The sequence below is a fragment of the Paraburkholderia kururiensis JCM 10599 = LMG 19447 genome (assembly GCF_003986935.1).
In the GTDB taxonomy this organism is placed as follows: domain Bacteria; phylum Pseudomonadota; class Gammaproteobacteria; order Burkholderiales; family Burkholderiaceae; genus Paraburkholderia; species Paraburkholderia kururiensis.
On sequence record NZ_RJZE01000015.1, the window covers coordinates 113744 to 206474 of the forward strand.

Annotated in this window: 86 protein-coding genes, 1 other RNA gene and 1 pseudogene (1 of these 88 only partly in view); 52 read left to right on the forward strand and 36 right to left on the reverse strand. The window is 65.7% G+C overall.

Annotated features, from left to right (window positions below; all coding sequences use genetic code 11):
* Positions 1–477: the beginning of a thiamine-phosphate kinase gene (gene thiL, locus PKKP23_RS19120; protein WP_126878042.1), read on the reverse strand. 516 nt of this gene lie to the left of the window's left edge; 477 of the gene's 993 nt are visible here — the first part of the coding sequence; it begins with the start codon at positions 475–477; the stop codon falls past the left edge of the window.
* A 276-nt stretch (positions 478–753) separates the two neighbouring features.
* Here thiL and PKKP23_RS19125 point away from each other — a divergent pair, with 276 nt between their 5' ends.
* From PKKP23_RS19125 to PKKP23_RS19135, 3 genes are all read left to right on the forward strand, one after another.
* Positions 754–3066: an NADP-dependent malic enzyme gene (locus tag PKKP23_RS19125; protein WP_126878043.1), complete on the forward strand. Its 2313-nt coding sequence runs from the start codon at positions 754–756 to the stop codon at positions 3064–3066.
* Positions 3067–3605: 539 nt separating this feature from the next.
* The gene (locus tag PKKP23_RS19130) at positions 3606–4037 is read left to right on the forward strand and encodes a ribonuclease (RefSeq protein ID WP_017777057.1); all 432 of its coding nucleotides are present in this window, start codon (positions 3606–3608) and stop codon (positions 4035–4037) included.
* A 16-nt stretch (positions 4038–4053) separates the two neighbouring features.
* Positions 4054–4614 carry a barstar family protein gene (locus PKKP23_RS19135; protein WP_026121903.1) on the forward strand — a complete coding sequence of 187 codons (561 nt, stop codon included), beginning with the start codon at positions 4054–4056 and terminating at the stop codon, positions 4612–4614.
* Positions 4615–4718: 104 nt separating this feature from the next.
* On the opposite strand, the gene PKKP23_RS19140 is transcribed toward PKKP23_RS19135, so the two are convergent.
* Entirely contained in the window at positions 4719–5459 is a 741-nt protein-coding gene (locus PKKP23_RS19140; protein ID WP_126878044.1) for a 16S rRNA (uracil(1498)-N(3))-methyltransferase, read from the reverse strand.
* Between the two features lie 35 nt (positions 5460–5494).
* Complete coding sequence (locus tag PKKP23_RS19145; protein WP_026121902.1) at positions 5495–5908, reverse strand: VOC family protein; 414 nt, start codon at positions 5906–5908, stop codon at positions 5495–5497.
* A 525-nt stretch (positions 5909–6433) separates the two neighbouring features.
* Here PKKP23_RS19145 and tkt point away from each other — a divergent pair.
* Together tkt and gap are read left to right on the forward strand one after the other, a co-directional pair.
* Complete coding sequence (gene tkt, locus PKKP23_RS19150; protein ID WP_026121901.1) at positions 6434–8464, forward strand: transketolase; 2031 nt, start codon at positions 6434–6436, stop codon at positions 8462–8464.
* A 109-nt stretch (positions 8465–8573) separates the two neighbouring features.
* Entirely contained in the window at positions 8574–9584 is a 1011-nt protein-coding gene (gap, locus tag PKKP23_RS19155; RefSeq protein WP_017777052.1) for a type I glyceraldehyde-3-phosphate dehydrogenase, read from the forward strand.
* 147 nt (positions 9585–9731) lie between these two features.
* Here the strand turns inward: gap and PKKP23_RS19160 are convergent, their stop codons facing one another.
* Positions 9732–10430 carry a FadR/GntR family transcriptional regulator gene (locus tag PKKP23_RS19160; protein WP_126878045.1) on the reverse strand — a complete coding sequence of 233 codons (699 nt, stop codon included), beginning with the start codon at positions 10428–10430 and terminating at the stop codon, positions 9732–9734.
* Positions 10431–10648: 218 nt separating this feature from the next.
* Between PKKP23_RS19160 and PKKP23_RS19165 the strand changes: the two genes are divergently transcribed.
* The 3 genes from PKKP23_RS19165 (at position 10649) to PKKP23_RS19175 (ending at position 13760) form a co-directional block, all read left to right on the forward strand.
* Positions 10649–11998, forward strand: coding sequence for a C4-dicarboxylate transporter DctA (locus PKKP23_RS19165; protein WP_126878046.1), 1350 nt, complete (start codon positions 10649–10651; stop codon positions 11996–11998).
* 215 nt (positions 11999–12213) lie between these two features.
* Entirely contained in the window at positions 12214–13227 is a 1014-nt protein-coding gene (gene alc / locus PKKP23_RS19170) for an allantoicase (RefSeq protein WP_126878047.1), read from the forward strand.
* Positions 13224–13760: an ureidoglycolate lyase gene (locus PKKP23_RS19175; protein ID WP_126878048.1), complete on the forward strand. Its 537-nt coding sequence runs from the start codon at positions 13224–13226 to the stop codon at positions 13758–13760. The genes alc and PKKP23_RS19175 overlap by 4 nt, the downstream gene beginning before the upstream one ends.
* Positions 13761–13846: 86 nt before the next feature.
* Here the strand turns inward: PKKP23_RS19175 and fur are convergent, their stop codons facing one another.
* Entirely contained in the window at positions 13847–14275 is a 429-nt protein-coding gene (gene fur / locus PKKP23_RS19180) for a ferric iron uptake transcriptional regulator (protein ID WP_017777047.1), read from the reverse strand.
* 123 nt (positions 14276–14398) lie between these two features.
* Here fur and PKKP23_RS19185 point away from each other — a divergent pair, with 123 nt between their 5' ends.
* The 9 genes from PKKP23_RS19185 (at position 14399) to PKKP23_RS19225 (ending at position 24289) form a co-directional block, all read left to right on the forward strand.
* Positions 14399–15304 (forward strand): outer membrane protein assembly factor BamE, encoded by a 906-nt coding sequence (locus tag PKKP23_RS19185; protein ID WP_126878049.1) that lies wholly within the window; start codon positions 14399–14401, stop codon positions 15302–15304.
* Between the two features lie 84 nt (positions 15305–15388).
* Positions 15389–16186, forward strand: a complete 798-nt coding sequence (gene dapB / locus PKKP23_RS19190; protein WP_126878050.1) for a 4-hydroxy-tetrahydrodipicolinate reductase — start codon at positions 15389–15391, stop codon at positions 16184–16186.
* 64 nt (positions 16187–16250) lie between these two features.
* Positions 16251–16985 carry a MotA/TolQ/ExbB proton channel family protein gene (locus tag PKKP23_RS19195; RefSeq protein WP_126878051.1) on the forward strand — a complete coding sequence of 245 codons (735 nt, stop codon included), beginning with the start codon at positions 16251–16253 and terminating at the stop codon, positions 16983–16985.
* Between the two features lie 17 nt (positions 16986–17002).
* Entirely contained in the window at positions 17003–17503 is a 501-nt protein-coding gene (locus PKKP23_RS19200; RefSeq protein WP_126878052.1) for an ExbD/TolR family protein, read from the forward strand.
* A gap of 290 nt (positions 17504–17793) precedes the next feature.
* Positions 17794–20388 carry a leucine--tRNA ligase gene (leuS, locus tag PKKP23_RS19205; protein WP_126878053.1) on the forward strand — a complete coding sequence of 865 codons (2595 nt, stop codon included), beginning with the start codon at positions 17794–17796 and terminating at the stop codon, positions 20386–20388.
* Positions 20389–20519: 131 nt separating this feature from the next.
* The gene (locus tag PKKP23_RS19210; protein WP_042302491.1) at positions 20520–21071 is read left to right on the forward strand and encodes an LPS-assembly lipoprotein LptE; all 552 of its coding nucleotides are present in this window, start codon (positions 20520–20522) and stop codon (positions 21069–21071) included.
* 30 nt (positions 21072–21101) lie between these two features.
* Positions 21102–22286 carry a DNA polymerase III subunit delta gene (holA, locus tag PKKP23_RS19215; protein WP_126878054.1) on the forward strand — a complete coding sequence of 395 codons (1185 nt, stop codon included), beginning with the start codon at positions 21102–21104 and terminating at the stop codon, positions 22284–22286.
* 249 nt (positions 22287–22535) lie between these two features.
* Positions 22536–23807: a glutamate-5-semialdehyde dehydrogenase gene (locus tag PKKP23_RS19220; RefSeq protein WP_126878055.1), complete on the forward strand. Its 1272-nt coding sequence runs from the start codon at positions 22536–22538 to the stop codon at positions 23805–23807.
* 65 nt (positions 23808–23872) lie between these two features.
* A complete protein-coding gene (locus tag PKKP23_RS19225) occupies positions 23873–24289 on the forward strand; it encodes a CopD family protein (protein ID WP_017777038.1) in 417 nt (138 codons plus the stop codon).
* Between the two features lie 29 nt (positions 24290–24318).
* Here the strand turns inward: PKKP23_RS19225 and PKKP23_RS19230 are convergent, their stop codons facing one another.
* Entirely contained in the window at positions 24319–25167 is an 849-nt protein-coding gene (locus PKKP23_RS19230; protein ID WP_017777037.1) for a MurR/RpiR family transcriptional regulator, read from the reverse strand.
* A gap of 279 nt (positions 25168–25446) precedes the next feature.
* Here PKKP23_RS19230 and edd point away from each other — a divergent pair, with 279 nt between their 5' ends.
* From edd to PKKP23_RS19250, 4 genes are all read left to right on the forward strand, one after another.
* Positions 25447–27348: a phosphogluconate dehydratase gene (gene edd, locus PKKP23_RS19235; RefSeq protein ID WP_126878056.1), complete on the forward strand. Its 1902-nt coding sequence runs from the start codon at positions 25447–25449 to the stop codon at positions 27346–27348.
* 2 nt (positions 27349–27350) lie between these two features.
* A complete protein-coding gene (eda, locus tag PKKP23_RS19240) occupies positions 27351–27992 on the forward strand; it encodes a bifunctional 4-hydroxy-2-oxoglutarate aldolase/2-dehydro-3-deoxy-phosphogluconate aldolase (protein ID WP_126878057.1) in 642 nt (213 codons plus the stop codon).
* A 338-nt stretch (positions 27993–28330) separates the two neighbouring features.
* Positions 28331–29725: a GntP family permease gene (locus tag PKKP23_RS19245; protein WP_126878058.1), complete on the forward strand. Its 1395-nt coding sequence runs from the start codon at positions 28331–28333 to the stop codon at positions 29723–29725.
* 10 nt (positions 29726–29735) lie between these two features.
* Complete coding sequence (locus PKKP23_RS19250; RefSeq protein WP_126878059.1) at positions 29736–30239, forward strand: gluconokinase; 504 nt, start codon at positions 29736–29738, stop codon at positions 30237–30239.
* A 147-nt stretch (positions 30240–30386) separates the two neighbouring features.
* On the opposite strand, the gene purB is transcribed toward PKKP23_RS19250, so the two are convergent.
* Positions 30387–31775 (reverse strand): adenylosuccinate lyase, encoded by a 1389-nt coding sequence (gene purB / locus PKKP23_RS19255; protein WP_017777032.1) that lies wholly within the window; start codon positions 31773–31775, stop codon positions 30387–30389.
* 246 nt (positions 31776–32021) lie between these two features.
* On the opposite strand from purB, the gene PKKP23_RS19260 reads away from it, so the two are divergent.
* The 6 genes from PKKP23_RS19260 to PKKP23_RS19285 all read left to right on the forward strand — a co-directional run bounded on the left by PKKP23_RS19260 (position 32022) and on the right by PKKP23_RS19285 (position 37705).
* Complete coding sequence (locus PKKP23_RS19260; RefSeq protein WP_126878060.1) at positions 32022–32993, forward strand: LysR family transcriptional regulator; 972 nt, start codon at positions 32022–32024, stop codon at positions 32991–32993.
* A gap of 136 nt (positions 32994–33129) precedes the next feature.
* A complete protein-coding gene (locus PKKP23_RS19265) occupies positions 33130–34434 on the forward strand; it encodes a Glu/Leu/Phe/Val family dehydrogenase (protein ID WP_026121897.1) in 1305 nt (434 codons plus the stop codon).
* Positions 34435–34590: 156 nt separating this feature from the next.
* Positions 34591–35484 (forward strand): glutamate/aspartate ABC transporter substrate-binding protein, encoded by an 894-nt coding sequence (locus tag PKKP23_RS19270; RefSeq protein ID WP_017777029.1) that lies wholly within the window; start codon positions 34591–34593, stop codon positions 35482–35484.
* Between the two features lie 78 nt (positions 35485–35562).
* On the forward strand, positions 35563–36303 hold the full coding sequence (locus PKKP23_RS19275; protein WP_017777028.1) for an amino acid ABC transporter permease: 741 nt from the start codon (positions 35563–35565) through the stop codon (positions 36301–36303).
* Positions 36303–36983: a glutamate/aspartate ABC transporter permease GltK gene (gene gltK / locus PKKP23_RS19280; RefSeq protein WP_017777027.1), complete on the forward strand. Its 681-nt coding sequence runs from the start codon at positions 36303–36305 to the stop codon at positions 36981–36983. Before PKKP23_RS19275 ends, gltK begins: the two co-directional genes overlap by 1 nt.
* Positions 36980–37705, forward strand: coding sequence for an amino acid ABC transporter ATP-binding protein (locus PKKP23_RS19285; RefSeq protein ID WP_126878061.1), 726 nt, complete (start codon positions 36980–36982; stop codon positions 37703–37705). The genes gltK and PKKP23_RS19285 overlap by 4 nt, the downstream gene beginning before the upstream one ends.
* Before the next feature lie 45 nt (positions 37706–37750).
* On the opposite strand, the gene PKKP23_RS19290 is transcribed toward PKKP23_RS19285, so the two are convergent.
* Positions 37751–38689, reverse strand: coding sequence for a class II glutamine amidotransferase (locus PKKP23_RS19290; protein ID WP_081601905.1), 939 nt, complete (start codon positions 38687–38689; stop codon positions 37751–37753).
* 245 nt (positions 38690–38934) lie between these two features.
* Here PKKP23_RS19290 and pyrC point away from each other — a divergent pair, with 245 nt between their 5' ends.
* The 3 genes from pyrC to rnpB all read left to right on the forward strand — a co-directional run bounded on the left by pyrC (position 38935) and on the right by rnpB (position 41465).
* The gene (pyrC, locus tag PKKP23_RS19295) at positions 38935–39996 is read left to right on the forward strand and encodes a dihydroorotase (RefSeq protein ID WP_126878062.1); all 1062 of its coding nucleotides are present in this window, start codon (positions 38935–38937) and stop codon (positions 39994–39996) included.
* Positions 39997–40007: 11 nt separating this feature from the next.
* Positions 40008–40988 (forward strand): DUF3025 domain-containing protein, encoded by a 981-nt coding sequence (locus PKKP23_RS19300; protein ID WP_176049030.1) that lies wholly within the window; start codon positions 40008–40010, stop codon positions 40986–40988.
* A gap of 65 nt (positions 40989–41053) precedes the next feature.
* Positions 41054–41465, forward strand: an RNA gene (rnpB, locus tag PKKP23_RS19305) — RNase P RNA component class A.
* Between the two features lie 94 nt (positions 41466–41559).
* Here rnpB and PKKP23_RS19310 read toward each other — a convergent pair.
* Positions 41560–41979: an OsmC family protein gene (locus tag PKKP23_RS19310; protein ID WP_026121894.1), complete on the reverse strand. Its 420-nt coding sequence runs from the start codon at positions 41977–41979 to the stop codon at positions 41560–41562.
* A gap of 716 nt (positions 41980–42695) precedes the next feature.
* Here PKKP23_RS19310 and rplM point away from each other — a divergent pair.
* The 3 genes from rplM to erpA all read left to right on the forward strand — a co-directional run bounded on the left by rplM (position 42696) and on the right by erpA (position 44087).
* Complete coding sequence (gene rplM, locus PKKP23_RS19315) at positions 42696–43124, forward strand: 50S ribosomal protein L13 (protein WP_017777021.1); 429 nt, start codon at positions 42696–42698, stop codon at positions 43122–43124.
* An 11-nt stretch (positions 43125–43135) separates the two neighbouring features.
* Positions 43136–43528: a 30S ribosomal protein S9 gene (gene rpsI / locus PKKP23_RS19320; RefSeq protein ID WP_017777020.1), complete on the forward strand. Its 393-nt coding sequence runs from the start codon at positions 43136–43138 to the stop codon at positions 43526–43528.
* A gap of 193 nt (positions 43529–43721) precedes the next feature.
* Positions 43722–44087: an iron-sulfur cluster insertion protein ErpA gene (erpA, locus tag PKKP23_RS19325; protein WP_017777019.1), complete on the forward strand. Its 366-nt coding sequence runs from the start codon at positions 43722–43724 to the stop codon at positions 44085–44087.
* Positions 44088–44193: 106 nt separating this feature from the next.
* Here the strand turns inward: erpA and PKKP23_RS19330 are convergent, their stop codons facing one another.
* Positions 44194–45348, reverse strand: coding sequence for an anhydro-N-acetylmuramic acid kinase (locus PKKP23_RS19330; protein WP_126878063.1), 1155 nt, complete (start codon positions 45346–45348; stop codon positions 44194–44196).
* Positions 45349–45570: 222 nt separating this feature from the next.
* On the opposite strand from PKKP23_RS19330, the gene tyrS reads away from it, so the two are divergent.
* From tyrS to PKKP23_RS19345, 3 genes are all read left to right on the forward strand, one after another.
* Positions 45571–46818, forward strand: a complete 1248-nt coding sequence (gene tyrS, locus PKKP23_RS19335; RefSeq protein ID WP_017777017.1) for a tyrosine--tRNA ligase — start codon at positions 45571–45573, stop codon at positions 46816–46818.
* Positions 46815–47285 (forward strand): D-aminoacyl-tRNA deacylase, encoded by a 471-nt coding sequence (gene dtd, locus PKKP23_RS19340; protein ID WP_126878064.1) that lies wholly within the window; start codon positions 46815–46817, stop codon positions 47283–47285. Before tyrS ends, dtd begins: the two co-directional genes overlap by 4 nt.
* 158 nt (positions 47286–47443) lie before the next feature.
* A complete protein-coding gene (locus PKKP23_RS19345; protein WP_126878065.1) occupies positions 47444–48103 on the forward strand; it encodes a histidine phosphatase family protein in 660 nt (219 codons plus the stop codon).
* Between the two features lie 40 nt (positions 48104–48143).
* Here PKKP23_RS19345 and PKKP23_RS19350 read toward each other — a convergent pair whose 3' ends face one another.
* From PKKP23_RS19350 to PKKP23_RS19390, 9 genes are all read right to left on the reverse strand, one after another.
* The gene (locus tag PKKP23_RS19350) at positions 48144–49103 is read right to left on the reverse strand and encodes an oxygenase MpaB family protein (protein WP_126878066.1); all 960 of its coding nucleotides are present in this window, start codon (positions 49101–49103) and stop codon (positions 48144–48146) included.
* A gap of 36 nt (positions 49104–49139) precedes the next feature.
* The gene (ruvB, locus tag PKKP23_RS19355) at positions 49140–50204 is read right to left on the reverse strand and encodes a Holliday junction branch migration DNA helicase RuvB (RefSeq protein ID WP_126878067.1); all 1065 of its coding nucleotides are present in this window, start codon (positions 50202–50204) and stop codon (positions 49140–49142) included.
* Between the two features lie 152 nt (positions 50205–50356).
* Complete coding sequence (gene ruvA, locus PKKP23_RS19360; RefSeq protein ID WP_017777012.1) at positions 50357–50938, reverse strand: Holliday junction branch migration protein RuvA; 582 nt, start codon at positions 50936–50938, stop codon at positions 50357–50359.
* 124 nt (positions 50939–51062) lie between these two features.
* The gene (gene ruvC / locus PKKP23_RS19365; protein WP_026121892.1) at positions 51063–51605 is read right to left on the reverse strand and encodes a crossover junction endodeoxyribonuclease RuvC; all 543 of its coding nucleotides are present in this window, start codon (positions 51603–51605) and stop codon (positions 51063–51065) included.
* Between the two features lie 124 nt (positions 51606–51729).
* Complete coding sequence (gene purH / locus PKKP23_RS19370; protein ID WP_126878068.1) at positions 51730–53295, reverse strand: bifunctional phosphoribosylaminoimidazolecarboxamide formyltransferase/IMP cyclohydrolase; 1566 nt, start codon at positions 53293–53295, stop codon at positions 51730–51732.
* A 43-nt stretch (positions 53296–53338) separates the two neighbouring features.
* Entirely contained in the window at positions 53339–53572 is a 234-nt protein-coding gene (locus tag PKKP23_RS19375) for a Fis family transcriptional regulator (RefSeq protein WP_017777009.1), read from the reverse strand.
* The gene (dusB, locus tag PKKP23_RS19380; RefSeq protein WP_126878069.1) at positions 53569–54630 is read right to left on the reverse strand and encodes a tRNA dihydrouridine synthase DusB; all 1062 of its coding nucleotides are present in this window, start codon (positions 54628–54630) and stop codon (positions 53569–53571) included. Before dusB ends, PKKP23_RS19375 begins: the two co-directional genes overlap by 4 nt.
* 197 nt (positions 54631–54827) lie before the next feature.
* Positions 54828–56057, reverse strand: a complete 1230-nt coding sequence (locus PKKP23_RS19385) for a UbiH/UbiF/VisC/COQ6 family ubiquinone biosynthesis hydroxylase (RefSeq protein ID WP_126878070.1) — start codon at positions 56055–56057, stop codon at positions 54828–54830.
* 150 nt (positions 56058–56207) lie between these two features.
* Positions 56208–57632 carry an aminopeptidase P N-terminal domain-containing protein gene (locus PKKP23_RS19390; protein ID WP_126878071.1) on the reverse strand — a complete coding sequence of 475 codons (1425 nt, stop codon included), beginning with the start codon at positions 57630–57632 and terminating at the stop codon, positions 56208–56210.
* Between the two features lie 237 nt (positions 57633–57869).
* Between PKKP23_RS19390 and PKKP23_RS19395 the strand changes: the two genes are divergently transcribed.
* A complete protein-coding gene (locus PKKP23_RS19395) occupies positions 57870–58484 on the forward strand; it encodes a glutathione S-transferase N-terminal domain-containing protein (protein ID WP_176049032.1) in 615 nt (204 codons plus the stop codon).
* Positions 58485–58508: 24 nt separating this feature from the next.
* Here PKKP23_RS19395 and PKKP23_RS19400 read toward each other — a convergent pair.
* Positions 58509–59899, reverse strand: a pseudogene (locus tag PKKP23_RS19400) (sensor histidine kinase).
* A gap of 2 nt (positions 59900–59901) precedes the next feature.
* Entirely contained in the window at positions 59902–60579 is a 678-nt protein-coding gene (locus tag PKKP23_RS19405) for a response regulator (protein WP_017777003.1), read from the reverse strand.
* A 283-nt stretch (positions 60580–60862) separates the two neighbouring features.
* Between PKKP23_RS19405 and PKKP23_RS19410 the strand changes: the two genes are divergently transcribed.
* From PKKP23_RS19410 to PKKP23_RS19420, 3 genes are read left to right on the forward strand one after another with little or no spacing between them, the layout of a single operon-like run.
* The gene (locus PKKP23_RS19410; RefSeq protein WP_126878073.1) at positions 60863–61894 is read left to right on the forward strand and encodes an ABC transporter substrate-binding protein; all 1032 of its coding nucleotides are present in this window, start codon (positions 60863–60865) and stop codon (positions 61892–61894) included.
* A 58-nt stretch (positions 61895–61952) separates the two neighbouring features.
* A complete protein-coding gene (locus PKKP23_RS19415) occupies positions 61953–62795 on the forward strand; it encodes an ABC transporter ATP-binding protein (protein WP_085970134.1) in 843 nt (280 codons plus the stop codon).
* A gap of 21 nt (positions 62796–62816) precedes the next feature.
* Positions 62817–63677, forward strand: a complete 861-nt coding sequence (locus PKKP23_RS19420) for an ABC transporter permease (protein ID WP_126878074.1) — start codon at positions 62817–62819, stop codon at positions 63675–63677.
* Positions 63678–63856: 179 nt separating this feature from the next.
* Here the strand turns inward: PKKP23_RS19420 and PKKP23_RS19425 are convergent, their stop codons facing one another.
* From PKKP23_RS19425 to PKKP23_RS19435, 3 genes are all read right to left on the reverse strand, one after another.
* Positions 63857–65470 (reverse strand): FMN-binding glutamate synthase family protein, encoded by a 1614-nt coding sequence (locus tag PKKP23_RS19425; protein WP_126878075.1) that lies wholly within the window; start codon positions 65468–65470, stop codon positions 63857–63859.
* Between the two features lie 277 nt (positions 65471–65747).
* The gene (mnmA, locus tag PKKP23_RS19430) at positions 65748–66935 is read right to left on the reverse strand and encodes a tRNA 2-thiouridine(34) synthase MnmA (RefSeq protein ID WP_126878076.1); all 1188 of its coding nucleotides are present in this window, start codon (positions 66933–66935) and stop codon (positions 65748–65750) included.
* 158 nt (positions 66936–67093) lie between these two features.
* Positions 67094–67576, reverse strand: a complete 483-nt coding sequence (locus tag PKKP23_RS19435) for an NUDIX hydrolase (protein WP_126878077.1) — start codon at positions 67574–67576, stop codon at positions 67094–67096.
* Positions 67577–67865: 289 nt separating this feature from the next.
* On the opposite strand from PKKP23_RS19435, the gene PKKP23_RS19440 reads away from it, so the two are divergent.
* Genes PKKP23_RS19440 through PKKP23_RS19450 form a run of 3 tightly spaced genes read left to right on the forward strand, consistent with a single transcriptional unit; the run spans position 67866 to position 70818 of the window.
* Positions 67866–69017 (forward strand): Re/Si-specific NAD(P)(+) transhydrogenase subunit alpha, encoded by a 1152-nt coding sequence (locus PKKP23_RS19440; RefSeq protein WP_126878078.1) that lies wholly within the window; start codon positions 67866–67868, stop codon positions 69015–69017.
* 14 nt (positions 69018–69031) lie between these two features.
* Positions 69032–69361 carry an NAD(P) transhydrogenase subunit alpha part 2 gene (locus PKKP23_RS19445; RefSeq protein WP_126878079.1) on the forward strand — a complete coding sequence of 110 codons (330 nt, stop codon included), beginning with the start codon at positions 69032–69034 and terminating at the stop codon, positions 69359–69361.
* Between the two features lie 2 nt (positions 69362–69363).
* A complete protein-coding gene (locus PKKP23_RS19450; RefSeq protein ID WP_126878080.1) occupies positions 69364–70818 on the forward strand; it encodes an NAD(P)(+) transhydrogenase (Re/Si-specific) subunit beta in 1455 nt (484 codons plus the stop codon).
* 26 nt (positions 70819–70844) lie between these two features.
* On the opposite strand, the gene PKKP23_RS19455 is transcribed toward PKKP23_RS19450, so the two are convergent.
* Complete coding sequence (locus PKKP23_RS19455; protein WP_017776993.1) at positions 70845–71531, reverse strand: helix-turn-helix transcriptional regulator; 687 nt, start codon at positions 71529–71531, stop codon at positions 70845–70847.
* 96 nt (positions 71532–71627) lie between these two features.
* The gene (locus tag PKKP23_RS19460; protein ID WP_017776992.1) at positions 71628–72017 is read right to left on the reverse strand and encodes a VOC family protein; all 390 of its coding nucleotides are present in this window, start codon (positions 72015–72017) and stop codon (positions 71628–71630) included.
* 266 nt (positions 72018–72283) lie between these two features.
* On the opposite strand from PKKP23_RS19460, the gene PKKP23_RS19465 reads away from it, so the two are divergent.
* A complete protein-coding gene (locus PKKP23_RS19465) occupies positions 72284–72625 on the forward strand; it encodes an ArsR/SmtB family transcription factor (protein ID WP_017776991.1) in 342 nt (113 codons plus the stop codon).
* Positions 72626–72722: 97 nt separating this feature from the next.
* Here the strand turns inward: PKKP23_RS19465 and PKKP23_RS19470 are convergent, their stop codons facing one another.
* The 5 genes from PKKP23_RS19470 to PKKP23_RS19490 form a co-directional block, all read right to left on the reverse strand.
* On the reverse strand, positions 72723–74042 hold the full coding sequence (locus PKKP23_RS19470; RefSeq protein WP_126878081.1) for a THUMP domain-containing class I SAM-dependent RNA methyltransferase: 1320 nt from the start codon (positions 74040–74042) through the stop codon (positions 72723–72725).
* Positions 74043–74278: 236 nt separating this feature from the next.
* On the reverse strand, positions 74279–75112 hold the full coding sequence (locus PKKP23_RS19475) for a PqiC family protein (RefSeq protein WP_420873239.1): 834 nt from the start codon (positions 75110–75112) through the stop codon (positions 74279–74281).
* Positions 75109–76794 carry a PqiB family protein gene (locus PKKP23_RS19480; RefSeq protein ID WP_240659063.1) on the reverse strand — a complete coding sequence of 562 codons (1686 nt, stop codon included), beginning with the start codon at positions 76792–76794 and terminating at the stop codon, positions 75109–75111. Before PKKP23_RS19480 ends, PKKP23_RS19475 begins: the two co-directional genes overlap by 4 nt.
* Complete coding sequence (locus PKKP23_RS19485; protein WP_017776987.1) at positions 76791–77495, reverse strand: paraquat-inducible protein A; 705 nt, start codon at positions 77493–77495, stop codon at positions 76791–76793. The genes PKKP23_RS19480 and PKKP23_RS19485 overlap by 4 nt, the downstream gene beginning before the upstream one ends.
* Before the next feature lie 6 nt (positions 77496–77501).
* Complete coding sequence (locus PKKP23_RS19490; protein ID WP_126878083.1) at positions 77502–78302, reverse strand: paraquat-inducible protein A; 801 nt, start codon at positions 78300–78302, stop codon at positions 77502–77504.
* A 522-nt stretch (positions 78303–78824) separates the two neighbouring features.
* On the opposite strand from PKKP23_RS19490, the gene PKKP23_RS19495 reads away from it, so the two are divergent.
* The 4 genes from PKKP23_RS19495 (at position 78825) to PKKP23_RS19510 (ending at position 82104) form a co-directional block, all read left to right on the forward strand.
* A complete protein-coding gene (locus PKKP23_RS19495) occupies positions 78825–79385 on the forward strand; it encodes a cytochrome b (RefSeq protein ID WP_017776985.1) in 561 nt (186 codons plus the stop codon).
* A gap of 8 nt (positions 79386–79393) precedes the next feature.
* Positions 79394–79981: a YceI family protein gene (locus tag PKKP23_RS19500; RefSeq protein WP_126878084.1), complete on the forward strand. Its 588-nt coding sequence runs from the start codon at positions 79394–79396 to the stop codon at positions 79979–79981.
* 64 nt (positions 79982–80045) lie between these two features.
* On the forward strand, positions 80046–80633 hold the full coding sequence (locus tag PKKP23_RS19505; protein ID WP_176049034.1) for a YceI family protein: 588 nt from the start codon (positions 80046–80048) through the stop codon (positions 80631–80633).
* Between the two features lie 199 nt (positions 80634–80832).
* Positions 80833–82104, forward strand: a complete 1272-nt coding sequence (locus PKKP23_RS19510) for an MFS transporter (RefSeq protein ID WP_126878085.1) — start codon at positions 80833–80835, stop codon at positions 82102–82104.
* A 165-nt stretch (positions 82105–82269) separates the two neighbouring features.
* On the opposite strand, the gene secF is transcribed toward PKKP23_RS19510, so the two are convergent.
* The 5 genes from secF to queA form a co-directional block, all read right to left on the reverse strand.
* Positions 82270–83220, reverse strand: a complete 951-nt coding sequence (gene secF, locus PKKP23_RS19515; protein ID WP_114813378.1) for a protein translocase subunit SecF — start codon at positions 83218–83220, stop codon at positions 82270–82272.
* A gap of 15 nt (positions 83221–83235) precedes the next feature.
* On the reverse strand, positions 83236–85329 hold the full coding sequence (gene secD / locus PKKP23_RS19520) for a protein translocase subunit SecD (protein WP_126878086.1): 2094 nt from the start codon (positions 85327–85329) through the stop codon (positions 83236–83238).
* Between the two features lie 140 nt (positions 85330–85469).
* Complete coding sequence (gene yajC, locus PKKP23_RS19525) at positions 85470–85799, reverse strand: preprotein translocase subunit YajC (RefSeq protein WP_114813382.1); 330 nt, start codon at positions 85797–85799, stop codon at positions 85470–85472.
* Positions 85800–86025: 226 nt separating this feature from the next.
* The gene (gene tgt, locus PKKP23_RS19530) at positions 86026–87216 is read right to left on the reverse strand and encodes a tRNA guanosine(34) transglycosylase Tgt (RefSeq protein ID WP_126878087.1); all 1191 of its coding nucleotides are present in this window, start codon (positions 87214–87216) and stop codon (positions 86026–86028) included.
* 156 nt (positions 87217–87372) lie between these two features.
* Positions 87373–88455 carry a tRNA preQ1(34) S-adenosylmethionine ribosyltransferase-isomerase QueA gene (gene queA / locus PKKP23_RS19535; protein WP_126878088.1) on the reverse strand — a complete coding sequence of 361 codons (1083 nt, stop codon included), beginning with the start codon at positions 88453–88455 and terminating at the stop codon, positions 87373–87375.
* A 145-nt stretch (positions 88456–88600) separates the two neighbouring features.
* Between queA and recG the strand changes: the two genes are divergently transcribed.
* The 4 genes from recG to PKKP23_RS19550 form a co-directional block, all read left to right on the forward strand.
* Positions 88601–91024: an ATP-dependent DNA helicase RecG gene (gene recG / locus PKKP23_RS19540; protein ID WP_240659064.1), complete on the forward strand. Its 2424-nt coding sequence runs from the start codon at positions 88601–88603 to the stop codon at positions 91022–91024.
* A 154-nt stretch (positions 91025–91178) separates the two neighbouring features.
* A complete protein-coding gene (locus tag PKKP23_RS19545; RefSeq protein WP_017776975.1) occupies positions 91179–92138 on the forward strand; it encodes a LysR substrate-binding domain-containing protein in 960 nt (319 codons plus the stop codon).
* Between the two features lie 184 nt (positions 92139–92322).
* Entirely contained in the window at positions 92323–92499 is a 177-nt protein-coding gene (locus PKKP23_RS33770; RefSeq protein WP_161978121.1) for a hypothetical protein, read from the forward strand.
* A 92-nt stretch (positions 92500–92591) separates the two neighbouring features.
* The coding region (locus PKKP23_RS19550; RefSeq protein ID WP_126878090.1) for a catalase at positions 92592–92731 on the forward strand (140 nt) is incomplete at its 3' end.

A 92731-nucleotide genomic window follows, 5' to 3' on the forward strand; every position in this document is an offset into this window, starting at 1 on the left:
GGAGACCCACACGTCGTCGCCCGGCTGCGCGGCATCGCGACGCAGCGCCTGTTGCGGCGGCACCGCGCCGAACACGGTGATGCAGATGTTGCGCGGGCCCGCGGTCGTATCGCCGCCCATGAGTTCGCAGTCGAAGCGGTCCGCGAGTTCGAAGAGACCTGTGCTGAACGCTTCGAGCCAGTCTTCGCGGGCGGCGGGCAGCGCGAGCGCGAGCGTGAAGCCGAGCGGCCTTGCGCCCATTGCCGCGAGGTCCGAAAGATTGACGGCGAGCGCCTTGTGACCCAGCGCGTGCGGATCGACGTCGGGAAAGAAGTGGCGGCCTTCCACGAGCATGTCGGTGGAGACGGCGAGCACTTCGCCGGCGGGCGGCGCGATGAGCGCGCAGTCGTCGCCGATGCCGAGCGCTGCGTGGTGGACGCGGCCGGTGCGGGCGCGGCGGGCGAAGAAACGGTCGATGAGCGAGAACTCGGAAAGCATGGCCGGAAGGCGTGGCAAGGCGCGTGGATAGTGAAAACCCGAAGGCAATGTCGTCAGGCATTCGCAAGAACGCGCAACGGTCTCAAAGGCAGGCTGGATTGTACGGCGAGCCCCGTCTGGCATGGCTTGCCGACCGGTTCGCGGTGTACTGTTCAGTACGTTCCGGTCGCGGCACCTGCGCCTGAAGTGAAAGCAATCGGCAGGGGGATTGGCGCTACAATGCAGCCGACTGTCTCTCGAAGATCCATTCTAATCCGCACCAGAAGCCCGCCTCTCATGTCGAATTCCGCCAATACCAAGCTTCGCGAAGCCGCGCTCGATTATCACGAATTCCCGAGCCCGGGGAAGATCGCGATTGCGCCCACCAAGCAGATGATCAACCAGCGCGACCTCGCGCTCGCCTATTCGCCGGGCGTGGCGTTCGCCTGCGAAGAGATCGTCGAGAACCCGCTGAACGCGGCGCGTTTCACGGCACGCAGCAACCTCGTGGGCGTGGTGACCAACGGTACGGCGGTGCTCGGGCTCGGCAACATCGGGCCGCTCGCGTCGAAGCCTGTCATGGAAGGCAAGGCGGTGCTGTTCAAGAAGTTCGCCGGCATCGACGTGTTCGACATCGAACTCAACGAATCGGACCCGCACAAGCTGGTCGACGTGATCGCCGCGCTCGAGCCGACCTTCGGCGGCATCAATCTGGAAGACATCAAGGCGCCAGACTGCTTCATCGTCGAACGCGAATGCCGCAAGCGCATGAAGATTCCCGTCTTCCACGACGACCAGCACGGCACCGCGATCGTGGTGGCCGCGGCGGTTACGAACGGCCTCAAGGTCGTGGGCAAAGACATCTCGAAGGTGAAGCTGGTGACGTCGGGCGCGGGTGCGGCGGCGCTGGCGTGCCTCGACCTGCTCGTCGACCTGGGTCTGCCGATCGAAAACATTCTCGTGACCGACCTCGCCGGCGTGGTCTACAAGGGCCGCACCGAGCTGATGGACCCGGACAAGGAGCGCTTCGCACGCGAAACGAGCGGACGCACGCTCGCCGAGGTGATCGAAGGTGCCGACGTTTTCCTCGGCCTCTCCGCAGGCGGCGTGCTCAAGCAGGAGATGGTCAAGAAGATGGCGGCCAATCCGCTGATTCTGGCGCTCGCGAATCCGACGCCGGAAATCCTGCCGGAACTGGCGCTCGAAGTGCGCCCGGACGCCGTGCTCGCCACGGGCCGCACGGACTACCCGAACCAGGTCAACAACGTGCTGTGCTTCCCGTTCATCTTCCGCGGCGCGCTGGACGTGGGCGCCACGACGGTAACGCGGGAAATGGAGATCGCCGCGGTCAACGCGATTGCCGAACTGGCGCGCCAGGAGCAGAGCGACATCGTCGCGACGGCGTATGGCATTCAGGATCTCTCGTTCGGCCCTGAATACCTGATTCCGAAGCCCTTCGATCCGCGCCTCATCGTGAAGATCGCGCCCGCCGTGGCGAAGGCCGCGATGGACTCCGGCGTGGCGACGCGTCCCATCGAGGACATGGAAGGCTACGTGCAGCACCTGCAGCAGTTCGTCTATCACAGCGGCACGACGATGAAGCCCATCTTCCAGCTCGCGCGCAGCGCGGAGCCGGAGAAGAAGCGCATCGTGTTCGCCGAGGGCGAAGAGGAGCGCGTGCTGCGCGCCGTGCAGATCGTGGTGGACGAGAAGCTGGCCAAGCCGATCCTGATCGGTCGACCTTCGGTGATCGAGCAGCGCATCGCGCGTTATGGCCTGCGGCTCGTGGCCGGCCAGGACTACACGGTGGTCAATACCGACCACGATGAGCGCTACCGCGACTTCTGGCAGACGTACTACAAGTTGATGTCGCGCAAGGGCATCAGCGAGCAGATGGCGCGGCTCGAGATGCGCCGCCGCACCACGCTCATCGGCTCGATGCTCGTAAAGAAGGGTGAAGCCGACGGCATGATCTGCGGCACGATCAGCACGACGCACCGCCACCTGCACTTCATCGATCAGCTGATCGGCAAGCGCCCGGGCTGCAGCGTCTATGGAGCCATGAACGCGCTCGTGCTGCCGGGCCGGCAGATCTTCCTCGTCGATACGCACGTGAACGTGGACCCGACGCCGGAACAGCTGGCGGAAATCACGATCATGGCGGCCGAGGAAGTGCGCCGCTTCGGCATCGTGCCGAAGATCGCGCTCGTCTCGCACTCGAACTTCGGCACGAGCAACGCACCGTCCGCGCAGAAGATGCGCGACGTGCTCGAAATCCTGAAGACACGTGCACCCGACCTCCAGGTGGACGGCGAAATGCATGGCGACGTGGCGCTCGACGCCAACCTGCGCCGCGAGGTGCTGCCCGACTCCACGCTCGAAGGCGACGCGAACCTGCTGGTGATGCCGAACATCGACGCCGCCAACATCTCGTACAACCTGCTGAAGACGGCGGCGGGCAACAACATCGCGATCGGGCCGATCCTGCTGGGCGCCGCCAAGCCGGTGCACGTGCTGACCGCTTCGGCCACCGTGCGCCGGATCGTCAACATGACCGCGCTGCTGGTGGCTGACGTGGCGGCGGCACGTCAGAACGCTTCGGTTCGCTGACGGAGCGTTGGAAAGCGGCTGATGTCAGTACGGCGTATGCCGTTTGCATCGGCCGCGATATCGGTAGTACGTCCTGGGTAGTATGTCCTCACGCAGCGTGAAGGCGCGCTAAAGCCGCCTCGTAAGGGCCAACTGCAGCGCCTGTGAAAAATTCAAACCAGAACACGCAGTCGTGGCCTGAGCGACAAAAGCGCAGACGAAAAAAAGGCGTGCCCGCTCGGGCACGCCTCGAGGTAAAGCGCACAGTCGCTGCCCTCAAACTGCCACCTACAGGCTTGGGCTACAGCACACGAACCCTCATGCAACAGCGGTGGCAACCGTCGCGTTCGCATACTGTGCTGCAATTTTATCTCGATTGAGATAAATTTATCTGTGAACTATCGTCAACACAGACGGATCGTGTGGGCGCGCAATGTTCAGCCGAGGCGGCGAAAAGCCTTTCGGTTACCCGGCCATCATTGATTCCCGCGACTAATAGCGATACCCTTACACCTTTCATGGTCGTCGAACTCGTTTATTCGATAGCGGGAATGTGATACATGGCACGCAAGTGGCTCCGCAACGGCGTGCTAGTCGCCGCAACGAGCGCCGTCCTCGCGGCCGGCAATGTGGGCGCACTTTTCGCTGGCAACGCGCTTGCACGCGAGCTTCCCGCTCCTGTAGCGGAGGGCTCGCAAGACGCCCAGGGTGTCGTCACGCGGGCCCAGCTGCCGCCGCAGGCGGTCAATACCTTGAACCTCATAGCGGCTGGCGGACCTTACCCGTACGATAAGGACGGCGTCGTATTCGGCAACTTCGAGCGTTTGCTGCCGCCGCACCGGCGCGGCTATTACCACGAATACACCGTCCCTACGCCTCGTGCGCGCAATCGTGGCGCGCGGCGCATCGTCTGCGGCGGTCCGCTGCGGCGAATCGACAACTGTTATTACTCCGACGACCACTACGCCAGTTTTAAACGCATTGTTGAATGACATTGGGATGAGCGGCATGAGCGACAACATCTACGCGCACGACTCCGGGGTCGCGACGGATCTTTTCGCGGCCGGCGAAGGCAATCTGTTCCAGCGCGTCGTGCAGATGCACGCCACCGGTCAGGGCAGGGACATCCAGGGCGAAGCCAGCACTATGCTTTCAACGAACGAAGGGTCCACGGGCCTGTTCAGAACGGTACGACCGAACATCGTGCAATCGATCCGCGCGTTTCGCGTGCAGGAACTGGCCGACGAAGCGAACCGCCTCCAGCAGCATTTCCTCTACGCACACTGCGCGAACGCGCAGAGCAAGCAGGAAGTGCTCGAGACGATTGCCACGTCGTTCCTGTTTCCGAAGCACTTCGGCAAGAACTATGACGCGCTCTACGACTGCCTCACCGACCTCGTGCACAAGGCCGGCACGCAACCGGGCTTCGTGATCGTGCTGGAAGGCTTGCCGATCGCGCAGAAGTTCGACAAGGAAGGGCGCGAAACGCTGCTCGACGTGTTTCGCGAAGCAGCCGAGTTCTGGGCTGAACGCAAGGTGGCGTTCCGCGTGTTTTACTCGTTCGCCTGACCTGAGCGGCACGACAGGCGCCACAGCGCCAGCCGACATTGCAAGGCCCGCCTCACGGCGGGCTTTGTGCTTTTCGGGCCGGGATTGTTAAACGAGCGGACGGCTCACCAGCCGCCCCAACGCGCCGCCAGCGCGGCGAGTACGGCGATGCCGGCCGTTTCGGTGCGCAGCACGCGTGGGCCGAGTCCGATCGCGGTAAAGCCGCGCTCTCGCGCAGCCGCTTCTTCGTCGGCGGAAAGGCCGCCTTCGGGGCCGATCAGTAGCGTGACGTTGCTTCGCGGCGCCTCGTGCGGGAGTGCCGCGAACGGCTGGTTCGCGCGCGGCGAGAGCAACAGGCGCATTTCTCCTTCAGCCGGCGATGTCGGCAGCGATTCCAGCCAGGCATCGAGCTCCTGAGCAGCCGCCACGTCGGGCAGCCGATTACGCCCGCATTGTTCGCAGGACGCCTGAACAATTCGTTGCCAGTGCAGTTGCCGCCGTGCCGCCCGATCGCCGCTAAGCCGCACGACGCTGCGCGCCGTGACGAGCGGCACGAACGCCGCGGCGCCCAGTTCCACTGCTTTCTCGATCAACCAGTCCATCTTGTCGCTGCCGGCAATGCCTTGGGCCAGCGTGAGCCGGTAGGGCGGCTCTGCTTCCACGGCACGGAATTCGCCCACCCGCACCTGGGTATCGCGCCTGCCCATCTCGACGATTTCTGCGTCGAACTGGCCGCCTTCTCCGTTGAAGAGTTCGATGGTGTCGCCAGGGTGCAATCGCAGCACCTGAACGTGGCGCGTGACGTCGTCCGGCAACTGCAGCGTGGCGCCCGGATGAAGCGCGTGATCGACAAAAAAACGGGGCATGACGCGGATCTCTTCCTTCTGTTCCTTCACTTCTGTCACGACAGATGGCGCGCAAGCGCCCAGCGGTAGCCGTCCAGATCTTCGATCTGCGCGAAACGGTCGCCCCAGAACTGGTCTTGCGGCTCGCTCAGCGACTTCGCGCCGGCTGCCAGCGCGCGGGCGTACGTGCCGTCGACGTCGTCCACGTACAGGTAGAACGATTGCGGCGCGATGGCGCCTGCGCTGCGCGGCGTTTTCGCCGCCGAGCCGAACGCGCCTTCGGGCGCGAACATCACGATGAGCTGCTGCTGGTAGGTCATCTCCACGTGCATGATGGCGCCATCGTCCTGTACGCAGTCGCGCACGCGAAACCCGAACGCCGTTTCGAAAAAAGCGATGGTGGCGTGTGCGTCGCGCACGGTCAGGTACGGCGTCAACCACGGCACTCCGGCTGGGCGTGGGGCATCCATCGAACGTTCCTCCTCGGGGCGGGCGGGGCGGATTGCAGAAAACCCGACGACACGCGGCCGGAGGGCGCGTCGTCGGTGCGAGGTCAGGTGCAAGCGATGCGGCTTCGTCCGGCGGGACGGTCCGCACGGACTGGCTCAGGGGCCCTAGTTTATCGCGTGCCGCACGGGGGCCAAAGGGACGCCAAGGGAACACCAAAAGCGCGCGGGCGCACCGCTTGCTGATGCTCTTGCGCGACGAAGGCGTGTCTGCATCGCGAGCCCTATCGCAGGTCGCATGCCTTGGCGAAACCCGCGCCGGCGTGCCGTCCGGGGCCGTTTTGGGCGCCGCCGCCGTCGCCGGATCGGCCGGGAGCCTCCGGTTCGATCTGCTAGAATGACGTGCTTTGCAGCCCTGTCCGTTTGCTCTGCCCGTTTCGCGTCTTCCGGCGCCGCACCGTGCGTCGGAGTTGACGGGCCACCGAGCCTCCGGACTGCCCGCACCGCTGCGCACGCCGCCTTTTTGCACTCTCGTTCTCCGGACTCGACATGACGACCCCGTCTCCCGTTCCCACTTCCCTCATGGCCAACGCGATTCGCGCGCTCGCCATGGACGCCGTTCAAAAGGCGAACTCCGGCCACCCGGGCATGCCGATGGGCATGGCCGAAATCGCCGTTGCGCTGTGGTCGCGCCATCTGCGGCACAACCCGGTCAATCCGCACTGGGCCGACCGCGACCGCTTCGTGCTCTCGAACGGCCACGGTTCGATGCTGCTGTACTCGCTGCTCCATCTGACGGGCTACGGCCTGCCGATGGCGGAACTCGAGAACTTCCGCCAGCTGCATTCGAAGACGCCGGGCCACCCCGAATACGGCATCACCGTGGGTGTGGAAACGACCACGGGCCCGCTCGGCCAGGGTCTCGCAAATGCAGTGGGCATGGCGCTCGCCGAGTCGCTGCTCGCCGCTGAGTTCAACAAGCCGGACGCGAAGATCGTCGATCACCACACGTACGTGTTCCTCGGCGACGGCTGCCTGATGGAAGGCATCTCGCACGAAGCCTGTTCGCTGGCGGGCACGCTCAAGCTGAACAAGCTGATTGCGCTCTACGACGACAACGGCATCTCGATCGACGGCGACGTGGTGAACTGGTTCCACGACGACACGCCGAAGCGCTTCGAGGCCTACGGCTGGCACGTGATTCCGCATGTGGACGGTCACGACGTGGATGCGGTGGACGCTGCGATCGCGCAGGCGAAGAAGTCGGACCGACCCACGCTCATCTGCTGCAAGACGGTGATCGGCAAGGGCGCGGCCACCAAGGCCGGCGGCCACGACGTGCACGGCGCGGCGCTGGGCGCAGACGAAATCGCGAAGACGCGCGAAGCGCTTGGCTGGAAGTGGGAGCCGTTCGTGATTCCGCAGGACATCTACGCGGCGTGGGATGCGAAGGAATCGGGCGCGCGTTTCGAATCGGCATGGAACGAAGCATTCGCGCAATACAAGGCGAAGTACCCGCAGGAAGCCGCGGAGTTCGAGCGCCGCAGCGCCGGCAAGCTGCCCGCCGACTGGGCGCAGAAGGCGCAGGCCATCATCGCGGGCGCCAACGAGCGCGCCGAAACGGTGGCAACGCGTAAAGCCTCGCAGCAAACCATCGAAGGCCTGGCTGCGGCGTTGCCGGAACTGCTGGGCGGCTCGGCCGACCTGACCGGTTCCAACCTCACGAACTGGAAGGCGTCGAAGCCCGTGCGCGCGCCGCGCGCCGGCGAAACGGCCATCCAGTGGGGCAACCACATCAACTACGGCGTGCGCGAATTCGGCATGAGCGCGGCCATCAACGGCATGACTCTGCACGGCGGCTACAGGCCGTTCGGCGGCACGTTCCTTACGTTCTCGGACTACAGCCGCAACGCGCTGCGCATGGCCGCGCTCATGAAGGTGCCGTCCATCTTCGTGTTCACGCACGACTCCATCGGCCTGGGCGAAGACGGCCCGACGCACCAATCCATCGAGCATCTCTCTAGCCTGCGTCTGATTCCGAACCTCACGCTCTGGCGTCCCGCGGACACGGTCGAAACGGCGGTGGCCTGGACTCAGTCGATCGAGCATCACGGTCCGTCGTGTCTCGTCTTCAGCCGGCAGAACCTGCCGTTCTCGCCGCGCACCGACGCGCAGATCGCGAACATCGCGAAGGGCGGCTACGTGCTGCGCGACTGGGACGAAGAAGTGGTCGCGCGCAAGGTGATCCTGATCGCGACCGGCTCGGAAGTGGAACTCGCGCTGAAGGCCGTCGAACCGCTCGCGCGCGAAGGCATTGCCGCGCGCGTGGTGTCGATGCCGTCTACCAACGCATTCGACCGGCAGGACGCCGAGTATCGCGAGCGCGTGCTGCCCAAGGGCGTGCGCCGCGTCGCCATCGAAGCGGGCGTGACCGATTTCTGGCGCAAGTACGTGGGCCTCGAAGGCAGCGTGGTCGGCATCGACACGTTCGGCGAATCGGCGCCCGCAGGCGTGCTGTTCAAGTACTTTGGCTTCACCGTCGAGCACGTCGTGGACGCGGCGAAGGCTGCGCTGGACTGATGCGCGCCGGTGTCCCGGCGGGCTGGCGCGACGTCGTGCCGCTCGGCGGGATCCGTCGATCAGCGGATACTAGAAGGTATTTTTTTTGCCATCCATCAGGAGATAAACCATGACGATTCGCGTTGCAATCAACGGCTATGGCCGGATCGGCCGCAACACGCTGCGTGCCTTCTATGAAAGCGGCAAGAAGCACGACATCCAGTTTGTCGCGATCAACGACCTCGGCGATGCCAAGACGAACGCGCACCTCACCCAGTACGACACGGCGCACGGCCGCTTCCCGGGTGAAGTCGGCGTGGATGGCGATTACCTCGTCGTGAACGGCGACCGCATCCGCGTGCTGGCCAACCGCAACCCGGCCGAGCTGCCGTGGGGCGAGCTGGGCGTCGACGTCGTGATGGAATGCACGGGCTTCTTCACCACGAAGGAAAAGGCGAGCGCGCACATCAAGGGCGGCGCGAAGAAGGTGATCATCTCCGCGCCGGGCGGCAAGGACGTGGACGCCACCATCGTCTACGGCGTGAACCACAACGCGCTGAAGGCCGAGCACACGGTGATCTCGAACGCATCGTGCACGACGAACTGCCTCGCGCCGCTCGTCAAGCCGCTGAACGACAAGATCGGCGTGGAAAACGGCCTGATGACCACGATTCACGCGTACACGAACGACCAGGTGCTGACCGACGTCTATCACGAAGACCTGCGTCGCGCGCGCTCGGCCACGCACAGCCAGATCCCGACGAAGACGGGCGCGGCTGCCGCTGTGGGCCTCGTGCTGCCGGAACTGAACGGCAAGCTGGACGGCTACGCGATTCGCGTCCCGACCATCAACGTGTCGATCGTCGACCTGTCGTTCATCGCGAAGCGCGACACCACGGTGGAAGAAGTCAACGCCATCATGAAGGAAGCCTCGGAAGGCGCGCTGAAGGGCATTCTGGGCTACAACGTGGCGCCGCTCGTCTCGGTCGACTTCAACCACAATCCGGCTTCGTCTACGTTCGACGCCACGCTCACGAAGGTGTCGGGCCGTCTCGTGAAGGTGTCGAGCTGGTACGACAACGAGTGGGGCTTCTCGAACCGCATGCTGGACACGGCGGTGGCGCTGGCTACCGCGAAGTAATTGCCGTCGTGCAGGCGGGCGCGCTTAGGCGCGTTCGCTTGCGGGCAGTGGTCCGGTGCAGGATGCGGACCACAAAACAAAGACGCCACGGAGAGCATTGCTTCCGTGGCGTCTTTGTTTTGGCGTGGCGCCTTCGTTCGTGCCGCTTCAGGCCGTGCGTTGCGGAGTCGGAAAGTACACCCCCGCGCGCTGCGCCGCATTCGCGATGTGGACCTCGATGGCGCGCCCCGTCGCTTCGCTGTTGCGCGCCTTGAGTGCGTCCACGATTTCGCGATGCTCGTGATACGTCGAGAGCAGCAACTCGCGGCGGTAGAACGGCATCCGCTGGCTTTCCTTCATGATGTCGGCGCTGCTGCGCAGAATTGCTTCGATGGCGGCATTGCCGGCGAGGCTCACGATGCGCATGTGGAAATCGAAGTCCAGTTGTGCCGCTTCGTCCAGCTCGCCTGCGGCCAGCGCGCCATGCAGTGCGGCGACGTTTTCGTCGAACCACTCGACGTCGCTGTCCGTGATCGCGAGCGCCGCCATTCGCGCGACAAAGCCTTCCAGCGCGTAACGCATCTGATAGGTGTCCGGCAGCGACGACTGATCGGCGAAGCGCCAGGCCTGCGGGGTGCTTGCCTGTGCGCTCTCGACGTAGACGCCCTTGCCGGCCCGAATCTTCAGCATGCCGAGCGCTTCGAGCCGCGAGAGCGCTTCGCGCAGCGACGCCCGGCTGATGGCGAGTTCCTCGGACAGTTGACGCTGCGCGGGCAGCAGGCTGCCCACCGGATAGGCGCCGCCTTCGATCCTTTCGCGGATGGTGGCGATGGCGGTGTCGGTAACGGTGTGCGGGACGTTCTTCATGATGCTCCGGCAGCGTGGTCTGACCGGCATTCTAAACCGATGTCGCCGATGCCGCGCCTGCCCACGAAGCCGTTAGCCAACCGATAGGGCGTCACATGAGTCCGGGGGTAAACCCCGTTTTTTGATTCCTTGACGCAACTATATCGGCTTCCTACTATCCGCCATAACAGTACTGGTCAGACCAGTATGAACTGTTGAATCCGGAACAGGAGGCCGCCGTGTCGAGGTTTTTCAATTCGCTGTTTGGGCGGGTAGTGATCGCCCTCGTCGTGGGCATCGCCCTCGGCGCGCTGTATCCGCAGTTCGCCCAGTCGCTTCAGCCGCTGGGCGACGGCTTTCTCAAGCTCATCAAGATGGTGATCGGGCCTATCGTGTTCTGCGTCGTGGTGAGCGGCATGGCGCATGCGGGCGATCTGCGCAAGGTCGGCCGCGTCGGCATCAAGTCGGTCGTCTACTTCGAAATCATGACCACGATTGCGCTCATGATCGGCGCGGTGCTGGCCTGGGTGACGCGGCCGGGCGCCGGCATGAACGTCGACGTGAAGACGCTCGATGCGACGGCGCTGACCACCTACGCGACGAACGCGAAGAGCCTGAAGGACACGGCCGGCTTTCTGCTGAAGATCATCCCCGACACGCCGTTCGACGCCTTCGCCAAGGGCGACGTGCTGCAGATTCTCGTGTTCTCCGTGCTGTTCGGGGCGGCGCTCTCGCTGCTCGGCGAAAAGGGGCGGCGCGTGGGCACCCTGATCGACGACATCGCCCAGGTGCTGTTCCGCGTAATGAGCTTCATCATCAAGCTCGCGCCGCTCGGTGTGCTGGGCGCCATTGCGTTCACCACCGGCAAGTACGGGGTCGGGTCGCTCAAGCAACTGGGCCTGCTCGTGATGGTGTTCTACGCGAGCTGTTTCGCGTTCGTGGTGGTCGTGCTCGGCGTGGTGATGCGGCTCGCGGGTTTCAGCGTGTTCAAGCTGATCCGCTATCTGCGCGAGGAACTTTCGATCGTGCTCGGCACCGCGTCCTCCGACGCCGTGCTGCCCCAGGTCATGCGCAAACTGGAATGGATGGGCGTGAAGGACTCGACGGTCGGCCTCGTCATTCCCACGGGCTATTCGTTCAACCTGGACGGCTTTTCGATCTATCTGACGCTTGCCGTGCTGTTCATCGCGCAGGCCACCAATACGCCGCTGTCGCTGCACGACCTGATCGTGGTGCTGCTGGTGTCGCTCGTCACGTCGAAGGGCGCGCATGGTATTCCGGGCTCCGCCATCGTGATTCTGGCCGCGACCCTTTCCGCCATTCCGGCCATTCCGGTGCTCGGGCTCGTGCTGATCCTGCCGGTCGACTGGTTTGTCGGCATTGCTCGCGCGGTCACGAACCTGATCGGCAACTGCGTGGCCACGGTAGTGGTGGCCGTGTGGGAGAACGACATCGACAGGGCCCGCGCGCGCCGCGTGCTCGATTTCGACCCGACGCTGCGCTTCGGCGCGGCCGACGCGCAAGCCCTGCCGGCCGGCGTACCCGCAACCGCACAAGCGGCTGCCGGCGACGAGCTTCGTGCGGTCTGATCGCGTTCTGAACATCGCGACGGATGGCTGCGAACCGGGTGTTGCCAATGCAATGGAGCAATCGAGCGCCGTCCGTCGTGAGCGCGTCATGACTTCATCCTGATTCCACCTCGGACGGCTCGCACCTGATACGAGCCGGCCGCGAGCGCCCCTCAGGCACAGCTGGCCCGCAAGCGCGGCTTTGCGTTCCTCCTCTTCCTCTTCGACCCGAAAACATGGCTACTCCGATCCTCGATCCGAACGCGCCCGCCTTCACGCGCCGCTACATGAATCTGGCCGACCCGCGTCTGGGCGCAAAGGCGCTCGTCGCCAGCGACGAGTTTTTCGCGCCGAAGGAGCGCATGCTCGATCCGCTGCCCGCGGTGTTCATTCCGGGCAAGTACGACGACCACGGCAAGTGGATGGACGGCTGGGAGACGCGCCGCAAGCGCACCGCGGGCCACGACTGGTGCATCGTGAAGCTGGCGCGGCCGGGCGTCGTGCATGGCGTCGATCTGGATACGAGCCACTTCACGGGCAATTTCCCGCCGGCCGCTTCGCTTGAAGCGTGTTATGCCGAAGGCGACCTGCCGCCCGACGACATCGAATGGCATCCGCTCGTGCCTGCCACAACGTTGCAAGGTAATCAGCACCACTACGTGACGGTGCTGCCCACCGCGCCGTGCACGCACATTCGCGTGAACCTTTATCCCGATGGCGGCCTCGCGCGGTTGCGTGTCTACGGGCAGCCGCAGCGCGACTGGACGCACGTGGAAGCGGGTGCGTTGGTCGATCTGGCGGCCGTCGAAAACGGCGCCTGGCTGGTGACGGCCAACAACCAGCATTTCGGCGCCGCCTCGCAGATGCTGATGCCGGGCCGCGGCGTGAACATGGGCGACGGCTGGGAGACGCGTCGCCGTCGCGAGCCCGGCAACGACTGGGCGATCGTCGCGCTGGCGCGTCCGGGCGTGATCCGCAAGATCGAAGTGGACACGGCGCACTTCAAGGGCAATTTCCCCGACCGCTGCTCGCTGCAAGCTGCACGCGTGGTGGGCGGGACGGACGAATCGCTCGTCACGCAGGCCATGTTCTGGCCCGTGCTGCTGCCCGAAATGTCGCTGCAAATGGACCACGTGCATACCTTCGAGGCCGCGCAGCTGGCGTCGCTCGGCGTGGTCACGCACGTGCGCTTCAACATCTATCCGGACGGCGGCGTATCGAGACTGCGCCTGTGGGGCGAACTCGCATGAGTACGTCTGCGATCGCGAAGAACGTGCTGTGCGTCGAACCGCTGGCGCGCGAAACGTTCGCACCGTTCGGCGACGTGATCGAACTTGCCGGCGCGCGGCATTTTCCGATCAACGGCGGCACCACCGAGCGTTATCACGACCTCGCGACGCTCGACGTGTGCGCCGACGGCGGCCGTCCGCTCGTCAACGTGTTTCGCGCGCAGCCGCGCGCGCTACCGTTCGAGATTGCGCTGATGGAGCGGCATCCGCGCAGTAGTCAGGCGTTTCTGCCGCTTGCGAACGTGCGGTACGCCGTGATCGTAGCGCCCGCGGGTGAGTTCGACGCCTCGCGTATGCGTGCCTTCGCGAGCAACGGCTGGCAGGGCGTCAACTACGCGAGGGGCGTCTGGCACCATCCGCTGATCGCGCTCGATCACGTGAGCGATTTCGTGGTGATCGATCGCGGCGGGGAAGGACCGAATTGCGACGAGATCGCGCTCGAGCATTCCTGGCAGCTCGTTTTGTCGGAGCGGCCAGGCGAGGTAGAGAGGTAGCGGGAAGTTGGCGAGGGTGGGGAAAGGCGCGTTGCCGACGCTGCGTTGGAGCCTGCCTCAGGCCGCGGCGTCAGCGGCCCGCTGCATCAATGCTTGCGATGCGGGCAGTTTTCTTTCGTGCACGCGCCGTACAGCGCGAGGGCATGCTCCTGTAGCTTGAAACCGCGCTCGGCCGCAATGGCCTGCTGGCGCTTTTCGATTTCGGCGTCGAAAAATTCTTCCACGCGCCCGCAATCGAGACACACCAGATGGTCGTGGTGCGACCCTTCGTTCAGCTCAAAAATCGCCTTGCCCGATTCGAAGTTGCTGCGTGTGAGCAGACCCGCCTGCTCGAATTGCGTCAGCACCCGATAGACCGTGGCGAGCCCGATGTCCAGTTCCTCGTGCAGCAGGTTGCGATAGACGTCTTCGGCCGTGAGGTGACGCACCGGACTTTGCTGAAATATCTCCAGGATCTTGAGGCGCGGCAGGGTCGCCTTGAGCCCGATGTTCTTGAGATCGGTTGGATTGGTCATGACGATGAGTCCCTGGAGTACAATGCAGGGTTCTAATGGTAATGGGTTTTTGCCGTTCCGGTCATCTATCGACAGAATACGCGCGGCTTCACGCCTGAAAGGGCAGCCCGCACGGTGAGGGACATGATTCCAGAATTTCAATTGATCAACCGGGGCAGCCGTTCGGCGCGCACCATGACGGGCGTCCTTATCGCGGCAGCATGCGTGGTTCTGGCCGGATGTTCGACCTACGACAGCCTGACTCAGCGTATCGCCCAGCGCATTACGCCGTATCGCATCACCGTCGTGCAGGGCAACTTCGTCTCGAAAGAGGCGGCCGCGCAGATGCGGGTAGGCATGTCCCGCGCCGAAGTGAAGCAGCTGCTCGGCACGCCGCTCCTCACGGACATGTTCCACGACGACCGGTGGGACTACATCTTCTACTTCAAGCGCGGCTCGACCTCCGTCGTGCAGCAGCGTGACTTCATCGTGAACTTCGCGGGCGACCGCGTGGCGAGCTGGTCGGGCGGCGACGATCTGCCGTCCAACCTTGAACTGCTTGCCGAGATCGATGGCGACAAGAGCGGCAAGAAGGCGAAGCCCGTAGCCGCTGCACCGGCGAGTGGGGCAAGCGCTGCGTCGGCCGCTGCGGCCGCGCCGGCAAGTGCGCCGTATGCGCCCACGGTGCCGGACACGGCGGGTCAGCCCGGCGTTGCGGCGGATGCCGCCGCGCTGCCGCAGACCGATCCGAACGCGCAGGCCGCCCAGGCCGCCAACCGCGCGACCAACGCGGTGCAGACGCCGTCAGCCGGCGGATCGTCGGCACGGGCCAACGCGCCGCGCAGCGGTGTGGGGGTGCCGTCCAGCGTCGATACCACGCCGCAGCAGCAGATCCAGTTGCGTCGCAAGCCGGCGCCGGCCCCTACGGCGCCGGAGTCGAACCCGGTTGGACCCACGGGCACGCAGGACAATAGCAGCACGGCGCCGACGCACAACGCGCCGCTCACGTCTTCGCCGACGTCTTCGAATGGGCAGGGAGCGGGCGGCTGACCTGACGGTCCGCCATACGAGCGGGCCGCGCGCAGCGCGGTCCCGCCGTGATTTCCGCCTACCCTCCGACTTGCTGGAAAGCTCATGAAAATCTCCATCGCCGGTGCATCGGGCCGAATGGGCCGCATGCTGATCGAAACCGTCCTCAACGATCCCGATGCGACGCTTGCCGGCGCGCTTGACCGCGCGGATTCTCCCCAGCTCGGCCAGGACGCGGCGGCGTTTCTCGGCAAGACGAGCGGCGTGCCGCTCACGAGCGATATCGACGAGGTTTTCGCAAAAGCCGACTACCTGATCGACTTCACGCGGCCCGAAGGCACGATGATGTACATCGATGCCGCGCTGCGTCACAACGTGAAGCTCGTGATCGGCACCACGGGCTTCGAGCCCGAGCAGAAGTCCCGCGTGCAGGCTGCGGCGGAAAAGGTCGGCATCGTGTTTGCCGGCAACATGAGCGTGGGCGTGAACGTCACGCTCAAACTGCTCGAATTCGCGGCGCGCTACTTCGCGACCGGTTACGACATCGAGATCATCGAAGCGCATCACCGTCACAAGGTGGATGCGCCGTCCGGCACGGCGCTCATGATGGGCGAGGCGATTGCCGGCGCGCTGGGCCGCAATCTGGACGACTGCGCCGTATATGGCCGTCACGGCGTGACAGGCGAGCGCGATCCGTCCACCATCGGCTTTTCGGCCATTCGCGGCGGCGACATCGTGGGCGACCATACGGTGCTCTTCGCGGGCATCGGCGAGCGTATCGAGATTACGCACAAGTCCGCGAGCCGCCAGTCTTATGCGCAGGGTGCGATGCGCGCCGTGCGCTTCCTCGAAGGCCGCGCCACCGGCCTTTACGACATGCAGGACGTGCTCGGCCTGCGCTGAGCGCGCCGTCCCCTATCCCGCGCCGCGCGCAGCGCGGCAACGGCCACCGGCGTAGCGAGGTCCCATGGCAGCAAGCACCGGTATCCTTCACTACCTCCAGACGAGTGACGCGATCACGCACGCGGTGGCCTGGGTGCTGCTCGCGATGTCGATGGCGAGCTGGTGCTTCCTGCTCGTCAAAACCTGGATGCTCGTGCGCGCGAAGACCCAGGGGCCGCGCGCCCTCGCGCAGTTCTGGCAGGCGAAGACGCTTGCCGAAGGCGTAGACGCGGTGCGCCGCGCCGACCGCGAACGTATCTTCCTGCCGCTCGCGCAGGCGGCGCAGCAGGCTGCCGAAGCGGACCTCCCCGGCGCGCTGCTCGCCCGGGTGGACAGAAGCGAACGCGTGCTTCGCGCGTTGCGTCAGGCGCTCAATACCTCTCAGCGTCGGCTCGAATTCGGCCAGGTGCTGCTCGCTTCGGTGGGCAGTACGGCGCCGTTCGTTGGCCTGCTCGGCACCGTCTGGGGCATCTATCACGCGCTGGGCAGCATCGCGTCGAGCGGCCAGGCCGTGATTGAAAACGTGGCGGGTCCCGTGGGCGAAGCGCTCATCATGACGGCGTTCGGCCTTGTGGTCGCGATTCCGGCGGTGCTCGCGTACAACATACTGGGCCGCCTCGCGCGCCAGCTTTCCGAAGACCTGGACGGCTTCGCACACGACCTCCACGCGTACGTCTGCGGACCCGATGCCCATGACGCCCCGGCGCCGCCGCGCGAACCGCAACGCGACGCGAGCGGGCGTCGGGTGTCCGCGGGCTGAGACACGAGGAGCGCGGCATGGCATTCGGCGGACTCGACAAGCACCAGAATTCCGCGCCGATGGCGGACATCAACATGACGCCGCTCATCGACGTGATGCTGGTGCTGCTCGTCATCTTCATCATTACAGCGCCGCTGCTCACGCATGCCATCCGGCTCGACCTGCCGAAGGTTGCGGCCGCACCGGCGCGCCCCACGCCGGAAACCATCACGCTCTCCATCGACGCCGCGGGCAAGATCTACTGGAACGCCAAACCCGTCAGCGCTGACCAGATGCGCGCGCAGTTCGCCGAAGCCGGCCGGCGCGCCGAGCAGCCCGAGATCCAGCTGCGGGCCGCGCGTGCCACGCGCTACGAAGTGATTGCGCAGGTGATGGGCGCGGCCCAAGAGGCGGGGCTCGAGCGCATCGGCTTCGTGACCGAGCCACCGCAAGGCCAGGGCGGCGGCTCGCCGGACGTTGCGACACCTGCGCCGGCTGCACCCGCGCCGGCTCCTGCGGCTCCGGCGACCAAACCGTAGCCGGTCTAGACGGGTAACCAGTTGGCCGAACAGCCGGTTCTCGAACCCACGCCGCTTCTCAGACTGCTTCTCAGGCCGCGTCTCAGGCCGCTTCGTAGACCACTGCGCAAACCGCTTCCAGCCGCAAAACCCCGCGCTCGCGCGGAAGGCGGCCCGTTGCGGACGGTATAATCGTCGTTTCCCGCGAAAAGTCTGCGGGTCTCGCCGAACGGCGGCGAGCGCGACATCAACAAGGCAAACGCACCCGGCCCGGTGCGCTGCACCGAACCTGGCGAAATCCCATCCACACCATGCACGAAAAATACGTTCCTTCCGACGTCGAGTCCACCGCACAGGGCGAATGGCGCGCGAGCGACGCATACCGGTCCACCGAACGCACCGACCGGCCCAAGTTCTATTGCGTCTCGATGCTGCCGTACCCTTCGGGCAAGCTGCACATGGGCCATGTGCGCAACTACACGATCAACGACGTGATGTACCGCTATCTGCGGATGAACGGCTACAACGTGCTGATGCCGATGGGCTGGGACGCGTTCGGCATGCCCGCCGAAAACGCCGCGATGGCCAACGGTGTGCCGCCCGCGAAGTGGACGTACGACAACATCGCGTACATGAAGGGGCAGATGCAGTCGATGGGCCTCGCGATCGACTGGTCGCGCGAAGTGGCCACCTGCAAGCCCGACTACTACAAGTGGAACCAGTGGCTGTTCCTCAAGATGCTCGAAAAGGGCGTCGTCTACAAAAAGACCGGCACCGTGAACTGGGACCCGGTCGACCAGACCGTGCTCGCCAACGAACAGGTGATCGACGGGCGCGGCTGGCGCTCGGGCGCGCTCGTCGAGAAGCGCGAAATCCCGATGTACTACATGCGCATCACGCAGTACGCCGACGAACTGCTCAACGACCTGGAAGGCCTCGGCTGGCCCGAGCGCGTGAAGGTCATGCAGCAGAACTGGATCGGCAAGAGCTACGGCGTGAACTTCGGCTTTCCGTATGAACTCGACGGCGAGCAGAAGCTGCTGCGTGTGTTCACCACGCGCGCCGACACCATCATGGGCGTCACATTCTGCGCGATCGCCGCGGAGCATCCGCTCGCGACGCATCTTGCCGAGGGCCGTCTGGACCTGCAGGCATTCATCGAAGAATGCAAGCACGGCGGCGTCGCGGAAGCCGACATGGCCACGATGGAAAAGAAGGGGCTGGCCACGGGCTTCTTCGTCACGCATCCGCTCACGGGCCAGCAGGTCGAGGTCTGGATCGGCAACTACGTGCTGATGAGCTACGGCGAAGGCGCCGTGATGGGCGTGCCCGCGCACGACGAACGCGACTTCGCGTTCGCGAAGAAGTACGGCCTGCCCATCAAGCAGGTGGTGGACGTGCCGGGCAAGACGTACTCCACCGACGCCTGGCAGGAGTGGTACGGCGACAAGGAAGCGGGCGTGTGTGTTGCGAGCGGCAAGTACGACGGCCTCAAGCACGAAGACGCCGTGAAGGCGATTGCCGCCGACCTGAAGGCGCTCGGCGTGGGCGACCGTCAGGTGACCTGGCGCCTGCGCGACTGGGGCATCTCGCGCCAGCGCTACTGGGGCACGCCGATCCCCATCATCCATTGCCCGAGCTGCGGCGACGTGCCGGTGCCCGAGCAGGACCTGCCCGTCGTGCTGCCCGAAGACCTCGTACCGGACGGCACGGGTAACCCGCTCGCGAAGTCCGAGGCGTTTCTGAATTGCACGTGTCCGAAGTGCGGCGCAGCCGCGAAGCGCGAAACCGACACGATGGACACCTTCGTGGATTCGTCCTGGTACTTCTCGCGCTATCCGGCCTCGGACGCGACCACGATGGTCGACGAACGCACCGACTACTGGATGCCGATGGATCAGTACATCGGCGGCATCGAGCACGCCATCCTGCACCTGCTGTACTCGCGCTTCTGGGCGAAGGTGATGCGCGACATGGGTCTCGTGAAGTTCGGCGAGCCCGCGAAGAACCTGCTCACGCAGGGCATGGTGCTCAACGAAACGTATTACCGCGAGAACGACGCAGGCAAAAAGACTTGGTACAACCCCGCCGAAGTGGCGGTCACGCACGACGACAAGGGCCGCCCCGTGGGCGCCACGTTGAATGCGGACGGCAAGGCGGTGGTGCTGGGCGGCGTGGAAAAGATGTCGAAGTCGAAGAACAATGGCGTCGACCCGCAGCTCCTGATCGACCAGTACGGCGCCGATACCGCGCGTCTCTTCACGATGTTCGCCGCGCCGCCGGAGCAGCAGCTCGAATGGTCGGGCGCAGGCGTGGAAGGCGCAAGCCGCTTCCTGCGCCGCGTGTGGGGCTTCGGTTACGCGAACGCGGAAGTGCTGCGTGCGCAGACCGCGCTCGATGCCGCGCAACTCGCCGAAACCGACAAGGTGCTGCGCCGCGAGATTCACGGCGTGCTCAAGCAGGCCGACTTCGACTATCAGCGTTTGCAGTACAACACGGTGGTGTCGGCGGCCATGAAAATGCTGAACGCGCTGGAAGGTGCGAAGGGCGCGCAGCCCGCCGTGCTGCGCGAAACGTTCGGCGTCCTGCTGCGCGTGCTGTACCCGGTCGTGCCGCACGTCACGTACCGGCTGTGGCAGGAACTCGGCTATGCCGCCGAGTTCGGCACGCTGCTGGATGCGTCGTGGCCGAAGGTCGATGAAAAGGCGCTCGAGCAGGCCGAGATCGAACTCGTGCTGCAGGTGAACGGCAAGGTGCGCGGCGCGCTGACCGTGGCGAAGGATGCGGCGCGCGAAGCGATCGAGCAGGCGGCGTTGGCCCACGAAATGTTTGCGAAGTTCGGCGAGGGTAAGCCCGCGAAGAAAGTCGTGATCGTGCCCGGCCGCCTCGTCAACATCGTGGTGTAAGCATGCGGCGTCTTGCGCCCTGGTTCGTTCTGAAGGGCGCAAGACGCGAGCGATCGTTTTCGGTCCAGAGGGTTTGTCCGGACAGTCGAACAGACCGCCGCTTCAAACCGTCGTGAACCTCGGGAGCCCAAGTGATTCGTAGATCGTTTCTGACGCTGGCATGTGGCGCGCTGATGTTGTCCGCCTGCGGTTTCCAGCTGCGCGGCCAGCAGAACTACGCGTTCAAGCGCCTCGCGATCGTCGGCGCGCCGGCGCCCGTGGCGGCACGCCTCACGCGCATGGTGGAAGGCGGCAGCGACACCGTCGTCGTCAATTCGCCCGCGAACGCCGATGCCGTGCTGCGCGTATCGGAGGCGCGCGGCATGAGCACGCTGACGCTGAGCACGCTCGGCGTAGTCGAGGAGTATCAGCTCAACTACTCGTTGAACTACACGCTCGTCGGCGCGGACGGCACGATGCTGATCAACCCGAGCGTCATCGCGCTGAACCGCGCCATGACCTATAGCACGCAGTACTCGCTCGCGAAGGGCCAGGAAGCGGACATCCTGTACGCCGACATGCAGAACGACGCGGTCGACCAGCTCACGCGCCGGCTCGGCGTCGTGCACACGCTGCACCCGGCGCCCGGCCAGGAAGTGCCGAGCGTCGCGCCGCGCGCGCCGCTGCCGCCGCCGCCGCTGTGACCTGACTCATCAGCGCAACGCACCCGCGCCATGCAACTGCGACTCGACGCACTCGAAGCACACCTTGGTAAAGGCCTCGCCGGCCTTTACGTCGTCTATGGCGACGAGCATCTGCTCGCGCAGGAAGCGTGCGACCGCATCCGCGCTGCGGCGCGCGCGGCCGGCTTCACCGACCGCAACGTCTTCACCGTCGAGCGTGGTTTCGACTGGAGCACGCTGCTGGGCGCGAGCCAGTCGATGTCGCTGTTCGGCGACCGCCAGCTCGTGGAGCTGCGCATTCCGTCCGGCAAGCCAGGCAAGGAAGGTGCTGAAGCGCTGAAGACGCTGGCCGCGGGCGCAAGCCCCGACGTGCTGACGCTCGTCACGCTGCCGCGGCTCGACGCGGCCACGCAGAAGTCGGCGTGGTTCACGGCGCTGGCCGACGCAGGCGTGGCGCTGAAGATCGATCCCGTGGAGCGCGCGCAGCTGCCGAACTGGGTGGGCCAGCGGCTCTCGCAGCAGGGGCAGCGCGTGGCGCCGGGCGAAGAGGGCCGGCGCGCGCTGCAATTCATCGCCGAACGCGTGGAGGGCAACCTGCTCGCCGCGCATCAGGAAATCCAGAAGCTCGGGCTGCTGTATCCGGCCGGCGTGCTCTCCTTCGAGCAGATTCACGACGCCGTGCTGAACGTGGCGCGCTACGACGTCTTCAAGCTCAACGAGGCGATGCTCGCGGGCGACGTCGGCCGGCTGGCGCGCATGCTGGACGGTCTGCGCGGCGAAGGCGAGGCGGCCGTGCTCGTACTGTGGGCCGTGGTAGAGGAATTGCGCACGCTGCTGCGCGTCAAGCGCGGCGTGGCGGCCGGCAAGCCGCTCGCCATGCTGCTGCGTGAGAACCGCGTCTGGGGGCCGCGCGAGCGGCTCGTCGGACCGGCGCTGTCGCGCATCACGGAGCCTACGCTGGAGCGTGCGCTTGCCATTGCGGCGCGGCTCGATCGCCAGGTGAAGGGGCTTGCCGCGAACGCGCGAGGCGAGCGTCGCGACCTGCTGCCGCCCGATGCGTGGGACGGGCTCTTCGAACTCGCCATGACGGTTGCGGCGCCGTCGCCCGCGCAGACGAACGCAGCGTCGGGCAGGCCGGCTGCGCCGGCAGGGCGCGCGTCCGGAGGGCGGCCGGCAGGACCGGCGGCGCCAGCCGCGCCAGCGCCATCGAGGCCAATCCGCGGCCGGCCAGTCTGAATGCCGACGCCGCGCACAAAGGCGAAACGGCGCGGCGCACGACAGACTGCACGACAGGGCGCGAGAGACAAGGCAAGACACGAGCGCCCACCGCAGCGGCCCTTTCAAGCTTCACGGCAAACCTTGGCCGCGAGCAAACGGGGTCGGCAGGACTTACAATCCTGAGACTCCGTGCAAGCAGATACGACATCACGCGCAACGCGCCGCCGGAACGGATCTCGCGAACGCGCAGCATCACGACAGATCACCATGGACATCGACCAGTACATGACCGACCTCGGTCGCCGCGCCCGCCAGGCTTCGCGCGCAATGGCGCGAGCGTCGACGGCCGCGAAGAACGCCGCGCTCGAAGCGGTGGCACGCGCTATCGAGCGCGACGCCGCGGCGCTCAAGGCGGCCAACGCGCGCGACCTCGCGAAGGCGCGCGAGAAAGGGCACGACGCCGCATTTATCGACCGGCTCACGCTGTCCGACAAGGCGCTTGCCACGATGGTGGAGGGGCTGCGTCAGGTGGCCGCGCTCGCGGACCCGATCGGTGAAATCTCGAATCTCAAGTACCGTCCGAGCGGCATTCAGGTGGGGCAGATGCGCGTGCCGCTGGGCGTGATCGGCATCGTCTACGAGTCGCGGCCGAACGTGACCATCGATGCCGCCGCGCTCTGCCTGAAGTCGGGTAACGCGACGATTCTGCGCGGCGGCTCCGAAGCGCTCGAATGCAACACCGCGCTCGCGAAACTGATTGCCGAAGGTCTGCGCGCCGCGGGCCTGCCGCAGGACGCCGTGCAGGTGGTGGAAACGGCCGACCGGGCCGCGGTGGGCAAGCTGATCACGATGACCGAATACGTGGACGTGATCGTGCCGCGCGGCGGCAAGAGCCTGATCGAACGCCTGATGGCCGAAGCCCGCGTGCCGATGATCAAGCACCTGGACGGCATCTGCCACGTCTACGTCGACGACCGGGCCGACATCGCGAAGGCGCTCACCGTCTGCGACAACGCAAAGACGCATCGCTACGGCACCTGCAACACGATGGAAACGCTGCTCGTCGCGCGCGGCATCGCAGCCGAGATTCTGCCGCCGCTCGGCAAGCTCTATCGCGACAAGCAGGTGGAACTGCGCGTCGATCCGGCGGCCCGCGCGGTGCTGGCCGCATCGGGTGTGGGCCCGCTGGTCGACGCCACCGAGGCTGACTGGAGCACCGAGTACCTCGCGCCCGTGCTCGCCATCAAGGTGGTGGACGGCCTCGATGCCGCCATCGAGCACATCAACACCTACGGCTCGGCGCACACGGACGCCATCGTCACCGAAGACCACGACCGCGCCATGCGCTTTTTGCGCGAAGTCGATTCGGCGAGCGTGATGCTCAACGCCTCGACGCGCTTTGCCGACGGCTTCGAGTTCGGCCTGGGTGCCGAGATCGGCATCTCGAACGACAAGCTGCATGCGCGCGGCCCGGTTGGGCTGGAAGGGCTCACGTCGCTGAAGTACGTGGTGTTCGGGCACGGGGAAGGGCGGCAGTAAGCGACGTTTCCTGCGTGCCGCACGCATCTTGATGACACGCCTTTAAGAAATTCAAAGGACCACCAATGCTCTGGGTGAAGACGTTTCACATCGTTCTGATTGCTTCCTGGTTTGCCGGCCTGTTCTATTTGCCGCGCATCTTCGTCAATCTGGCGATGGAGACCGAGCCCGCTGCCGTGAAGCGGCTGCTCATCATGGCGCGCAAGCTGTATCGCTTCATGACGATGATCGCCGTTCCGGCGCTGCTGTGCGGCCTGTGGTTGTGGCTCGTGGTGGGAATTGGCCGCGGCCAGGGCTGGATTCACGCGAAGATGGGCGTGGTGGTGCTGCTCGTCGCGTATCACGTCTGGTGCGGGCGGCTGCTGGCCACCTTCGAGCGCGGCGAGAACCGCCGCTCGCACAAGTGGTATCGCATGTTCAACGAGCTGCCGGTGCTCGGCATGCTCGCCGCCGTCGCGCTCGTCGTCATCAAGCCGTTCTAGTTCCCAGGCCGGAGCCGGGGCCCCAGCGCCTACGGCTCCAGTGGGTCGATGCGTCGACCCACGATCAGATCTTTCGCCTTCCTCAGCTTTTCCGCGAGCGCCGGTCCGCGCTGCAGCGCCACGCCTACGGCGAGAATGTCGCCGATCGCGAGGTGCGAGGTGCGCGAAGTCATCGGCGAAAAGATGTCCGTGTCTTCGTCGACGTTGGCGTGCAGGCCGACGGTCGCGATGCGTGCGAGCGGCGAATTGCCGTGCGTGATCGCGATCACCTTCGCGCCGCCCGCGAGCGCGGCTTTCGCGGCGTCTACGATGTCGCGCGTGCGTCCCGTGTTCGAGATGGCCACCACCACGTCGCCGTCGCTGAGCAGCGCGGCCGACATCAGGAACGTGTGCGGGTCCGAATAGGCGACGCTCGGCATGCCGAGCCGGAAGAACTTGTGCTGCATGTCCTGCGCGGCGATGCCCGAGCCGCCCGCCCCGTAGAACTCGATGCGCCGCGCGGCGGCGAGCAGCGCGATGGCGGCGGCCACCGCATCCGACGAAAGCGTGTTGCGCACCTGGATCAGCGCGCCGATGGTGCGGTCGAGCACCTTGGCCGCGACGCCCGGCACCGGCTCGTCAGGCCGCACGTCCCGATAGACGGCGGGCACGCCGGCTGCGACGCCCTGCGCGAGCCGGATCTTGAATTCCCGAAACCCCGAAAAACCGAGCGCCCGGCAAAAGCGCGCGATGGTGGGCTGGCTCACGCCGGCGCGGTCGGCGACCTCGGTCATCGAGAGATCGAGCACTTCGCGCGGCGATTCCAGCACGTAGTCGGCCAGCTTGCGCTCGGAGGGTCGCAACTGGTCGCGCATGGCTTCCACTTGGGAAAGCATCATCGAAAAACTCGCACTATGCTGAAAGATCCGGGGACTATAGCGGATTGAATGATTGTACAAAAACTACATGATCGGCGTAGGTGTATTCCCTGGGTTGCAGCCAATTTGCCGTGAGGGCTCTCGGGTATTGGGGCTGCGGTGAGTGGGCAAGCAGTCGCGCGCCTGAAAAAGTGCATTGATGGCTTGTAGTTTTTCTACTAACATCTTCGGGCGCGGCCCTCCGCGCCGGTGGCCGCGCAGCGTCAGCGCCACGTCCATGTCAGAGACGAAGGAGATTCGATGGCTTCCCCGCATGCCCAGTTGATGAAGGTCACGCGCCGCGTGATCGAGCGCAGCAAGCCCACGCGCGAGTCGTATCTCGCGCGGATCGAGGCGGCGCAAGGACGCTTTCCGGCCCGCGGCGCGCTCTCATGCGCGAACCTGGCTCACGGATTCGCCGGCATGGAAGGCAACGACAAGTTCGAGATCAAGGCCCTGCGCACGCCCAACATCGGCATCGTTTCGGCCTACAACGAGATGCTCTCGGCGCACGCGCCGTATCGCGACTACCCCGAAGTCATCAAGAGCGCCGCACGCGAGAACGGCGGCGTGGCGCAGTTCGCGGGCGGCGTGCCGGCGATGTGCGACGGTGTCACGCAAGGCAACGCGGGCATGGAGCTGTCGCTTTTCTCGCGCGAAGTGATCGCCATGAGCACGGCGGTCGCGCTCACGCACAACATGTTCGACGCGGCGCTGTGCCTCGGCATCTGCGACAAGATCGTGCCGGGCCTCATGATCGGCGCGCTCCAGTTCGGCCACCTGCCCACCATTTTCGTGCCCGCCGGGCCGATGACGAGCGGCCTCTCCAACGACGAAAAGGCGAAGATCCGCCAGCTCTACGCCACGGGCCAGGTGGGCCGCGACGCGCTGCTCGAATCCGAGGCCGCGGCCTATCACGGGCATGGCACGTGTACCTTCTACGGCACCGCGAACAGCAACCAGATGCTCATGGAAGTGATGGGCATGCATCTGCCCGGTTCCGCGTTCATTCATCCGCATACGCCGTTGCGCGACGAATTGACCGCCGCCGCCGCGCGCCGCGTTCTGGATCTCACCGCGGAGCGCGGCCACTACACGCCGATCGGTCACGTGATCGACGAGAAAGCCATCGTCAACGGCATCGTGGCGCTGCTGGCCACGGGCGGTTCCACGAACCACACGCTGCACCTCGTCGCGATTGCGCGAGCGGCGGGCATCCTGATCGACTGGAACGATTTCGACGAACTCTCTCAGGCCGTGCCGCTGCTCGCGAAGGTCTACCCGAACGGCAAGGCCGACGTGAACCATTTCCACGCGGCAGGCGGCATCGCGTTCCTCGTGCGCAACCTGCTGGAAGGCGGTCTGCTGCACGAGGACGTGAAGACCGTGGCGGGAGAGGGACTTGCTCACTACACGCAAGAGCCGAAGCTGATCGACGGCAAACTCACATGGGTGCCCGGCGTGGCGGAAAGCCAGGATACCGCGGTGCTGCGCGGCATCAAGGAGCCGTTCCAGCCGGACGGCGGCCTGCGGCTCATGCAGGGCAAGCTCGGACGCGGTGTCATCAAAATTTCGGCGGTAGCGGCCCAGCATCGTGTCGTGAAGGCGCCGGCCGTTGTGTTCGACTCGCAGGAAGCGGTGCAGGAAGCGTTCGATCGCGGCGAGCTCAAGCGCGACTTCGTGGCGGTAGTGCGCTTCCAGGGCGCACGCGCCAACGGCATGCCGGAACTGCATCGGCTGACGCCGCTGCTCGGCGTGCTGCAGGATCAGGGCTTTCACGTGGCGCTGGTGACGGACGGCCGCATGTCCGGCGCGTCGGGCAAGGTGCCCGCAGTGATTCACGTGTCGCCCGAAGCGCTGCTGCAAGGGCCGCTTGGCAAGGTGCGCGACGGCGACACGATCGTGATCGACGCCGAAGCCGGTGTGCTCGACGTCGAAGTGGACGAGGCCGAATGGGCCGCGCGACCGGTGGCCGCGCCGCACCATCAGGCGGAAAACGAAGTGGGCTTCGGCCGCGAGCTGTTCGGTGTCTTCCGCGCGGCGGCGGCGCCGGCGGAACTGGGCGCATCGGTGTTCGGCCCGCTCGTAGGTGAAACAACGCGCGAGCAGGCAGACGCCGCGGCATCCCGCGCCCACCACGAACTGCACAAACAAGGAGCTTGAACATGACTGCAAAGACAGTGGCCGAGATCGTACGGCTCGGTCCCGTGATTCCGGTACTCGCATTCGAATCGGTGGAGCAGGGCGAAAACGTGTCGCGCGCGCTGCACGCGGGCGGCGTGAAGGTGCTCGAAATCACCTTGCGCACCGAAGCCGGCCTCAAGGCGATCGAGCGCGCAAGCCAACTGGCGGAAGACATCGTGGTGGGCGTGGGCACGATCACGAAACCGGAGCAGTGCGCGCTGGCGAAGAAAGCCGGGGCTCGCTTCGGCGTGTCGCCGGGCCTCACGAAGGACATGCACCAGGCCGCGCAGGACGCCGGCTTGCCGCTGCTGCCGGGCGTGATGACGCCCACCGACATCATCGTCGCGCTCGAACTCGGCTACGAGATCGTGAAGTTCTTCCCGGCGCAGCCGGCCGGCGGCGTGCCGATGCTGCAGGCGTTCCACGGTCCGTTCCCGACGCTCAAGTTCTGCCCCACGGGCGGCATCACGGCCGAATCGGCGCCCACCTTTCTTGCGCTGCCCAACGTGGTCTGCGTGGGTGGTTCGTGGCTCACGCCGAAGAGCGCGCTCGCCGCGCAGAACTGGGACGAAGTCACGCGGCTTGCCCGCGCGGCAGCCGAACTCGCGCCGCCTGCCCGGTAAGGGTGCTGGATGGTCCGGCGTTCCGCTCGATCGGAATGCCGGGCTGCGGCCATCACGATCCGACGCGCTGGCGTGAGCACAGGCGCCGGGCGGATGTGATGTCGAGCGCGCTGCCGGAACGCACAAAAGCTGCCGTACGGACGTGCCTTGCGAACGTGCGCAGTCCGGCCGATCGGACCCTTCGTGCAGCACGCTCTGCTCGCGCGCAAGCGCTCAAATCTGACAGTAAAATTCAGCGGCCTCGCAGACGAGCCGTAAGCGCAGCCTTGCGCAGAGCCGCCGTCCCGTGCGCCGGCAGCGACTCGCATCCGTTTCCATAACACCAAAGGAGGAGCTTCATGGGAGCCGTCCACGGCAGCATGCTGCTGGTTTTCGCGCTGGTTGCCATTGCCGCGCTGATCCTGCTGATTACGCGCTTCAAGGTTTATCCGTTCCTCGTTCTCATCATCGTCTCGCTGCTGCTCGGCCTCGCCGTCGGCATGCCGATGGATCAGATCGTCAAGTCGTTCGAGACCGGCAACGGCAACACGCTGGGCCACATCGCAATCGTGGTGGGCCTCGGCACCATGCTCGGCAAGATGATGGCGGAGTCGGGCGGCGCGGAGCGCATCGCCACCACGCTCATCGGCTGGTTCGGCGAGAAGAACATCCACTGGGCGATGATGTTCGTGGCGATCATCGTGGGCCTGCCGGTGTTCTTCGAAGTGGGCTTCGTGCTGCTGATCCCGATCGCGTTCAACGTCGCGCAGCGCACCGGCAAGTCGTTGCTGCTGATCGGTCTGCCGATGGTGGCGGGCCTTTCCGTCGTGCACGGGCTCATTCCGCCGCACCCGGCCGCGCTGCTCGCGGTGCAGGCGTATCACGCCGACATCGGCCGCACCATCGCCTACGGGCTGATCGTCGGCGTGCCGACGGCCATTGTCGCTGGTCCCTTGTTTGCGCTGCTGATTCATCGCCACATCAAGCTGACCGCGCCGAATCCGCTCGCGGCGCAGTTCATCGAGGGTGGTGATGGCGCCGCTTCAACGGGCAGCACGGGCGGCGCGGTTCGCCCGCAGCGCGAGCTGCCCGGCTTCGGCATCACGCTTTTCACCATCCTCTTGCCTGTGATCCTGATGCTCGTGGGCAGCTGGGCCGACCTCGTGTTCGCGCCGAAGACCATTCCGAACGGTCTGCTCCACTTCGTCGGCACCTCGGACGTTGCGCTTCTGATTGCGGTACTGGTGAGCTTCTGGACCTTCGGCACGCAACGCGGCTTCACGAAAGAGAAGATCCAGAAGTTTTGCGGCGACTGCCTTGCGCCCATCGCGGGCATCACGTTGATCGTGGGCGCGGGCGGCGGCTTTGGTCGCGTGCTGATGGACAGCGGCATCTCGAAGGAAATCATTTCGCTCGCGCAGAACGCGCAGCTTTCGCCGCTGCTGCTCGGCTGGTTCGTTGCCGCGTTGATCCGCCTTGCAACGGGGTCGGCAACCGTCGCGATGACGACCGCGTGTGGCATCGTCGCGCCGATCGCGTCGGCGAGCGGCGTTCAGGTGCGGCCGGAACTCATGGTGCTCGCCACCGGTTCGGGCTCGCTCATCTTTTCCCACGTGAACGACGGCGGCTTCTGGCTCATCAAGGAGTACTTCGGCATGACCGTCGGTCAGACGTTCAAGACGTGGTCGCTTTGCGAGACGATCATTTCGTTGCTGGGTCTCGGTTTTACGTTCGCACTGGCGGCAGTGCTGTAAGGAGCAGTAGATGATCTTGATAGCAATGGGCGTGTCGGGCGCCGGCAAGTCGCGCATCGGCGAAATGCTGGCGGAGCGCCTTCACTGCAGCTTCACCGACGGCGACGCGTTCCACAGCGCGGCCAACAAGGAGAAGATGCACCGCGGCATTCCCCTCACCGACGACGATCGCTGGCCGTGGCTGCGCACCATTCGCGCGGCGATCGAGGAAAAGCAGCGCGCGGGCGAGACGGCGGTGTTCACGTGTTCGTCGCTCAAGCGCGCGTACCGCGACATTCTGCGCAATGGCGACAGGGACGTGTGGTTCGTCTACCTCAAGGGTTCGATGGAGACGCTGCGCGAGCGCCTGAAGACGCGCACGGGCCACTTCTTCGACCCGTCGCTGCTGCAAAGCCAGCTGGACACGCTCGAAGAGCCGGGCGAGGACGAGGCCGTGGAGGTGAGCATCGACCTTGCGCCGGAGCAGATCGTCGAGAGCGTGCTTGCGCAGTTGAAGGCGCGCGGCGCGTCGTGATCGGCGGGCTGATCTGCCGCGTTTGCGGCGGGCAGGCGTAAAAAAGGCGTTCCTTCAAGGAACGCCTTTTTGCTTTTGAGCGGGCGCTCAGGCAGTCGTCGCTCTCAGGCAACTGCTCAGGCAGCCGCTCACACCGCCGCTCACACGTTACGCAATCCGCTTCGCCAGTTCCTCGGCCTTGCCCGTGTACGAGCCCGGCGTCATGGCGAGCAGGCGCGCTTTCGCATCGGCCGGAATGTTCAGACCACCGATGAACGTCTGCAACGCCTCGCGCGTAATGCCCTTGCCGCGCGTGAGTTCCTTCAGTTGCTCGTACGGGTTCTCGATGCCGTAGCGGCGCATCACCGTCTGCACCGGCTCGGCGAGTACTTCCCAGCAGTTGTCGAGGTCGTCGTTGAGGCGTTGCGGATTGACTTCGAGCTTGTCGAGACCGCGAATCAAGGCGTCATAGGCGAGCAGCGAGTAGCCGAACGCTACGCCGATGTTGCGCAGCACGGTCGAGTCCGTGAGATCGCGCTGCCAGCGCGAGACGGGCAGCTTGTCTGCGAGATGGCGCAGCGTGGCGTTCGCGAGGCCCAGGTTGCCTTCGGAGTTTTCGAAGTCGATCGGGTTGACCTTGTGCGGCATCGTGGACGAACCGATCTCGCCGGCCTTCGTCTTCTGCTTGAAGTAGCCGACTGAGATGTAGCCCCACACGTCGCGATCGAGGTCGAGCAGGATCGTGTTCGCGCGCGCGACCGCGTCGAACAGTTCGGCCATGTAGTCGTGCGGCTCGATCTGGATGGTGTACGGGTTGAACGTGAGCTTGAGCCGATCTTCCACGACCTTGCGCGAGAACGACTCCCAGTCGAAGTCGGGGTACGCCGAGAGGTGCGCGTTGAAGTTGCCCACGGCGCCGTTCATCTTGCCGAGCAGCTCCACCTTCTCGATGCGCGCGATGGCGCGTGCGAGCCGCGCCGCGACGTTGGCGATTTCTTTACCGAGCGTGGTGGGGCTGGCGGGCTGGCCGTGCGTGCGCGAGAGCATCGGCTGAGCGGCCTGCGCATGCGCGATCGCGACAAGGCGCTCATGCACCTTGCGTAGCGCCGGTACCATCACATGCTCGCGCGCGCCGGCCAGCATCATGCCGTGCGACGTGTTGTTGATGTCTTCCGAGGTGCAGGCGAAGTGGATGAACTCGCTTGCGCGCTCCAGTTCCGGCTGACCCTTAACCGACTCCTTGAGCCAGTACTCGACGGCCTTCACGTCGTGATTCGTCACACGCTCGATTTCCTTGATGCGGGCGGCGTCGTGTGCGGTGAAGCGCTCGGCGAGCTGCAACAGGAACTGTTCCGACGCCTCGGAGAAACGCGGCACCTCGGCGAAGCCGGCGTGCGAGAGCGCGATGAGCCAATGGATCTCGACTGTCACGCGGTGGCGCATGAAGGCGGCTTCGGAGAGCCAGTCGCGCAGGGCTTCCGTTTTGGCGGCATAGCGGCCGTCGAGCGGGGAGAGCGCGGTGAGCGCGTAGAGGGTGTCGGGGCGGGTGTCGGACATGATGGGACGAGCCGGAGGCGGGTGAGATCGGAAACGGGGAGAACCGCGAATTTTACCACCGACGCGCGGCTGCCCCGACCGTGGGCGGTCGGCCCGGAGAGCCGCCGATGAGCCGACGGAGACGCTTCGTCGGCGCGTTGCCGCAAAGCAAAGGTCCTGAGCCGAGGCCGGTGGCGGCGCGCCCGCTAGAATGCAGGCTTTCCCGCCGCGCCCCCGCGGCGGTCCTGTCCTCCCACGCCGCCCGCCATGGAACTCAAGTGGCTCGAAGATTTCGTTTCGCTCGCCGAAACCCGTAGTTTCAGCCGGTCCGCCGAGTTGCGGCACGTCACCCAGCCCGCCTTCTCGCGGCGCATCCAGGCGCTGGAAGCGTGGCTCGGCACGGAACTGATCGACCGTTCGGTTTATCCGACGCGCCTGACGCCCGCCGGCCAGGTGTTCTACGAGCAGGCGCTCGCGATGCTCTCGCAATTCCACGAGGCGCGCACGCTGCTGCGCGGCCACATGGCGACACCTGCGGCCACCATCGAATTCGCGGTGCCGCACACGCTGTCGCTCACGTACTTTCCGCGCTGGCTGCAGCGCATCGAGGCGCAGTTGGGCCCCGTGCATGCGCGCCTGCGCGCGCTGAACGTGCACGACGCGCTGCTTTCGCTGGTGGAAGGCGGCTGCGATCTGGTGATGGGCTACCACCATCCGAGTCATCCTGTCGCACTGGACCCCGCGCGCTACGACATGCTCACGCTCGGCACCGAGCCGATCAGTCCGTTCTCGGCGCCAGGACGCGCCGGCCGCGCACGTCACACGCTGCCGGGCACGCCGGATGCGCCGGCACCTTACCTGTCGTACACACCGAACGCGTATCTCGGACGCATGACGGAAGTGATCATCGCCAACGCGCCCACCCGGCTCTATCTGGACCGCATCTACGAGACCGATATGGCCGAGGGCTTGAAGGCGATGGCGCTGGCGGGCCACGGCATCGCGTTTCTCCCGCATAGCGCGGTGGAGGACGCGGTGGCCGAGGGCAAGCTGATACGCCTCGACCGCGCGACGCGCGGCGTGGCGCAGGACCGGTTCACGCTGACCATGGAGATCCGGCTCTATCGCGACAAGCTTGCCGCGCAGGGCGACGATCCGCGTCATGTGCTGATGAGGAAGCTGTGGGACGTCGTGTCGGCAGAACTGGCCTTGGCCCAGCAGGCGGGCGCACGCAACTGAGCGCCGCGTCCGCGGCAGGTTTTTTCGCTTTTGCCGACGTTATGCAAGAAAAACATAACGCAATGACCAAACGGCATTGGATTTCAGCAGATCGATTTTCGACAATGGCGACCATTCGTTGACCGCTGGAGCGTTCATGTCTTCCCAACCGCAGTCCGCAGCACCCGATCTTTCCATTCCCTCGTATCTCAACGCCGACAACCTCGGCCCCTGGGGCAACTATCTGCGCCAGGTGGACCGCGTCGCGCCCTACCTCGGCTCGCTCTCGCGCTGGCTCGAAACGCTGAAGCGTCCGAAGCGCATTCTGATCGTCGATGTGCCCATCGAGCTGGACAACGGCACGGTTGCGCACTTCGAGGGCTATCGCGTGCAGCACAACGTCTCGCGCGGTCCCGGTAAGGGCGGCGTGCGTTACCACCAGGACGTGACGCTCTCGGAAGTGATGGCGCTTTCCGCGTGGATGTCGGTGAAGAACGCGGCCGTGAACGTGCCGTACGGCGGCGCGAAGGGCGGCATCCGCGTCGATCCGCGCAAGCTTTCACGCGGCGAACTGGAGCGCGTGACGCGCCGCTACACGAGTGAGATCGGCATCATCATCGGCCCGAACACCGACATTCCGGCGCCGGACGTCAACACCAACGAACAGGTGATGGCGTGGATGATGGACACGTACTCGATGAACCAGGGCCAGACGGCGACCGGCGTCGTGACCGGCAAGCCGATCGCGCTGGGCGGCTCGCTTGGCCGCCGTGAGGCAACGGGTCGCGGCGTGTTCGTGGTGGGCTGCGAAGCGGCGCGCCGCACGGGCCTCGCGATCGAAGGCGCTCGCGTGGCGGTGCAGGGCTTCGGGAATGTGGGCGGCATTGCAGCGCGCCTCTTCCAGGAAGCGGGTTCGAAGATCGTGGCCGTGCAGGACCACACCGGCTCGCTGTACAAATCGACCGGCATGGACGCTGCCGCGCTGCTGGAACACGTGGCGAAGACGGGTGGCGTGGCCGGCTTCACCGGCGCCGACCCGCTTTCCAACGACGAGTTCTGGACGGTGGAGACGGACATCCTGATCCCGGCGGCACTGGAAAACCAGATCACGGAGAAGAACGCCGGCAAGATCCGCACGAAGATCATTGTGGAAGGGGCGAACGGCCCGACCACGACCGCGGCCGACGACATCCTCCACGACAAGGGCGTGCTCGTGATTCCCGATGTGGTGGCCAACGCGGGCGGTGTGACCGTGTCGTACTTCGAGTGGGTGCAGGACTTCTCGAGCTTCTTCTGGACCGAAGAGGAAATCAACCAGCGTCTGGAGCGCGTGATGCGCGAGGCATTCGCGGCGGTCTGGCAGGTGGCGAGCGAGCACAACGTTTCGATGCGTACGGCCGCGTTCATCGTGGCGTGCAAGCGCATTCTGATGGCGCGCGAACTGCGCGGCCTGTACCCCTGATATAGCCTGCAGCAAGTCTTACCGGAAGCGGACGGCGTCGCGACGATGCCGTCCGCTTTTGTGCACCAGAAGACGCCTGTCTGACATGGTTTACAACAATAACTTTCAGTTAAATTACTTTGATAAACTGCGCCCGTTCTAGCCAAGGAGATCAGAATGAAGGTTAAAAAAGCTGCGCTGCTTCTCGCCACCCTCGGTTTCGTTGCCTGCGCCGCGAACGCGCAGGAAAGTGGTACGTTGAAGAAGATCAAGGACACGGGCGTGATCGCGCTGGGTCATCGCGAATCGTCCATTCCGTTCTCGTATTACGACGACAAGCAGAACGTCATCGGCTACTCGTACGAGTTCCAGATGAAGGTCGTGGACGCGGTCAAGCAGAAGCTGAACATGCCTAACCTGAAGGTCAAGTTCATCCCCGTCACCTCGCAGAACCGCATTCCGCTCGTGCAGAACGGCACGGTGGATATCGAGTGCGGCTCGACCACGAACAACCTGGAACGCCAGCAGCAGGCCGCGTTCTCGGACACGATCTTCGTGATCGGTACGCGCCTCATGACGAAGAAGGACTCGGGCATCAAGGACTTCGCCGACCTGAAGGGCAAGACCGTCGTGACGACGGCCGGCACCACGTCGGAGCGCCTGCTGCGCAAGATGAACCAGGACAAGAACCTGGGCATGAACATCATCAGCGCGAAGGACCACGGCGAGTCGTTCCAGACGCTGGAAACGGGCCGTGCCGTCGCCTTCATGATGGACGACGCGCTGCTTGCGGGCGAACGCGCGAAGTCGAAGACGCCGGGCGACTACGTGATCGTGGGCGCACCGCAATCGCGCGAAGCGTACGGCTGCATGATGCGCAAGAACGACCCCGAGTTCAAAAAGGTGGTGGACGACGCGATCGCGAAGGTCGAGACGTCGGGCGAAGCGGACAAGATCTACAAGAAGTGGTTCGAATCGCCGATCCCGCCGAAGGGCCTCAACCTGAACTTCCCGGAGAGCGACGACATGAAGGCGCTCTTCAAGAGCCCGAACGACAAGGCAATCGACTAAGCAGTCTCGAACGCCTACGTTGAACAGAACGGAAGAAGCCTGTGCTTCTTCCGTTCTTTTTGTTGGAGAGTCTTCGCCATGTCTTATCACTGGAACTGGGGCATTCTGCTGAGTCCGGTTTCCACCGGCGAGCCCACGACCTATCTCGGCTGGCTGTTGTCCGGCATGCGCGTGACGGTCACCGTGGGGCTGGTCGCCTGGGTGATCGCGCTTGTCGTCGGGTCGTTGTTCGGCGTGCTGCGCACGGTGCCGAACAAGTGGCTTGCGGGCATCGGTACTGTCTACGTTGCGATTTTCCGCAACGTTCCGCTCATCGTGCAGTTTTTCGTCTGGTACTTCGTCATACCGGAACTCGTGCCCAAGGGGCTGGGCGACTGGTTCAAGCAGTTGCCGCCGGGTGCGCAATTCTTCTCGGCGTCGGTGATCTGTCTGGGCCTCTTTACCGCCGCACGTGTGTGCGAGCAGGTGCGCTCGGGCATCAACGCGCTGCCGCGCGGCCAGCGCGCCGCGGGTCTCGCCATGGGCTTCACGCAGTGGCAGACGTATCGCTACGTGTTGCTGCCCGTGGCGTATCGCGTGATCGTGCCGCCGCTCACGTCCGAGTTCCTCAACATCTTCAAGAACTCGGCGGTGGCTTCCACCATCGGTCTGCTCGATCTTTCGGCGCAGGCCCGGCAACTCGTGGACTACACGGCGCAGACCTATGAGTCGTTCATCGCCGTCACGCTGGCGTACGTGGTGATCAATCTCGTGGTGATGACGCTGATGCGGTTCGTCGAGCAGAAAGCGCGGCTGCCAGGCTACATCGGAGGCAAGTGATGAGTCATCAATTCGACTGGAGCGGCATTCCCGGCGCAATGCCCACGCTCGCCACGGGCGCCGTAGTCACGCTGAAGATCACGATCATCGCGATCGTGATCGGCATTATCTGGGGCACGCTGCTCGCGCTCATGCGCCTGTCCGGCGCGAAGCCGCTCGAATGGTTTGCGAAGAGCTACGTCACGGTGTTCCGCTCGATACCGCTCGTGATGGTGCTGCTGTGGTTCTTCCTGATCGTGCCGCAGGTGCTGCAGAACCTGCTGGGGCTGTCGCCCGATATCGACATCCGCTTTGCGTCGGCGCTCGTCGCGTTTTCGCTCTTCGAAGCCGCGTATTACTCGGAGATCATTCGCGCCGGCATTCAGGCCGTGCCGCGCGGGCAGGTCAACGCATCGTTCGCGCTCGGCATGACCTATGGGCAGGCAATGCGCCTCGTGGTGCTGCCGCAGGCGTTTCGCGCGATGGTGCCGCTGCTGCTCACGCAGGCCATCGTGCTCTTCCAGGATACGTCGCTCGTCTACGTGATCAGCCTTGCCGATTTCTTTCGCACAGCGACGAATATTGGCGATCGTGACGGCACGATGGTCGAAATGGTACTGTTCGCCGGTGCTTGCTACTTCGTGGTTTGCGTGGTGGCGTCGGGCCTCGTCAAGAGTCTTCAGAGAAAGGTCGCAAGATGATTTCCATCAAGAATGTTTCCAAGTGGTACGGCCACTTTCAGGTACTCACCGACTGCACGACGGAAGTGAAGAAGGGCGAGGTTGTCGTGGTATGCGGCCCGTCGGGCTCGGGCAAATCGACACTCATCAAGACCGTGAACGGCCTCGAGCCGTTCCAGAAGGGCGAGATTCTCGTGAACGGTCAGTCGGTGGGTGACAAGAAGACCAATCTGTCGAAGCTGCGCTCGAAGGTGGGCATGGTGTTTCAGCACTTCGAACTGTTCCCGCATCTCTCGATTACCGAGAACCTCACGCTCGCGCAGGTGAAGGTGCTCGGACGTTCGAAGGATGAGGCGTCGGCCAAAGGCCTGAAGCTGCTCGATCGCGTGGGTCTCAAGGCGCATGCCGACAAATACCCGGGTCAGCTTTCGGGCGGTCAGCAGCAGCGTGTGGCGATTGCACGCGCGCTTTCGATGGACCCCATCGCGATGCTGTTCGACGAGCCGACCTCGGCGCTCGACCCCGAGATGATCAACGAAGTGCTCGACGTGATGGTGGAACTCGCGCAGGAAGGCATGACGATGATGTGCGTGACCCACGAAATGGGCTTCGCGAAGAAGGTCGCGCACCGCGTGATCTTCATGGACAAGGGCGTCATCGTGGAAGACGACCGCAAGGAAGACTTCTTCGCCAATCCGAAGTCGGACCGTGCGAAGGACTTCCTCGCGAAGATCCTGCACTGAGCGTTAGCGCAGCGCATGCGGCTCACGCAGCCGCGTGCGCCGTTTTCAGGACTCGACGGCCGCCCGGTCGTCGTCTGCTTCGAAATCCACAGCGGCAGTAGCTTCCAGCTTTGCCTGCACCTGCGCCGCCTGCGCGACCGTGCTGGCCGACGCGGACCTGTCGCATTCGGGATGGCGCAGCTTCTCCAGCACCGAAGCCGGCACTGGCACATTCTTGCGCGCAGTCACTTCCCCGTTCTGGAACATCAGCAGGTCGCCGGGCGCGAAGCGCGTCCAGACTTCGTTGTCCGTGAGCGGCTGCGTGGCGATCACGGCGACGCGGTCCTCCGGCGTGGTGTACTTGGCGAAGTCGATCGAAACGTCGGCGTCCACGAGGTGCGCCGTCGAGAATGGCCAACTGCGCACCAGGTAGTGCAGGTGTGTCGAGCAGTGCGCGAAGAGCGCCTGGCCGTTCGACATCAGGAAATTGAACACGCCGTACTGGGTGATCTCGCGCGTGAGCGAGGCGACGGCCTCGAAGAGTTCGTCGAGCGGCGGCTGGGCGCCGGGAAACGCCTTGCGCAGGCCTTCGAGAACGGCGCAGAACGCCAGTTCGCTGTCTGTCGTACCGACCGGCTGGTAGACGCCGGAAAGAGCAGGGCGGTAGTCCTGCAGATCGCCGTTGTGGGCGAAGATCCAGTGCCGGCCCCATAGTTCGCGCAGAAACGGATGGCAATTCTCGAGCAGGATGTGCCCCTGCGTCGCCTTGCGAATATGCGCAATGGTGTTTTTCGATTTGATCGGATAGCGCTTCACCATCTCGGCGAGCGGTGAAGTGGCGGAAGACTGGTGGTCGATGAAGAGCCGGCAGGCTTTGTCCTCGAAGAACGCGATGCCCCAGCCGTCGGCGTGGTGATCGGTGACGCCGCCGCGCGCCGCAAAACCGGTGAAGGAGAACGTGACGTCCGTCGGCGCGGCGCAGTTCATTCCAAGAAGTTGGCACATGGTGCGGAAGCGGGGCGCGGGCCTTCAGTGCGGCCCGGTACAATAACGATTTTCCAAGGATAGCACCGAGCTACGCGCGTCAAATTGGAAAATTGGCGCCCAAAGGCGTGCCAGTTTCCCGCTGTTGCGCGATGTCCACGGCGCGCCGTGGACGAGTTTCGAGGTTCATGCCGCGTGTGGCCTTGCATTTTGCCCGGCCGCTCTTCAGTCCTGTCCCCTGTGGTCCGTTTCCCTTCCCTGTTGCCATGAACGCTTCCGCTCCCGTCATCGACACCTTGACCCTTGCCCGCCCCGACGACTGGCACCTGCACGTGCGCGACGGCGCCATGCTGGCCGCGGTGCTGCCGCATACGGCGCGCCAGTTCGGTCGCGCGATCATCATGCCGAACCTCAAGCCGCCGGTGACCACTACCGTGCTGGCGCAGGCGTATCGCGAGCGGATCGTGGCAGCGATTCCGGCCGGCGTGCGCTTCGAGCCGCTGATGACGCTCTACCTCACCGACAACACGCCGCCCGACGAGATCCGCCGCGCCCGCGAAAGCGGCTTCGTGCACGGCGTGAAGCTTTATCCGGCAGGTGCGACGACAAACTCGGACGCGGGCGTGACCGATATCCGCAAATGCGCAAAGACGCTCGAAGCGATGCAGGAAACGGGCATGCCGCTGCTGGTTCACGGTGAAGTGACCCATGCCGAGATCGATCTGTTCGACCGCGAGAAGGTCTTCATCGACCGCGTGATGACGCCGCTGCGCCGCGATTTCCCGGCGCTCAAGGTCGTGTTCGAACACATCACGACGAAGGACGCCGTCGACTACATCCGCGCAGACAGCGCGAAGCCGGGGCTGCTCGGCGCGACCATCACGGCGCATCACCTGCTCTATAACCGCAACGCGATTTTCCAGGGCGGCATTCGCCCGCACTATTACTGCTTGCCGGTGCTCAAGCGCGAGACGCACCGCGTCGCGCTCGTGGAGGCCGCGACGTCGGGCGACCCGCGTTTTTTCCTCGGCACCGATAGCGCGCCGCACCCGAAGGGCCTCAAGGAACACGCGTGCGGGTGCGCCGGCTGCTACACGGCGCTGCACGCACTCGAACTTTACGCAGAAGCCTTCGATCAGGCGGGCGCCCTGGACAAGCTGGAAGGTTTCGCGAGCTTCTTCGGCGCGGACTTCTACGGTCTGCCGCGCAGCGCCGAGCGTGTGACCTTGCGGCGCGAGACGTGGACGCTGCCGGCCGAGGTAGTCGCGGGCGACACACCTGTCGTGCCGCTGCGCGGGGGCGAAACGATCGGCTGGCGGCTGGTCTGACGGCAGCCGCGATGCCGCACAAGGCGGCGAGCGATGCGTGGGCGAAGGCGGAGGTGCCGGCCGGGGCGGTGGCGCCATGGGATGCCGCGGGCGTCGCGGCATCGCAAGCTCCGCTTACGTCCGCGGATCGGGTCGAACCGCAAAAACCGGCCTTGGCGGATGCGGACTGCGCTGTCCGAAGCGACCCGGCCGGCTTTGGCCGGATCGATTGGTCGCAACCGTGGTTCCAGCAGTTCGCTGCGCGCGGTGTGCGCTGGCAGCAGGCGGCGCTTCACGGCTACCCCCCGTTTCTCTCCGAGCTCAATGCGGATGCGCAGGCGTCCGGGCAGACGACTGGCCGAGGCCGGCCGCTCGCGTTCATCGCCCAGGACGACCTGCCGCCCGGCGCCGCCTACGAGGCGCATATCGCGGCCACCGGCTGCGTACCGACGCGGCACAACCTCCATGATTTCTTCAACGCGCTGGTGTGGTTCTCGTTTCCGCGCGTCAAGGCGGCCCTGAACGCCCGGCAGGCCGAGCAGCTCGACTTGCTCGGCGTAGGCCCAACGCGCGGCGGCGTGCGTGACGCGCTCACCTTGTTCGACGAGAACGCCGTGATCTTCGCCAGCGCGAACCCCGAACAAACCGCGGCGTTGCGTGCCTTCGACTGGCACACGCTTTTCGTTGCGCATCGCGCGGGTTGGGGAGGGGACCGCGAGGTCCGATGCTTCGGGCACGCGCTGCTCGAAAAGCTCATGGCGCCGTTCAAGGCCTGCACGGCGCACGCGTGGATCGTCGAGGTGCCCACGGCCTATTTTTCGTGGGACAGGGCGCAGCGCGACGCGTGGCTCGATGCGGCGGTGAGCGAAGCGCTCGCGCGTGACACCGAACTCAGCGGCCAGCGCTTTGCGCCGCTGCCCGTACTGGGTATTCCCGGCTGGTGGAGTGCAAACGAAGCCGCGGGGTTCTATGACGACCCGTCGGTATTTCGCAAGGGACGGCGGCAACGGTAGGCAACGGCTCTGCGCTCCGCCGTTGCAAATGGCCGGGCGCCCCACATGTTAAGATCGCGCTTCGCAAAGCAGGCCGGGCAGTCGCGGCCTCGCGGGCTTCGGTCCGCGGGGGCGAGGAAAGTCCGGACTCCATAGGGCAGGGTGATGGCTAACGGCCATCCGTGGCGACACGCGGAACAGGGCAACAGAGAACAGACCGCCGATGGCCCGGCTCAGCCGGGATCAGGTAAGGGTGAAACGGTGCGGTAAGAGCGCACCGCGGCTGCGGCGACGCAGACGGCACGGCAACCTCCACCCGGAGCAATTCCAAGTAGGCAGGCGCGTATCTTCGCGATACAGGACGGGGCCCCCGTTTCGTCTGCGGGTAGGAAGCTTGAGCGCGCCAGCAATGACGCGCCTAGAGGAATGGCTGCCACGCGCGCAGCGCCGCAAGGCGCCGCGTGTGCACAGAATCCGGCTTACAGGCCTGCTTTGCCGCTTCATTCAGGAAAAAAGCCGGCGTCGATAACCGACGCCGGCTTTTTTTCGGCTCATCGATGAGCCGGCGCGTGCCGATGCGCACGCGGGCGCGTCAGATCGCGACGATATCGAACGAATGCGTGAGTTCGGCTGTTTTTGCGAGCATGATCGACGCCGAGCAGTACTTGTCGTGCGAAAGATTGATTGCGCGTTCGACGGTGGCCGGATTGAGATTCTTGCCCGTCACCGTGAAGTGGAAATGGATCTTCGTGAAGACCTTCGGGTCCTCGCTCGCGCGGTCGGCTTTCAGCGTCACGGAGCAGTCACTCACTTCCTGACGGCTCTTCTTCAGGATCATCACGACGTCATAGGCTGTGCAGCCGCCGGTGCCGAGCAGAACCATTTCCATAGGGCGCGGCGCGAGGTTGCGGCCGCCGCCTTCCGGGGCGCCGTCCATGGCCACAAGGTGGCCGCTGCCGGTTTCGGCGGCAAACGCCATTCCTTCGCCCATCCAGCTTACTTTGCATTCCATGCGTGTACTCCAGCCGTCTGGCTCAAACGTCAAGGCGGCAATTGTAGCCCGGTGTCTTCCGCGACGTTTCCCGGTATTGCCCGGCGTAATCCCATGGCGTGATGGCGTTTGCCCATCGGACTGCCGCCTTGCCTTTCGCGGAAACGTGTGACCGAAGAATGGCGCGCGGTCGCAATTCTTTAGGGGTTTTACTCTAAAACGCGCGCGCTACGCGGGGTGCCACTGCCGCTAACGGGCTGATTTCCTTGAAGGTAGGACTTCTCGCTGTGCGAAGCGCATCGTTTCACATAGTGGTTTATGATTTCGCAATGCAAATATTCTTGCGTCGCACAAGCGCTGTCCGTATAATTGCGTTCATTGGTGATCGAGTTGTTCATCACCTCAGCATGTCTCCTCCACCCTCCTCCTTTGGTGGATTAAGCCCGAACCAAAAGCGTTCGGGCTTTTTTTCGTCCGTTGCAAGCATGGTTGCAACGCGTTTGCCGGGCGGTAAGCGTTCACTCCGGCATAGACGAGGGACCGACGGCGCTTGCGCGACGCCTCCTTGCCGCCACGTCAGGCCGGCTTTGACGTAGTCCGCCAATTTCCTTTATAATTCAGGGCTTTTCCGTATCATGCCCACGGAAGAAGAACAGGGAGAGCCTGCGCCAGCGCCTCGGAGCGCTTTTCAACAAGCAGGAAAGAACACAGGGCACTGCATTTTTATTGGATCGATCATGAAGACGTTTTCCGCAAAAGCCCATGAGGTGACGCGTGAATGGTACGTGATTGACGCGACGGATAAGGTTCTCGGCCGTGTCGCCAGCGAAGTGGCACGCCGTCTGCGCGGCAAGCACAAGCCTGAGTTCACCCCGCACGTCGATACCGGCGATTTCATCATCGTCGTCAACGCGAGCAAGCTCAAGGTCACGGGCAACAAGACCACCGACAAGAAGTACTACCGTCACTCGGGCTACCCGGGCGGTATCTATGAAACGACGTTCGGCAAGATGCAGGAACGCTTCCCGGGCCGCGCGCTCGAGAAGGCAGTGAAGGGCATGCTGCCGAAGGGCCCGCTCGGCTACGCGATGATCAAGAAGCTGAAGGTCTACGCCGAAGCAACGCATCCGCACTCGGCTCAGCAGCCGAAAGCGCTCGAGATCTAAGGGGAGCCCACATGATCGGTAACTGGAACTACGGTACGGGCCGCCGCAAGAGCGCAGTCGCTCGTGTCTTCATCAAGTCGGGCAAGGGCGAGATCGTCGTCAACGGCAAGCCTATCGCCGACTACTTCTCGCGTGAAACCTCGCTGATGATCGTGCGCCAGCCGCTTGAGCTCACGAACCACGGCGCCACGTTCGACATCAAGGTGAACGTGACCGGTGGCGGCGAAACGGGTCAGGCAGGCGCTGTGCGCCACGGCATCACCCGCGCGCTGATCGACTACGACGCGACGCTGAAGCCGGCACTGTCGAGCGCCGGGTTTGTCACCCGCGACGCACGTGAAGTGGAACGTAAGAAGGTCGGTTTCCACAAGGCACGCCGCCGCAAGCAGTTCTCGAAGCGTTAAGCGCTTCACTGGCTGTCCCGCGCACATTGGGTGCGGGGCGCCGGGACCGCAAAAAGCCGCCCGCGCAGATGCGCCGGCGGCTTTTTCGTCTGTATAGCCGGCCGCGTGGAGAACCCCTTGATTTTGTGGGCTTAAAGCACGACTTTGGGATCAGTCCTACAATACCGGCTAAAGGCTTTTTTGGAGAGTTCGAATGAACGCTGTGACCGACACCCCCGTGACCGACATGCCGGGTCCCTTCGTCTTCACGGACGCAGCGGCTGACAAGGTCAAACAACTGATTGACGAAGAAGGCAACCCCGAGCTGAAGCTGCGCGTGTTCGTGCAAGGCGGCGGCTGCTCCGGCTTTCAATACGGCTTCACGTTCGACGAGACGACCAACGAGGACGACACCGTGATGGTGAAGAACGGCGTCCAGTTGCTGATCGACGCCATGAGCTACCAGTACCTGGTGGGCGCTGAGATCGACTACAAGGACGACCTCAACGGCGCACAGTTCGTCATCAAGAACCCGAACGCCTCGACTACCTGCGGTTGCGGCTCGTCGTTCTCGGTCTGATCGACCTGAGGTTGTACGGCGGGTGGTATCAAAAAAACGGGGCGCGAAGCCCCGTTTTCTATTGGTGTCTCATTGCCCGCTCCGCACAGGCGTGTGGCCGCGCTCTTCAGTGCGGATAAATCGCTCCCAGCACCCGTTCCCCCGCGGCGCCCGTGACGGACGGCAGGTTGCCCGGTTCGCGCGCGACGCAGCGCATGGCGAGCCAGGCGAAGGCGAGCGGCTCGACCTGATGCGGCGGCACGCCGAGCGCCTCGGTGGTCATCACCGGCACGCCCGCCACGCCGCTCGCCTGTAGCGCGCCCTCCAGCGCCTTCAACAGTCTGGGATTGCGCGCCCCGCCGCCGCAGACGTACACGGCGCGACAGTCCGAGGCGTGACGCTCGATCTCGCGCGCCACGGTCACGGCCGTGAGCGCCGCCAGGGTAGCCTGCACGTCCGCGGGCGGTACCGCCTCATAGCCGCGTAGCTTGCCATCGAGCCAGACTGCGTTGAAGAGGTCGCGCCCTGTGCTCTTGGGGGGCTTCTGTTCGAAGAATGGTTCGTCGAGCAGCGCGTTGAGCAGCGGCTGATGAATCTGACCGCTCGCGGCGAAGTGGCCGCCTTCGTCGTACGGTTTGCCGATATGCCGGCTGGCCCACAGATCAAGCAGCGCGTTCGCCGGCCCGCAGTCGAAGCCGCGCACGGCGCCGGACGCATCGAGAATCGTAATGTTGCTGATGCCGCCCAGGTTGCACACCACCCGTGTTTCGCGTCGCGAGCCGAACACTGTGGCGTGGAAGGCGGGGACGAGCGGCGCGCCCTGACCGCCCGCCGCTACGTCGCGGCTGCGGAAATCGGCGACCACGTCAATATGGGTCATCTCGGCGAGCAGCGCCGGATTGTTGGTCTGCCGCGTGAAGCCCATCTCGGGACGATGACGCACGGTTTGTCCGTGCACGCCGATGGCGCGCACCTGGCCGGGGGAGAGGTTGCCGGCACGCAGCAGCTCGTGGCAGCAGACAGCGTAGCGGGCAGCGAGCGCATTGGCCGCCAGCGCCTCGCGCTCGATCTCGTTCTCGCCGGGATGCTGGAGCGCGAAGAGGGCGTCGCGCAGGCCGTCCGCGAAGCCTACGAATGCCTCCGCCCGCACGACCGGCGGCTTGCCGTGCTCGAACTGGACCGCGATGCCATCCACGCCGTCCATGCTCGTGCCGGACATCAAGCCGAAATACAGGCCGTCGGCGGCGTGCTGTGCCGCCCGTTCATCGTCGCGCTGGGACACGTCTTCACTCCTTTCGCTGAAGTCGTTGCGGCGCGGTGGCCGCGTGTGTATGCGTCACGCGATTATCGGCTATCAGCGCAAGGGCGGGGCGCGTAAAACGGGCGTGATCTCGCGGATCGGTGCCGTCTTGCGTCGCGACCTTTTCCCGAGCCGCGAGCAAACATCGGCGCGGAAAGGGGAATCACGTAAAATCGCATGTCTGACTTCAAGTTACGTTACAGCATGAGCACCGAGTCCCCGTCCCAAGCCGCCCCCGCCTTTCCGATCACCGACGAAGTGCGTCACGCGCTCGCCGTCGCCAAACGTGGCGCCGATGAACTGCTGATCGAAGAAGAGTTCGTGCAGAAGCTCGCGAAGAGCGCCGCCACGGGCACGCCGCTGCGTATCAAGCTGGGCCTCGACCCGACCGCACCGGACATCCATATCGGCCACACAGTGGTGCTCAACAAGATGCGCCAGTTGCAGGACCTGGGGCACACCGTGATCTTCCTGATCGGCGATTTCACCTCGCTGATCGGCGACCCTTCAGGGCGCAACGCGACGCGCCCGCCGCTCACGCGCGAGCAGATCGAGTCCAACGCAAAGACCTATTTCGATCAGGCGGCGCTCGTGCTCGATCGCGAAAAGACGGAGATCCGCTTCAATAGCGAATGGTGCATGCCGCTTGGCGCCGACGGCATGATCAAGCTCGCCTCGCGCTATACGGTGGCCCGCATGCTGGAGCGCGAAGACTTCACGAAGCGTTTCCAGGGCGGCGTCCCCATTTCGATCCACGAATTTCTGTACCCGCTCATGCAGGGCTACGACTCGGTCGCGCTCAACGCCGACCTGGAACTGGGCGGCACGGACCAGAAGTTCAACCTGCTGGTGGGCCGCGAGTTGCAGAAGCAGTACGGCCAGGACCAGCAGTGCATTCTGACGATGCCGCTGCTCGAGGGTCTGGACGGCGTCGACAAGATGTCGAAGTCGAAGAACAACTACGTGGGCATCAGCGAAAAGCCGAACGACATGTTCGGCAAGCTCATGAGCATCTCCGACACGCTGATGTGGCGCTACTTCGAGCTTCTGTCGTTCCGCCCCATGGACGAGATTGCGCGCTTCCGGCGCGAGGCCGAAGAGGGCCGCAATCCGCGCGACTTCAAGGTGATGCTGGCGCAGGAAGTCGTGGCGCGCTTCCACTCGCAGGGCGATGCCGAGCGCGCGCTCGAAGACTTCAACCACCGCGCGAAGGGCGGCGTGCCGGACGACATTCCGGCCGTGACGCTGCCGGGCGCGCCGCTCGCCGTTGGCCAGTTGCTCAAGCAGGCGGGCCTCGTGCCGTCGACCAGCGAAGCGCTGCGCAATATCGAGCAGGGCGGCGTGAAGATCGATGGCGCCACGGTCTCTGACAAGGGACTGAAGGTAGACGCGGGCGAGTACGTGGTGCAGGTCGGCAAGCGCCGCTTCGCGCGCGTGACGCTCACCGCATGATTGCGCTGATCCAGCGCGTGCGGCGCGCCGATGTGCGCGTCGCTGGCCCCGAAGGCGAGCGCGTCACCGGCGCCATTGGAGCCGGGCTGCTCGCGCTCGTGTGCGCGGAACGCGGGGACACGGAAGCCATGGCCGACCGGCTGCTCGCCAAGGTGCTCGGCTATCGCGTGTTCGGCGATGCTGCGGGGAAGATGAACCTCTCCGTGCAGAACATCGACGGCGCGGGGCAAGCGGGTGGTCTGCTGCTTGTCTCGCAGTTCACGCTCGCCGCCGATACCAACAGTGGCCTGCGTCCCAGCTTTACGCCGGCGGCTCCGCCCGAAGAGGGGCGTCGGCTGTTCGACTACTTCGTTGCGGCGGCGCGAGCAAAGCATCCCATCGTGGAGACCGGCGAGTTCGGCGCCGAGATGCAGGTTTCGCTCGTCAACGACGGCCCCGTCACGTTCTGGCTGCAAGTGCGTAACTGACCTCGGCCGAACTTGCCGACTGAACTTGCCGGCCGAGGTTGCCCGCGGTTGTGCGGCAGAGCGCCCGTGTCGCGCGGCCATCGTGGACGCGGCGCGGCTTTTGCGACAATGTCCGCTTTCCGGGACCGCCGCCTGCGGGCGGTGCCACCATCCTCTCCATGTCCACTCAGATTCTCTTCATCCGCCACGGCGAAACCGAATGGAACCGCATCAAGCGGATCCAGGGGCACATCGACATTCCGCTCGCCGCAAGCGGCGAAGAACAGGCACGGCGACTCGCGGCACGTCTTTCGCGTGAAGCGGCGGACGGTGCGAAGCTCGACGCCATCTGGTCGAGCGACCTGCAGCGCGCACAGCAGACGGCCGGGCCCACTGCCGAAGCGCTCGGCCTTTCGATCCAGCTTTCCGAAGGGCTGCGCGAACGTTCCTACGGCGCGTTCCAGGGGCACGACAGCGACGAGATTGCCGAGCGCTTTCCCGACGAATACGTGCAGTGGCAAACCCGCGATCCTGGCTTCGTTCCACCTGACGGCGAGTCGCAGCGGGCGTTCTACCACCGGGTGTTGCACGCGCTCGAGCCGATCGTCGCCGCACACCCCTTCGGGCGCATTGCGTGCGTGACGCACGGCGGCGTGCTGGACTGCATCTATCGCTTCGCACGAGGGTTGCCGCTGCAGGCGCCGCGCGAGTGGCCGCTGCTCAACGCGAGCGTCAACGTGGTGGATTTCGAGGCAGGGGCGGCGCGCATCGTTTCTTGGGCCGATGCCTCTCACCTTGGCGGGCAGAGCGCCGACGACAACCTGAAGAAAGCGCGCTGATCGGTGAGCCTAAGCCTGAGCTTTACCGCCCAGGCCGCCTTCAATCGTCGTGATGCATGCCCGCGGCGACGTGCCGCCTTGCGCGTTTCGACACGCCGTTCGTCAACGCCCATCTCATTACCGGCGCGACCGCGCGCATACCCGGCCGCACCATTAACCGGCGCATGCCTGAAAACGTATCGAAGCCGAGCATCCGCTGAGCCCAATCCGGCAGCAGATCCACGCCCGCGTTGAGCATGAGCAGCCCGGCAGGGCGCACGGCGGGATTGGGCGGCAGCGCATGCATGAGAATGCGCACGACTTCGCGCGCGCGGTCGCTCACTTCGAGTTCGGGTTGCATCGCGAGCAGCCAGGCCTCGACGGCCGCCCGCGAGCGCGGGATGTTCGTTGCGCCCAGCATTTCGGCGATGCGCGCGGTTTCGTCAAAGTACTGGTCCTGGGCGGCTAGCGACAGGCCCGGATTCACATAGCGCAAGTGGGCGGCGAGAAAACTCGACACTTCGGCCACATGGACCCACGTCAGCAGCGTGGGGTCGCTCGCGCGGTACGGACGCCCGTCCGGCGCCGTACCCGTCACGCCCAGATGGATCTGCTTCACGCGTTCGATCAGCGCGAGCGCGTCGCGCCGGCTGCCATAGGTGGTGCCGGCAATGAAGGTCGCCGTGCGCCGTAGGCGGCCGAGGATGTCGGTGCGAAACGCCGAGTGGTCCCAGACGCCCGCAAGCGCGAGTGGATGCAGCGTTTGCAGCATCAAGGCGCTGATGCCGCCCGCCATCATCGACGTGAAGTCGGCGTGAACCTTCCAGCACACCGCATCGGGACCGAACAGGCCGGGGTCGCCCGGTGGCGATGAGTAGTCGAGCCTGGGGCCGCCGCCGCTCGTGAGATGGGTCACTGCGTCGGCGAGCTTCGAGCGCACGCGCTGGGCCAGTTGTGCGGTGAGTCCGCTGCGTTCCCTCGTGCCCGGCGTGCTGCTGCGGTGGCTGGCGTCGTCGGACATGGCGTGCTCGGTTGCGGCTTACTGTCTTGCGCGGCGTCAGGGCGCGTCGGCGTCCCAAAGGCCGCGCACGGGGTTCGACGCTTCAGGCGCCGAGAGCCCGAAATGCCGATAGGTGAGGAGCGTAGCGACACGTCCGCGCGGCGTGCGCTGCAGATAACCCTGCTGGATCAGGTACGGCTCCAGTACGTCTTCAATCGTGTCCCGCTCTTCGCCGATGGCTGCGGCGAGGTTGTCGACGCCCACCGGACCGCCGTCGAACTTGTGCAGGATGGCTTCCAGCAACTTGCGGTCCATCAGGTCGAAGCCGACGGGATCGACGTCCAGCATGGCGAGCGCTGCATCCGCCACCTTGGCCGTGATATTGCCGTCCGCTTTCACTTCGGCGAAGTCGCGCACGCGGCGCAGCAGTCGATTGGCGATACGAGGCGTGCCGCGCGAGCGCTTGGCGATTTCGAGCGCGCCGTCCGGATGGATCTGCGCGCCGAGCAGCGAAGCGGAGCGCCGCACGATGCGGGACAACTCTTCCGCGTTGTAGAACTCAAGCCGCGCGACGATGCCGAAGCGATCACGCAGCGGGTTGGTCAGCATGCCGGCCCGCGTGGTGGCGCCCACCAGCGTGAACGGCTGCAGGTCCAGCTTTACGCTGCGCGCGGCCGGCCCTTCGCCGATCATGATGTCGATCTGGTAGTCCTCGAGCGCCGGATACAGGATTTCCTCGACGACCGGCGAAAGCCGGTGAATTTCGTCGATGAACAGGACGTCGTTGGCTTCGAGATTCGTGAGCAGCGCCGCGAGGTCGCCGGCGCGCTCTAGCACCGGGCCCGACGTCTGCCGCAGATTGACCCCCATTTCGCGCGCGATGATGTGCGCAAGCGTGGTCTTGCCGAGGCCTGGCGGCCCGAACAGCAACACGTGATCGAGCGGTTCCGAGCGGCGCTTCGCTGCCTCGATGAAGATTTCCAGCTGGCCGCGTACCTTTTCCTGGCCGACGTATTCCTCGAGCTGGCGCGGACGCAGCGCGCGCTCGAACGCTTCCTCGTTCGGAGAGACGGGCGTGGCCGCGATGATGCGTTCGGCGGCGAGTTTGTCGGTTTCGATCATGGACGCATTGTACCGCGCGGTGCCGGCCGGCAAAGCTGGCCGAACGGCCAGGTGGCGGGGGCACGTGCGGCATGCGAAGCTTGTCCCGTCATGCGCTGCGGCACTGGCGCCCCAGTACTCAAGGTCGCCGAAGGCCGTCCGTCGGGCATCTCTTACGCCTTGGACAGCGCCTTCAGCGCGAGCTTGATGCCCTCGGAAACCCCGGTGCCGGCCGGCACGTTCTTGATGGCGGCCAGCGCCTCTTTTTCGGAGTAACCCAATGCGAGCAATGCATTCAGGATGTCAGAGGCGTGATCCGATGCGGACACGGTGGCAGCCGCTGCGCCCAGGTCGGCCCCCAGCTTGCCCTTCAGTTCGAGCAGCAGCCGTTCGGCTGTCTTCTTGCCGATGCCCGGCACCCGCGTGAGGCGCGCCGCATCCTGCAGCGTGACGGCCTGGGAGAGCTCCTGCACGCTCATGCCCGAGAGCACGGCAAGCGCCATACGCGCGCCAATGCCCGTGATCTTGAGCAGTTCGCGGAATGTCGCACGTTCCTGCGCTGTCCCGAAACCGTACAGCAGGTGGGCGTCCTCGCGCACGACCATGTGCGTGAGCAGCACGACTTTCTCGCCGGTGGAAGGCAGGTTGTAGAACGTGCTCATCGGCACGTCGATTTCGTAGCCTACGCCGTTGCAGTCGACGAGCAGATGAGGCGGATTTTTTTCCAGCAGGACACCGGCAATGCGACCGATCATGGCGGATTCAATGAGAACGGAAAGCGCGAGTGTAGCTCAGCGACATAGGTCTGCGGCACGCAGCGGCGTAGCTGAAAAGCGGGACCTTGCGGTGAACGGCGCTGGCTTGCCGGCGACACCGCCTTCAGCCCACCAGTCGTCCGCGCCGCACGCGCAGGCCCTTTTTCGCGAGGGATGGTGCAATGCCGCCCAGGGTCGCAAGCGTGTCGCCGCCGTGCGCGTGGCAGATGGCCATGCCGAGCGCGTCGGCGGCGTCAGTGCCCGGCACGCCGGCGAGGCTCAGCAGGCGCACCACCATCTGCTGCATCTGTTCTTTGGTCGCGCGGCCGTAGCCCACCACCGCCTGCTTGAGCTGCAGCGCGGTGTACTCGGCAACCGGCACGCCGCCTGCCACGAGTCCGCAAATCGCGGCGCCGCGCGCCTGACCGAGCAACAGCGTGGATTGCGGGTTGACGTTGACGAAGACTTTCTCGATAGCCGCCTGATCCGGCGCGTGCTGGCGAATGAGGGTGGAGATGCCGTCGAAGATGGTGCCGAGCCGGGTCGGCAAGTCGGCATCGGCGGTGCGGATTACGCCGCTCGCGACGTAGGTGAGCTGGTGGCCGGTCTGGTCGATTACGCCGAAACCGGTTACGCGCAAGCCGGGGTCGATGCCGAGAATTCTCATGAAATGCACTGCTGACGGAATGCCTGCGATGGTACAACGAATGCCCGCCGCGCCCGCACAAAAAAACACCCCGCAGAGGCAAGCCGCCTGCGGGGTGTTTCGCGGCCTGGAAGGCCGGTGCGACTCAGTGCCGGAAGTGGCGTACGCCGGTCAACACCATCGCGATGTTGTGCTCGTCAGCGGCGGCGACCACCTCGTCGTCACGCACCGAGCCACCGGGCTGAATCACGCAGGTCGCGCCCGCCGCCACCACCACGTCGAGGCCGTCGCGGAACGGGAAGAACGCGTCCGACGCCACTGCCGAGCCGCCCAACGTGAGGCCCGCATTCTGCGCCTTGATGCTCGCGATACGGGCCGAATCCACGCGGCTCATCTGACCCGCGCCTACGCCGAGCGTCATGCCGTTGGCGCAGAACACAATGGCGTTCGACTTCACGAACTTGGCCACGCGCCATGCGAAGAGCAGGTCGTCCATTTCCTTCGGCGTGGGGTGGCGCTTCGTCACCACGCGCAATTCGCGCGGCTGCACGTTCTTCGAATCGAGCGATTGCACGAGCAGGCCACCGCCCACGCGCTTCAGATCAAACGCGTTGAAGCCGGCGCCCAGCGGAATTTCCAGCAAACGCACGTTCTGCTTGGCTTCGAACACTCGTCGTGCGGCGGCGCTGAACGCCGGCGCGATCAGCACTTCGACGAATTGCTTCGCCACGGCCTGGGCCGCGGTCTCGTCCACTTCGCGGTTGAACGCGATGATGCCGCCGAAGGCCGAGGTCGGATCGGTCTGGAACGCCTTCGAGTAGGCCTCGTGCGGATCGCTACCCACCGCGACGCCACAGGGATTGGCGTGCTTGATGATTACGCAGGCCGGCGCGTCGAAGGTCTTCACGCATTCCCAGGCGGCGTCCGAATCGGCGATGTTGTTGTACGACAGTTCCTTGCCCTGCAACTGGCGGTAGTTCGCAAGCGCGCCTTCGGGTACCGCCAGGTCGCGATAGAACGCCGCGCTCTGATGCGGGTTTTCGCCGTAGCGCAGGTCCTGCACCTTGTCGAACGCGAGGTTCAGCGTGGCCGGATACGTGTTGCGCGACGTGTGCGAAAGCGAATCGGTGAGGCTCGTCAGATAGTTCGTGATCGCGCCGTCGTATTGAGCCGTGTGCGCGAATACCTTCGTCGCGAGGCGGAAGTTCGTCTTGTAGCTCACGCTGTTGCCGTTGGCGCGCATTTCGTCCAGCACGGCCGCATAGTCGGACGGATCGACCACCACCGTTACGTCGCGATGGTTCTTCGCCGCCGAACGCAGCATGGTCGGGCCGCCGATATCGATGTTCTCGATGGCTTCCTCCAGCGTGCACTCGTCCTTCGCAACGGTCTGCACGAACGGATACAGGTTCACGACGAGCAGGTCGATGGTCGGAATCTCGTGCTGTTCCAGCGCCGCCATGTGCTCCGGCAGATCGCGGCGCGCGAGGATGCCGCCGTGCACCTTCGGGTGCAGCGTCTTCACGCGCCCGTCGAGCATTTCCGGAAAGCCCGTGTAGTCGGCCACTTCGGTAACGGGAAGACCGGCGTCCGCGAGCAGTTTCGCGGTGCCGCCGGTCGACAGGATCTTGACGCCGAGGCCCGACAGCGACTTGGCGAAGTCGACGATGCCTGACTTGTCGGAAACGGAGATGAGCGCTTGCTTGATCATGATGGGAACGGGAAGCCGGAGGACGAGGGCGCGGCGCGCGGCGCTACAGCAGGCCGTGCTGCTGAAGCTTCTTGCGCAGCGTGTTGCGGTTGATGCCGAGATACTCGGCGGCCAGCGACTGATTGCCGCCGGCCTGCTCGAGCACCACCTCGAGCATGGGTTTTTCGACGCACGAAATGACCATGTCGTAGACGTCGTGCGGGTTGGCGCCGTCGAGGTCCTGGAAATACATCCCCAGGCTCTCGCGGACGCAGTGGTCTATGTTGTGCTTGCTCATGCTGCCAGTCGATCGTTTGTTTCGGGCTCGTCGCCGGCGCCTTCTTCGTCCACGTATTCGAGGCGCTCGGAAAACGCCTTCTGTGCGTCGAAGAATTCGTTGACGGCGGCGAGCTGCTCGCGCGTGGTGTCCAGCGTGTTCATGCGGTGCCGGAACGCCTGGGCGCCACGAAGGCCGCGAGTGTACCAGCCGATGTGCTTGCGCGCAGTACGTACCCCGGTGAATTCGCCGTAGAACGCGTAGTGGTCTTCGAGATGGCCGTTCATGATGCGCTGGATCTCTTCGACACGCGGCGGCGGCAGCAACTCGCCGGTTGCGAGGAAATGGGCGATCTCGCGAAAGAGCCACGGGCGGCCCTGCGCGGCGCGGCCGATCATGATGGCGTCCGCGCCGGTGGCGGCCAGCACCTCGCGCGCCTTGCGCGGCGACGTGATGTCACCGTTCGCCACCACGGGAATGCGCGCGGCGGCTTTCACCGCGGCGATGGTGTCGTATTCGGCCTCGCCGTGATAGAGATCGGCGCGCGTGCGGCCATGCACGGTGAGCATCGAGATGCCCGCCTCTTCGGCAATGCGCGCAATAGTGAGCGCATTGCGGTTCTCGCGGTTCCAGCCGGTGCGAATCTTGAGCGTGACGGGCACGGCGTCGGGCCCCACGCCGACGGCATTCACCACCGCCGACACAATGCGCGCGACGAGCGCCTCGTTCTGCAGCAGCGCAGAGCCGGCCGCGACATTGCAGACCTTCTTGGCCGGGCAGCCCATGTTGATGTCGATGATCTGCGCGCCGTTGGCCACGTTGTAGCGCGCGGCCTCGGCCATCATGTCGGGATCGGCGCCCGCGATCTGTACCGCGATCGGTTCGACTTCGCCCGCGTGGTTCGCCCGCCGCATGGTCTTCTCGCTTTTCCACAACTGGGCGTTGGAGGCGACCATCTCGGAAACCGCGTAGCCCGCGCCGAGGTGCTTGCACAACTGGCGGAACGGCCGGTCCGTGACGCCCGCCATCGGGGCGACGAACAGGTTGTTGCGCAGCGTGTGGCGGCCAAGCGTGAGCATGTCGAAGGGCAGGAACGGGCGCGCGTGCCGCGTTGCGGCATACGCATGGTGCGAAGGGGAAAACGCATATTTTAGCGTAACCGCTCCTGCGGACGGCTCGCTCGCCGTATGACCCCGGGTCTGACGCCGGGGCTGGCCTGCTAAATCTTCGATGAAAATCGCCTGCGGCCTGGACTGCCCGCGCGTTCGCGCAGCTACTAGCGGCGCTGGCCGAACATCATCTGCCTCGCGAGCGCCGTCTTCACGGGCGGGACGAATTCAAGCGCGGTGAGCGCGAGGCCGCGCAGCGTGCCGAGCGCCGGCAGGTCGAACGTGAAGAGCCGCGCGAGCGTGTCCGTGGCGCCGATGGTGAGACGCCGGTCGAGTGCGCGGCGTTGGCCGAACGAGGCCAGCGCGAGCGGCGTGGCGCCATGCTGCGACAACGCATCCGAAAGCGCATGCGCATCGCGCAGACCGAGGTTGAGTCCCTGACCCGCCACGGGGTGCAGCGTCTGGGCCGCATTGCCGACCGCAGCGACGCGGCCCTTCACCAGCGTATCCACGGCCGAAAGCCCGAGCGGGAACGACGCGCGCCCCGCGACGTGCGTGAAGTGTCCAAGGCGGCTGCCGAACGCGACTTCGAGTTCGGCGAGGAACGCGTCGTCGGAAAGCTCGCCGCGCCGCCGGGCTTCGTCGGGCGAGCAGCACCAGACGAGCGCGTAGTCGGCGCCGCGTGCGCCGCCCATCGGCAGCAGGGCGATCGGTCCCTGGTCCGTGAACCGCTCCCAGGCAACGTGCGGCTGTGGTGCAGAGAGCGTGACCGTGCCGATGATCGCCGTCTGTCCGTAGTCACGCGTGCTTCTGGCGCTCGCAACGAGGCTCGCGGATGCGCCCGATTCCCGCCGCTGGTAAAGGCCGCCTTCTGCGTTCACGAGAACGCGCGTACGGAGGTTGCGAGCACCATGCGCGTTCTCGATGGGCAGCGTGACGCCGTCGTATTCCTGCACGGGCGGCAGTGCCGACGTGGAGCGCAGCCAGTGCACCGGCGTGTCGCGCACGCAGGCGGCCAGCGCCTGCACGATGGACCCATACCGCACCACGTAGCCGAGGGCCGGCAGGCCGTGCTCGGTGCGGTCGATCAGCGTGCGGCCGAAGTGCCCGCGCTGCGAGACGTGAATGCGATGGATGGCGGTGGCGTCCGCAGGCCAGGCAAGCGGTTCGAGCAGCATGCGGCTGCCTTCGGATACGGCGATGGCGCGTGGGTCGGTGGCCGAGTCTTCGGGTTCGCGCGCATCGATCAGCGCAATCTTGAGTTCGCGCGTGGCGCTGCGCCGCGCGAGCCAGCCCGCGAGTGCAAGGCCAACCGGGCCCGCGCCTACGATGGTCACGTCGAAATCGAACGGCGTGGCTGCGGTGATGTGCGTCGGCCCTGTCGATGAAGTTGCCATGTCAGCGGTTTGCACCTGGGCGGGGCGAGCCGGCCCTGCGGTTCGGGAGACTGCGTTCATTTCGTGTCCGTACCGGTTCCTTCTCTCAGGCGGGCCGTCGCGTTCGCACACGCCCGCACGTCATGCTGTCCGTGCTGGTTCTCGTGCATCTCACGCAGGCGCGCGCGCCTCGCGCATCAGCGCCTCGATTTCGTCGGCTTCTACCGGCACGTCGCGCGTGATGAGTTCACAGCCGTGTTCGGTGACGATGGCGTCGTCCTCGATGCGAATGCCGATGTCCCAGTAGCGTTCCGGCACGTCTTCGGCGGCGCGCACGTAGAGGCCTGGTTCGATCGTGAGCGCCATCGACGGCCGCAGCGTGCGCCACGGCGGCGCGGCATCCGGCTTGCCATTCGCGGTGCCGGCCCGTTCGCGGTAATCGCCGCAATCGTGCACGTCCATGCCCAGCCAATGCCCCGTGCGGTGCATGTAGAAGCGGGTGTAGGCGCGCTCGGCGATCACGTCGTCCACGGACGAAAACTGTGCGCGGCCGATGATGCCCGTGTCGAGCAGCCCTTGGGCGAGCACGCGCACGGCTGCTTCGTGCGGCGCGTCGAAGCTGACGCCGGCGCGCGTGGCATCGATGGCCGCCTGCTGGGCCGCCAGCACGATTTCGTAGAGTTCGCGCTGGGCCGGTGTGAAACGGCCGCTCGCCGGAAAGGTGCGGGTGATGTCCGACGCGTAGCCGTCCAGTTCGCAGGCCGCGTCGATCAGCACGAGGTCGCCCTCGCGCGCAATCGCGTTGCCCGCCGGATAGTGCAGCACGCAGGCGTTCGCGCCCGCCGCCACGATCGAGCCGTAGGCCGGCGCCTGCGCGCCGTGCTTGCGGAACGTGTAGAGCAGTTCGGCCTCGATCTCGTACTCGCGCATGCCGGGCCGGCACGCGGCCATCGCGCGACAGTGCGCGGCCGCCGAGATTCGTGCGGCGCGCCGCATGATGTCCAGTTCATGGGCGTCCTTGAAGAGACGCATGTCGTCGAGCAGCGGCAGCAGGTCGTGCGCCGCCGTGGGCGCCGTCACGCCGCTGCGGCCCTGGGCGCGCACGGCGTCGAGCCAGCGTCGCACCTGCTCGTCGAGCGCGGCGGACGAGCCGAGCGCATAGTGCAGCGCCGGCTTGCCGGCCAGGATGCGCGGCAACTGCGCGTCGATTTCGTCGGAGGCAAAGGCCGCGTCGAAGCCGAAGGTGCCGCGTGCCGCTTCGGGGCCGTACCGGAAGCCTTCCCAGGTTTCTCGCTCGGCGTTTCTCTCGCGGCAGAACAGGATGGCGGCGGGTTCGCCGGCTGCGGCGCTCGCGTCGAGCACGAGCAGCGCTTCGGGTTCCGCGAAGCCGGTCAGGTAATAGAAGTAGCTGTCGTGCCGGTAGGCGTAGTCCGTGTCGCGATTGCGCAGGACTTCAGGCGCGGTGGGCACGATGGCGACGCCGCCGCCCGCGGCCCGCAGCGCAGCGAGCACGCGCTCGCGGCGGCCGCGGTAGACGTCGATGGCGGGCGCGTCGGCGGCGGGGCGGTGCAGGGAGGAATCGGTCGGCTGGTCCATCGCGAGATTGTAGCGCCCAATCCGCAGACGTTCCCGGCTGGAGCGCCTGCGGGCGTGCACCACGGGCAGGCCACCGGAAAGCCGCCGGAAAGCACGGCAAGCGCTGCGGGCGCCATGTTGCAATCCGTCCACAGCCATACGGCCATCGGCCATTCGCCGGGCGCGCCCTTCGTCTGGATCGCCGAAAACCAACGTATACTTTCGCGGACTCCAGAATTCCAGAAAAGGCAGGCAGGCGTGATGAAACTCATCGGTTCGCTCGGCAGTCCGTTCGTGCGCAAGGCGCGAATCGTGCTCGCCGAAAAGAAGATCGACTACAAGCTGGTGCTCGAGAACGTCTGGGTGCCGGAAACCACGATTCACGACTTCAATCCGCTCGGCAAGGTGCCCTGCCTCGTGATGGAAGACGGCGAGGCCGTGTTCGATTCCCGCGTGATCTGCGAATACGTGGATACGCTTTCGCCCGTGGGCAAACTCATTCCCCCGTCGGGGCGCGAGCGCGTGGAAGTGCGCTGCTGGGAAGCGCTCGCCGACGGCATGCTGGACGCCGCCGTGCTGATTCGCCTCGAAGGCACGCAGCGCACGCCGGAACAGCGCAACGAAACCTGGCTCGCGCGCCAGCAGCGCAAGATCGACGACGGTCTCGTCGCCATGTCGCAAGGGCTGGGCAGCAAGACGTGGTGCGCGAGCACCCATTACTCGCTCGCGGACATCGCGCTGGGTTGCGCGCTCGGCTACCTCGACTTCCGCATGCCGGAACTCGACTGGCGCGACAAGTACCCGAACCTCGACAAGCACTTCGCCAAGCTCTCGCTGCGCCAGTCGTTCATCGACACGGTGCCTTCCAACTGAGCACAAGCCCTCGCGGTCGTCTTCTCAGGCGTTCGCCGCTGCGAAGGTGACCGTGACGGTCACGCCGCGTCCGTCCGGGCCGGCGCCTAGTTCGATTTCTCCCCGATGGGCCTGCACGATCTCGCGCACGATGGCGAGGCCGAGGCCCGTTCCCTCGGTGTCCGTGGCGGCACGATAGAACGGCTCGAACACACGGCTGCGTGCCTCGGCGGGAATGCCGGGGCCGTTGTCGCAGACGGTCAGCACGACGCGGCCGTCCGCGCGCTTGACGGTCACCGTCACGTGACCGCCGCGCTGCGTGTAGCGGATCGCGTTTTCCGCGAGATTCGACACCAGCGCGGCGAGCAGCGCGCGATGTCCCGTCACGCATGCCGGGCCGTGCAGTTCCACGCCCAGGTCGATCTCACGCGTCTGTGCGAGCAGCGCGAGTTCTTCCACCACCTCGGTGGCGAGCGCGCTCAGGTCCACGTTCTGGCTTGCCAGTTGCGAGTAGTCCGCTGATTCCGCCTGCGCGAGCAGCAACAGCTTGTTCGTGAGCCCGACCATCGACTGGTTGCTTCGATGCATCGCCGCCAGCACTTCCGAGAGTTCCGGTTCGATGCTGCGCCGTTGCCGCGCGAATTGAAGCTGCGTGCCGAGCAACGTGAGCGGCGTGCGCAGCTGATGCGCCGCGTCGGCGATAAAGCGCCGTTGCGTTGCGACCTGCAGACCGAGGCGCGCAATGCACTGATTGATCGCATCCACGATGGGCCGCAGTTCGGTATGCAGCCGCTCCACGCGCAGCGGCGCAAGCTGCATCGGATCGCGGTCCGCCACGTCGTCTTTCACCTTCATGAGCGGCCGCAGCTCGAACGTGAGCCCGATACAGACGAGCGCGACGGCGAGCACGATCATCTCGATCTGCCGGATCAACTGCGGCCGCCACACGGCTTCCACCATCGCGTCGCGCGAGCGCGTCGTCTTGCCCACGAGAATCTGCACGCGACGCGACGCGTCGCGCCGTTGTCGTACATGAGCCGCACGAGCGACACCGCGCGCACGCGCTGGCCGCGCAGCGTGGCGTTGAACCATTGCGGCTCGGTGGCCGGGTCGGCCACGCGCCCGGTGGCCGACGGGAAGTCGGGCAGGCCCGCGAGCAGCCGCCCGTCTTCCAGACGCACGCTGTAGAACACCTGGTCGCCGTAGGGCGAGGCGAACACTTCGATGGCGGCGGGCGGCATATCGACCACGAGCGCGCCGTCCGCCCATTCCACTTCGCCGGAGATCATGCGCGCCGACGCGACCAACAGGTTGTCCTGCACGAGGTCGGCGGTGTGGCGCGCGTTGTCGTGTTCCGTTTTCGCGGTCACGAACACGTAGAGCGCGAGCGGCAGCAGCAGCCACCACAGAAGGCGCACGCGCAGGCTATTGGTCATCGTCACTGCTCATCGTCTTTCTTGCGCAGCAGGTAGCCGAGGCCGCGCAGCGTGACGATGGCGGCCGAGCTGCCGTCCAGCTTCTTGCGCAGGCGCGAGATGTAGATTTCGACGGCGTCTTCGCTCGGCTCGTCGGCGAGCGTGAAGATGGCGTCCATGAGCGCCGCCTTGGAAACCGTCTTGCCGAGCCGCAGGATCAGCGTTTCGAGCACCGTGCGTTCGCGCGGCGTCACCGCGAGCGGGGCGCCTTTTAACGTGAACTGGCGCGTGTCGATGTCGAAGGCGAGGTCGCCGCAGATTACGTCGCCGGCCTTGGTGGGCGCCTGGCGCCGGATCAGCACCTTGATGCGCGCCACCAGTTCGCGCACTTCGAACGGCTTGACGAGGTAGTCGTCCGCGCCAAGTCCCAGCAGTTCCACCTTCTCGTCGATGGACCCGCTCGCCGTGAGGATCATCACCGGAGTTTCGTCGCCGCGCTGGCGCATGCGGCGCAGCACGTTCTTGCCCGAGAGCTTCGGCAGGTTCAGGTCGAGCAGCACGACGTCGTAGCGGTTCGTGCGCAGCAACTGGTCGGCGGCGTCGCCGTCCTGCACCGCGTCGAGCGCGAACGCGTCCTGCTCCAGCGTTTTGGCGAGCCAGTGCGAGAGCGTGGGATTGTCTTCGATGAGCAGCAGCTTCATGGGGCAGCAGCGGGCGAGCCGCACGGATCAGGCCGTCGATTGTGCCGCAAATCGGCGGCTTTGCAATGCTGGCTCACCCGCCACGCGGGCGGCTCGCGGCATTGCGGGTTAACACGAATGCTTGCCGCTGCCGGCCGATAGCTGGCAGAAGGATTCGGATTTCTATAATCCGCCTCACGCCTGGCTCAAGACCAGGCCCAGAAAGGACCGCGCCGCAGTAAGCCCAGACCCAAGGCCAGCGGCGAAGCACCAGGCGGTCCGCCCAACCAAGGAGACTTTCTTCATGCGTACCCTGCGTAAAGTGGCTGCCCTGTCGAGTTTTGCCGTGCTGGCGTTCGCGCTTGCCGCGGCCCCGGCGTCGGCGTCGGCCGAATCCTCGAAGATCACGATCATGGTGGGTGGCGCGACCAAGATCATCTACCTGCCGGCCAAGCTCACCGAGCAGCTCGGCTACTTCAAGGAAGAAGGCCTCGACGTCGAGATCCAGTCGCAGCCCGCCGGCGTCGACGCGGAAAACGAACTGCTCGCGGGCGCTGTGCAGGGCGTGGTGGGTTTCTACGATCACACCATCGACCTGCAGAGCAAGGGCAAGGAAGTCGAAGCGCTCGTGATCTTCGGCCAGGTGCCCGGTGAAGTGGAAATGGTGGCCACCAAGGCCGCCGGCAGCCTGAAGAGCATGGCCGACGTGAAGGGCAAGACCCTTGGCGTGACCGGCCTCGGTTCGTCCACGAGCTTTCTCACGCAATACCTCGCGCAGCGCGCCGGCGTGCCCTCCACGCAATACACACTGCTGCCCGTGGGCGCGGACGCCAGTTTCATCGCTGCCATCAAGCAAAGCCGCATCGATGCCGGCATGACGACCGAGCCCACCGTCTCGCAACTGCTGAAGACCGGCGACGCGAAGGTGCTGGTCGACATGCGTACGCTCGACGGCACGCGCGCCGCGCTGGGCGGCACGTATCCGGCCTCGAGCTTCTACGTGCAGCGCGCGTGGGCCGAGTCGCACAAGGAGGAAGCCGCGAAGCTCGCGCGCGCCTTCGTGAAGACGCTGAACTTCATCGCGACGCATAGCGCCGACGAGATCGCCGACAAGATGCCGAAGGACTACTACGGCAACAACCGCGACCTCTACGTAGGCGCGCTGAAGGCCTCGCTGCCCATGTTCACGAAGGACGGCAAGATGCCCGCCGACGGTCCGGACACGGTGCTGAAGGTGCTCTCGTCGTTCAGCCCCTCGGTGAAGGGCAAGCATATCGACCTCGCGCGCACTTACACGAACGAGTTCGTCTCGTCGGTGAAGACCGCGGCGAAATAACCTGCGCATTGCGCGTGAGTCACACATGGCGGTCAAGACAACAGCGGAACTGCAAGCGATGAATCGACCTGTACCCCTTTCCACGAACGGCTCGCTGAACGGCTCGCCGAATGGGTTGCCAGCGGGCGCGCCGGCCATCGAGCTGCGCAACGTCTCGTGCCGCTTCATCAGCCCCGACGGCAAGGCAACGATCGCGCTGCGCGACTTCAGCATGTCGGTAGCGCGAGGCGAGTTCGTTGCGGTCGTCGGGCCCACGGGCTGCGGCAAGTCCACGACGCTCAGCATGATTACGGGCCTGCTCAAGCCCACCACGGGCGAAGTGCGCGTGATGGGCCAGCCCGTGGACGGCATCGACCCGCGCATCGGCTTCGTGTTTCAGGCCGACGCCGTGTTCCCGTGGCGCTCGGTGCTCGACAACGTCGCGGCAGGTCCGCTGTTTCGCGGCCGCTCGAAGTCCGCGGCCTACGACGAGGCCAACGAATGGCTGCGCCGCGTGGGCCTCGAGAAGTTCGGCAAGCACTACCCGCATCAGCTGTCAGGCGGCATGCGCAAGCGTGTGGCGCTCGCGCAGACCTTCATCAACAAGCCGGAAATTCTGCTCATGGACGAGCCGTTCTCCGCGCTCGACATGCAGACCCGCACGCTGATGCAGGACGAACTGCTGCAACTGTGGTCGGCGAATGCGGGGTCGGTGGTGTTCGTCACGCACGATCTGGAAGAGGCCATTGCGCTGGCCGACCGTGTGTTCGTGCTCACGGCACGTCCGGCCACGCTCAAGAAGGTGTACGAGATCGATCTGCCGCGTCCGCGCATCACCTCCGAGGTGCGCTACGACCCGCGCTTCATCGAAATCTCGCGGGACATCTGGCACGACCTGCGCGAAGAAGTGCAGATCGGGTAATCAACGAAAGCGGAGCACATCATGTCTACCCCTCAACAAGCGATGCCCGTGGGCATCGACGCCACGGCGCTCGCACAGGTCGAGCGTGTCGCCCAGCAGCGCATCCGGCGCCGCCACGCGCTCGTGATCGGCCTGCGCATCGCCGTGCTCGTCGTCGTGCTGGGCGGCTGGGAAGTCGCGGCGCGGCTCAAATGGATCGATCCGTTCTTCTTCTCCATGCCGTCGCAGATCTTCGCGCAGATCGTCGACTGGTTCGTCAACGGCACCTCGCAAGGGCCGCTCTTGACGCAGGTGTGGGTCACGCTGGAAGAGACCGGGCTCGGCTTTCTGATCGGCTCGGTGGCGGGCGTGTTCTGCGGCATCGTGTTGGGCCGCAACAAGCTGCTCTCCGACGTGTTCAGCATCTACATCAAGATCGCCAACTCGATTCCGCGCGTGGTGCTGGGCTCGGTGTTCGTGATCGCACTGGGCCTCGGCATGGCGTCGAAGGTGGCGCTCGCGGTGGTGATGGTGTTCTTCGTCGTGTTCGCCAATGCGTTCCAGGGCGTGCGCGAAGCGGACCGCTACATGATCGCGAACGCGCAGATTCTCGGCGCCTCGCGCCGCCAGGTGACGACGGCGGTGGTGATTCCCTCGGCGTTGAGCTGGATTCTCGCGAGCCTGCACGTGAGCTTCGGCTTCGCGCTGGTTGGCGCGGTGGTGGGCGAGTTCCTGGGTTCGAAGCAGGGCATCGGCCTGCTGATCTCGACGGCGCAAGGCGCGTTCAACGCGAGCGGCGTGTTCGCGGCGATGATCGTGCTGGCCGTGGTGGCGCTTGCTGCGGATTACCTGTTGACCGCAGTCGAACAGCGTCTGCTCAAGTGGCGGCCGATGGCGGTTTGATCGTGCGCTGAGCGTTCTCTAACGCCGCCGCACAAACATCAGGCGCGGCCCGTGCCGCATCGCACTGATCCGCGCCTTCGGCTTCATCCGTTCTTTCGCGTGGTTGCGTCACGTTGACCACATTGCCCCGCTTCGGCGGGGTTTTTCTTTTGAAGCGCAGGGTTGCGCGCGGGGGTTCGCTAGGCCGTCACCGCTTCTTCCAGTCGCGGCGCAAACGAGTCGCTGCGTGCCACGGGCCACCACTGCTCGTAGAGCGTATAGCGATAGTTGCCGTTGAGCAGGTCGCCCGGCTCCAGGTACTTGAGCAGCTGCGACATGAGCTGAACCTCGTGCGACGACACGCGCCGCACGATGTGATGCGCGCGCAGTTCCGACGGATGCCTGAGCCCCGCCGCCTGCACGATTTCCTTGAGCGCGTGCAGCGTGTTGTGGTGGAAGTTGAATACGCGGTCGGCCTTGTCGGGCACGACGAGCGCGCGCTGGCGCACCGGGTCTTGCGTCGCGACGCCGGTGGGGCAGCGGCCCGTGTGGCAGGTCTGGGCCTGGATGCAGCCCACGGCGAACATGAAGCCGCGCGCGGAGTTGATCCAGTCCGCACCGATGGCGAGTGTCTTCGCAATGTCGAATGCAGTAATCATCTTGCCGCTCGCGCCGATGCGGATTTTCTCGCGCAGCCCGCAACCCACCAGCGTGTTGTGCACGAGCAGCAACCCTTCCTGAAGCGGCACGCCGATGTGATCCGTGAATTCGAGCGGCGCGGCGCCTGTTCCGCCTTCCGCGCCGTCCACTACGATGAAGTCGGGCAGGATGCCCGTTTCGAGCATCGCCTTGGCAATGCCGAAGAACTCCCACGGGTGGCCGATGCAAAGCTTGAAGCCCGTCGGCTTGCCGCCCGAGAGCTTGCGCAGCCGTTCGACGAATTCGAGTAGCCCGCGCGGCGTCGAAAACTCGGAGTGCGTGGCGGGCGAGATGCAGTCGCGGCCCATCGGCACGCCGCGCGTCTCGGCGATTTCGGGTGTGATCTTCGCGGCGGGCAGCACGCCGCCGTGGCCCGGTTTGGCGCCCTGCGAGAGCTTCACTTCGATCATCTTCACCTGCGGGTCCGCGGCCTCGCGCGCGAACTTCTCGGCGTTGAAGGTGCCGTCGTCGTTACGGCAACCGAAATAACCCGAGGCGATTTCCCAGATGATGTCGCCGCCGTGTTCGCGGTGGTACTTCGAGAGCGAGCCTTCGCCCGTGTCGTGGGCGAAGCCGCCTTTCTTGGCGCCCAGATTGAGCGCGCGAATGGCGTTCGCGGAGAGCGAGCCGAAGCTCATGGCCGAGACGTTGAAGATGGAGAGCGCGTAGGGCTGCTCGCGATCCGGTCCGACGAGAATGCGGAAGTCGTGGTTCGGGAGTTGCGTCGGCATGAGCGAGTGGCTGATCCATTCGTGGCCGGCGGCGCGCACGTCCAGTTCGGTGCCGTAGGGCCGGCTGTCCACTTCGTTCTTTGCACGCTGGTAGACGATGCTGCGCTGCTGGCGCGAGAACGGTTTTTCTTCGGTGTCGTCTTCGACGAAGTACTGGCGGATCTCGGGGCGGATGAATTCGAACGCGAAGCGCAGATGGCCCCAAAGCGGATAGTTGCGCAGAATCGCGTGGCGCTCCTGGGTGAGGTCGGCCACGCCGAGCGCGACGAGGAGCGCCGGAATCAGGCTCCAGAACCAGGACAGATGATGGAGCGCAGCGGCGGCAACGCAGGCGGCAAGCAGCACCACGGCGCACAACATGGCCAGATAGCGTCGGGAAAACATACGGTCTCCTCGGGGTGAACGAAGGAGGCCGGCGCGCTTCGTGTGCAGCGCGGCGGCCGGTTGTGCCCCGAATGATGCCGCAAGATGAAGGGCGCGGCTGTGAAACTCACTGGTGCGCGAGACGGAATGAACGTCCCGCGAAAGGTGCCGAAAGGCGTGTGAAGGAATGGAAAGCGTGGAGCGTGGCGGCGAGGTGAGCGAGGGCGGTGGCCCTCGCTCAATCGTGTCGGCGCTTGTGAAGAGCTTGTTCGGCGCTGGGTTGGCGCGTAGTTCGTGTTTATCGCGCGCCCAGCAGCGCCGCCTGCTGCGGCTCGCGTGCGGCGGGTTGCGGCGCGGGCTGGGCCGTCGCCGCGCTTTCGATGATGCCGCCGCCCAGGCATACGTCGCCGTCGTACAGCACGGCGGACTGGCCGGGCGTCACGGCCCATTGCGCTTCGGTGAAGCGCAGCTCGAAGGCGGCGCCGGCATCGCCGGTTTCGCCTGAATCGGCCGGCGAAGACGGCAGCGCGTGGAAGACGCACGCCGCATCGGCCTGGCGATAGCGCGTTTTCGCGCCGCAGGCGTGGCCGTCCGCGGGGGGCTCGCCTGCCACCCAGCTCACATTGCCGGCGCGCAGCGTCTCTGAGAGCAGCCACGGATGATCGTGGCCCTGCACGACGTACAACGTGTTCGAGGCAATGTCCTTGGCCGCCACGAACCAGGGCTCGCCGCTGCCGTCCTTGCTGCCGCCAAGCCCAATGCCCTTGCGCTGGCCGAACGTATAGAACGCAAGGCCGATGTGCTCGCCCACCACTTTGCCTTCGGGCGTCTTCATCGGGCCGGGCTTCGTCGGCAGATAGCGGTTCAGGAAGTCACGGAACGGCCGTTCGCCAATGAAGCAGATGCCCGTGGAGTCCTTCTTCTTCGCGTTCGGCAGGCCGATCTGCGCCGCGATCTCGCGCACTTTCGTCTTCGGGATCTCGCCGAGCGGGAACATCGTCTTCGAAAGCTGCGCCTGGTTCAGACGGTGCAGGAAGTACGACTGGTCCTTGGTGTGGTCCGTGGCCTTCAGCAATTCGAAGCGGCCGTCGTTTTCGCGCACGCGCGCGTAGTGGCCCGTCGCGATGCGCTCGGCGCCCAGACTCATGGCGTGGTCGAGGAACGCCTTGAACTTGATCTCGGCGTTGCAGAGCACGTCCGGGTTCGGCGTGCGGCCCGCCGAATACTCGCGCAGGAACTCCGCGAACACGCGGTCCTTGTATTCGGCGGCGAAGTTGACGGCTTCGACGTCGATGCCGATCAGGTCCGCTACCGAGACCACGTCGATCCAGTCTTCACGCGTCGAGCAGTATTCGCTGTCGTCGTCGTCTTCCCAGTTCTTCATGAAAAGACCGACCACGTCGTATCCCTGCTCCTTGAGCAGCCATGCGGTGACCGACGAATCCACGCCGCCCGACATGCCCACTACGACTTTCTGTTTGCTCATGGCTTGCTGCCTGTTGCTGCTTGTTGGTGCTGCGAATTGATATTGCCGATTGATGCTGGACCGGTGCCGCAGGTTGATGCCTGAGGTTGATGCCTGAGGTTGATGCCGCAGGGTACGTCGCCGATCACTCGACTTACGACCGCCCGCCGGCATCGCGCCTATGAGCGCCGCGGCCCCACCGCGTGCGTGTGCACGAAATCGAGCGGAACGCGGCGTCCCGCGAGGTAATCGTCGATGCAGCGTATGACGAGCGGTGTGCGATGCCGCTCGCCCGCCGCGCGCAGTTCGTCGGCGCTCATCCATAGCGTGCGGACGATGTCGGCGTCGAGCGCGCGATCCGCGAGCGCCTCGCCCGCCGTGCCGCAGAACGTGAAACGCAGGTAGGTGGCGCCGCTTTCGTGGGGCTGGCCGAAGTGCGTCATGTACACGCCGACGAGCGCCTGCGGCACGAACAGATGCGCCGTTTCCTCGAGCGTTTCGCGGATCACCGCGTCGACGAGCGATTCGCCCGCCTCGAGATGCCCGGCCGGCTGGTTCAGCCGCAGGCCCTGGGACGTGTGCTCCTCCACGAGGAGAAAACGCCCGCCGCGCTCGACGATGGCCGCCACCGTAACGTGCGGGGCCCAGATTTCCGGTTCCATGGGCCGACATTTTACCGGTTGGCGGAGCGCCTCGCTTCAGACCGCTTTCAAGCCCGAGTCAAGCCCGAGTCAAGCCCGAATCAAGCCCGAATCATGCGCGAGCGAGGCCAGCATCAGCCCGGAAGCGGTGCGCACGGCCGGGATTGTGCGGATTACGGTTCGCCCCCCACTTTCGGTTAAAGTGGCGCGGTAGCCGCTGCACGAGACGCCGGCGCACCGTGGCCGGCCCCTGTCTTCGCTTTATTCGCTTGATAAGCGCTTGATGAGCAATAAGAAGGAGGGTTCCAGGATGCATATCGGAGTGCCTGCCGAGACGCGGGCGAACGAAACCCGAGTGGCCGCGACGCCCGAGACGGTGAAGAAGTACGTGAGTCAGGGGCATCGCGTCACCGTGCAAGCGGGCGCGGGCACCGCCGCGAGCTTCACCGACGAGGCCTACACTGCCGTGGGCGCCGAGATTACGGACGCGGCCACAGCCTTCGCCGCCGACCTCGTGCTCAAGGTGCAGTCGCCCTCCGTGAGCGAGCTGCCTTTCATGAAGCGCGGCGCCGTGCTCTGCGGCATGCTCGATCCGTTCAATGCCGACAATGCCGCGCAGCTGGCCGAAGCGGGGCTCACCGCCTTCGCGCTGGAAGCCGCGCCGCGCACCACGCGCGCGCAGAGCCTCGACGTGCTCTCGTCCCAGGCCAACATCGCCGGCTACAAGGCGGTGCTCGTGGCCGCCAGCTTCTACCCTCGCTTCATGCCGATGCTGATGACCGCCGCCGGTACGGTGAAGGCCGCGCGCGTGCTCGTGCTGGGCGCGGGCGTGGCGGGTCTGCAGGCCATCGCCACGGCGCGGCGGCTGGGCGCCGTGATCGAAGCATCCGACGTGCGGCCCGCCGTGAAGGAGCAGATCGAGTCGCTGGGCGCCAAATTCCTCGACGTGCCCTACGAGACGCAGGAAGAGCGCGAAGCGGCCGAGGGCGTGGGCGGCTACGCGCGGCCCATGCCGCCGTCGTGGCTCGCGCGCCAGTCGGCGCTCGTGCACGAGCGCGCACGCCAGGCCGACATCGTGATCAGCACCGCGTTGATTCCGGGCCGCGACGCGCCCACGCTGCTGCCCGCGCAGACGGTGGAGGCCATGAAGCCGGGCTCCGTGGTGGTGGACCTTGCAGCGGGGCGCGGTCCCGTGGCCGATGAAGCCACCGGCCGCCGCGGGGGCAACTGCCCGCTCACGGTGGCGGACCAGGCGGTGACGAAGCACGGCGTGACGATCGTGGGCTACACGAACCTGGCGGCAATGGTGGCAGCGGACGCGTCCTCGCTCTACGCGCGCAACCTGCTCGACTTCCTGAAGCTGATCGTCACGAAGGAAGGCACGCTCAACATCGATCTCGCGGACGACATCGTCGCGGCCACGCTGCTGGCTCGCGACGGCGCCGTCACGCGCAAGGCATGAGGAGAAACGCGGCGATGGAAGTCATCAACCATACGGTCATCAACCTGATCATCTTTGTGCTGGCGGTCTACGTGGGCTATCACGTGGTGTGGAACGTCACGCCCGCGCTGCACACGCCGCTCATGGCGGTCACCAACGCGATTTCGGCCATCGTGATCGTGGGCGCGATGCTCGCGACCGCGCTCACCGTGGGCGGCGCCGGCAAGTTCTTCGGCACGCTCGCGGTGCTGCTCGCGGCCGTGAACGTGTTTGGCGGCTTTCTGGTGACAAGGCGAATGCTGGAGATGTTCAGAAAGAAAGAACCCAAAAAGCAGAGCGGCGCCACCGGCAAGGAGGGCGCGTAAAAATGAGCATGAACGTGGTGACGCTGCTCTACCTGCTGGCCTCGGTGTGCTTCATCCAGGCGCTCAAGGGCCTTTCCAATCCGAAGAGTGCGCGGGCCGGCAACGTGTTCGGCATGGTGGGCATGGCCATCGCCATCCTCACGACCATCGCGCTGATCGTGAAGCAGGCCGGCTCCCTCGGGTCGAATCTCGGTCTCGGCCTTGGGCTGCTGTTCGGTGCGCTCGTGGTGGGCGGCGCGATCGGCGCCTATGTGGCCGCGCGCGTCGAGATGACGAAGATGCCCGAACTGGTCGCGGCCATGCACTCGCTGATCGGTCTCGCGGCCGTGTGCATCGCGTATGCCGTGGTTGCCGAACCGGCCGCGTTCGGTCTGGGCGCCGAGGATGCGCCGTATGCGGGCTTCCTGCCCTACGGCAACCGCATCGAACTGTTCATCGGCACGTTCGTGGGCGCGATCACGTTTTCGGGCTCGGTGATCGCGTTCGGCAAGCTTTCGGGCAAGTACAAGTTCCGGCTCTTCCAGGGCGCGCCGGTGGTGTATCCGGGCCAGCATCTCTTGAACCTGATGCTCGCCATCGCGATGGTCGGCTTCGGCGTGATCTTCTTTCTCACGCAGTCGTGGCTGCCGTTCATCATCATGACGGTGATCGCGTTCGCGCTCGGCGTGCTCATCATCATCCCGATCGGCGGGGCCGACATGCCGGTGGTGGTGTCGATGCTCAACTCGTACTCGGGCTGGGCTGCCGCGGGCATCGGCTTCTCGCTCAACAACGCGATGCTGATCATTGCGGGGTCGCTCGTGGGTTCGTCGGGCGCGATTCTCTCGTACATCATGTGCCACGCGATGAACCGCTCGTTCTTCAACGTGCTGCTGGGCGGCTTCGGCGCAGAGCCGGGCGCGGCTGCGACAGGCGGCGCACAGGAGCAGCGGCCGGTGAAGTCGGGCTCGGCCGAAGACGCGTCGTTCATGCTCGGCAACGCGGAAACGGTGGTGATCGTGCCGGGCTACGGGCTCGCGGTCGCCCGCGCGCAACACGCGTTGAAGGAGCTCACCGACAAGCTCATCGAGAAGGGCATCGACGTGCGTTACGCCATTCACCCCGTGGCGGGCCGCATGCCGGGGCACATGAACGTGCTGCTCGCCGAAGCCGAGGTGCCCTACGACCTCGTCTTCGAGATGGACGACATCAACAACGAGTTCGGCCAGACCGACGTGGTGCTGGTGCTCGGCGCCAACGACGTGGTGAACCCGGCGGCGAAGAACGATCCGAAGTCGCCGATTGCGGGCATGCCCATCATCGAGGCGTACAAGGCGCGCACCGTCATCGTCAACAAGCGCTCGATGGCAGCGGGCTACGCCGGTCTCGACAACGAGTTGTTCTACATGGACAAGACGATGATGGTGTTCGGCGACGCCAAGAAGGTGATCGAGGACATGGTGAAGTCGGTCGAGTAGTCCACGTCGACGTCACAAGCGCGCCGTCACCGCGACGGCGCGTTCACCACGCGCAGATAGTCCGCGAGGCGCCGGCCGCTCATGTCGGGAAAGTGCTCGTGCACTGCCACGCCCTTCATGCGCGCAATGTCGAAGTTGCGGAAGTCTTCGCGCAGTTCGCACCAGGCGCCCACCGTCCAGCGCCCGCCCCAGTAGACGAGACCGAGCGGCCACACGCGCCGCTCGGTCTGCGCGCCCAACCGGTCTTCGTAGCCGAAGCTCACCACGAGCCGCGTATCCACGGCGCGATGCAGCGTGTCCACCTTCTTCGAAAACTCGCCGTCGATATGAAACGACGGCACGAACACGGCGAGCCGTTCGAGTGCCGCGCGCTTGTCGGCCGGCATGGCCGAGGCGATCTTCGCGAGCGCACTGCGAGCGCCGCCCGCGAGGCCCGCACCGCCCCACGTTTCGAGCATCCGCGCGCCGGTGGCGAGCGCCGCGAGTTCGTCGGCGGTGAACATGAGTGGCGGCAGGCTCGCCGCGCGCGAGAGCCGGTAGCCGATGCCCGCTTCGCCTTCGATCGGCACGCCTGACAGCTGCAGGTCGCGCACGTCGCGATACACGGTGCGCGCCGACACGTTGAGCCATTCGGCCAGTTGCTGCGCAGTCGTGAGCCGCCGGCCGCGCAGCAGCTCGGCGATCTGGAACAGGCGGTCGGCGCGACGGGTCATCGTGGCGGGTGCGGTGGGTGGAATGCGGCGATCATAGCGCGCGGGCGCAGGCGGCTCGCCGTGTTTCGCGAACCGCCCGTGCCGCGCCTGCGTGGCTTAGGCGAGCTTGAGCGAATGCAGGCCGACACGGTTGCCTTCGGTATCGATGAAGTAGCCGATGTAGCCGTAGTTGTTCGGCAGTTCGATAGCCGGCCCCTGCTTTTTGCCGCCCGCGCGCTCCACGCGCTCGAGCGCGTCCGTCACCGTGGGCTTCGCGTTCAGGTAGACGAGCACGCCCTCGTTGTCGGGCTTGTGCTGCTGCGGATTGAACACGATGCAGCCGCCGGTGTCGGCTTCGCCGCGGCCGAAGATGGCCATCGGAATGCCGCTCACCACTTCGCGCCGCAGTTCGACGTCGAGCGCGGCTTCGTAGAAACGGGTGGCGCGGTCGAAGTCCACGGCCGGAATGTCGAACCAGGCGATGACGCGCGATTGATCTGCTGACATGACACGCTCCTTGATTGTCGGTAAGTCCTGAACGCGCCGGATGGCGTGATGGAAGTGTGCGGGGCCGCTGCTGACAGCGTTCTGTCAGTAGCTTGGCTGGACGGCGTGAAAGAGCCGCATCGTCGAATGGAAGGGCTCGCCGCGCTTGACGTGCAACCTCATGGTTGCATAATGGACACCGATTGCAGGCCTGCACGCGCATCTTCGTGCGGATCCCCGAACACACGGGCCAGGCCACAAAACACGAACGAGGTTCCCACCAACGTATGGACGCCGTATTCAAGGCGCTGGCCGACCCGACGCGCCGTCAGCTGCTCGACCTGCTGCACGCGCGCAATGGACAAACGCTGGGCGAGCTTTGCGAGGGACTGGCGATGACGCGCCAGGCCGTGAGCAAGCACCTGGCGCTACTGGAAGAAGCGAATCTGGTCGCGACCGCCTGGCGCGGACGCGAAAAGCTGCATTACCTGAACCCTGTGCCGATCCATGAGATTGCGGAGCGCTGGATCGGCAAGTTCGAACGCGACCGGCTACGCGCGCTGCACGACCTCAAGCGGGGGCTCGAGGCGCGTGCTGATGCGGGGAACGAGGAGGAGCGGGAAGGGTGATGAGCCGTGCAGTGCTGGCTGCCGCGGCGTGGAACGCCGCCGTCGGGGAGCGGGAGCGGGCCGCTGCGCCGTGGAACCGCCCCGGCGCAGCGAGCGTTCAGCCGCCGCTGGCTTCGCCGCCGTTTTCGGCGGGCGCCGCGCTCGCGCGTTGCCGCACGCTGCCCGCGATCAGGTCGAAGCGGAACAGACGGCATTCGAGCGCGCCGTTGAAGAGCGGCGTCTTCGCCGATTCGCGCAGCCGCAGCTGACCCGGGAGCTTGCGGTCCGACGTGAGGAAGAACGCGCGCCAGCCGGTGAAGCGCTGCTTGAGCGCATCGCCGATGGCATGGAAGAACTCGCTGTCCGGCGCATCGGGCTGCGCGCGGCGAAAGCCTTCGTCGTCGTAGGCGTCGCGCTCGGCCCGCCGACCGGTGTCGCGAATCTCGCCGCGCGGGCCGCGGCCTCGCACCTCGATCCGCTCGCCGTAGGGCGGGTTCGCCACGAGGATGCCGGGTGCGTCGGTGGGCGGCGTCATGGCGCGCGCATCGACCTGCTTGAGCGGCACTGCCGGCAGACCCGCGCGCTCGATATTCGCGCGCGCCTTGTCCAGCATGTCGCCCGAAATGTCGCTGCCGTAGATCTGCAGATTCGTGCGCGCGCCGCGGGCCGCGCGCCTGGCGTCCATGGCGGCGACCTTCAGCGTCTGCCATGCCGTGATGTCGTACTGCTTGAGCTTTTCGAAACCGAAACGACGGTCCACGCCGGGCGCGATGTTGAGCGCGATCTGCGCCGCCTCGGCGAGGAACGTGCCGCTGCCGCACATCGGGTCGTAGAGCGGCGTGCCGGGCGTCCAGCCGGTGAGGCGCAGGATGCCCGCAGCCAGGTTTTCGCGCAGCGGCGCCGCGCCCTTGTCGAGCCGCCAGCCGCGCTTGAAGAGCGGCTCGCCCGACGTATCGAGGTACAGCGTGCACTCGGCTGCCGTGAGGAACGCGAAGACGCGCACGTCGGGCACGGCGGTATCGATGCTGGGCCGTGCGCCGCTCACTTCGCGCAGGCGGTCGCAGACCGCGTCTTTCACGCGCAGCGTCGCGAACTCCAGGCTGCGCAGCGGCGACTTGATCGCCGTGATGTCGACGCGCAGCGTCTCGTTGGCCGAGAACCACTGCTCCCAGCGCTGCTCGCGCGCGAGGTTGTAGATGTCCTGCTCGTTGCGGTACGGCTGCTGCGCGATCTTGAGCAGCACGCGGCTCGCGATGCGCGAGTGCAGGTTCACGGCCATGCCGGCCGACCAGTCGCCGCGGAAATGCACGCCGCCCGGCACGTCGCTGCCCGATTGCAGGGCGCCGGCGCGCAGATGGCGCGAGCCGATCTCGGCGATCTCGGCGGCAAGGGCGGCTTCGAGGCCGCGCGGACAGGGAACGAAGAAATCGAAAGACATGAGGAGGGCGGAACGCTGCGGGGGAAGGCGCTATTGTACGCGGTCGGGTTTGGGCGGCCGGTCGCTTCGTGTCGGCGTCATGCTTTCTTGCGCGGCTCGGCGGCCCGGCGGCTCGGCGGCTCAGCGGCTCAGCGGCTCAGCGGCTCCGGGCTTCCGTCGCCTCTGCAGCTTCAATAGCAGCGGCGCGGACTCGTTTTGTGCATTCCGCCGCGCGAAAGCGGCGCCGCCTCGTGGCGTCAGCTGCCCGAGCTAACGGCCGCCGACGAGCCAGCCGAAGCGGCATCCGGCGACATCGCCGTTACGGGGCAGGGCACGACGGGCGCAGCCGGTGCCGCTGTCGTTTCCGCCGTTGCTGCCGTTCGCGGCACGCTCGCCCGAGACGCGCCTTTCCCGACCCTCGCCGCAGCATCCGTGTCCGCCATCCGCGGCAGCGCCGCGAGCGACTGCACGCCGCCCGCGATCGCCGTAGCGATCGCCTCCACCGCACGCCGATGCCCGTCCACGAGCGCGTCGTAGCCGCTCGCCACCGGCACGCTTGCCACGCTGCGGCAGGTCATCACGGCGCGGCTACCCACTGGCCGCACGCTCCATACGGCGTCGATGAGCGCATGCGAGCCAGGCCAGGACTCGAAGCGATGCACGTTGACGCTGACGCGGTACACCGGCACGCCTTCGGGATACGGCGCGCCGTAGACGTCGATCGTGCCGAGCCGCTGCGCAAGGTCGCCCGAGAGCGCACGCCGCACCTCGTCGCCGGGCAGCGACGCCCAGCGCTCCTCTTCCAGCACGCTCACCTGGTTCGCGTCTTTCTGCACGACGAGCTGGTTTCGCGCGACCTGCGACGGCATGTCGACCGGCGCCACTTCGATCAGCAGCGAAGGATTGGCCGCGGCCGCCGCCGTGCGCTGCGCCGTGTCGACGCCAGCACCGGGCGCGGTGCTGAGCGTATAGAAGCGGCTGGGCGGCGACGAAGAACACGCGGCGAGCATCGTGAGCGCGGCGGTGGCAACAGCGGCAGCGGTGGCCGTGGTCCGGAAACAAAGCAGGGTGCGAAGCATGGCGTTTTTCATGGCTTGTCCCCCGGCTTGCCGCGCAACAGCGATTCGGGGTGGCGTTCGAGGTAATCGGACAGCGCGTTGAGCGACTGCAGCGTGCGCGTGAGTTCCTGCAGCGCCTGGTGCACGTCGGACTGCAGCGGCGAGTCTTGCTGGAGCGTTGCTTCGGCGGCGCCGAAGGTCTGCTTCGCGGCCGAAAGCGTGTCGCGCGCCTGCGGCACCACTTCGGTATCGAGCCGCGAGAACAGGCGGTCGGCGTTCTTGAGCGCGCTGTTGAGATTGGTGCCGATCTGGTCGAACGGCACCTTGTCCAGCTTCCTCGCGATGTCGGCCACCTGCAGTTGCAGTTCGTCGAGCGTGTTCGGAATGGTGGGCAGCTCGATGGGCTCGCGCGTCACGTCCACGGTGGCGGGCGGCGCCTTCGGGAACAGGTCGAGCGCGACGTAGAGCTGGTTGGTGAGCAGGTTGCCCGTGCGCAGCTGGCCGCGCAGGCCGTGCTTCACCAGCGTCTTGAGCATCTCGCTCGCCTCGGGCGTGCTTTGCATCGGCATCTGGTTGCGCGAGTGGCGGCGCAGGCGGTCGGGGTAGAGGTCCATCGTGACCGGCATCGTGAACTCGTGCGTCTTCGGATCGTACTCAACGCCGATGTCGGTCACCTGGCCCAGCACGATGCCGCGGAAGTCCACGGGCGCGCCCACCGAAAGGCCGCGCAGCGACTGGTTGAAGTTCATCACCACGCGCACCGGAATGCCGTCGGGCTCGCGCATCGCGTCGCTTTCGTCGGCGCCTAAGCGGAACATCGTGCCGTTGGGCGCGTTGGTGCCCGCGGACTGGCCGGGCGGCGCCTGGAACGCGAGGCCGCCCACGATCACCGTGGCAAGCGACTGCGTGTTGAGCTTGAGTCCGCTCGCGTCGAGCCGCAGGTCTACGCCGCTGGCATGCCACCAGCGCGTGTTGGTGCCCACGTACTGGTCGTAGGGCGCGGAAACGAATACCTGCACCGTCACGCCCGTGCCTCCCTTGTCCAGCGAGAAGCCCGTGACCTGGCCCACCTGGACGCGGCGGTAGAAGATCGGCGAGCCGATATCGATGGAGCCGAGCGAGTCGCCGTGCAGCGTGTACTGGTGGCCCTTCTGGTCGATGGTGACGGGCGGCGGGGTTTCGAGGCCCACGAAATCCGTTTCGCTTTCGCTGGAGCGGCCCGCATCCACGCCGATGTAGGCGCCCGAAAGCAGCGTGCCGAGCCCGGACACGCCCGTCGTACCCACGCGCGGACGCACGATCCAGAAGCGGCTGTCCTTCACGGCGAAGTTCTCGGCTTCCTTGGTGAGTTCCACCTGCACCAGCACGTGCGAAAGATCCTTCGACAGCCGGATCGATTTCACCGATCCGATGTTGACGTCCTTGTACTTGACCTGGGTCTTGCCGGGCTCCAGCCCTTCGGCGCTCACGAAGCTGATCGTGATGTTGGGCCCTTGCGCGAGCACGGACTTCACCACGAGCGCCACGCCGATCAGCGCGGCGAGCAGCGGCACGATCCAGACGAGCGAAGGCAGCCAGCGGCGGGGCGGCTCGACGTCGGGGTCCGGGAGCTCGGGCGGCACCGCGGGCGGCACGGACGCGCCGGCACCGCTTGCGGTGCGCGCGTCCTGCGACTCGGTTGGCGCCGGCGGCGTGGGTCCTTGCGTGCTGTTCATGAAGCAGGATCCTCTGTTGAGGGTGGTTGTTCGTTTTTAGTGTGCGGGGCCGCCGCGGACGGAACCGAGGACGCCCACGGCCCGTCTTCCTCGACGGCATCCCAGATCAGGCGCGGGTCGAATTGCATCGAGGCGATCATGGTGAGAATCACGACCGAGCCGAAAGCCAGGGCGCCCGGCCCCGCCGTGATGACGGCAAGCGACTGGAAGCGCACCAGCGCCACGGTCATGGTGACCACGAAGACGTCCAGCATCGACCAGCGCCCGATGAACTCGATGATGCGGTAGAGCCGCACCCGTTCGTTGGGCCGCCATGCGGAGCGGCGCTGCGCGGTGAGCGTGAGCAGCGTGAGCACCGAGAGCTTGAGCATGGGCACCACGATGCTCGCCACGAACACGATCACGGCGAGCGGCCATTCGCCCGAGGTCCAGAAGTAGACCACGCCGCTCATGATCGTGTTGTCGTCGCTGCCCACGAGCGAGGACGTATGCATGATGGGCAGCAGGTTGGCCGGAATGTAGAGGATGGCGGCGGCGGCGAGCAGCGCCCAGGTGCGCATGAGGCTGTCGGGATTGCGCCGGTGCAGCACCGCATCGCAGCGCGAGCAATGCTGTTTGCCGACCGAGCGCAGCCAGGGCTGCACGCGTCCGCAGGCATGGCAGGAAACGAGGCCGGCGCGCCTGGCGGTGAGGTATCGCATGGGGCGTCAGTCCTTGCGCGCGGCGAGCGGGGCGGGACGACGGCCGGGTACGGCGCCCGCGCTTGCGCCGGGACCACCGCCCACCGTTGCGCCGGAATGGCGACCGGAGTGGCCGCCAGGATTGTCTCCTGGATTGCCGGCAGGATTGTCGCCTGACCCGGACGCCGGCCCGGACCGGCCCGGTTGGCGAGACGCGCGGCGCGCCCGCAGTTCGTCGGCGATGTCCCAGAGCGTGCGCGAATCGAAGGTCACGACCACCGTCGACATGAGCGTGAGCGCGCCGAAGCCGAACAGCGCGACGTCGGGAATCACGCGCGCGAGGCTCACCATTTTCACGATGGTGACGAGCACGCCCAGCATGAAGACTTCGATCATGCCCCAGGGCCGCACGAACTGGATGGCGCGCAGCACGCGGTTGAAGCCGGGCGGAACGTGGCCCTGGCGCACGGGAAGCAGCACGTAGAGCAGGGCGACGAGTTCGGTCAGCGGGAATAGGACCGTGCAGCAGAACACCATGACCGCGACCAGTTCCATGTGCTCTTCCCAGAGCACGACGAGCGCGCCGAACAGGCTCGAGCGCGAGGTGACGCCGTTCGCGTCGAGTTCGAGAATCGGAAACGACTGGGCAATGATGAACGTGATGAGCGCGCCGAGCGTCATCGCGCAGATGCGGTCCAGCTGGGCGGACGAGCCGTGATAGAGCGCCGCGCCGCAGCGCGGGCAACGCGCGGTGAGCCGGGCGCGTAGCAGCGGCTTGCGGAACAGCGCGTCGCACTCGTGGCATGCGATCAGATTGTCTCGTTCCATGTGGGCGTGCTGGATAAAACGGCCTAAACGGCTTGATCGGCCTAAATGGCTTGAACGGCCTGATCGTCTGTCTGATCGTCCGTGAAGCAGCCGGACGAAAGCGGCGGTGCCGGGCGCCGTGTGGCGCGGTACGAACCGGCTGGACGGTCCAAAAGGCGCCACCATGTTACCAAACCCATGCCGGGCCACGCACAACGGGGCTGGGCAAGGCCGAGACCGGCGAATGCCGGAATATCGACCCTCGCGCCTTCCTTTCGTTCCGTTACGCCAGTCTTCATGCAGGACGGCCCAAGGCTGGAGTAGCATGGCGGCCTTGACATCCCCGGCTGTTGTCCGCTGTTTGCGCGGTTGCTTTTAGCGCCGTACCGGGTCATGCGCCGTTTGCAGGGCTGCGTGGCGTCCTCGCTTCGCCGGACGCCGGCGCGGCATGGGCGGCGGCCTCGCGCGCAGCTTTTCCCCTTACGGATGGAATAAGCGCGCCGGCTGCCACGTTGAACGTAATGCGTTAGCGTCCGGATCGTCATGCCATCCCGTCCTTCCTTTGCCTCGCCCGAGCCGTACACCCGCACGGCGATCGGGTTCCACTGGCTGATCGCGCTTCTCATCGTCTGTGCCTTCGCGCTCGGCTGGGTGATGACGGGCATTCCGGGCCTAACGCCCACCAAGCTTCGCTACTATTCCTGGCACAAGTGGATCGGCGTGACGGTGTTCGCGCTCGCCGTGCTGCGCATCGTCTGGCGCGCCACGCACCGGGCGCCGCCGTTGCCGCGCCGCATGCCGGGCTGGCAGCGCGTGCTCGCGCACGGCGTGCATGCGCTGCTCTATGTGCTGATGGTGGCCGTGCCGGTCTCGGGTTATCTGTTCAGCTCCGCGGCCAACGTGCCGGTTGTCTATCTCGGGCTGGTGCAGCTGCCCATGCTGATCGGCCCTGATCCCGTGCTCAAGACGGTGTTCCGCACGATGCACGTCACGCTCGATTACTCGCTCGCCGTGCTCGTGGTGCTGCATGTGGCGGCGGCGATCAAGCATCAATGGCTCGACCGCGACGGCCTGCTGTCGCGCATGATTCCGTTCCTCAAATAAGGACAAACATGAAGGGTTCGTTCTATCGCTACATGCTGGCCGTGTTCGCCGCGGCTTCTCTGAACGCGGCGGCGCCCGGCCGCGCGCTTGCCGAGACCGGCGCGGCAAGCCAGGTGGATCTCGCGAAGAGCTCGATTACCGCGACCTCGAAGCAGATGAACGTGCCGGTGGAAGGCCGGTTCAGGAAGTTCACCGCGCAGCTCAGTTTCGATCCCGCCAAACCCGCCGCGGGCAGCGCGCAATTCACGGTGGACGTGGCCAGCTACGATCTGGGCGACGAGAGCTTCAACGACTCGGTGCGTGGCAAGGACTGGTTCGATGCGAAAACCTGGCCGCAGGCCACCTTCGTTTCCAGCGCCATCGCGCCGGCCGGCGGTAATCAGTACAAGGTGACGGGCAAGCTCACCATCAAGGGCAAGTCGCAGACGGTGGTCGTGCCCGTTGCGTACTCCCAGCAGGGTTCCGCGCAGGCTTTCGACGGCACGTTGCCGATCCGCCGCCTGCAGTTCGACGTGGGCACGGGCGACTGGAAGGACACCTCCACCGTGGCCGACGAAGTGGTCATCAAGTTTCACATCGTTGCCGCGCGCAAATAGAGACTGCTGCTGTCGTGTGCCGCGGTGTTTTCGTGTCGTCGATTGTCTGTGAGGAGGACAGGACTTGAAGAAGTCACAGCTGTTTGCCATGGCGGCGCTGGGCGCGTCGCTGTCGTTGGGTTCGGCCGGTGCGTTCGCTGCCGACACCTACATGCTCGACCCGAACCACACCTATCCGAGCTTCGAGGCCGACCACCTGGGTGGCCTTTCGATCTGGCGCGGGAAGTTCACGAAGACCTCGGGCACGGTCACGCTGGACCGTCAGGCGAAGACGGGCACGGTGGACGTGACGGTCGACGTCGCGTCCATCGATACGGGCAATGCCAAGCTCGACGATCACCTGAAGGAGGCCGAGTTCTTCGACGTCGCGAAATATCCCAAGGCCACCTACAAGGGCACGCGCATTCGCTTCGACGGCGAGCGGCCCGTGGAAGTGGACGGCGATTTCACGCTGCACGGCGTGACGAAGCCACTTGCGCTCAAGATCGAGTCGTTCAAGTGCATGCCGCACCCCGTGTTCAAGCGCGAGGTGTGCGGCGTGGAAGCGAGCGCCACATTCGATCGCTCGGACTACGGCCTCGCGTTCGGCAAGGACTACGGCTTCAGCATGCAGACGACGCTGCACATTCAGGCCGAAGGAATCAAGCAGTAGGCATCGCGCGGGGCCGCGTTGTGTACGGACGGCCCCGCGCCTGAACGGACGAACGAACAGAAGCAGACAGGCGCGCGTACGGCCAGTGCGCGGGCATGGACGCTGCGTATGAAACGGCTGCACACCCCGAAGCAGCCAATAAGGCGGTAACTACCCGAACCAGAACGACATACAAACGGAGGTCGCGATGAACAGGGGCATGACGGCAATCCCGCCGGCTGTCGCCACCGGTAGCCGCTCCTGGCGGCTGATCGTGGCGGCATCCATCGGCAACGCGCTGGAATGGTTCGATCTCGTCGTCTACGGCTTTTTCGCGGTCGTCATTTCGCGGCTCTTCTTTCCGGCCGGCAACGATACGGTTTCGCTGCTGCTCACGCTGGGTACGTTCGGCGTGTCGTTCTTCATGCGACCGCTCGGCGCCATCGTGCTGGGCGCCTATGCGGACCTGCGCGGACGCAAGGCGGCGCTCACGCTCTCCATCCTGCTGATGATGGTCGGCACATTCGTGATCGCGGTGCTGCCGGGTTATGCGTCGATTGGCGTGGCGGCGCCCATCGTGCTCGTGCTGGCGCGTCTGGTGCAGGGCTTTTCGGCCGGCGGCGAGTTCGGCAGCGCCACCGCGTTTCTCGCCGAGCACGTGCCCGCGCGGCGGGGTTTCTATGCGAGCTGGCAGATTGCGAGTCAGGGCCTCACGACGCTGCTTGCCGCTACGTTCGGCACGTTCCTGTCCGGTGCGCTCACGCCGCAGCAGATGGACGCCTGGGGGTGGCGCGTGCCGTTCGTCTTCGGGCTCCTGATCGGGCCGGTGGCGTGGTACATCCGCTCGCGCCTCGACGAGACGCCCGAATTCCTCGCCGCCGAGACCACGCCCACGCCATTGCGCGACACGTTCGCTTCGCAGAAGGTGCGTCTTCTGATTGCGATGGGCGCGGTGGTGCTCGGCACCGTCGCGACCTATCTCGTGCTCTTCATGCCCACTTACGGCGTGAAGCAGTTGGGGCTGTCGCCTTCGGTGTCGTTCGCGGCGATCATGCTCGTGGGCGTGATCCAACTCGTGCTCGCGCCCGTGTTCGGGCACTTCTCGGACATCCATGGCCGCACGCGGCTCATGCTCGTCTCGGCCGTGTTGCTCTTTGTTCTGATCCTGCCGGGCTTCGCGTGGCTCGTTGCCCATCCCGGCTTCGGCACGTTGCTCGTCATCGAGGCTGTGTTCGGCTTGCTGATGACGGGCTACTTTGCGTCGCTGCCCGGGCTCTTGTCCGAGATATTTCCGGTGCAGACGCGCACGACCGGCATGTCGCTCGCCTATAACGTCGCGGTGACGATTTTCGGCGGATTCGGTCCGTTCATCATCGCGTGGCTGATTCGCGCGACAGGCACCAAGGTGGCGCCTGCTTTCTACGTGATGCTCGCGGCGGCGTTGAGCATCGCTGCGCTGATCGCGGCACGGCGCAAGCTGCAGTTTCGGTAGAGGCCGTTCAAGGCGATGGTGCGTCGTGGCCGGGCGTGACCGACTGCTTGCTGTCGACCACCATCAACCGCCACGGCGGCGCCATAAAGCACGAAGGCCGGTTCTTTCGAACCGGCCTTCGTTTTTACGTCGACTGCTTTTGCATGCTTACGTCGGCAAGTGCAATTACACCTGTGCGCCCGCGTTCGGATCGTTCGGGTCGTGCCGCTCGCGCCGTTCCTTGACGAGGTCCTCGCGCTTCACGCCGAGCCACATGGCGAGCGCGGCTGCCACGAACACGGACGAGTAGATGCCGAACAGAATGCCCACCGTGAGGGCCAGCGCGAAGTAGTGCAGCGTGGGGCCGCCGAAGAGGAACATCGAGAGCACCATCATCTGCGTACAGCCGTGCGTGATGATGGTCCGCGACATGGTGCTCGTGATCGCGTGGTTGATGACTTCGATCACGCTCATCTTGCGCTCGCGCCGGAACGTCTCGCGAATCCGGTCGAAGATAACGACCGATTCGTTCACCGAGTAGCCCAGCACGGCGAGCACCGCGGCCAGCACGGAGAGCGAGAACTCCCACTGGAAGAACGCGAAGAAGCCGAGAATGATCACGACGTCGTGCAGGTTCGCGATGATGCCCGCCACGGCGTACTTCCACTCGAAGCGGAACGACAGGTAGATCACGATGCCGGCCACCACGCAGGCGAGGGCGAGCAGGCCGTCGGTGGCCAGTTCCTTACCGACCTGCGGACCCACGAACTCCACGCGCTGCAACTGCACCTGCGCGTTTTGCCCCTTGAGCGCCGACATCACCTGGTCGCTCTGCTGCGCCGACGAAAGCCCCTGCTTGACCGGCAGGCGGATCAGCACGTCGCGCGAGGTGCCGAAGTTCTGCACCTGAGCGTCGCTGTAGCCGATCTTCTCGAGCGTGCCGCGCACCGGCTCCAGGTCCACAGCCTGCGGATACTGGACCTCGATCACGGTACCGCCAGTGAACTCGATCGAGAGGTGCAGGCCGCGATGCAGCAGGAAGAACACGGCGGCAATGAAGGTCACGAGCGAGATCGCGTTGAAGAGCAACGCGCGCTGCATGAACGGAATGTCTTTACGGATGCGGAAAAATTCCATGGTCTTCTCCGGGCCTTAGCGGGACGAGCCCGGTTTGCCTGAGTTCGGGCCGGAGCTGCCCGGACCCGAACGGCGCCGCACTACCGGCTTGCCGGTACGTGCCTGCGCCTTCTGGCGGTTCGCCGCGCTTGCTGCGCCCGATGCGGCGCGTGCCGTGCTGGTGGCAGCTTCGCTCTCCTCGTTACCGTCGCTACCGTCGGTCAGGGATGGCATGGGCGGCGCGAAGGCTGCACCGGCCGCGCCGGCACCTGCACCTTCCGGACGCCACACCTGGCCGATGGCGAGCGACTTGAGCTTCTTCTTGCCGCCGTACCAGAGGTTCACGAGGCCGCGCGAGAAGAACACCGCGGAGAACATCGACGTGAGAATGCCGATGCAGTGCACGACCGCGAAGCCGCGCACCGGGCCGGAGCCGAACGCGAGCAGCGCGAGACCTGCAATCAGCGTCGTCACGTTCGAGTCGAGAATCGTGGCCCATGCATGCTGGTAGCCGTTCTGGATCGCGAGCTGCGGCGGCGCGCCGTTGCGCAGTTCTTCGCGCACGCGCTCGTTGATCAGCACGTTCGCGTCGATGGCCATACCGAGCGCCAGTGCGATAGCGGCGATGCCCGGCAGCGTGAGCGTGGCCTGCAACATCGAAAGCACGGCCACCAGCAACAGCAGGTTCACCGAGAGCGCGATCACCGAAATGGCGCCGAACAGCATGTAGTAGACGACCATGAACGCAGCGATGGCCGCGAAGCCGTAGACCACCGAGTCGAAGCCCTTCTTGATGTTGTCCGCGCCGAGGCTCGGGCCGACCGTGCGTTCTTCGATGATGTCCATGGGCGCCGCGAGCGAGCCGGCGCGCAGGAGCAGCGCGAGGTCGGTGGCGGCCTGCGGCGTGGGCTGGCCCGTAATCTGGAAGCGGTCGCCCAGTTCGGACTGGATCGTCGCCACCGTGAGCACTTCGCCCTTGCCCTTCTCGAACAGCACCATGGCCATCGGCTTGCCGATGTTGTCGCGCGAGACGCTGGCCACCGCGCGGCCGCCCGCCGAGTCGAGACGGATATTGACCGAGGGACGCTGATGCTCGTCGAAGCCCGCCGAGGCGTCGATGATGCGGTCGCCCGTGAAGATCACCTGCTTTCTCAGCAGCACCGGCGCCTGGTTGCCCTGCGTGAAGAGTTCGTCGCCGGGCGGCACGGGCGCGTTCGGATCCGGATGCAGGCCGAGCGGGTCGGCAAGGCGCGCTTCGAGCGTTGCCGTGCGGCCGATGATGTCCTTCGCCTTCGCCGTGTCTTGCACGCCGGGCAGCTCGACCACGATGCGATCGCTGCCTTGCTGCTGGATCACCGGCTCCGCCACGCCCAGTTCGTTGACGCGGTTGTGCAGCGTGGTGATGTTCTGCTTGATGGCCGCGTCCTGCACGGTCTTCTGGACCGCGGGAGTGAACGTGCCCACCACCTGGAAGCCGCCGCTTGCCGCGGGCTGCACGGCCCACTGCAGTTCGGAGCCGTTGCGCGAGAGCAGCGTGCGGGCCTGTTCGGCGACGTTCTGGTCCGCGAAGCTGACCACGACCGACTGGCCGACGCGATTCACGCCGCCGTCGCGGATGTTGTTGTCGCGCAGCAGCGTGCGTGCGTCGGAGGCGTCCGAATCGAGCTTCTTGTTCAGCGCGCCCGCCATGTCGACCTGCAGCAGGAAGTGCACGCCGCCGCGCAGGTCGAGGCCGAGGTACATGGGCAGCGCGTGCAGCGCCGTGAGCCAGCGCGGCGAGGCGCTTTGCAGGTTCAGCGCGACGATGTACTGCGGGTCGTTGGGGTCGGCGTTGAGCGACTTCTGCAACAGATCCTTCAGGCGCAGCTGCGTGTCGGTGTCGCGCACGCGCACACGGATGTTGGCGTTGTTCGCGGAGTTGTCGAACGTGACGTCGTCAGCCTGGATGTGGCTCGCGGCGAGCGCGGCTTCCACCTGCGAGAGCGTGCCGGAATCGAGCTTGACCGTAGCCTTGCCGCTCGACACCTGCACCGCGGGCGCCTCGCCGAAGAAATTGGGCAACGTGTACACGAGGCCGATGACGAGCGCCACCAGCATCGCGACATATTTCCAGAGGGGGTAACGGTTCATGGGATGGCCCAACGGGATGGGTTGCCTGATCGGGAACGTCCGGCGCGGGAAGGTCCGGCGTTGCCGGGCCTCGTGGCCGGCCGGCGGCAGCGTGTCTCACGACGAAGCCGCGCCGGACGCCGGAATGCGCTGCGACAGGCTTACAGCGACTTGATGGTGCCCTTGGGCAGAATGGTGGAGACCGACGACTTCTGCACGGTGATTTCCGTGCCGTCTGCCACTTCCACGCCGACGTAGGCTTCGCCCACCTTGGTGATCTTGCCGACGATACCGCCGCTCGTGACGACTTCGTCGCCCTTGGCCATGGCGGCGAGCATGTTGCGATGCTCCTTCTGACGCTTCATCTGCGGGCGGATCATGATGAAGTACAGCACCGCGAACATCAGGATCAGCGGCAGAAAGCTCATCAGGCTCGATTCTGCGCCGCCTGCTGCTGCGCCTTGTGCGAAAGCACTCGAAATGAACGACACGTTGGTCTCTCCAGGTTTATTACGGTCCAAAAAACCGAGCCGGTCATTCTACCACCGGCCTGTGGCGCGACGGCCTCGGTGACTGGCCTGGCGATCAGGCCGCTTGCGGCGCTCCCGGGCATGCCGGCAGGCATGCTTCGGGGCGCCTCCCGTCCGTTGTGAAAGCAGATTGTAATGTGCGTTTGCGCATGGCCTGCGTAGAAATCGGGCGGCGTCGCACAGCCGACTATCCCGCCGCCGCCTCTTCCACGCCGCGGGCGCGGTTCTCCTGGAACGTCTTGCGGAACGCCTCGAAGGTGTGGGTTTCGATGGCTTCGCGAATCTCGCCCGTCAATTCCAGGTAGTAGTGCAGGTTGTGGATGGTATTCAGCTGCGCGCCCAGAATCTCGCCCACGCGATGCAGGTGGTGCAGGTAGCCGCGCGTGAAGTTGCGGCACGTGTAGCAGCCGCAGTGCTCGTCGAGCGGACGCAGCGAATTGCGGTGCGTGGCGTTGCGGATCTTGATGTCGCCGAAGCGCGTGAAGAGCCAGCCGTTGCGCGCATTGCGCGTGGGCATCACGCAGTCGAACATGTCGACGCCGGCCGCCACGCCTGCCACGAGGTCTTCGGGCGTGCCCACGCCCATCAGGTAGTGCGGCTTGTGGGCGGGCAGTTTCGGTGCGATGTGGTTCAGCACGCGCATCATGTCTTCCTTCGGTTCGCCCACGGAAAGGCCGCCGATCGCGAAGCCGTGAAAGTCCATCTCCGAGAGCCCCGCGAGCGACTCGTCGCGCAGGTCTTCGTACATGCCGCCCTGCACGATGCCGAAGAGCGCGTTGGGGTTGCCGAGACCGCGGAATTCGTCGATGGAGCGCTTCGCCCAGCGCATCGACATGCGCATCGATTCTGCTGCGTCCTCGTGCGAGGTCGGCACGCCGTCGGTGGCGTAGGGCGTGCATTCGTCGAACTGCATGACGATGTCCGAGTTCAGCACCTTCTGGATCTGCATCGACACTTCGGGCGACAGGAACAGCTTGTCGCCGTTCACGGGCGAGGCGAACGCGACGCCCGCTTCGGTGATCTTGCGCAGGTCGCCGAGCGAGAAGACCTGGAAGCCGCCCGAGTCCGTGAGGATGGGCCGCTTCCAGCCCATGAAGCCGTGCAGGCCGCCGTGCGCCGCGATGGTGTCGAGGCCGGGGCGCAGCCACAGGTGAAACGTGTTGCCGAGAATGATCTGCGCGTGAATTTCCTCCAGCTCGCGCGGCTGGATCGCCTTCACCGTGCCGTAGGTGCCCACGGGCATGAAGATCGGCGTCTCGATCACGCCGTGGTTCAGCGTGAGGCGGCCGCGCCGGGCGAGGCCGTCGGTCGCGAGCAGCTCGAAAGCAAGGCCGTTCGGCGGCGGGGTATGGCTAGGGTCGGATGGACCTGCGGTCATCGGTAACTCCTGTGCCACCGGAAGACAGTCCGGCGCATGTGGTGAACGACCGCCGCAGGGAGCGCGGCGGCGAAGAAACAGTGTCGAGGCGGCGCGGCTGTCGCGCCGTTACGGGGTATGAGCCGTTATGGGTTGTGAGCCTTATGGGGCGAGCGTTTACGGTGCAGTGGCGCCTGCGTCTGCGGCGCGCGTGAGCAGCATCGCGTCGCCGTAGCTGAAGAAGCGGTAGCGCTCGCGAATGGCGTGGCGATACGCGGCGCGAATCGTTTCAACGCCCGCGAACGCGGACACCAGCATCAGCAGCGTCGACTTCGGCAAGTGGAAGTTCGTGACGAGCCGGTCCACCACGCGAAAGCGATAGCCCGGCGTGATGAAGATGTCCGTTTCCGCCGACGTCGCGGCGAGCGCCTTGCCTGCCGCTTCGGCGTCGCGTGCGGCGGCTTCGAGCGCGCGCATCGACGTCGTGCCCACCGCGATCACGCGGTTGCCACGCGCTTTCGTCGCCGCGATGCGATCCACGAGCGTCTGCGGCAGTTGATACCACTCGCTGTGCATCTTGTGTTCGGCGATGTTGTCCACGCGCACGGGCTGGAAGGTGCCGGCGCCCACGTGCAGCGTGAGCGTGGCGCGCGCGACGCCGCGTTCGTCGAGTCTTGCGAGCAGCGGCGCGTCGAAGTGCAGGCCAGCAGTGGGCGCTGCCACCGCGCCCGGGTTTTGCGCGAACACGGTCTGGTAGCGCGTTTCGTCGGTGGCGTCGGCATCGTGCTCGATGTAGGGCGGCAGCGGCAGGCGGCCGTAGCGCTCGATCAGCGTGAGGCAGTCGTCCGGAAAATGCAGCGTGTAGAAGGGCTCGACGCGCTCGCCCACCGTGACCTCGAACGCGTCGGCGAGGCGCAGCGTCGTGCCCGGTGCGGGGCTCTTGCTTGCACGGATCTGCGCGAGCGCGGTACGCTCGCCGGTCAGCCTTTCGACCAGCACCTCGATGCGGCCGCCGCTGGCCTTCTGGCCGAGGAACCGCGCCTTCAGCACTTTGGTATCGTTGAACACAAGCAGATCGCCGGGCTGGATGCAGTCGGGCAGCTCGGAAAAACGGCGGTCGACGAGGCGCGGCCCGGTCGGGTTGGCCGGGTCGGCCTGGTTATGGACTTCAAGCAGGCGGCTTGCGCTGCGCTCGGGCAGCGCGGTTTGCGCGATGAGTTCGGGCGGCAGCTCGAAGTCGAAATCGGAAAGCTTGAACATGCGAAAGACGATGGAACGGGGCGCGCCGCCCGCCAGCGGCAAGCGGCTATGATGGCGGGGCGGTGCTGCGGCCCCGATAACCGTTGTGGATCGGCCGCCCGCGCGTTTTTTGCGTAAAGCCGACATTGTACTTGCGAAGCGACTCATGCCTTTTCCCTCCCGCCCGTCGAACCCCGCAGAATCTCGCAGCCAGCGCAGTCAGGACGCGCACGCGCTGGATTCGGATGCGGCGGGGGTGGCACGCGACGTGCCGGCAAGCGGGGCGAATGGCGGTGAGAGCGGCAATGAGGCTGATGGCCACAGCGACCGTAGCGACCATGGCGACCATGGCGACCATGGCGACCGCGCTGGCCGGACGCCGGCAACGCGGCGCAACGGCAAGGCTGCCGCGAAATCCGCTACGTCGAAACGCCGGGCTGCGAAGGCAGCCGAGGCTGCTGGTGAAAACGCCGGGGAAAAATCGGACGGCTCGGCCGCTTCCAAAACCGCCGTCCCAAAATCCGCCGCCGCCAAAACGGCCGACAAGCTCGTGCGGCTCGGCCTTCATCGCGACATCGATCTCGTGCTGCATCTGCCGATGCGCTACGAAGACGAAACCACGCTCACGCCGATCGGCGAACTGTTGCCCGGCGGTGTCGCGCAAACCGAAGGCGTGGTGTTCGACAACGAGATCGCCTACCGGCCGCGCCGCCAATTGCTCGTGAAGCTGCGTGACGACGCCGGCGATGAACTCGTGCTGCGCTTCCTGAATTTCTACGGCTCGCAGGTCACGCAGATGGCGATCGGCAAGCGTCTGCGGGTTCGCGGCGACGTGCGGGGCGGTTTCTTCGGCATGGAGATGGTGCATCCGGCCGTGCGCGTGGTCGATGCCGATACGCCTTTGCCGCAGGCGCTCACGCCCGTTTATCCGAGCACCGCGGGCGTCACGCAGGCGTATCTGCGCAAGGCCATCGACAATGCGCTCGCGCGCACGGCGCTGCCCGAACTGTTGCCCGAGGCGATTGCGCGGCGCTATTTCGGGCCGCTCGGCCTGCCGCCGCTGATGGACGCCGTGCGCACGCTTCACCATCCCGCCGTGAACGCTGATGAGACCGCGTTGATCGACGGCACGCATCCCGCGTGGTCGCGCATCAAGTTCGAGGAACTGCTCGCGCAGCAGCTTTCGCTCAAGCGCGCCCACGAGGAGCGCCGCACGCGTGCGGCGCCGGCCATGCCGCGGCGCGCTGCGGACGACGCCACATCGCTCGTCACGCGGCTGATGCAGACGCTGCCGTTCAAGCTGACGGGCGCGCAGCAACGCGTCGTCGGCGAAATTGCGCAGGACTTGACGCTGCCGCATCCCATGCAGCGCCTGTTGCAGGGCGACGTGGGCAGCGGCAAGACCGTCGTGGCGGCGCTCGCTGCCGCGCAGGCCATCGACGCCGGCTATCAGGCCGCGATGATGGCGCCCACCGAAATACTCGCCGAGCAGCACGCGCGCAAGCTGCGCGACTGGCTCGAACCGCTCGGCGTGAGCGTGGCCTGGCTTGCCGGCAGCCTGAAGGCCAAAGAGAAGCGCGCGGCGCTGGAAGCGGCGGCGCTCGGCACTGCGCGGCTCGTCATCGGCACGCACGCCATCATCCAAGACACGGTGGAGTTCGCGCGCCTCGGGCTCGTGATCGTCGACGAGCAGCACCGGTTCGGCGTCGCGCAGCGGCTCGCGTTGCGCGCCAAAGCGGCGCAGGCCGCGGATGGCGCGCGCGACTTCCAGCCGCACCAGCTCATGATGTCGGCCACGCCGATTCCGCGCACGCTCGCCATGACCTACTACGCGGACCTCGACGTCTCCACCATCGACGAACTGCCGCCCGGACGCACGCCGATCCTCACGAAGCTCGTCTCCGATGGGCGCCGCGAGGAAGTGATCGCCCGCGTGCGCGAGGCCGCGCTGACGGGTCGGCAGGTGTACTGGGTCTGCCCGCTGATCGAGGAAAGCGAGACGCTGCAGTTGCAGACCGCGGTGGAAACGTTCGAAACGCTGGTGGCCGCGCTGCCGGAGCTGAGAGTGGGCCTTGTGCATGGCCGCCTGGCCCCGGCGGACAAGGCCGCCGTGATGGAGGCGTTTTCGCGCAACGAGGTGCAACTGCTCGTTGCGACGACCGTGATCGAAGTGGGCGTGGACGTGCCGAACGCGTCCCTGATGGTGATCGAGCACGCGGAGCGCTTTGGTCTTGCCCAGTTGCATCAATTGCGCGGGCGGGTGGGGCGGGGCAGCACGGCGTCGGTGTGCGTGCTCCTTTACAGCGGGCCGCTTTCGCAGTCCGGCCGCGCGCGGCTGCAGACCATGCGCGAAACCACGGACGGCTTCGAGATCGCCCGGCGCGACCTGGAGATTCGCGGTCCGGGCGAGTTTCTCGGCGCGCGGCAGTCCGGCGCAGCGATGCTGCGCTTTGCCAGCCTAGAAAACGACGGCTGGCTCATCGAGCCGGCGCGCGAGGCCGCTGAACGATTGCTGCACGAGTACCCGCACGTGGTGACGCAGCATCTGACGCGCTGGCTCGGCGCGCGCGAGCAGTATCTGAAGGCGTAAGGCTGGCGGCAAGGGCTGAAAGGGCGAAGGGGCGACGGGTTCAAAGGCGGAAAGGGCGATCCTCGTCCAGCCTCATTCAGGTTGAATATTGGCGAATTGGCCCCATAGGTGTATAACTGAAACCTATCGAATCTTTCGCCTGATTGGTCCCCGAATGACCCTGACCGAACTGAAATACATCGTCGCCGTGGCTCGCGAACGGCATTTCGGCCGCGCCGCCGAAGCCTGCTTCGTCAGCCAGCCGACGCTTTCTGTTGCCATCAAGAAGCTCGAAGACGAACTGAACGTGCAGATCTTCGAGCGCGGCACGAGCGAAGTCAGCGTGACGCCCATCGGCGAGCAGATCGTCACGCAGGCGCAGCGCGTGCTCGAACAGACGCTCGCCATCAAGGAAATCGCCAAGCAGGGCAAGGACCCGCTCGTCGGACCGCTGCGCCTCGGCGTGATCTACACCATCGGGCCCTATCTGTTGCCCACGCTCGTGAAGCAGATGATCAAGCGCGTTCCGCAGATGCCGCTGATGCTCCAGGAGAACTACACGCTCAAGCTGATCGAACTGCTGAAGCAGGGCGAAATCGACGTTGCCATCATGGCGCTGCCGTTTCCCGAAACCGGCCTCATGCTGCGCCCGCTCTACGACGAGCCGTTCGTCGTGGCGCTGCCGTCGGGCCACGCCTGGGAAAAACGCCCGAAGATCGATCCGGGCGACCTCAAGCAGGAAACGATGCTGCTGCTGGGCAGCGGCCATTGCTTCCGCGACCACGTGCTGGGCGTGTGTCCGGAGCTGATGCGCTTCTCGCAGAATGCCGACGGCATCCAGAAGACCTTCGAAGGCTCGTCGCTGGAGACCATCCGGCACATGGTGGCGAGCGGCGTGGGCATCACGGTGCTGCCGCGCATGTCGGTGCACGAAGTAAAGCCGCACGCGGGCGGCGTCGATTCGGGGCTGCTTTCTTATGTGCCGTTCGACGAACCGGTTCCAGATCGCCGCGTCGTGCTGGCCTGGCGCAAGAGCTTTACACGCATGCCGGCCATCGACGCCATTTGCGACGCCGTCGCCGCGTGCGATCTGCCTGGCGTGAGGAAGCTCGACATCCCGGCAGCGGCCGCCTGAGGTTTCGGGCTGGTGGTGTCGACGGCGCCCCGGCCCCCATTTCTTCCATGGCGCAAGGCCGCCCTTTAGCCCTGTTTAGTCCAGGGCTATTGAATAAATAAAATCAATCAAATACGCTGAACCGATAGCGTTGATATAGTTTCCTCCATGGATCAACCGATCCACACCCACCCCGGAGGAAGCCATGTCCCAGCCCGTTCAGCCGTCCATTGCCAACTCCGCCGCGCAGGCCTCGTCGCTGCGCGCATCGCATTCCCCCGTCGCCATCGCGCCGCAGCGCGTTTTCGCTTCTGAGTCGTCCATGCGCGAACTGCGCACGGTCGCGTTCTCGCTGCTCGTGGATCGCGCGCTGTCGGCCTAGATCGGCCTGAACAAGACGCTAAGACGCTGTCTTTCCCGCCTTCCTCTTCGCACCGTTTCTCCCATTCCAGTATCACCACCAAGGAGTCCAGGATGTCCGAACGCAATCTCACCTCGGCCGCCGGCGCGCCCGTTGCCGACAACCAGAACTCGATGACCGCGGGCCCGCGTGGCCCGGTCATGCTCCAGGACGTGTGGCTGCTCGAAAAGCTCGCCCACTTCGACCGCGAGGT

Coding starts and splice junctions, on each gene's coding strand:
- PKKP23_RS19125 (WP_126878043.1), top strand. CDS start 754: ATGTCGAATTCCGCCAATACCAAGCTTCGCGAAGCCGCGCTCGATTAT.
- PKKP23_RS19130 (WP_017777057.1), top strand. CDS start 3,606: ATGGCACGCAAGTGGCTCCGCAACGGCGTGCTAGTCGCCGCAACGAGC.
- PKKP23_RS19135 (WP_026121903.1), top strand. CDS start 4,054: ATGAGCGACAACATCTACGCGCACGACTCCGGGGTCGCGACGGATCTT.
- PKKP23_RS19140 (WP_126878044.1), bottom strand. CDS start 5,459: ATGCCCCGTTTTTTTGTCGATCACGCGCTTCATCCGGGCGCCACGCTG.
- PKKP23_RS19145 (WP_026121902.1), bottom strand. CDS start 5,908: ATGGATGCCCCACGCCCAGCCGGAGTGCCGTGGTTGACGCCGTACCTG.
- tkt (WP_026121901.1), top strand. CDS start 6,434: ATGACGACCCCGTCTCCCGTTCCCACTTCCCTCATGGCCAACGCGATT.
- gap (WP_017777052.1), top strand. CDS start 8,574: ATGACGATTCGCGTTGCAATCAACGGCTATGGCCGGATCGGCCGCAAC.
- PKKP23_RS19160 (WP_126878045.1), bottom strand. CDS start 10,430: ATGAAGAACGTCCCGCACACCGTTACCGACACCGCCATCGCCACCATC.
- alc (WP_126878047.1), top strand. CDS start 12,214: ATGGCTACTCCGATCCTCGATCCGAACGCGCCCGCCTTCACGCGCCGC.
- PKKP23_RS19175 (WP_126878048.1), top strand. CDS start 13,224: ATGAGTACGTCTGCGATCGCGAAGAACGTGCTGTGCGTCGAACCGCTG.
- fur (WP_017777047.1), bottom strand. CDS start 14,275: ATGACCAATCCAACCGATCTCAAGAACATCGGGCTCAAGGCGACCCTG.
- PKKP23_RS19185 (WP_126878049.1), top strand. CDS start 14,399: ATGATTCCAGAATTTCAATTGATCAACCGGGGCAGCCGTTCGGCGCGC.
- dapB (WP_126878050.1), top strand. CDS start 15,389: ATGAAAATCTCCATCGCCGGTGCATCGGGCCGAATGGGCCGCATGCTG.
- PKKP23_RS19195 (WP_126878051.1), top strand. CDS start 16,251: ATGGCAGCAAGCACCGGTATCCTTCACTACCTCCAGACGAGTGACGCG.
- PKKP23_RS19200 (WP_126878052.1), top strand. CDS start 17,003: ATGGCATTCGGCGGACTCGACAAGCACCAGAATTCCGCGCCGATGGCG.
- leuS (WP_126878053.1), top strand. CDS start 17,794: ATGCACGAAAAATACGTTCCTTCCGACGTCGAGTCCACCGCACAGGGC.
- holA (WP_126878054.1), top strand. CDS start 21,102: ATGCAACTGCGACTCGACGCACTCGAAGCACACCTTGGTAAAGGCCTC.
- PKKP23_RS19220 (WP_126878055.1), top strand. CDS start 22,536: ATGGACATCGACCAGTACATGACCGACCTCGGTCGCCGCGCCCGCCAG.
- PKKP23_RS19225 (WP_017777038.1), top strand. CDS start 23,873: ATGCTCTGGGTGAAGACGTTTCACATCGTTCTGATTGCTTCCTGGTTT.
- PKKP23_RS19230 (WP_017777037.1), bottom strand. CDS start 25,167: ATGATGCTTTCCCAAGTGGAAGCCATGCGCGACCAGTTGCGACCCTCC.
- edd (WP_126878056.1), top strand. CDS start 25,447: ATGGCTTCCCCGCATGCCCAGTTGATGAAGGTCACGCGCCGCGTGATC.
- eda (WP_126878057.1), top strand. CDS start 27,351: ATGACTGCAAAGACAGTGGCCGAGATCGTACGGCTCGGTCCCGTGATT.
- PKKP23_RS19245 (WP_126878058.1), top strand. CDS start 28,331: ATGGGAGCCGTCCACGGCAGCATGCTGCTGGTTTTCGCGCTGGTTGCC.
- PKKP23_RS19250 (WP_126878059.1), top strand. CDS start 29,736: ATGATCTTGATAGCAATGGGCGTGTCGGGCGCCGGCAAGTCGCGCATC.
- purB (WP_017777032.1), bottom strand. CDS start 31,775: ATGTCCGACACCCGCCCCGACACCCTCTACGCGCTCACCGCGCTCTCC.
- PKKP23_RS19260 (WP_126878060.1), top strand. CDS start 32,022: ATGGAACTCAAGTGGCTCGAAGATTTCGTTTCGCTCGCCGAAACCCGT.
- PKKP23_RS19265 (WP_026121897.1), top strand. CDS start 33,130: ATGTCTTCCCAACCGCAGTCCGCAGCACCCGATCTTTCCATTCCCTCG.
- PKKP23_RS19270 (WP_017777029.1), top strand. CDS start 34,591: ATGAAGGTTAAAAAAGCTGCGCTGCTTCTCGCCACCCTCGGTTTCGTT.
- PKKP23_RS19275 (WP_017777028.1), top strand. CDS start 35,563: ATGTCTTATCACTGGAACTGGGGCATTCTGCTGAGTCCGGTTTCCACC.
- gltK (WP_017777027.1), top strand. CDS start 36,303: ATGAGTCATCAATTCGACTGGAGCGGCATTCCCGGCGCAATGCCCACG.
- PKKP23_RS19285 (WP_126878061.1), top strand. CDS start 36,980: ATGATTTCCATCAAGAATGTTTCCAAGTGGTACGGCCACTTTCAGGTA.
- PKKP23_RS19290 (WP_081601905.1), bottom strand. CDS start 38,689: ATGTGCCAACTTCTTGGAATGAACTGCGCCGCGCCGACGGACGTCACG.
- pyrC (WP_126878062.1), top strand. CDS start 38,935: ATGAACGCTTCCGCTCCCGTCATCGACACCTTGACCCTTGCCCGCCCC.
- PKKP23_RS19300 (WP_176049030.1), top strand. CDS start 40,008: ATGCCGCACAAGGCGGCGAGCGATGCGTGGGCGAAGGCGGAGGTGCCG.
- PKKP23_RS19310 (WP_026121894.1), bottom strand. CDS start 41,979: ATGGAATGCAAAGTAAGCTGGATGGGCGAAGGAATGGCGTTTGCCGCC.
- rplM (WP_017777021.1), top strand. CDS start 42,696: ATGAAGACGTTTTCCGCAAAAGCCCATGAGGTGACGCGTGAATGGTAC.
- rpsI (WP_017777020.1), top strand. CDS start 43,136: ATGATCGGTAACTGGAACTACGGTACGGGCCGCCGCAAGAGCGCAGTC.
- erpA (WP_017777019.1), top strand. CDS start 43,722: ATGAACGCTGTGACCGACACCCCCGTGACCGACATGCCGGGTCCCTTC.
- tyrS (WP_017777017.1), top strand. CDS start 45,571: ATGAGCACCGAGTCCCCGTCCCAAGCCGCCCCCGCCTTTCCGATCACC.
- dtd (WP_126878064.1), top strand. CDS start 46,815: ATGATTGCGCTGATCCAGCGCGTGCGGCGCGCCGATGTGCGCGTCGCT.
- PKKP23_RS19345 (WP_126878065.1), top strand. CDS start 47,444: ATGTCCACTCAGATTCTCTTCATCCGCCACGGCGAAACCGAATGGAAC.
- PKKP23_RS19350 (WP_126878066.1), bottom strand. CDS start 49,103: ATGTCCGACGACGCCAGCCACCGCAGCAGCACGCCGGGCACGAGGGAA.
- ruvB (WP_126878067.1), bottom strand. CDS start 50,204: ATGATCGAAACCGACAAACTCGCCGCCGAACGCATCATCGCGGCCACG.
- ruvA (WP_017777012.1), bottom strand. CDS start 50,938: ATGATCGGTCGCATTGCCGGTGTCCTGCTGGAAAAAAATCCGCCTCAT.
- ruvC (WP_026121892.1), bottom strand. CDS start 51,605: ATGAGAATTCTCGGCATCGACCCCGGCTTGCGCGTAACCGGTTTCGGC.
- purH (WP_126878068.1), bottom strand. CDS start 53,295: ATGATCAAGCAAGCGCTCATCTCCGTTTCCGACAAGTCAGGCATCGTC.
- PKKP23_RS19375 (WP_017777009.1), bottom strand. CDS start 53,572: ATGAGCAAGCACAACATAGACCACTGCGTCCGCGAGAGCCTGGGGATG.
- dusB (WP_126878069.1), bottom strand. CDS start 54,630: ATGCTCACGCTTGGCCGCCACACGCTGCGCAACAACCTGTTCGTCGCC.
- PKKP23_RS19385 (WP_126878070.1), bottom strand. CDS start 56,057: ATGGCAACTTCATCGACAGGGCCGACGCACATCACCGCAGCCACGCCG.
- PKKP23_RS19390 (WP_126878071.1), bottom strand. CDS start 57,632: ATGGACCAGCCGACCGATTCCTCCCTGCACCGCCCCGCCGCCGACGCG.
- PKKP23_RS19405 (WP_017777003.1), bottom strand. CDS start 60,579: ATGAAGCTGCTGCTCATCGAAGACAATCCCACGCTCTCGCACTGGCTC.
- PKKP23_RS19410 (WP_126878073.1), top strand. CDS start 60,863: ATGCGTACCCTGCGTAAAGTGGCTGCCCTGTCGAGTTTTGCCGTGCTG.
- PKKP23_RS19415 (WP_085970134.1), top strand. CDS start 61,953: ATGAATCGACCTGTACCCCTTTCCACGAACGGCTCGCTGAACGGCTCG.
- PKKP23_RS19420 (WP_126878074.1), top strand. CDS start 62,817: ATGTCTACCCCTCAACAAGCGATGCCCGTGGGCATCGACGCCACGGCG.
- PKKP23_RS19425 (WP_126878075.1), bottom strand. CDS start 65,470: ATGTTTTCCCGACGCTATCTGGCCATGTTGTGCGCCGTGGTGCTGCTT.
- mnmA (WP_126878076.1), bottom strand. CDS start 66,935: ATGAGCAAACAGAAAGTCGTAGTGGGCATGTCGGGCGGCGTGGATTCG.
- PKKP23_RS19435 (WP_126878077.1), bottom strand. CDS start 67,576: ATGGAACCGGAAATCTGGGCCCCGCACGTTACGGTGGCGGCCATCGTC.
- PKKP23_RS19440 (WP_126878078.1), top strand. CDS start 67,866: ATGCATATCGGAGTGCCTGCCGAGACGCGGGCGAACGAAACCCGAGTG.
- PKKP23_RS19445 (WP_126878079.1), top strand. CDS start 69,032: ATGGAAGTCATCAACCATACGGTCATCAACCTGATCATCTTTGTGCTG.
- PKKP23_RS19450 (WP_126878080.1), top strand. CDS start 69,364: ATGAGCATGAACGTGGTGACGCTGCTCTACCTGCTGGCCTCGGTGTGC.
- PKKP23_RS19455 (WP_017776993.1), bottom strand. CDS start 71,531: ATGACCCGTCGCGCCGACCGCCTGTTCCAGATCGCCGAGCTGCTGCGC.
- PKKP23_RS19460 (WP_017776992.1), bottom strand. CDS start 72,017: ATGTCAGCAGATCAATCGCGCGTCATCGCCTGGTTCGACATTCCGGCC.
- PKKP23_RS19465 (WP_017776991.1), top strand. CDS start 72,284: ATGGACGCCGTATTCAAGGCGCTGGCCGACCCGACGCGCCGTCAGCTG.
- PKKP23_RS19470 (WP_126878081.1), bottom strand. CDS start 74,042: ATGTCTTTCGATTTCTTCGTTCCCTGTCCGCGCGGCCTCGAAGCCGCC.
- PKKP23_RS19475 (WP_420873239.1), bottom strand. CDS start 75,112: ATGAAAAACGCCATGCTTCGCACCCTGCTTTGTTTCCGGACCACGGCC.
- PKKP23_RS19480 (WP_240659063.1), bottom strand. CDS start 76,794: ATGAACAGCACGCAAGGACCCACGCCGCCGGCGCCAACCGAGTCGCAG.
- PKKP23_RS19485 (WP_017776987.1), bottom strand. CDS start 77,495: ATGCGATACCTCACCGCCAGGCGCGCCGGCCTCGTTTCCTGCCATGCC.
- PKKP23_RS19490 (WP_126878083.1), bottom strand. CDS start 78,302: ATGGAACGAGACAATCTGATCGCATGCCACGAGTGCGACGCGCTGTTC.
- PKKP23_RS19495 (WP_017776985.1), top strand. CDS start 78,825: ATGCCATCCCGTCCTTCCTTTGCCTCGCCCGAGCCGTACACCCGCACG.
- PKKP23_RS19500 (WP_126878084.1), top strand. CDS start 79,394: ATGAAGGGTTCGTTCTATCGCTACATGCTGGCCGTGTTCGCCGCGGCT.
- PKKP23_RS19510 (WP_126878085.1), top strand. CDS start 80,833: ATGACGGCAATCCCGCCGGCTGTCGCCACCGGTAGCCGCTCCTGGCGG.
- secF (WP_114813378.1), bottom strand. CDS start 83,220: ATGGAATTTTTCCGCATCCGTAAAGACATTCCGTTCATGCAGCGCGCG.
- secD (WP_126878086.1), bottom strand. CDS start 85,329: ATGAACCGTTACCCCCTCTGGAAATATGTCGCGATGCTGGTGGCGCTC.
- tgt (WP_126878087.1), bottom strand. CDS start 87,216: ATGACCGCAGGTCCATCCGACCCTAGCCATACCCCGCCGCCGAACGGC.
- queA (WP_126878088.1), bottom strand. CDS start 88,455: ATGTTCAAGCTTTCCGATTTCGACTTCGAGCTGCCGCCCGAACTCATC.
- recG (WP_240659064.1), top strand. CDS start 88,601: ATGCCTTTTCCCTCCCGCCCGTCGAACCCCGCAGAATCTCGCAGCCAG.
- PKKP23_RS19545 (WP_017776975.1), top strand. CDS start 91,179: ATGACCCTGACCGAACTGAAATACATCGTCGCCGTGGCTCGCGAACGG.
- PKKP23_RS33770 (WP_161978121.1), top strand. CDS start 92,323: ATGTCCCAGCCCGTTCAGCCGTCCATTGCCAACTCCGCCGCGCAGGCC.